General features: G+C 69.4%; 107 protein-coding genes and 1 tRNA gene (2 of these 108 running past the window's edge). 25 read left to right on the top strand and 83 right to left on the bottom strand.

Annotated features, from left to right (window positions below; all coding sequences use genetic code 11):
- Positions 1-1,236, top strand: the 3' portion of a protein-coding gene (locus PGB26_RS11105) for a M20/M25/M40 family metallo-hydrolase (RefSeq protein ID WP_271637665.1). It extends 60 nt beyond the left edge of the window; the window shows 1,236 of its 1,296 coding nt (coding positions 61-1,296); its start codon lies off the left edge, out of view; it ends in the stop codon at positions 1,234-1,236.
- Between the two features lie 48 nt (positions 1,237-1,284).
- Positions 1,285-2,115 carry an undecaprenyl-diphosphate phosphatase gene (locus tag PGB26_RS11100; protein ID WP_271637664.1) on the top strand — a complete coding sequence of 277 codons (831 nt, stop codon included), beginning with the start codon at positions 1,285-1,287 and terminating at the stop codon, positions 2,113-2,115.
- Between the two features lie 4 nt (positions 2,116-2,119).
- Here PGB26_RS11100 and PGB26_RS11095 read toward each other — a convergent pair whose 3' ends face one another.
- Positions 2,120-2,965: a PAC2 family protein gene (locus PGB26_RS11095; RefSeq protein ID WP_271637663.1), complete on the bottom strand. Its 846-nt coding sequence runs from the start codon at positions 2,963-2,965 to the stop codon at positions 2,120-2,122.
- Positions 2,966-3,052: 87 nt separating this feature from the next.
- On the opposite strand from PGB26_RS11095, the gene PGB26_RS11090 reads away from it, so the two are divergent.
- The 9 genes from PGB26_RS11090 to lnt all read left to right on the top strand — a co-directional run bounded on the left by PGB26_RS11090 (position 3,053) and on the right by lnt (position 12,738).
- Positions 3,053-3,730, top strand: a complete 678-nt coding sequence (locus tag PGB26_RS11090; RefSeq protein ID WP_271637662.1) for an HAD family hydrolase — start codon at positions 3,053-3,055, stop codon at positions 3,728-3,730.
- On the top strand, positions 3,727-4,737 hold the full coding sequence (locus tag PGB26_RS11085) for a tRNA (adenine-N1)-methyltransferase (protein ID WP_271637661.1): 1,011 nt from the start codon (positions 3,727-3,729) through the stop codon (positions 4,735-4,737). Before PGB26_RS11090 ends, PGB26_RS11085 begins: the two co-directional genes overlap by 4 nt.
- Before the next feature lie 10 nt (positions 4,738-4,747).
- Positions 4,748-5,659, top strand: coding sequence for a hypothetical protein (locus PGB26_RS11080; protein WP_271637660.1), 912 nt, complete (start codon positions 4,748-4,750; stop codon positions 5,657-5,659).
- A 53-nt stretch (positions 5,660-5,712) separates the two neighbouring features.
- Complete coding sequence (locus tag PGB26_RS11075) at positions 5,713-6,666, top strand: helix-turn-helix transcriptional regulator (protein WP_271639653.1); 954 nt, start codon at positions 5,713-5,715, stop codon at positions 6,664-6,666.
- Positions 6,663-7,658 (top strand): helix-turn-helix transcriptional regulator, encoded by a 996-nt coding sequence (locus PGB26_RS11070; protein ID WP_271637659.1) that lies wholly within the window; start codon positions 6,663-6,665, stop codon positions 7,656-7,658. Before PGB26_RS11075 ends, PGB26_RS11070 begins: the two co-directional genes overlap by 4 nt.
- A 26-nt stretch (positions 7,659-7,684) precedes the next feature.
- Positions 7,685-7,918 (top strand): Sec-independent protein translocase subunit TatA, encoded by a 234-nt coding sequence (tatA, locus tag PGB26_RS11065; protein WP_099195615.1) that lies wholly within the window; start codon positions 7,685-7,687, stop codon positions 7,916-7,918.
- Between the two features lie 62 nt (positions 7,919-7,980).
- The gene (tatC, locus tag PGB26_RS11060) at positions 7,981-8,742 is read left to right on the top strand and encodes a twin-arginine translocase subunit TatC (RefSeq protein WP_271639652.1); all 762 of its coding nucleotides are present in this window, start codon (positions 7,981-7,983) and stop codon (positions 8,740-8,742) included.
- Positions 8,739-11,210 (top strand): DEAD/DEAH box helicase, encoded by a 2,472-nt coding sequence (locus PGB26_RS11055; RefSeq protein ID WP_271637656.1) that lies wholly within the window; start codon positions 8,739-8,741, stop codon positions 11,208-11,210. Before tatC ends, PGB26_RS11055 begins: the two co-directional genes overlap by 4 nt.
- A 4-nt stretch (positions 11,211-11,214) precedes the next feature.
- Positions 11,215-12,738: an apolipoprotein N-acyltransferase gene (gene lnt / locus PGB26_RS11050; protein WP_271637655.1), complete on the top strand. Its 1,524-nt coding sequence runs from the start codon at positions 11,215-11,217 to the stop codon at positions 12,736-12,738.
- 1 nt (position 12,739) lies between these two features.
- Here the strand turns inward: lnt and PGB26_RS11045 are convergent, their stop codons facing one another.
- The 4 genes from PGB26_RS11045 to PGB26_RS11030 all read right to left on the bottom strand — a co-directional run bounded on the left by PGB26_RS11045 (position 12,740) and on the right by PGB26_RS11030 (position 15,416).
- A complete protein-coding gene (locus tag PGB26_RS11045) occupies positions 12,740-13,123 on the bottom strand; it encodes an RNA polymerase-binding protein RbpA (RefSeq protein ID WP_271637654.1) in 384 nt (127 codons plus the stop codon).
- A gap of 118 nt (positions 13,124-13,241) precedes the next feature.
- Positions 13,242-14,012, bottom strand: coding sequence for a glycerophosphodiester phosphodiesterase family protein (locus PGB26_RS11040; RefSeq protein ID WP_271637653.1), 771 nt, complete (start codon positions 14,010-14,012; stop codon positions 13,242-13,244).
- Complete coding sequence (locus PGB26_RS11035) at positions 14,009-14,935, bottom strand: SPFH domain-containing protein (protein ID WP_271639651.1); 927 nt, start codon at positions 14,933-14,935, stop codon at positions 14,009-14,011. The genes PGB26_RS11040 and PGB26_RS11035 overlap by 4 nt, the downstream gene beginning before the upstream one ends.
- A 7-nt stretch (positions 14,936-14,942) precedes the next feature.
- Positions 14,943-15,416: an NfeD family protein gene (locus tag PGB26_RS11030; protein ID WP_271637652.1), complete on the bottom strand. Its 474-nt coding sequence runs from the start codon at positions 15,414-15,416 to the stop codon at positions 14,943-14,945.
- 113 nt (positions 15,417-15,529) lie between these two features.
- Between PGB26_RS11030 and PGB26_RS11025 the strand changes: the two genes are divergently transcribed.
- Positions 15,530-16,294, top strand: a complete 765-nt coding sequence (locus PGB26_RS11025; RefSeq protein WP_271637651.1) for an SDR family oxidoreductase — start codon at positions 15,530-15,532, stop codon at positions 16,292-16,294.
- 57 nt (positions 16,295-16,351) lie between these two features.
- On the opposite strand, the gene PGB26_RS11020 is transcribed toward PGB26_RS11025, so the two are convergent.
- Entirely contained in the window at positions 16,352-16,936 is a 585-nt protein-coding gene (locus PGB26_RS11020; protein ID WP_271637650.1) for an HdeD family acid-resistance protein, read from the bottom strand.
- 252 nt (positions 16,937-17,188) lie between these two features.
- Here PGB26_RS11020 and PGB26_RS11015 point away from each other — a divergent pair, with 252 nt between their 5' ends.
- Positions 17,189-19,540 carry an excinuclease ABC subunit UvrA gene (locus tag PGB26_RS11015; RefSeq protein ID WP_271637649.1) on the top strand — a complete coding sequence of 784 codons (2,352 nt, stop codon included), beginning with the start codon at positions 17,189-17,191 and terminating at the stop codon, positions 19,538-19,540.
- Positions 19,537-20,331: a class I SAM-dependent methyltransferase gene (locus PGB26_RS11010; RefSeq protein WP_271637648.1), complete on the top strand. Its 795-nt coding sequence runs from the start codon at positions 19,537-19,539 to the stop codon at positions 20,329-20,331. The genes PGB26_RS11015 and PGB26_RS11010 overlap by 4 nt, the downstream gene beginning before the upstream one ends.
- Here PGB26_RS11010 and PGB26_RS11005 read toward each other — a convergent pair.
- From PGB26_RS11005 to PGB26_RS10985, 5 genes are all read right to left on the bottom strand, one after another.
- Positions 20,326-21,174 (bottom strand): class I SAM-dependent methyltransferase, encoded by an 849-nt coding sequence (locus PGB26_RS11005; protein WP_271637647.1) that lies wholly within the window; start codon positions 21,172-21,174, stop codon positions 20,326-20,328. The genes PGB26_RS11010 and PGB26_RS11005 overlap by 6 nt on opposite strands.
- Positions 21,175-21,722: 548 nt before the next feature.
- Entirely contained in the window at positions 21,723-23,303 is a 1,581-nt protein-coding gene (locus PGB26_RS11000; protein WP_271637646.1) for a bifunctional phosphatase PAP2/diacylglycerol kinase family protein, read from the bottom strand.
- Positions 23,304-23,381: 78 nt separating this feature from the next.
- Positions 23,382-23,591 carry a hypothetical protein gene (locus tag PGB26_RS10995; protein WP_271637645.1) on the bottom strand — a complete coding sequence of 70 codons (210 nt, stop codon included), beginning with the start codon at positions 23,589-23,591 and terminating at the stop codon, positions 23,382-23,384.
- Entirely contained in the window at positions 23,588-24,070 is a 483-nt protein-coding gene (locus PGB26_RS10990; RefSeq protein WP_271637644.1) for an NAD-dependent epimerase/dehydratase family protein, read from the bottom strand. Before PGB26_RS10990 ends, PGB26_RS10995 begins: the two co-directional genes overlap by 4 nt.
- A gap of 47 nt (positions 24,071-24,117) precedes the next feature.
- Complete coding sequence (locus tag PGB26_RS10985) at positions 24,118-25,662, bottom strand: serine/threonine-protein kinase (RefSeq protein WP_271637643.1); 1,545 nt, start codon at positions 25,660-25,662, stop codon at positions 24,118-24,120.
- A gap of 119 nt (positions 25,663-25,781) precedes the next feature.
- Between PGB26_RS10985 and PGB26_RS10980 the strand changes: the two genes are divergently transcribed.
- Entirely contained in the window at positions 25,782-27,110 is a 1,329-nt protein-coding gene (locus tag PGB26_RS10980) for an MFS transporter (RefSeq protein ID WP_271637642.1), read from the top strand.
- Between the two features lie 8 nt (positions 27,111-27,118).
- Here the strand turns inward: PGB26_RS10980 and PGB26_RS10975 are convergent, their stop codons facing one another.
- From PGB26_RS10975 to polA, 7 genes are read right to left on the bottom strand one after another with little or no spacing between them, the layout of a single operon-like run.
- Entirely contained in the window at positions 27,119-27,937 is an 819-nt protein-coding gene (locus PGB26_RS10975) for an arginase family protein (RefSeq protein ID WP_271637640.1), read from the bottom strand.
- A gap of 54 nt (positions 27,938-27,991) precedes the next feature.
- Positions 27,992-28,720 carry a formylglycine-generating enzyme family protein gene (locus PGB26_RS10970; RefSeq protein ID WP_333909442.1) on the bottom strand — a complete coding sequence of 243 codons (729 nt, stop codon included), beginning with the start codon at positions 28,718-28,720 and terminating at the stop codon, positions 27,992-27,994.
- A 17-nt stretch (positions 28,721-28,737) separates the two neighbouring features.
- Positions 28,738-29,382 (bottom strand): membrane protein YczE, encoded by a 645-nt coding sequence (gene yczE, locus PGB26_RS10965; protein ID WP_271637637.1) that lies wholly within the window; start codon positions 29,380-29,382, stop codon positions 28,738-28,740.
- Entirely contained in the window at positions 29,379-30,134 is a 756-nt protein-coding gene (locus PGB26_RS10960) for an SGNH/GDSL hydrolase family protein (RefSeq protein ID WP_271637635.1), read from the bottom strand. Before PGB26_RS10960 ends, yczE begins: the two co-directional genes overlap by 4 nt.
- Before the next feature lie 48 nt (positions 30,135-30,182).
- A complete protein-coding gene (locus tag PGB26_RS10955) occupies positions 30,183-31,556 on the bottom strand; it encodes an MFS transporter (protein ID WP_271637634.1) in 1,374 nt (457 codons plus the stop codon).
- Positions 31,557-31,588: 32 nt separating this feature from the next.
- Entirely contained in the window at positions 31,589-33,262 is a 1,674-nt protein-coding gene (locus tag PGB26_RS10950) for a DUF885 domain-containing protein (protein ID WP_271637633.1), read from the bottom strand.
- 38 nt (positions 33,263-33,300) lie between these two features.
- Positions 33,301-35,934 (bottom strand): DNA polymerase I, encoded by a 2,634-nt coding sequence (gene polA / locus PGB26_RS10945; RefSeq protein ID WP_271637632.1) that lies wholly within the window; start codon positions 35,932-35,934, stop codon positions 33,301-33,303.
- A 63-nt stretch (positions 35,935-35,997) separates the two neighbouring features.
- Here polA and PGB26_RS10940 point away from each other — a divergent pair, with 63 nt between their 5' ends.
- The gene (locus tag PGB26_RS10940) at positions 35,998-36,402 is read left to right on the top strand and encodes a hotdog fold thioesterase (protein WP_191713090.1); all 405 of its coding nucleotides are present in this window, start codon (positions 35,998-36,000) and stop codon (positions 36,400-36,402) included.
- A 76-nt stretch (positions 36,403-36,478) separates the two neighbouring features.
- On the opposite strand, the gene PGB26_RS10935 is transcribed toward PGB26_RS10940, so the two are convergent.
- Positions 36,479-37,096: an ANTAR domain-containing response regulator gene (locus PGB26_RS10935; RefSeq protein ID WP_071644465.1), complete on the bottom strand. Its 618-nt coding sequence runs from the start codon at positions 37,094-37,096 to the stop codon at positions 36,479-36,481.
- A 92-nt stretch (positions 37,097-37,188) separates the two neighbouring features.
- Here PGB26_RS10935 and PGB26_RS10930 point away from each other — a divergent pair.
- Positions 37,189-37,271, top strand: a tRNA-Leu gene (locus tag PGB26_RS10930).
- A 41-nt stretch (positions 37,272-37,312) separates the two neighbouring features.
- Here the strand turns inward: PGB26_RS10930 and PGB26_RS10925 are convergent.
- The 33 genes from PGB26_RS10925 to efp all read right to left on the bottom strand — a co-directional run bounded on the left by PGB26_RS10925 (position 37,313) and on the right by efp (position 75,769).
- The gene (locus PGB26_RS10925) at positions 37,313-37,978 is read right to left on the bottom strand and encodes an esterase/lipase family protein (RefSeq protein ID WP_271637630.1); all 666 of its coding nucleotides are present in this window, start codon (positions 37,976-37,978) and stop codon (positions 37,313-37,315) included.
- On the bottom strand, positions 37,975-38,766 hold the full coding sequence (locus tag PGB26_RS10920; RefSeq protein ID WP_271637629.1) for an alpha/beta fold hydrolase: 792 nt from the start codon (positions 38,764-38,766) through the stop codon (positions 37,975-37,977). Before PGB26_RS10920 ends, PGB26_RS10925 begins: the two co-directional genes overlap by 4 nt.
- Positions 38,767-38,848: 82 nt before the next feature.
- Positions 38,849-40,297 carry a pyruvate kinase gene (gene pyk, locus PGB26_RS10915; protein WP_271639650.1) on the bottom strand — a complete coding sequence of 483 codons (1,449 nt, stop codon included), beginning with the start codon at positions 40,295-40,297 and terminating at the stop codon, positions 38,849-38,851.
- Positions 40,298-40,353: 56 nt separating this feature from the next.
- A complete protein-coding gene (locus PGB26_RS10910) occupies positions 40,354-41,820 on the bottom strand; it encodes a glutamate synthase subunit beta (protein WP_271637628.1) in 1,467 nt (488 codons plus the stop codon).
- Positions 41,813-46,378, bottom strand: coding sequence for a glutamate synthase large subunit (gltB, locus tag PGB26_RS10905; RefSeq protein ID WP_442922981.1), 4,566 nt, complete (start codon positions 46,376-46,378; stop codon positions 41,813-41,815). Before gltB ends, PGB26_RS10910 begins: the two co-directional genes overlap by 8 nt.
- A gap of 128 nt (positions 46,379-46,506) precedes the next feature.
- Positions 46,507-47,478 (bottom strand): prolipoprotein diacylglyceryl transferase, encoded by a 972-nt coding sequence (gene lgt / locus PGB26_RS10900; protein WP_271637627.1) that lies wholly within the window; start codon positions 47,476-47,478, stop codon positions 46,507-46,509.
- A 10-nt stretch (positions 47,479-47,488) separates the two neighbouring features.
- Positions 47,489-48,280 (bottom strand): tryptophan synthase subunit alpha, encoded by a 792-nt coding sequence (gene trpA, locus PGB26_RS10895; protein WP_271637626.1) that lies wholly within the window; start codon positions 48,278-48,280, stop codon positions 47,489-47,491.
- A complete protein-coding gene (gene trpB, locus PGB26_RS10890; protein ID WP_271637625.1) occupies positions 48,277-49,503 on the bottom strand; it encodes a tryptophan synthase subunit beta in 1,227 nt (408 codons plus the stop codon). Before trpB ends, trpA begins: the two co-directional genes overlap by 4 nt.
- Positions 49,500-50,306, bottom strand: a complete 807-nt coding sequence (trpC, locus tag PGB26_RS10885; protein ID WP_271639648.1) for an indole-3-glycerol phosphate synthase TrpC — start codon at positions 50,304-50,306, stop codon at positions 49,500-49,502. The genes trpB and trpC overlap by 4 nt, the downstream gene beginning before the upstream one ends.
- Before the next feature lie 2 nt (positions 50,307-50,308).
- On the bottom strand, positions 50,309-50,539 hold the full coding sequence (locus PGB26_RS10880) for an HGxxPAAW family protein (protein ID WP_271637624.1): 231 nt from the start codon (positions 50,537-50,539) through the stop codon (positions 50,309-50,311).
- Between the two features lie 34 nt (positions 50,540-50,573).
- Positions 50,574-51,167, bottom strand: coding sequence for a Trp biosynthesis-associated membrane protein (locus PGB26_RS10875; RefSeq protein WP_271637623.1), 594 nt, complete (start codon positions 51,165-51,167; stop codon positions 50,574-50,576).
- A 1-nt stretch (position 51,168) separates the two neighbouring features.
- The gene (gene hisI, locus PGB26_RS10870; protein WP_271637621.1) at positions 51,169-51,510 is read right to left on the bottom strand and encodes a phosphoribosyl-AMP cyclohydrolase; all 342 of its coding nucleotides are present in this window, start codon (positions 51,508-51,510) and stop codon (positions 51,169-51,171) included.
- Positions 51,510-52,271 carry an imidazole glycerol phosphate synthase subunit HisF gene (gene hisF / locus PGB26_RS10865; protein ID WP_271637620.1) on the bottom strand — a complete coding sequence of 254 codons (762 nt, stop codon included), beginning with the start codon at positions 52,269-52,271 and terminating at the stop codon, positions 51,510-51,512. The genes hisI and hisF overlap by 1 nt, the downstream gene beginning before the upstream one ends.
- Positions 52,271-53,113 carry an ATP phosphoribosyltransferase gene (hisG, locus tag PGB26_RS10860; protein WP_271637619.1) on the bottom strand — a complete coding sequence of 281 codons (843 nt, stop codon included), beginning with the start codon at positions 53,111-53,113 and terminating at the stop codon, positions 52,271-52,273. Before hisG ends, hisF begins: the two co-directional genes overlap by 1 nt.
- 41 nt (positions 53,114-53,154) lie before the next feature.
- A complete protein-coding gene (locus tag PGB26_RS10855; protein WP_271637618.1) occupies positions 53,155-53,418 on the bottom strand; it encodes a phosphoribosyl-ATP diphosphatase in 264 nt (87 codons plus the stop codon).
- Positions 53,415-54,035 carry a ribulose-phosphate 3-epimerase gene (rpe, locus tag PGB26_RS10850; protein ID WP_271639647.1) on the bottom strand — a complete coding sequence of 207 codons (621 nt, stop codon included), beginning with the start codon at positions 54,033-54,035 and terminating at the stop codon, positions 53,415-53,417. Before rpe ends, PGB26_RS10855 begins: the two co-directional genes overlap by 4 nt.
- 56 nt (positions 54,036-54,091) lie before the next feature.
- Positions 54,092-55,489 carry an RsmB/NOP family class I SAM-dependent RNA methyltransferase gene (locus tag PGB26_RS10845; RefSeq protein WP_271637617.1) on the bottom strand — a complete coding sequence of 466 codons (1,398 nt, stop codon included), beginning with the start codon at positions 55,487-55,489 and terminating at the stop codon, positions 54,092-54,094.
- Positions 55,486-56,409 carry a methionyl-tRNA formyltransferase gene (fmt, locus tag PGB26_RS10840; protein ID WP_271637616.1) on the bottom strand — a complete coding sequence of 308 codons (924 nt, stop codon included), beginning with the start codon at positions 56,407-56,409 and terminating at the stop codon, positions 55,486-55,488. The genes PGB26_RS10845 and fmt overlap by 4 nt, the downstream gene beginning before the upstream one ends.
- A gap of 37 nt (positions 56,410-56,446) precedes the next feature.
- The gene (locus tag PGB26_RS10835; RefSeq protein WP_271637615.1) at positions 56,447-58,426 is read right to left on the bottom strand and encodes a primosomal protein N'; all 1,980 of its coding nucleotides are present in this window, start codon (positions 58,424-58,426) and stop codon (positions 56,447-56,449) included.
- Between the two features lie 7 nt (positions 58,427-58,433).
- Positions 58,434-59,630 carry a methionine adenosyltransferase gene (gene metK, locus PGB26_RS10830; RefSeq protein WP_271637614.1) on the bottom strand — a complete coding sequence of 399 codons (1,197 nt, stop codon included), beginning with the start codon at positions 59,628-59,630 and terminating at the stop codon, positions 58,434-58,436.
- A 111-nt stretch (positions 59,631-59,741) separates the two neighbouring features.
- Positions 59,742-59,996 (bottom strand): DNA-directed RNA polymerase subunit omega, encoded by a 255-nt coding sequence (gene rpoZ, locus PGB26_RS10825; protein WP_099195959.1) that lies wholly within the window; start codon positions 59,994-59,996, stop codon positions 59,742-59,744.
- Positions 59,997-60,075: 79 nt separating this feature from the next.
- Entirely contained in the window at positions 60,076-60,996 is a 921-nt protein-coding gene (gene gmk / locus PGB26_RS10820) for a guanylate kinase (RefSeq protein WP_271637612.1), read from the bottom strand.
- The gene (gene pyrF, locus PGB26_RS10815; protein WP_271637611.1) at positions 60,989-61,852 is read right to left on the bottom strand and encodes an orotidine-5'-phosphate decarboxylase; all 864 of its coding nucleotides are present in this window, start codon (positions 61,850-61,852) and stop codon (positions 60,989-60,991) included. Before pyrF ends, gmk begins: the two co-directional genes overlap by 8 nt.
- Positions 61,849-65,136, bottom strand: a complete 3,288-nt coding sequence (carB, locus tag PGB26_RS10810) for a carbamoyl-phosphate synthase large subunit (RefSeq protein WP_271637610.1) — start codon at positions 65,134-65,136, stop codon at positions 61,849-61,851. Before carB ends, pyrF begins: the two co-directional genes overlap by 4 nt.
- On the bottom strand, positions 65,136-66,320 hold the full coding sequence (gene carA / locus PGB26_RS10805) for a glutamine-hydrolyzing carbamoyl-phosphate synthase small subunit (RefSeq protein ID WP_271637609.1): 1,185 nt from the start codon (positions 66,318-66,320) through the stop codon (positions 65,136-65,138). The genes carB and carA overlap by 1 nt, the downstream gene beginning before the upstream one ends.
- On the bottom strand, positions 66,317-66,823 hold the full coding sequence (locus PGB26_RS10800; RefSeq protein WP_271637608.1) for a PH-like domain-containing protein: 507 nt from the start codon (positions 66,821-66,823) through the stop codon (positions 66,317-66,319). Before PGB26_RS10800 ends, carA begins: the two co-directional genes overlap by 4 nt.
- Positions 66,820-68,136: a dihydroorotase gene (locus tag PGB26_RS10795; RefSeq protein WP_442923020.1), complete on the bottom strand. Its 1,317-nt coding sequence runs from the start codon at positions 68,134-68,136 to the stop codon at positions 66,820-66,822. Before PGB26_RS10795 ends, PGB26_RS10800 begins: the two co-directional genes overlap by 4 nt.
- Before the next feature lie 19 nt (positions 68,137-68,155).
- Positions 68,156-69,115, bottom strand: coding sequence for an aspartate carbamoyltransferase catalytic subunit (locus PGB26_RS10790; RefSeq protein WP_271637606.1), 960 nt, complete (start codon positions 69,113-69,115; stop codon positions 68,156-68,158).
- Positions 69,112-69,642: a bifunctional pyr operon transcriptional regulator/uracil phosphoribosyltransferase PyrR gene (gene pyrR / locus PGB26_RS10785; protein ID WP_271637605.1), complete on the bottom strand. Its 531-nt coding sequence runs from the start codon at positions 69,640-69,642 to the stop codon at positions 69,112-69,114. Before pyrR ends, PGB26_RS10790 begins: the two co-directional genes overlap by 4 nt.
- Positions 69,643-69,737: 95 nt before the next feature.
- Entirely contained in the window at positions 69,738-71,330 is a 1,593-nt protein-coding gene (locus tag PGB26_RS10780; protein WP_271637604.1) for a Rieske 2Fe-2S domain-containing protein, read from the bottom strand.
- 97 nt (positions 71,331-71,427) lie between these two features.
- The gene (locus PGB26_RS10775; protein ID WP_271637603.1) at positions 71,428-74,742 is read right to left on the bottom strand and encodes a DEAD/DEAH box helicase; all 3,315 of its coding nucleotides are present in this window, start codon (positions 74,740-74,742) and stop codon (positions 71,428-71,430) included.
- 50 nt (positions 74,743-74,792) lie between these two features.
- On the bottom strand, positions 74,793-75,203 hold the full coding sequence (gene nusB, locus PGB26_RS10770) for a transcription antitermination factor NusB (protein WP_099195950.1): 411 nt from the start codon (positions 75,201-75,203) through the stop codon (positions 74,793-74,795).
- A gap of 2 nt (positions 75,204-75,205) precedes the next feature.
- Positions 75,206-75,769 (bottom strand): elongation factor P, encoded by a 564-nt coding sequence (gene efp / locus PGB26_RS10765; protein WP_071643676.1) that lies wholly within the window; start codon positions 75,767-75,769, stop codon positions 75,206-75,208.
- A gap of 245 nt (positions 75,770-76,014) precedes the next feature.
- On the opposite strand from efp, the gene PGB26_RS10760 reads away from it, so the two are divergent.
- The gene (locus PGB26_RS10760) at positions 76,015-76,827 is read left to right on the top strand and encodes an isocitrate lyase/PEP mutase family protein (protein WP_271637602.1); all 813 of its coding nucleotides are present in this window, start codon (positions 76,015-76,017) and stop codon (positions 76,825-76,827) included.
- Positions 76,828-76,898: 71 nt separating this feature from the next.
- Here the strand turns inward: PGB26_RS10760 and PGB26_RS10755 are convergent, their stop codons facing one another.
- From PGB26_RS10755 to PGB26_RS10700, 12 genes are all read right to left on the bottom strand, one after another.
- Positions 76,899-77,339, bottom strand: coding sequence for a type II 3-dehydroquinate dehydratase (locus tag PGB26_RS10755; RefSeq protein ID WP_271637601.1), 441 nt, complete (start codon positions 77,337-77,339; stop codon positions 76,899-76,901).
- The gene (aroB, locus tag PGB26_RS10750) at positions 77,336-78,415 is read right to left on the bottom strand and encodes a 3-dehydroquinate synthase (RefSeq protein WP_271637600.1); all 1,080 of its coding nucleotides are present in this window, start codon (positions 78,413-78,415) and stop codon (positions 77,336-77,338) included. Before aroB ends, PGB26_RS10755 begins: the two co-directional genes overlap by 4 nt.
- A complete protein-coding gene (locus tag PGB26_RS10745) occupies positions 78,412-78,933 on the bottom strand; it encodes a shikimate kinase (protein WP_271639646.1) in 522 nt (173 codons plus the stop codon). Before PGB26_RS10745 ends, aroB begins: the two co-directional genes overlap by 4 nt.
- Entirely contained in the window at positions 78,920-80,149 is a 1,230-nt protein-coding gene (gene aroC, locus PGB26_RS10740) for a chorismate synthase (protein WP_271637599.1), read from the bottom strand. The genes PGB26_RS10745 and aroC overlap by 14 nt, the downstream gene beginning before the upstream one ends.
- Positions 80,150-80,153: 4 nt before the next feature.
- Entirely contained in the window at positions 80,154-80,978 is an 825-nt protein-coding gene (locus tag PGB26_RS10735; RefSeq protein WP_271637598.1) for a shikimate dehydrogenase family protein, read from the bottom strand.
- Position 80,979: 1 nt separating this feature from the next.
- Complete coding sequence (mltG, locus tag PGB26_RS10730) at positions 80,980-82,410, bottom strand: endolytic transglycosylase MltG (RefSeq protein WP_271637597.1); 1,431 nt, start codon at positions 82,408-82,410, stop codon at positions 80,980-80,982.
- The gene (gene ruvX, locus PGB26_RS10725) at positions 82,403-82,885 is read right to left on the bottom strand and encodes a Holliday junction resolvase RuvX (protein ID WP_271637596.1); all 483 of its coding nucleotides are present in this window, start codon (positions 82,883-82,885) and stop codon (positions 82,403-82,405) included. Before ruvX ends, mltG begins: the two co-directional genes overlap by 8 nt.
- Positions 82,882-85,542 (bottom strand): alanine--tRNA ligase, encoded by a 2,661-nt coding sequence (alaS, locus tag PGB26_RS10720; protein ID WP_271637595.1) that lies wholly within the window; start codon positions 85,540-85,542, stop codon positions 82,882-82,884. Before alaS ends, ruvX begins: the two co-directional genes overlap by 4 nt.
- Positions 85,543-85,606: 64 nt before the next feature.
- Positions 85,607-85,795: a hypothetical protein gene (locus tag PGB26_RS10715; RefSeq protein WP_271637594.1), complete on the bottom strand. Its 189-nt coding sequence runs from the start codon at positions 85,793-85,795 to the stop codon at positions 85,607-85,609.
- A 62-nt stretch (positions 85,796-85,857) separates the two neighbouring features.
- Positions 85,858-86,487 (bottom strand): 30S ribosomal protein S4, encoded by a 630-nt coding sequence (gene rpsD, locus PGB26_RS10710; RefSeq protein WP_099196950.1) that lies wholly within the window; start codon positions 86,485-86,487, stop codon positions 85,858-85,860.
- 167 nt (positions 86,488-86,654) lie between these two features.
- A complete protein-coding gene (locus tag PGB26_RS10705; protein WP_271637593.1) occupies positions 86,655-87,233 on the bottom strand; it encodes a hypothetical protein in 579 nt (192 codons plus the stop codon).
- A gap of 283 nt (positions 87,234-87,516) precedes the next feature.
- Positions 87,517-88,842: a replication-associated recombination protein A gene (locus PGB26_RS10700; RefSeq protein WP_271637592.1), complete on the bottom strand. Its 1,326-nt coding sequence runs from the start codon at positions 88,840-88,842 to the stop codon at positions 87,517-87,519.
- A 168-nt stretch (positions 88,843-89,010) separates the two neighbouring features.
- On the opposite strand from PGB26_RS10700, the gene PGB26_RS10695 reads away from it, so the two are divergent.
- Positions 89,011-89,844 (top strand): formate/nitrite transporter family protein, encoded by an 834-nt coding sequence (locus PGB26_RS10695; RefSeq protein WP_099196114.1) that lies wholly within the window; start codon positions 89,011-89,013, stop codon positions 89,842-89,844.
- Positions 89,845-89,909: 65 nt separating this feature from the next.
- Here PGB26_RS10695 and PGB26_RS10690 read toward each other — a convergent pair whose 3' ends face one another.
- Genes PGB26_RS10690 through nirB form a run of 4 tightly spaced genes read right to left on the bottom strand, consistent with a single transcriptional unit; the run spans position 89,910 to position 94,739 of the window.
- Complete coding sequence (locus PGB26_RS10690; protein WP_271637591.1) at positions 89,910-91,037, bottom strand: uroporphyrinogen-III synthase; 1,128 nt, start codon at positions 91,035-91,037, stop codon at positions 89,910-89,912.
- Positions 91,034-91,804 (bottom strand): uroporphyrinogen-III C-methyltransferase, encoded by a 771-nt coding sequence (cobA, locus tag PGB26_RS10685; protein ID WP_071643689.1) that lies wholly within the window; start codon positions 91,802-91,804, stop codon positions 91,034-91,036. The genes PGB26_RS10690 and cobA overlap by 4 nt, the downstream gene beginning before the upstream one ends.
- A complete protein-coding gene (gene nirD, locus PGB26_RS10680; protein ID WP_071643690.1) occupies positions 91,801-92,163 on the bottom strand; it encodes a nitrite reductase small subunit NirD in 363 nt (120 codons plus the stop codon). The genes cobA and nirD overlap by 4 nt, the downstream gene beginning before the upstream one ends.
- Positions 92,160-94,739, bottom strand: coding sequence for a nitrite reductase large subunit NirB (nirB, locus tag PGB26_RS10675; RefSeq protein ID WP_271637590.1), 2,580 nt, complete (start codon positions 94,737-94,739; stop codon positions 92,160-92,162). The genes nirD and nirB overlap by 4 nt, the downstream gene beginning before the upstream one ends.
- 161 nt (positions 94,740-94,900) lie before the next feature.
- Here nirB and PGB26_RS10670 point away from each other — a divergent pair, with 161 nt between their 5' ends.
- The 3 genes from PGB26_RS10670 (at position 94,901) to PGB26_RS10660 (ending at position 97,265) form a co-directional block, all read left to right on the top strand.
- Complete coding sequence (locus PGB26_RS10670; RefSeq protein ID WP_271637589.1) at positions 94,901-95,209, top strand: hypothetical protein; 309 nt, start codon at positions 94,901-94,903, stop codon at positions 95,207-95,209.
- 58 nt (positions 95,210-95,267) lie between these two features.
- Positions 95,268-96,626, top strand: coding sequence for a DUF349 domain-containing protein (locus PGB26_RS10665; RefSeq protein ID WP_271637588.1), 1,359 nt, complete (start codon positions 95,268-95,270; stop codon positions 96,624-96,626).
- An 87-nt stretch (positions 96,627-96,713) separates the two neighbouring features.
- Positions 96,714-97,265: an SAM-dependent methyltransferase gene (locus tag PGB26_RS10660; RefSeq protein ID WP_271637587.1), complete on the top strand. Its 552-nt coding sequence runs from the start codon at positions 96,714-96,716 to the stop codon at positions 97,263-97,265.
- Here PGB26_RS10660 and PGB26_RS10655 read toward each other — a convergent pair.
- The 11 genes from PGB26_RS10655 to pdxS all read right to left on the bottom strand — a co-directional run bounded on the left by PGB26_RS10655 (position 97,252) and on the right by pdxS (position 108,524).
- Entirely contained in the window at positions 97,252-99,504 is a 2,253-nt protein-coding gene (locus PGB26_RS10655) for a RelA/SpoT family protein (RefSeq protein WP_271637586.1), read from the bottom strand. The two genes, PGB26_RS10660 and PGB26_RS10655, sit on opposite strands and share 14 nt — an antisense overlap.
- Positions 99,505-99,572: 68 nt before the next feature.
- A complete protein-coding gene (gene secF / locus PGB26_RS10650) occupies positions 99,573-100,562 on the bottom strand; it encodes a protein translocase subunit SecF (protein ID WP_271637585.1) in 990 nt (329 codons plus the stop codon).
- Entirely contained in the window at positions 100,562-102,298 is a 1,737-nt protein-coding gene (secD, locus tag PGB26_RS10645; RefSeq protein WP_271637584.1) for a protein translocase subunit SecD, read from the bottom strand. Before secD ends, secF begins: the two co-directional genes overlap by 1 nt.
- Positions 102,299-102,336: 38 nt before the next feature.
- Entirely contained in the window at positions 102,337-102,777 is a 441-nt protein-coding gene (locus tag PGB26_RS10640) for a preprotein translocase subunit YajC (RefSeq protein WP_271637583.1), read from the bottom strand.
- A gap of 65 nt (positions 102,778-102,842) precedes the next feature.
- Complete coding sequence (ruvB, locus tag PGB26_RS10635) at positions 102,843-103,874, bottom strand: Holliday junction branch migration DNA helicase RuvB (protein WP_271637582.1); 1,032 nt, start codon at positions 103,872-103,874, stop codon at positions 102,843-102,845.
- A complete protein-coding gene (gene ruvA, locus PGB26_RS10630; protein WP_271637581.1) occupies positions 103,867-104,475 on the bottom strand; it encodes a Holliday junction branch migration protein RuvA in 609 nt (202 codons plus the stop codon). The genes ruvB and ruvA overlap by 8 nt, the downstream gene beginning before the upstream one ends.
- A gap of 9 nt (positions 104,476-104,484) precedes the next feature.
- On the bottom strand, positions 104,485-105,099 hold the full coding sequence (gene ruvC, locus PGB26_RS10625) for a crossover junction endodeoxyribonuclease RuvC (RefSeq protein WP_271637580.1): 615 nt from the start codon (positions 105,097-105,099) through the stop codon (positions 104,485-104,487).
- An 84-nt stretch (positions 105,100-105,183) separates the two neighbouring features.
- Entirely contained in the window at positions 105,184-105,948 is a 765-nt protein-coding gene (locus PGB26_RS10620) for a YebC/PmpR family DNA-binding transcriptional regulator (RefSeq protein WP_271639645.1), read from the bottom strand.
- A 146-nt stretch (positions 105,949-106,094) separates the two neighbouring features.
- Positions 106,095-106,976 carry a DUF402 domain-containing protein gene (locus PGB26_RS10615; protein ID WP_271637579.1) on the bottom strand — a complete coding sequence of 294 codons (882 nt, stop codon included), beginning with the start codon at positions 106,974-106,976 and terminating at the stop codon, positions 106,095-106,097.
- A 55-nt stretch (positions 106,977-107,031) separates the two neighbouring features.
- Positions 107,032-107,619 carry a pyridoxal 5'-phosphate synthase glutaminase subunit PdxT gene (gene pdxT, locus PGB26_RS10610; protein ID WP_271639644.1) on the bottom strand — a complete coding sequence of 196 codons (588 nt, stop codon included), beginning with the start codon at positions 107,617-107,619 and terminating at the stop codon, positions 107,032-107,034.
- Positions 107,620-107,621: 2 nt separating this feature from the next.
- Positions 107,622-108,524 (bottom strand): pyridoxal 5'-phosphate synthase lyase subunit PdxS, encoded by a 903-nt coding sequence (gene pdxS / locus PGB26_RS10605; protein ID WP_271637578.1) that lies wholly within the window; start codon positions 108,522-108,524, stop codon positions 107,622-107,624.
- Between the two features lie 68 nt (positions 108,525-108,592).
- Between pdxS and PGB26_RS10600 the strand changes: the two genes are divergently transcribed.
- Together PGB26_RS10600 and pdxY are read left to right on the top strand one after the other, a co-directional pair.
- A complete protein-coding gene (locus PGB26_RS10600) occupies positions 108,593-109,903 on the top strand; it encodes an aminotransferase class I/II-fold pyridoxal phosphate-dependent enzyme (protein WP_271637577.1) in 1,311 nt (436 codons plus the stop codon).
- A gap of 4 nt (positions 109,904-109,907) precedes the next feature.
- Positions 109,908-110,759: a pyridoxal kinase PdxY gene (gene pdxY, locus PGB26_RS10595; protein ID WP_271637576.1), complete on the top strand. Its 852-nt coding sequence runs from the start codon at positions 109,908-109,910 to the stop codon at positions 110,757-110,759.
- 46 nt (positions 110,760-110,805) lie between these two features.
- Here the strand turns inward: pdxY and PGB26_RS10590 are convergent, their stop codons facing one another.
- The 3 genes from PGB26_RS10590 to PGB26_RS10580 form a co-directional block, all read right to left on the bottom strand.
- Entirely contained in the window at positions 110,806-111,339 is a 534-nt protein-coding gene (locus tag PGB26_RS10590; protein WP_271637575.1) for an HIT family protein, read from the bottom strand.
- A complete protein-coding gene (thrS, locus tag PGB26_RS10585; protein ID WP_271639643.1) occupies positions 111,336-113,273 on the bottom strand; it encodes a threonine--tRNA ligase in 1,938 nt (645 codons plus the stop codon). Before thrS ends, PGB26_RS10590 begins: the two co-directional genes overlap by 4 nt.
- Positions 113,274-113,628: 355 nt before the next feature.
- A complete protein-coding gene (locus tag PGB26_RS10580) occupies positions 113,629-113,796 on the bottom strand; it encodes a hypothetical protein (protein ID WP_177243763.1) in 168 nt (55 codons plus the stop codon).
- Positions 113,797-113,943: 147 nt separating this feature from the next.
- Between PGB26_RS10580 and PGB26_RS10575 the strand changes: the two genes are divergently transcribed.
- Positions 113,944-115,281, top strand: a complete 1,338-nt coding sequence (locus tag PGB26_RS10575) for a cryptochrome/photolyase family protein (protein ID WP_271637574.1) — start codon at positions 113,944-113,946, stop codon at positions 115,279-115,281.
- A 20-nt stretch (positions 115,282-115,301) separates the two neighbouring features.
- Here the strand turns inward: PGB26_RS10575 and PGB26_RS10570 are convergent, their stop codons facing one another.
- Positions 115,302-115,343, bottom strand: the final stretch of a protein-coding gene (locus PGB26_RS10570; protein WP_271637573.1) for a hypothetical protein. 237 nt of this gene lie beyond the right edge of the window; 42 of the gene's 279 nt are visible here — the last part of the coding sequence; its start codon lies beyond the right edge, outside the window — the gene reads right to left on this strand; it ends in the stop codon at positions 115,302-115,304.

Below are 115,343 nucleotides of genomic sequence, written 5' to 3'. Positions count from 1 at the left end.
ACGTCGAACTTCGGCGGCGGCAGGGCCAACGGCGAGCGCGAGGCGGCCGAGTACGTCGGCGCCTACCTGCAGGAGCTCGGCCTCGAGCCGGAGTACTACGAGCCCATCGAGCGACGCACGAACGTGATGGCGCGGGTGCCGGGGCGCGACCCCGAGCGCCCTGCCCTCGTCGTGCACGGGCATCTTGATGTCGTCCCGGCTGTCGCCGCCGACTGGAGCGTCGACCCGTTCGAGGGCGTTGTGCGCGACGGGATGCTGTGGGGGCGCGGCGCAGTCGACATGAAGAACATGAACGCGATGATCCTGACCGCCGTCGGCGACATGCTGCGCGCGGGGGAGCAGCCGGAGCGCGACCTCATCCTCACCTTCTTCGCCGACGAGGAGAACGGCGGCGTCGAGGGCTCGGCCCTGGTCGTCAAGGACCGACCGGACTGGTTCGCCGGTGCCACGGAGGCGATCAGCGAGGTGGGCGGCTACTCGATCACGGTCGACGACCGCCGCGTCTACCTGCTGCAGGTGGGCGAGAAGGCCATGCTCTGGCTGCGCCTCGTCGCCAAGGGCCGCGCCGGGCACGGCAGCCGCTACCACGACGACAACGCGGTGACGCGGCTCGCCGAGGCCGTGGCGGCGATCGGGCGCACCCGCTGGCCGATCCGGCTCACCCCGACGACCCGCGCGCTGCTCGACGGACTGAGCGACGTCACCGGCCGTTCCAGCGACGACCCGGATGCGCTGGCCGCAGCCGCCGGTCCCGCGGAGGCGTTCCTGCGCTCGACGTTCCGCACCACGACCAACCCGACGGCCCTGACGGCGGGATACAAGCACAACGTGATCCCCGAGACGGCCGAGGCGCTCATCGACGTCCGTGTCATCCCCGGCACCGAGGACGACGTGCTCGCTGAGCTGCAGCGGATCGCCGGCGACGACATCGAGATCCAGACGGTCGTGCGGGACATCGGAATGGAGACCGCGTTCGAGGGCGACCTGGTCGAGGCGATGGTAGCCGCGCTCGGGCGCCATGATCCCGGCGTGCCGGTGATCCCGTACCTTCTCGGTGCGGGAACCGACAACAAGGCGCTCGCGTCGCTGGGCATCACCGGGTACGGGTTCGCGCCGCTGCGGCTGCCCGCCGATCTGGACTTCACCGGGATGTTCCACGGAGTCGACGAGCGCGTGCCCGTAGAATCGCTTGTCTTCGGCCAGCGCGTGCTGGCCGATCTGCTGCGCAGCTGCTGATCAGCCTCGTTCGCGCCGACCTCACCACGCCCTGTCAGAAAGCGACGCATGAACCTGCTCGAAGCGCTCATCCTCGGCATCGTGCAGGGACTCACGGAGTTCCTGCCCATCTCCTCCAGCGCCCACCTGCGCATCGTCGGCACTTTCCTGCCGTCCGGCGAGGATCCGGGCGCCGCGTTCACCGCGATCACCCAGATCGGCACCGAGGCAGCGGTCGTCGTGTTCTTCTGGCGCGACATCGTACGCATCATCGCGCAGTGGTTCCGCTCACTCACCGGCAAGGCACCGCGCAACGATCCGGACGCGCGCATGGGCTGGCTGATCATCCTCGGCAGCATCCCGATCGTGGTGCTCGGGCTGCTGTTCCAGGACTCGATCGAGACGGTGTTCCGCTCGCTGTGGATCGTCGCGATCATGCTCATCGTCTTCGGCGTGCTGCTCGGCATCGCCGACCACGTGGGAGCGAAGCGACGTCGACTCGGTGAGCTCACCTACGGGCACGGCGCCGCGTTCGGATTCGCGCAGGCGCTCGCCCTCGTGCCCGGCGTCTCCCGGTCGGGCGGCACGATCACGATGGGTCTCTTCCTCGGCTACGAGCGTGCGGCGGCCGCCCGGTACGCGTTCCTGCTCGCGATCCCTGCGGTCTTCGGCAGCGGCTTCTACCAGCTGTTCAAGCACGGGGGAGACCCGAACCAGCACTTCGGGCTCGGTGAGACCTTCGCCGCCACCGGTATCGCGTTCGTCGTCGCGCTCGGGGTGATCGCGTTCTTCATGAACTGGATCTCGAAGCGCAGCTTCCTGCCCTTCGTGATCTACCGGGTGCTGCTCGGCGTCGTGATCATCGTGCTGCTCGCGACCGGCGTCGTTCCCGCCGTCTGATCGCTCAGCGCTTGTCGAAGCCGTCGCCGCGGCGGCGCAGATAGCGCTCGAACGCCTGCGCGATGGCATCCCCCGACGCATCAGGTGAATCCCAGGTGTCCCTGGTGCGCTCGAGCTGCCGGATGTACTCGGCCATGTCCTCGTCCTCGGCGGCCGCCGCGTCGATCGACGCCTCCCAGGCTGCCGCCTCGGTGCGCAGGTGCTCGCGGGCAGGGCCCACGCCGGTCAGCTCCTCGAGGCGGTCGAGCAGCGCCAGCGTCGCCTTGGGCGACGGGGAGGCTGTGGCGACGTAGTGGGGCACGCTGGCCCAGAGGCTGGCCGAGGGGATCTCGACCTGACTGAAGAACTGGTCGAACACGCTGAGGATGCCGACGGGGCCCTCGTAGCTGGATCTGTCGAGCCCGTGCACCTCACGCACGCGCTCATCCTGACTCGAGGCGAAGACCGAGATCGGCCGGGTGTGCGGAACGTCCGAGAGCATCGCCCCGATCGTGACCAGGCCGGTGATGTCGTCGCGGAGGGCGACATCCAGGAACTCGTTCACGAACGCCTGCCATGCGCGCGCCGGCTCCGAGCCGGTCAGCAGCCAGAGCTCGGGCCCGCTCTCTGCAGGGCGGGTGGGGCGCCACAGCGAGGCCTCCGGCCACTGCAGCTCGCGCCCTCCGTCGGCGTTCATCCGCGTCGAGGGGCGGGTGTACTGGTAGTCGAAGTACAGCTCGGGATCCACCGCGTGCACCTGCTCGTACTCGCCGGCGGCGCGAAGGGCGCCGATGGCACCGCTCGCCGCCTCGCCGGCGTCGTTCCAGCCGTCGAATGCGGCGACGATGATGCGAGAGCCGAGGACGTCCATCCCTCTCCTTCCTGGAGCCGAGTCGATCCCCTCCAGGCTAGACCTCACCGCCTGGCCGGGGGCGGCGACCCGGCTACCATGGGTGCAATGAGCAGAAAGCCCGCCGCCGTCCTGTGGGACATGGACGGAACCGTCGTCAACACCGAGCCCTACTGGATGTCCGTAGAGACGGAGCTGGTCGAGTCGTACGGCGGCACATGGACGCATGACGACGCGATGCAGCTGGTCGGCAACGGTCTGCTCGAGAGCGGACGGGTGCTGCAGCAGGCGGGCGTCGACCTCGAACCCGAGCAGATCGTCGAGCTGATGACCGATCGCGTCGCCGAGCGGCTGCGCACGCAGGGAGTGCCGTTCCGGCCCGGGGCGCGCGAGCTGCTCGCGGACCTCCGCGCCGAGGGCATCCCGACCGCTCTGGTGACCATGTCGCTGCGCCGTATGGCCCTCGACGTCGTCGACCAGATCGACTTCGCAGCCTTCGACCTCATCGTCGCAGGCGACGAGGTCGAGCGCCCCAAGCCATTCCCCGACCCGTACCTGGCCGCCGCGGCCCAGCTCGGCATCGACATCGCCGACGCCGTCGTGATCGAGGACTCGCCGACGGGTGTAGCCTCCGGCGCGGCATCCGGTGCAGTCACGCTCGGCGTGCCGCACATCGTGCCGCTCGACGGCTGCGGCGCCGACGAGCTGTGGCCCACCCTGGCAGGCCGCACGACCGCCGATCTCGCCGACCTGCACACCCGCTTCGCGAAGGAGGGCGCCCGATGAGCGCCGCACGTCCCAGCGGTCCCTTCCGGGAGGGTGACCGCGTCCAGCTCACCGGCCCGAAGGGTCGCATGCACACCATCACGCTGCGCGCCGACGGCGAGCTGCACACGCATCACGGCGTGCTGCGGCACGCGGATCTGATTGGCCAGCCGGACGGATCCGTGGCGACGAACAGCTCGGGCCACGACTACCTGGCGCTGCGTCCGCTGCTGCGCGACTTCGCGATGTCGATGCCGCGCGGTGCGGCCATCGTGTACCCGAAGGATGCCGCGCAGATCGTCATGCAGGCAGACGTCTTCCCCGGCGCCGTGGTCGTCGAGGCGGGTGTCGGCTCGGGCGCCCTGTCACTCGCGCTGCTTCGCGCGATCGGCTCCGACGGCACGCTCACCTCGTTCGAGCGCCGCGAGGACTTCGCCGAGGTGGCGAAGGCGAACGTCGAGACGTTCTTCGGCGAGACACCCCAGACGTGGGATGTCGTGGTCGGCGATCTGGCCGAGCAGCTGGGCGAGCGGCATCAGCCAGGCACTGTCGACCGAGTGGTGCTCGACATGCTCGCACCCTGGGAGTGCATCGACGTCGTCGCCGATGCACTCACCCCTGGCGGCGTGGTGATCTGCTACATCGCCACCGCTACGCAGCTGTCGCGGGTCGCGGAGTACATCCGAGGCACCGGTCTGTTCACCGACCCGGATGCATCCGAGACCATGGTGCGCGGCTGGCACGTCGAGGGGCTCGCCGTGCGCCCCGACCATCGCATGGTCGCTCACACCGGTTTCCTGCTCACCGCTCGTCGTCTCGCGCCGGGGGCCGTGGCTCCTGAGGTTCGTCGCCGCGCATCGAAGTCGAGCTACGGCGACGAGGACGTCGAGCTGTGGACACCTGGCGCGGTCGGCGACCGGCAGATCACCGACAAGAACCTGCGCAAGCGCGTGCGCGAGGCGCAGAAGGCCGCCGGCGGCGCGCGGGTCGCCGCGGCGTCGCGCGAGGGCGAGCAGGCATCCGAATAGACTGGGGTGCGTGCGTAAATCGACCGCTGCCCTCTCGGCCCTCGCCCTCTCCACCATCGTCCTGACCGGATGCTCGGCCGCGGCGCCGACATTCGAGGGAGCTGCGTGCGACCGGGACGGCTCGGCGGCGCTGGAGAGGTCGGTGACCGTGACCGGCGACTTCGGTGCGCCGCGGGTCGAGATCGAGCTGCCCGTGCACACCGGCGAGCCCGCGTACGCCGACATCATCACCGGCGACGGCAGGGCGATCACCGACAGCCGCCAGGAGGCGATCCTCGCCCGCGTGCTGGTGAACGGCACGACCGGTCAGACGCTCGACGCACAGCTGAAGCTGTGGAGCCCCGAATCCGCCGGCGCCGAGCTCGCGGGCGTCGACGAGGCGCTCAAGTGCGCGACGGAAGGCAGCCGCATCGTCGCATCGATCCCGGCATCGGACCTGCCCGAGGGGGCTGCGCAGCAGATCGGACTCGACACGACCGACAGCCTCGTCGCCGTCTACGACGTGCGCTACACCGCACTGGCCAAGGCGGACGGCTCCGATGTCTTCAACGACGCGCCCGGCCTTCCCTCTGTGGTGCGCGCGCCCGACGGGCGCCCCGGCGTGATCATCCCCGACACCGCGGCGCCGAAGAAGGCGATCACCGAGACGCTGCTGCGGGGCGAGCACGAGAAGGTCGGCGACGGCACCGCCCTGATCCGCTCGACCTCGGTCGGCTGGACGAGCCGCAGCGTCGGTCAGACCACCTGGGACGGTTCTGTGACCGGCACCGACGGGCTGCCTGCCGAGGTCGCCGAGGCGGTCTCGAAGGCGCGTGTCGGCTCGCAGCTGATGGTCATCGTGCCGACGCAGTCCGGCGACGACGCGACCGTGCACGTCGTGGACGTGCTGGGCGTGATCCCCGAGGAGCTGATGGCCCGGTGACGCCCGCCCGGATCCCCGCAGAGGAGCGCCTGACGAATCTCGTCGTGGCGCTCATGGCCACGGAGATCGGGCTCACCAAGCAGCAGATCATCGAGAACGTCTCCGGTTACCGGCAGCGCGTCGAGGCGGGGGCCAAGACCGATGCGCTGGAGAAGATGTTCGAGCGCGACAAGGACGAGCTGCGCTCGCTCGGTGTCCCGATCGAGACGATCGGCGACCCCGCCGACCCGCACGACCTGCGCGAGGCGCGCTACCGCATTCCGCAGGCCGAGTACGATCTGCCCGCAGACATCGAGTTCACTCCGGCGGAGCTCGCCGTGCTGCGGCTGGCGGGAAGTGTGTGGAGCACCGAGTCGGTGTCGATGGATGCCCGTTCCGGCGTGCGCAAGATCCGCGCGCTCGGAATAGACGGCGACGAGCCGATCATCGGCTTCGCACCGCGCATCGCCGCCCGTGATGCGGCTTTCCCCGCTCTGCAGGAGGGGATCGAACGCAATCGGGTCGTCGTCTTCGAGTACCTCAAGCCCGGCGAGAAGGCACCGACCCGACGACGGGTGCGCCCGCTGGCGCAGGTGGAGTACGAGGCGCGCTGGCACCTGTTCGGGATCGACGTCGACGCCGATGCGGAGCGCACGTTCCTGCTGAGCCGCATCGTCAGCGATGTGAAGGTGACGGGACAGACATTCGACGTCGCTCTGCGCGAGGGCGCGGCGGCTCGCGCGCTGGCCGGGCTCGAGGAGTTCGCGGCCGCGCAGAGCGCGCTGCTCGAGGTCACCCCCGGCACCGAGGCGGCGCTGCGGCTCGGCCGACGTGCCACGCCGCGGGCCCAGGGCATCGCTGTCGGGTACGTCGATCGGCATATCTTCGCCGACGAGCTGGCGTCGTACGGGCCTGAGGTGCGGGTGGTGGGTCCGGATGATCTGCGCGACGCGGTGATCCAGCGCCTTCAGGCCATCGCCGAGCAGCATGCGGCCGCCGATCACGGCGGCGATCGGGAGGACTCATGAGCACGTCGGGCGCCCCGCTTCTCGCCGCCGATCGCGTGCGGCTCTACCTCACGCTCGTGCCGTATCTGCTCGAGCGCGGGCAGGTCACACTCGACGAGGCCGCAGCCGACTTCGGCGTGACCCGTGAGGCCATGCGCGGCATGGTCGAGAAGCTGACGGTGATCGGTCTGCCAGGTGACTCCGGCTACTGGCAGCTGCCCCAGGAGATGTTCGACATCGACTGGGATCTGCTCGACGAGCACGACATCATCGAGATCACGAACGACGTCGCGCTGCGGCGGGTGCCGCGCCTGACCGCGCGAGAGGCGGCCGCGCTTCTCGCGGGTCTGCAGATGGTCGCCTCCGTGCCGGCTGTCGCGGACTCGGGCCTGGTGACCGGTCTCATGACCAAGCTGGCGCACGGATCGGCGGATGCCCCGCCCGACCTCGTCGTCGCTCCCGCAGCGGTCACCGAGGTGCAGCGCGTGGTGTCGCAGGCGCTGCACGACGGTGTCGCCGTGTCGTTCCGCTATCAGGCCCCAGACGCACAGCCCACCACGCGCACCGTCGATCCGGCTCAGATCCGCATCGACAACGGCCAGTGGTATCTGCAGGGCTGGTGCCATCTGCGCACGGCCATGCGCACGTTCCACCTCGACCGGGTCAGCGACGCCCGCCTCACCGACATCCCGATCACTCACGCCGATGCCGCGGTGCCGGCGGAGTTCGGCGCCGGAGACGGGCCGGAGGGCGAGGTGACCGTGCGGATCCCTGAGCGTCTCGTGCCGCTGATCGGCTCGTTCCCGCAGGAGGAGGTCGGACGCGGGGGCGGGCTCGTCACTCTCCGCATCCGCATGGCCGACCCGCGAGGCATCAAGCGCGTCGCCGCCCGCTTCGGCGGCGCGCTCGAAGTCATCGATCCGCCGCTCGCTCGCACCACCACGCACGACTGGGCGGCGGCGGGACTCGACCTCTACAAGACACCTGAGCGACCACCCGCCCGGGTAGACTGATCGAACCCACGATTTAGGAGTCCCACATGTTTGCTGGCCTCAACGGATGGCACCTGGTTATTCTCCTCGTCGTCATCCTTCTCCTCTTCGGCGCGGCGAAGCTGCCGGCGCTGGCCAAGAGCATGGGCCAGTCGGCCCGCGTCTTCAAGGGCGAGATGAAGGCCATGCGCGAGGAAGACGCCGCCGACACCACCAAGAAGAAGGATGCCGTGAGCGACGTCGACCCCGACGCGCCCGCTGGTCCTGATCGCACTGTCTGATCACCGTGGCTGCGGTAGACGCCCGCGCCGCGAAGGACAGCCAGCCACGCGGCGAACGGCGCATGTCGCTGGGGGCTCATCTTCTCGAGTTCCGCAAGCGCCTGATGCTCTCGGCCGCCGGCCTCCTGGTCGGCATGATCGTCGCGTTCCTGGTGACCGATCCGATCATCGCGTTCATCGTCGCACCGGTCAACGAGGTGGCGAAGACGCGCGACGGACTCGTCGGGCTCACGTTCTCTTCGGTGACCGAGCCCTTCGATCTGCGGATGCGCATGGCGTTCTCGATCGGCATCTTCCTTTCGGCGCCGATCTGGATGTGGCAGATCTGGGCTTTCATCATGCCAGGCCTGACCCGCAAGGAGATCAGGTACACCGTCGGGTTCATCGCGGCAGCGCTGCCGCTGTTCTTCGCGGGTTGCTACGTCGGCACGCTCATCGTGCCGCACATCATCGAGCTCATGGCGACGTTCACGCCGGATGGGGCGAACAACCTTTACGCGGCGAAGATGTACTACGACTTCGTCTTCAAGATGATGCTCGTCATCGGCGTCGCCTTCGTGCTCCCGGTCTTCCTCGTGGCCCTGAACTTCGCCGGCATCCTCTCAGGTGCGGCAATCCTCAAGGGCTGGCGGGTGGCCGTGCTCATCGCCACGACCTTCGCAGCCCTCGCGACTCCCGCCGCCGACGTCGTGAGCATGCTGCTCCTCGCGGGCATGCTCGTCGTGCTCTACTTCGCCGCGGCCGGTCTCACCGTCCTGCTGGACAAGCGCCGCCGCAAGCGGCGGATCGCCGAGGGCCTCGAACCGGATCTGCCCGCAGCATGAGTTCACCGGCCGAGCGCTACGCTGCCGCCCGTGCAGCGGCCGAGCACCCGCACACGCAGGCCTTCGCAGAGCGTCAGCGTTTCGCGCTCGACCCGTTCCAGATCGATGCCTGCTATGCGCTCGAGCGCGGTCGCAGCGTGCTGGTGGCCGCTCCCACGGGGGCGGGCAAGACGATCGTCGGCGAGTTCGCCATTCATCTCGCGATGCAGACGGCGGGCGACAAGGCCTTCTACACGACGCCGATGAAGGCGCTGTCGAATCAGAAGTTCCGCGAACTGGTCGACGTGTACGGAGCAGACCAGGTCGGGCTGCTGACCGGCGACACGAACATCAACGGCAACGCGCGCATCGTCGTGATGACCACCGAGGTGCTGCGCAACATGCTGTACGCCGACTCCGACGCGCTGCGCGGGCTGCGGTACGTCGTGATGGACGAGGTGCACTACCTCGCTGACCGGTTCCGCGGGCCGGTATGGGAAGAGGTCATCCTCCACCTGCCCGAGCATGTGCGGCTCGTCTCGCTGAGCGCGACCGTGTCGAACGCCGAGGAGTTCGGCGACTGGCTCGACACCGTCCGCGGCGACACCGACGTGATCGTGTCCGAGATCCGCCCGGTGCCCCTCGAACAGCACGTCCTCGTGCGCGACGACCTGCTGCCGCTCTTCGACGAGCGCGCAGGCATCGCGACCGCGCAGGTGAACCAGGAGCTGCTGCGCATCCGCTCGTTCACCGGGTCACGCCACGAGAGCAACCGTCGCGCGCAGGAGTATCGCAGCAGCAAGCACGCCGGCCGTGAGGCGCATCGTCCGCCGCGCGGCGGGAAGCGCCCCGTGCGCGCGTCGAACGTGCGTCGGATCGAGCGGATGGACCGCCCCGAGGTGGTGCGGCTGCTCGAGCGGGCCAACCTGCTGCCGGCGATCTTCTTCATCTTCAGCCGGGTCGGCTGCGATGCGGCCGTGCAGCAGGTGCGCCGCTCGGGCGTGCGTCTCACCACCCAGGAGGAGCGCACACTGATCCGCGAGATCGTCACCGACCGCACACGCGCCCTGCAGGACGAGGATCTCGACGTGCTGGGCTTCTGGCAGTGGCGCGACGACCTCGAGCGCGGTGTCGCGGCTCACCACGCGGGGATGCTGCCCGCGTTCAAGGAGGTCGTCGAAGAGCTCTTCCAGCGCAAGCTCGTCAAGGCGGTCTTCGCGACCGAGACGCTCGCCCTGGGCATCAACATGCCGGCGCGCACGGTGGTGCTCGAGAAGATGGAGAAGTTCAACGGCGAGGCCAGGGTCGCGATCACGTCGGGGGAGTACACGCAGCTCACGGGTCGTGCGGGGCGCCGCGGAATCGACATCGAGGGGCACGCGGTGGTGCAGTGGACGGAGGGCATGGATCCTCAGGCCGTCGCGGCCCTGGCATCCCGCCGCACCTATCCGCTCAACTCCAGTTTCCGGCCGACGTACAACATGGCGGTCAATCTCATCGACCGGTTCGGCAGGGCCAGAGCGCGCGAGATCCTCGAATCGTCGTTCGCGCAGTTCCAGGCCGACCGCTCGGTGGTGGGGCTCGCGCGCAAGGTCCGCGAGGCCGAGGACTCGCTCGCCGGCTATCGCGAGGCGATGACCTGCGAGCACGGCGACTTCCTCGAGTACGCCGCGCTGCGGCGCGAGCTCAGCGATCTCGAGAAGAAGGACAGACGGGATGCCGGCGGCCGAGCCGTGCGCGACAAGCGCCTGAAGAAGATCCAGGGGCTGCGCAACCGGATGCGGCGGCACGCCTGCCACAACTGTCCCGACCGCGAAGCGCACGCTCGGTGGGCCGAGCGGTACTTCTCGCTCAAGCGCGACACCGATCGCATCCGACGTCAGATCGAGACGCGCACCGGCACGGTCGCGCGCATCTTCGACCGGGTGATCGACGTGCTGCAGGTGGTCGGCTACCTCGACGGCGAGGGCGATCGCCTGTCGTTGACCGACGCCGGCCGCACCATGCGGCGCATCTACGGCGAGCGCGATCTGCTCGTCGCCGAGTCCCTGCGTCAAGGGCTGTGGCGCACGCTCGACGCGCCGTCGCTCGCGGCGATGGCCAGCTGCCTGGTCTACGAACCGCGTCGCGACGAGCAGAACATGGGGGAGCGGGGTCTGCCCCGCGGCGCGTTCCGCATCGCCTACGACGCCACGACGAGGCTGTGGGCGGAACTCGACGATCTCGAGCACGACTACTCGCTGCCGCGCACCGAGCCGCTGGCACCGGGCCTTGCCGCAGCCATGCACGCGTGGGCGCGCGGCGGCTCGCTCGATCGGGTGCTGATCGACGCCGACATGGCGGCCGGCGACTTCGTGCGCTGGGCCAAGCAGACGATCGATCTGCTCGATCAGCTCTCGATGGTCGCCGAGGACGACGAGCTGGCCCGTACCGCTCGCAGAGCACTCGACGGCGTGCGGCGCGGCATCGTCGTGTACACCGCGGTGTGACCGGATGAGCGATTCGCGCACGACGCCTTCGGCGCGCCCAGCGCTGCCGCTGTGGGCCGCCGTCGCGATGGCGGTGATAGCCGGTGTGCTCATGGCGCTCGCTTTTCCTGCCGCGGCGATCTGGCCGCTCGTGTTCGTCTCGCTCGCCGTGCTGCTGCCCGCCTTGCGTGGAAGACGGGTGGGCGGGGCTCTGCTGGTCGGCCTCGGCTACGGACTGGTGTTTTTCGCGCTGCAGGTCTCGTTCACGGCGCGCTACCTCGGTCCGGTGCCCTGGCTCGCTCTGACGGTCGTGGAGGGCGTGCTGACGGCTGTGGCGCTCGTGCCGATCAGTCTCGCCTATCGCTGGCTGCCCGCAGCCTGGCCCCGCAGTCGGGCTGTCGTGCTGCCCTTCGTCGTCGCAGGTCTCTGGACGACGCACGAGCTCTTCCTCGGCAACTGGCCCTACGGCGGGTTCCCCTGGGCGCGCCTCGGCATGACGCAGGCCCAAGGGCCGTTCGCGCCGGTCGCCTCCTGGCTGGGCGTGAGTGGCCTGACGTTCCTGATGGTCGCGTTCGTCGCGCTGCTGATCGAGCTGATCCGGATGCGGGGATGGCGACGTCCGACGCGCCTGATCGCCCCCGCTGTGACCCTGCTCGTGCTGCTGCTGACCCCGCTGTTCCCGACCGCTGCGTCCGGAGAGATGCGCATCGCCGCAGTGCAGGGCAACGGCACCACGGGGTACTTCGACGAACGCGAGCCTTACGGGGTGATCACCGCTCAGACGGACGCCACGAGGTCGATCGGCGACGCGGACGTCGATCTGCTCGTCTGGCCGGAAGGCGGCGTCGACTACGACCCGTTCCAGGACGAGACGACCGCGAGACGGCTTACCCGTCTGGTGAACGAGTTCGATGCGCCACTGCTGGCCAACACCGCCACCGAGCGCGGTGAGCGGATCTTCAACACGTCGTTCCTCTGGACGCAGGACGGGGATGCCACGCAGCTGCACGACAAGCGGCATCCGGTGCCCTTCGGCGAGTACGTCCCGGATCGCGATTTCTACTACGCGCTGGCCCCTGATCTCATCGGGCTGATCGGCCGCGAGTACACCCCCGGCAGCAATGCGCCGCTCATGCGCGTGGACGGAACGGGAGTCGGGCTCGCGATCTGCTTCGACGTCATCTACGACGAGGTCATCCGGGAGAGCGTGACGCAGGGCGCAGAGGTACTGGTCTTCCAGACCAACAACGCCGACTTCCGCGGCACGGACGAGAACCTGCAGCAGCTCGCGTTCGCCCGCATGCGGGCCATCGAGACCGGCCGCAGCGTGGTGAACGTTTCGACCGTGGGCACCAGCCAGATCATCCGGCCCGACGGATCGACCGTCTCGACCCTGGACGCCGATGAGGCCGGGGCGCTGCTCGAGGATGTCGAGCTGCGCTCCGGCCTCACGGCTGGGGTCGTGCTGGGGCCGTGGGTTCAGCTGGGGATGCTGATCTCGCCGGCCGTGCTGATCGTCGCCGGGCTGCTGGCCCGACGTCGACGCTGAATCAGGCGCCGATGCGGTGGCGGTTGGGGTCGTCTCCCGCGCCGCGGCGGGCACGGATGTAGGCGAGCCGCTCTGCGAGGAGCTCTTCGAGCTCATCGCGGGTGCGGCGCTCGAGCAGCATGTCCCAGTGGGTACGTGCCACCTTCTCGTCGTTCTCCTCGATCTTGACGGGCGCACCGTCGACCTGCAGCACCGCTTCGGCGCCGCAGTGTCGGCACTCCCAGGTCTGCGGTGCCTCAGCGTCGGCGGCGAACATCAGGGTGGTCTCCTGGCCGCACGTGTCGCACTTGTACGCGGTGGCGCGTCGCTCCATGAAGACGACGCCCTCCTCGCTCTGAAGGCTCTGGGCACCCAGCCGGATGCCGCGAAGGCTGCGATCTGCCATTGTGTGGTCCTCTCGTCGCTGTCAGGTATAACGCTCGCGCCTGTGCGGTTCATCCACAGCGGCGAGAACACGTGGGAACTCACAGCGGAATCCCAGGGCGTGCGCGGGCAGCGACCGATCAGCAGAGGGCGTCCACCGCGATGTCGGCGCGATCGGTCACGATCCCGTCGGCGCCGTCGGCGACCAGTCGCATCATGTCGTTCGGGTCGTTGATCGTCCAGACGTGCACCTCGACTCCGTTGCTGCGCGCGGCCCGCAGCAGAGAGGGAGTGAAGAGGCGGATGCCGCGATGAGCCTCCGGGATCTGCACGGCGTCGACGTCTCGGAGCGCCCGGGCGGGGGAGAGGCGGGCGGCCGAGAGTGCGCGCAGACGAGCGATCACCGAGCGGCCGCCCGACGTGGCGGGTCTGATCTCCGCCCCGGCGTCGACGGTCGCACGCAGCGCGGTGAGACGGCTGCGATCGGAGAAGCTGGTCACCAGCACGCGATCCGCGTGCGGCGCGAGCACGGCGCCGAGTGGCACGGATGCCTCAGCCGTCTTCACGTCGATGTTGAACCGGGAGTCGGGGAAGGCGTCGAGGGCGTCCGCCACCGTGAGCAGCCCGCCGTGCCCGGAGAACAGCCGCTCCAGCTCTCTCGTGCGCACCGAGCTCACGGCGCGGGGATCGCCCGCGATGCGCTGCAGCGTCTCGTCGTGGAACAGCACGACGTCACCGTCTGCCGTGACTCGGCAGTCGGTCTCGATGTACTCCGCACCGGCCGCGTGCGCTGCCGCGAAAGCCGCAGCCGTGTTCTCCCAGACTGTCGTCTGGTCGCCTTCGGAGACGACGAGCCCTCGATGGGCGAAGACCCGCGGGCGCCCGCTGCCGGAGAGGAACGGATGCGTCACGCGCTGCGTGGTGGTTCGCCGGTGCCGTCGCCGCGCGGGGTGAACGCCGATCCGATGCCCTTGAGGGCCTCGGTCAGCTCGCTCGGGATGATCCAGAGCTTGCTCGACTCGCTCTCGCTGATCTTCGGAAGCATCTGCAGGTACTGATAGGCGAGCAGCTTGTCGTCCGGCCGCCCCTGGTGGATCGCGCCGAACACGTTCTGGATCGCCTCGGCCTCACCCTGGGCGCGCAGCACGGCGGCCTGCTTGTCGCCCTCGGCCTTGAGGATCGCGGCCTGCCGCTGCCCCTCGGCCTCGAGGATCTGCGACTGCTTCGATCCCTCGGCGGTGAGGATCGCGGCACGCCGGTCGCGCTCCGCGCGCATCTGCTTCTCCATCGAGTCCTGGATCGAGACGGGCGGGTCGATCGCCTTCAGCTCGACGCGCGAGACGCGGATGCCCCACTTCCCGGTCGCCTCGTCGAGCACGACCCGCAGCTGGCCGTTGATCTCGTCGCGGCTGGTGAGCGCCTCCTCGAGGTTCAGACCGCCGACGACGTTTCGCAGAGTCGTCGTCGTGAGCTGCTCGACTGCGCCGAGGTAGTTCGCGATCTCGTAGGTCGCAGCGCGGGCATCGGTCACCTGGAAATAGACGACGGTGTCGATCGACACCACCAGGTTGTCTTCGGTGATGACCGGCTGCGGCGGGAACGAGACGACCTGCTCGCGCATGTCGATGAGCGGACGGAGCCGGTCGATGAACGGCACGAGGAGATTCAGTCCGGGCTGCAGGGTCTTGTGGTACCGGCCGAGGCGCTCGACCACGCCGGCTGTCGCCTGCGGGATGATCCGGATCGCGCGGGCGATCGTGACCAGCACGAAGATGATGACGGCGATGGCGAGGATCCACGCGATGGCGGTCGGAATGAACGAGACGTCGTTCATCATGCTCCTATTCGATGACGGGACGGACGATGGCGGTGGCGCCGCTGATGTCGACCACCGCGATGCGCGTGCCGGTGATGATGGGTGAGCCGTCGGCGCTGCGCGCGGTCCAGATGTCGCCGTTGCTGAGCTTGACCTGACCGGTGATCTGGGTGATGTCGAGCAGCGCGGTGCCGTACAGGCCCTTGAGTGCGTCGACATTCGACTTCGCCGGATCCTCGCCGCGCCGCAGGCGGTGCAGCAGGGGAGGGCGGAGGAAGAAGATGAACATCGCCGCCGCGACGGCGGCGACGATCAGCTGCGCCCACCACGGCAGGCCCAGGAGCCCGGCCACCAGACCGAGCAGACCGCCGAACGACAGCATGAGGAAGGTGAAGTCGAGGGTGAGCATCTCGATCACCAGGAACAGAGCGATGAGCACCAGCCAGGCGATCCACGCCCACTGCCCGATGTCGGCTAAGAATGTCGCCAGACCGTCCATGCGCCCTCCTGAGCGTCAACCTACCACGGGGCCAGGGCCCGGGCCCTGACGGGCCGCCGTTGTAGGGTGGGATGTCGCCATCCGGGCGATCGCGCGCATCCCGAGGAGCAGAGATGACCCAGGTCCTTCCCGCCGGATCCCTCGACGGCAAGGTGGCTCTCGTCACCGGATCGTCGCGAGGCATCGGCGCCGACACTGTCCGCTACTTCGCCGAAGCGGGCGCCGACGTCGTCATCAACTTCCGCAACAAGGCGCCCCGCGCCGAGAAGCTCGCGAACGAGCTGCGCGCCCTCGGCCGACGCGCTCTGGTCGTCGGCGCCGATCTCACCGATCCCGACTCGGTGTCGGCGATGTTCGATCGGGTGCGCGAGGAGTTCGGGCGCCTCGACGTTCTCGTGCTCAACGCGTCCGGCGGCATGGAGTCGGGCATGGCCGAGGACTACGCCCTGAAGCTCAACCGCGACGCGCAGGTGAACGTGCTGCAGACCGCTGAGCCGCTGCTGAGCGACGAGGCCAGGGTGGTCTTCGTCACCAGTCACCAGGCGCACTTCATCCGCACCACCCCGACCATGCCCGAGTACGAGCCGGTCGCCCGCTCGAAGCGGGCGGGCGAGGACGCCCTGCGCGAGCTCATCCCCGGACTCGCTGAGAAGGGGATCGGATTCACCGTCGTCTCGGGCGACATGATCGAGGGCACCATCACGGCCACTCTGCTCGAGCGCGCCAATCCGGGCGCGATCGCCGGCCGCCGCGAGTCGGCCGGCAAGCTCTACAACGTCTCGGAGTTCGCCGCTGAGGTGGCCAGGGCAGCTGTGGATCCGGTACCGGCCGACAACACCCGCCTGGTGGGCGACACGTCGGACTTCGTCGCCGAATGATCATGGCGTGAAGGAGGAGGTGACCCGCACGGTCGCCTCCTCCTTCACCGTTCGGCGTCAGATCGCGGGGTCGGCGATCGGCGCGGTGCCGACGTCTTTGAGTGCGAAGGCTCGAACCAGCTGCACGACGCCCAGCGCGACCAGCGAGATGCCGAGGATGATCCAGAGCACCGTCGCCGCATACAGCGGCGACAGCAGCACCACGATGCCTGCGACGATGCCGAGCAGCGCGTAGAGCAGCGTCCACACCTTCGACGCGTCGTGTCCCATCAGGCTCAGCGCGACGACGCCGTCGGCGATCCAGCTGACGCCGATGAAGATCGCCACGATGATCGCGAGCGTGACGGTCGCGGCACCGAGATTGGCGAACGCGATGACGCCCGTGGCGATGAAGAGAAGACCGAGCACGATGTGGCCCGCCCGCACCCACCCGCCGCCTCGGCCCGAGAAGACTCCCAGGCCGAGGTAGACGAGCCCGCTGACGATGAGGTAGCTGGCGAAGATCCCGGTGACGATCACCGCCGACTTGGCAGGCCAGATGAGAAGCACGATGCCGGCGATCAGCGTGATCGCGCCGGCGATGCCGAGGAAGATCCGCACGGAGCGCAGGAAGCCGGGCTCTGCGATGAATTGTCGGGCCATGATGATCCTTTCGTGAGCGGACGCTGTGCGGCACACGCTATCGGATGCCAGGATCAGGATGTGCGACCGGTTGATGAGGACTCCTATCGGCTCGGCGAGGTGATCAGACTGCGCCGGGTGGCGCTATCATCTGGATCCCCAGCATCCTGGTGCAGTCCGCGATCCTGCCGGTAACTTCGTCCGTATCAATCAGGCCATCGCCTGACGAGTGCGAAGCCCGGCATCCGATTCCACCAGACCGAAGGAAGCACCGTGCCACAGGATCACCCCGCCGACAGTCACGACGTCATCCGCGTCGAGGGTGCCCGCGAGAACAATCTGAAAGACGTCTCGGTCAGCGTGCCGAAGCGACGTCTGACCGTGTTCACCGGTGTCTCGGGCTCGGGCAAGAGCTCACTGGTGTTCGACACCATCGCTGCCGAATCGCGCCGCATGATCGACGAGACGTACAGCGCCTTCGTTCAGGGGTTCATGCCGTCGGTGCCGCGGCCCGACGTCGACGTGCTCGACGGCCTGACCACTGCGATCATCGTCGACCAGGAACGGCTCGGCGCGAATCCGCGCTCGACCGTGGGTACGGTGACGGATGCCAACGCGATGCTGCGGATCCTCTTCTCGAGGTTCGGTGACCCTTACATCGGCGGACCGACCGCCTTCTCGTTCAACATCCCGACGCAGAAGGCCAGCGGGGTGATGACCGGACCGAAGGGCGAGAAGAAGATCGTCAAGGATGCCGTCTACCTGGGCGGCATGTGCCCCCGCTGCGAGGGCAGGGGAGCGGTGTCGGACATCGACCTGGCGCAGGTGGTGGACGAGTCGAAGTCGCTCGACGACGGCGCGATCATGGTGCCCGGATATACGGCCGACGGGTGGATGGTGAAAGGCTTCTCGGAGTCGGGCTTCTATCCCGCCGACAAGCCGATCTCGTCGTTCACCGACAAGCAGAGGCAACTCTTCCTGTACGGCGAGGTCACCAAGGTCAAGATCTCGGGCATCAACATGACGTATGAGGGGCTGATCCCGAAGATCACGAAATCGATGCTCTCGAAGGACATCGACGCTCTGCAGCCGCACATCCGAGCGTTCGTCGAACGGGTCGCGACGTTCGCGACCTGTCCCGAGTGCGACGGCACCCGCCTCACCGAGGGCGCACGGTCATCGAGGATCGAGGGCGTCAGCATCGCCGATGCCTGCCGCATGCAGATCACGGATCTTGCGGCGTGGGTGCGCGGCCTGTCGCTGGATGGGGCGGGTCCTCTGCTGGATGCTCTGCGTGCGAACCTCGATGCGTTCGTCACCCTGGGGCTCGGCTACCTGAGCCTGGAACGACCCTCGGGAACTCTGAGCGGGGGAGAGGCGCAGCGCATCAAACTGCTGCGTCACCTCGGTTCTTCACTCACCGACGTCACCTACGTCTTCGACGAGCCGACCATCGGGCTGCATCCGCACGATATCGAGCGGATGAACACGCTGCTGCTGAGGCTGCGCGACAAGGGCAACACCGTGCTCGTCGTCGAGCACAAGCCCGAGACGATCGCGATCGCGGATCGCGTCATCGACCTGGGCCCAGGAGCGGGCAGCGCCGGGGGAGAGGTCTGCTTCGAGGGCACCGTCGCCGAGCTGACGCAGAGCGGCACGCTCACCGGGCGTCATCTGCACGATCGTGCGTCGCTGAAGGATGCCGTGCGAGAGCGCAGCGGCGTCATCGAGGTGCGCGGCGCGGACGCGAACAACCTCAAGGACGTCGACGTAGACGTGCCCACCGGGGTGCTCACGGTCGTCACGGGCGTTGCCGGCTCGGGGAAGAGCTCGCTCGTTCACGGATCGATAGCGGCGATGGACGGCGTGGTCGCGATCGATCAGACGGCGATCAAGGGCTCGCGCCGCAGCAACCCGGCCACCTACACGGGGATGCTGGAGCCGATCCGCAAGGCGTTCGCCAAGGCCAACGGCGTGAAGCCGGCGCTGTTCAGCGCGAACAGCGAGGGCGCCTGCCCGAGCTGCAAGGGATCGGGTGTGATCGTCACCGAGCTCGGATTCATGGACACGATCGAGACGCCGTGTGAGGACTGCGGGGGCAAGCGGTTCCAGCTGGGTGTGCTCGAGTACAAGCTGGGCGGACTCGACATCACCGAGGTCCTCGACCTTCCCGTCGCCGAGGCGCACACGTTCTTCTCGGCGCCGGAGACGAAGATCCCCGCCGTCGTCTCGGTGCTGAGCCGACTCGAGGACGTCGGGCTGGGATATCTGACCCTCGGACAGCCGCTCTCCACTCTGTCCGGCGGAGAGCGCCAGCGACTCAAGCTGGCGATTCAGATGGGGGAGAAGGCCGACGTGTACGTGCTCGACGAGCCGACCACCGGCCTGCACCTCGCAGACGTCGAGAACCTGCTGGGTCTGCTCGACCGACTGGTCGACGCGGGCAAGACCGTCATCGTCATCGAGCATCATCAGGCGGTGATGGCGCACGCCGACTGGATCATCGACATCGGACCGGGAGCCGGACACGACGGCGGACGTGTGGTCTTCGAGGGGACGCCGGGCGATCTCGTCGCCTCGCGATCGACGCTCACCGGCGAGCATCTGGCGGAGTACGTCGGATGACGGCGCAGGAATCCATCGACGCCCGCATCCTGAGCTACTACGGCGAGCTGTTCGATGAAGGGGCGCGCCTTACGACCAGGTCTGCACAGGGCCCTGTCGAGTTCGCGCGCACGCAGGAGATCATCCTCGAGAGCGTCTCCGCCGGGCGCGTGCTGGACATCGGCGGCGGCGCCGGTGTGCACGCGCGGGCATTGCAGTCCGCCGGCTTCGAGGTGGAGGTGATCGACCCCGTGCCGCGGCACGTCGATCAGGCTCGGGCCGCCGGCCTGAGCGCCCGGATCGGCGACGCCCGCGCTCTGCCGTTCCAGGATGCCGAGTTCGACGCGGCGCTCGTGCTCGGGCCCCTGTACCACCTCGCCGCTCGTGAAGACCGCCAGCTCGCGCTGCGCGAGGCGGCGCGCGTCGTGCGCCCCGATGGTCTGATCTTCGCGGCGGGGCTCTCGCGATTCATCGCATTCGGGAAGACGACTCTGGCCCGCGGCATCCCCGACCCATATCCCGATGAGTGGGTCGCGGTGGCAGCAAGGGGAGAGCCCACCGCCGGGATGCGGTTCCCCGCAGGTCACTTCCACACTGCCGAAGAGCTGGACGAGGAGGTGCGCTCAGCCGGACTGGAGGTCGAGGCGGTGCTAGGCGTGGAGGGTCCCGCCGGTTCGCTGCTGGAGTCGCTGGAGGGGGCAGGGGAGGAGCTCGTGCAGGCAGCGCTGACGGTGGCCCGCGCTGCGGCCTCTGTTCCCGGTGTGCGCGACATGAGCGCGCACCTCATCGCGGTCGCGCGCGTTCGGTCATGAGTCGCGCTGGGCGACGATCGTGTACGTGCACGGGATGAGATCGCGCTCGGACTCCGGCCAGGCGTATCCACCGGGGACCTCGACCATGCGGGGGCTGAACTGCCAGGGGAGCGTGCGGCCCTCATCGAAGTGCAGCAGCCGCATCCCGTTCGCCAGCAGCACGCCGATGATCTCCGAGAGCGGGTGCGGCCACTCGTATGTGCGCGAGTGCTCGACCGCGCCGTCTCCGACGTAGGTCGAGGCGTCGTCCCACAGTTGAGCGCGACCGTCGCCGAAGTACGGATACCGCGTGGTCAGATCGGGGGCTTCCTCGTCGAGGGCGTACAGAGCGGGATGCCCGTCTCGGATGTAGAAGATCCCGCCGGGTCGCAGCAGACCGTGGATCTGCTCAGCCCAGCGGTTCAGGTCTTCGAGCCAGGTGATCGTTCCGATGCTGGTGTAGACGACGTCGAACTCTCTGTCGACGGCGCGACGTGCATCCAGCACATCGGTCTCGACCCAGCGCGCCTGCACGCCCGCACGCGCAGCGAGGCCGGCGGCCACCCTCAGCGCCGGCCCGGAGAAGTCGACTCCGGTCACATTCGCACCGGCCCGCGCCAGCGATACGGTGTCCGTGCCGATGTGGCACTGCAGATGGCAGAGATCCAGACCTGCCAGACGCTGCTGAGGCAGGAAGCGCTCGAGCACCGGCAGGTCGTCGCAGACGACATCGCTCAGGTGGGACGGATCGTCGTATCTGTCGAGTCCGTACGCGGCTTCATGCAGCGGCACGCGGTCGTTCCAGTTGTCGTGATTGGCTCGCCGCGCGGATTCCCAATCGATGCTGACGTTGCTCCCGTTCACGCAGGCGAGCATATCCGAGACGGACACGGCACCACAGAGGTCGCCCGCTCACGACTCGCCTCAGCGCACGATGCAGCAATAACCGATAATGCACATTATGTCAGGTCCGACGATTCCGCACCTCTCTCGCGAGCGGTGAACCTATGACGTCACTCTCGCTGCAGAGCGCGCTCGACACTGAGCCTTGGAGTGCGCCATCGTCGCTCCGGACCCGCCGCTGGTAGGCGGTCAAAACCCGGTCGCTCACCACAATCCCGGCGATGCGGCCCTCGTCGGTGAGGACGCGTTGGATCTCGGCGAGGAACCGTCCGGATCCAGCCGCATCGCAATCGCCTGTGCGAGCACCTTCAGATCCTCAGCGATCGCCGGTGGCGTGGCATCCGAGACCCCGTCCGAAACACCCCTCCCCGTGTCCGCCAGAACTGCGTCGGCCTGCCATCGAACACGGCTGCGGTGGTTTCCATACCTCCATTGAACACCGGGCCACCGACATTGACCGGTCGAGTATCACCAGGTCAACGGCATTTTCCGAGATCACCGAACCTCTGCTATTCACTCTCGGTGGCAGGCGCCCCGTAGACGTCCAATCCACCGGGAACGATCCGCACCGTCGCCACCGTGCTGCCCTGCTCGAGCACGGAGACCTCCCCGTCGTGCGCAACGTTCACCGCCGCGCCCGTCGACGAGCGCGCCTCGATCCGCACCTGCTCGGCGGTGAACGCCTCTATCGTCGCGAGCGCGGCGCGCCCGGGCACCCGATCGAGAAGCCCTGATGCCCGCACGCCGAACGCCAGCGCGACGAGTCCGCGCAGCCGCGGCATCCGGCCCCGCGCGTGGAGCACCCGCACATCCAGAACGCCGTCGTCGAGGCGACGTCGCTGCAGCGGCACCATCGACGCCGATGAGTTCTGCCCTGCGGCGACCGCGACCGACCAGACGCGCGCCGCGCGCCCGTCGACGCGCACGTTCAGCGTGTGCGCCCGCGCCAGCACCCGCACCGCCGCGATCAGCGCGGCGACCGGTTTGCCCAGCGCCGACTCCATCTCTTCGCGTTGCGCGACGAAACCGGGATACACGCCGATCGAGGCCGCGTTCATCACGGTCACCGGCCGCCCGTCGTCGATCGTCAGCTCAGCGACGTCCACGCGCCGGCCCGCACCGTCGCGCACCGCCTGCACCGCATCGTCGATCGTCTCGGCGCCTGCCGTGCGCGCGAAGTGGTTGAACGTCCCACCCGGGAAGATCAGCAGCGGAAGGCGAGCCCCGCGTGCGGCGTCGGCGGCGGCGGCGACGGTGCCGTCCCCGCCCCAAACGCCGATGACGCGGGGCGCGTCGGCTCCGGACAGAGCATCGCTCACCAGTTCCGCGATGCGTTCGCCCTCCGCGAGAACGTGGATGCGGGCGTGCGGAAGCTCTCGCGAGATGAAGCCGCGGGGCTCCGGGCGCAGCGGGTCGATGCCCGAAGCGACGTTCACGAAGATCAGTGCGCCTTCGCCCTCCGGCAGCGCCGGGAGGGCGATCGCCGGACCGAGGTGCGCGGGCTCCATGCGTGCGGGCGCCGGCACCAGTGTCCGACCCAAGACTGCGACGGCGGCGCCCAGCGCTGCTCCCCCGATCACGTCCGAGAGCCAGTGCGCACCGGTGTGCAGACGCGAGTACGCCACCGCGGCGCCGAGCGGTGCCAGCACGGCGCCCGAGCGGCCGGACTCGAGGCCGACGCCGGTGACGAAGGCCGCCGCCGATGCCGAGTGACCCGAGGGGAACGAGCCGGACGTCGGCGTCCGCGTGAGGCGTCGCGGCACCGGGACGTCCTTGAGCAGCGGCCGGTCACCGCCGAAGATCTGCTTGCCGACGAGGTTCGCCAGCGCACTGCCGACGATCAGCGATGCGATCCCGCGCACCGCGCCGCGGCGCGGCTTGCCGCCGAGCAGGTAGAGCGCCGCGGCGATCTCGAACCACAGACGGCTGCGGTCCGCCCGGTGCGACAGCCGGGCCAGCCTGCGGTCGAGCTGAGGCAGATGACGATGGTGATTGACGGCATGTGATGCGCGCGCGTCTATGTGCCGCACCCAGCGCGGCAGGATGCGCACGCGCCGCAGGGCGATGATCGGATGAGAGAGCCCCGTCATGGTCTGAGAGTAGTCCCCGACAGCCCGGTGGCGAACAGCACCGTCGTGAACAGCACCGTCAAGTACAGCGCCTCGGGATCAGACCAGCGGCGCTCGGACCGGCAGCCGGTCATGTTCGATGAGCCAGCGCACCGACTCGAGGATCGCCGCTTCCGGTTCGCAGCGCGGGGCGTAGCCGAGACGCGCCCGCGCCTTGTCGATGCTGAACACCTGACTGCGCTCGAGATGACTGCGGCTGACGTCGGGGTGCTCGGCGGTCGTCTGCTCCCGGAAGCGAGTCCAGCTCACGCTGCGCATCGCCGAGACGCCGCCGAACCATCCCGAGGCGATGTCGATGTACCCCCCGCACGCTCAGTGCGGTCGGCGCGACGATGTTGAAGTCCTCCCCCCGCTGCCGCATCCCGGTTCTCGACCGCTCGCTCGAACGCCTGAGCGACATCGTCTGCGTGCACATGATGCAGCGTCTCGGTGCCGCTGCCGGGCACGTCGATCGTCCGACCCGATGACAGCGCCGTCCACAGTGTCTCGTCCAGATTGCCGACCGGCCCGATCGGCTGCCAGCCGGGACCCACGATATGACCGGGGTGCAGTGAGGTGGTGATCAGTCCCCCGTCTGCGGTCTCCCGCTTGAGCAGGTCGGCGATGCGCGCCTTCTGGATGCCGTACTGGTCGCGCGGCTGATCGGTGCACGCCGAATCCTCCGCGATCGGAAGCTTTCGGCTCGCGCCGGACGGGGAACGAGGAACGAGCCGATGTGGCCGCTGCATCCGATGACGAGGACTCTCATGGCGACGAACCTACGCGTTCCCGGTCATCACGCGGTAGGCGACGCCGACGGCTGCGGGGTCGACAGCGTCACGCCCTCCGTCGCCCCACCGGCTCCGCCCTCGGGTGTCGGCTCTGCCTCGTCCTCTTGATTCTCCTCCGCCTTCTCGGCTTCCTCCCGCGCCTTCTCGGCATCCTTGCGAGCCTTTTCGGCTGCCTTCTCGGCAGCTTTGCGCTGCTCTTCGGCTGCCTTCTCCGCGGCCTTGCGCTGCTCTTGAGCCGCCTTCTCGGCCTCCTTCGCCGCCTTCTCCTGCGCCTTGCGGTCCTGGTCCGAGCGCTGGTCGGTCTGCGGCTCGTCCGCCTCATCGTCGGGTGCGATGGCCGGCACGGCCGGCGTCGCGGGGGCGGAAGGGACGGTGTCAGCCGGGGTGGTCGCCACCGGCTCAGGGGCGGCGCTGCCGGTCATCCATACGCCGGCGAGAACGGATGCGGCGACCGCCGCAGCCGCCACCGCGCCGATCACACCGACACGCCGCCTGGGGCGGCTCGAGCCGCGTCCCGCCTGCCGGGGCGTCGGAGACGATGCGCCCGTCGCCCGCGCAGCGGACGTCTCGGCAGGAAGCAAGCGTGTCGGCGTCGTCATCGCGGCGGTCGCCGATTCCGCGTCCGGCGTCGAGGCCGCCGCGGGCGGCACGGCACCGGCGGCGAGAGCGGCGGCGGCCACAGCGGCGGGCACGGTGGGCCGCGGCGGCCGGCCCGCGGCGAGATCGGATGCCGCGGCGAAGACGTCCGAGGCGGTCGGACGATCGGCGGGGTCTGTCGACGTCATCGCCGTCAGCAGATCCGACCAGCCCGAGCCGAACTCCGTCGGCACCTCGGGTCTCGCCGTCAACCTCGCCATAGCGGCGCCGATGCCCTCGGGCTGAGGAAACGCGCGGGTGCCGGTGAGTGCCTCGAGCATCACCAGCCCGAGCGAGTAGATGTCAGCCGGCGGCGCGGGCATCGCGCCCTGAAGCTGCTCGGGTGCGATGTACGCGGCGGTCCCGATCACGATGCCGGGCGAGGTGAGCCGCGCGGCATCCACCAGAGCGGAGATGCCGAAGTCGGCGAGTTTCGCGCCCGACCGGCTGGCGGGAAACGGCGCCTGCGAGATGAGCACATTCGACGGTTTGATGTCGCGGTGCACGATGCCCGCGCTGTGCACGACGTGCAGCGCCTCCGCCAGGTCGGCCGTCAGCGCCGCGACTTCGGCGGGAGCGAGGGCACCCTGCCCGATCCGGTCGGCGAGGGTGGGTCCTTCGACGTACTCCATGACCAGGTACTCGGGGCGCCCCGGTTCGAGCTGGGCGTCGTAGAGTGTGACGAGACCCGGATGGTTGAGCGAGGCGAGCGCCGACATCTCACCCCTGGCCCGACCGGCCGACGCATCATCGCCCTCCAGCTCGGCGCGAAGCAGCTTGATCGCCACGATGCGTCCGAGAAGCGTGTCCTTCGCGCGGTACACCCGCGCCATCCCGCCCTGCCCGACGCATTCGAGGATCTCGTAGCGTGCGTCGATCAGCCCGCGGGTGGGCTGCGAATCGTCGTCGGTCATCGAGTCCTCCCGTCGCCTGTTCGGCCCAGCGACGAGACCACTCTAGGCCGACATGACGCGCAGCCCGATGGACTTGACAGCTGCGCCATCCCGGCGCTCACCAGGACTAGCCTTGACGAGTGAGCGCTACTCCCCTCCCCCGCACCTCTCCCGGATGGCGAGCCTGGGTGGTGTGGGGCGTGGCCGCCGCCGCCTACGTCCTCGCGATCACCAACCGCAGCTCGCTCAGCGCAGTGGGCGTGGATGCCGCCGAGCGCTTCCAGGCCGATGCGGCGACGCTCTCCCTGTTCGCGGTGGTGCAGCTCGCCGTGTACGGCGGACTGCAGATCCCCATCGGGGTGCTGCTCGACAGATACGGTTCGCGTCCGATCATGGTGATCGGCATGCTGCTCATGGCGCTGGGACAGTTCGTGATGGCGGTGTCGCCGAGCATCGGCATCGCCCTCGTCGCGCGCGTCCTGCTCGGCGCCGGGGACGCAGCGGTCTTCCCTGCCGTGCTGCGTCTGGTCGCGACCTGGTTCCCTGCTCAGCGCGGACCGGTGATGGGACAGCTGACGGGTCTCGTCGGCCAGACCGGTCAGCTCATCGCACTTACGCCTCTGGCCGTGCTGCTGCACTCCACGAACTGGACCATCACGTTCGGCAGCGTCGCGGGACTCGGCCTGCTCTTCGCCATCCTCGTCTGGATGCTGGTGCGCAATCATCCCCCCGAGCGCAGCGCCGACGTCACGGTCAACACCGAGACGGGCGTCGTGCAGGTGATCACCTCGGCGATCGACACCGGCGTCGGCATCCGCGCGGCGTGGGCGCATCCCGGCACCCGGCTGGCGTTCTGGTCTCACTTCACCACGCCGTTCGCCAGCACGGCGTTCCTGCTGCTGTGGGGCATGCCGTTCCTCACGGCAGGGCAGGGCCTCTCCCCCGCCGCCGCAGCCACCGTGCTGTCGGTCAACGTGCTTGTCAGCATGGCGCTGAGCCCTGTGCTGGGCACGCTGTCACGACGCATCCCCACCCGCCGGTCGCTCGCGCTCGTGCTGCCGAGCATCGCCATCCAGCTCGCCGCGTGGACCACGGTGATCCTCTGGCAGGGACCCGCGCCGATCTGGCTGCTCATCGTGCTGGTGGTGTGCCTGGCCGCGGGCGGACCGGCATCCATGATCGCGTTCGACCACGCCCGAACGCACAATCCGGCCCACCGTCTCAGCACCGCCACCGGCGTGACCAACTCCGGCGGATTCCTCGCCGCGCTCATCGCGATCTTCTTCATCGGGCTCACGCTCGACTTGCAGGGCGCCGGCACGCCCGACACCTACTCGCTCGATGCGTTCCGGCTGGCGTTCGCCACCCAGATCCCGCTCTGGCTGCTCGGCGCGTCCTTCATCATCCGGGAGCGCAAGAGCACCCGCATCCGGATGGGCCTCGACCCCGAGCGCAGACGTCGCCGCTGATCGCGGCGTCAGCGGCCGAGACGCAGTGCCTGGAAGGTCTGCAGGATCAGATCGACGCTGAGATGCGACGGGATGCCCTGGTCGCCCTCCTCGAACTCCGCCAGCTCCACGCCGAGCACTCGTGCGGGGTCGATCGCGGCGAAGATCGCGGCGACCTCATGCGGCAGCATGCCCGCGTCCACGCGGTACGCGGCGGGGATGTACCCGGGCTCCAGCACGTCCCAGTCGACGTGGATCCAGACATCCCGACCGGCGACGATCTCGCTGACGCGGTTCGGTGAGCTCTCCGCCGGCGTGAGCACCGTCACACCGTGCTGATCCAGCAGCAGCCGCTCCGCCGGGTCGATGTCGCGTCCGCCGACGATCACCACCTGCGCAGGGTTCAGTCCGGCCCCGTGCCCGCTGTCCCACAGTCCGCACGCGGCCGCCACCACCATCCCGCCGAGATAGCCCGACTCCGTGGTGTCGGGTGTGTTGAAGTCGCCGTGTGCGTCGATCCACAGCACGACGGCGTCGGGATGGTGCTCGGCGACGGTGGGCAGCGTGCCGATGCTCGCCCCGCAGGTGTTGGTCGCCAGCACTGGGGTCGCGTCGCGTGCGAACGCGTCGCGGACGGCGTCTCGAAGCGCGTGCAGTGTCGCAGTCGCCGCCGGCAGGCACTCCGACCAGTCGTCGTCCTTCGCCGCGGCGGGCGTGCCGACCACTCGCGCGTCGACGCCGAGCATCCGCGACAGCGCCCGCCCCGTCTTCAGCGCGCCGGGGAGGGCTCCGCCGGTGCGGTCGCCGACGCGTCCCTGCGAGATGATCAGCTCGATGGGCCTGGCCATGGTGCTCCTTCTGGTCGGTGGGAGTTGCGCGCGGCGAGGTTGGGGCAGCGCGGGTCAGCGGCGCGGGGTCCAGCCGAGCGGTCGCACTCCCCCGCGCCCGCCGCGCTCGACATCGCCGCGCGTTGACCAGCCCTGCGCCGCGTCCGGTCCGTCGAAGCCGCCGCGCGCGAGCCGCATGCCGACGTCGTCGTGATGCATGCGCGGAGCGCCTCCGCGGCGGACGGATGCCCGGACGCTCCACGTGTCATCGGCGAAGCCGCCGCCGCGGAACACGCGGTAGTCGTCGTAGCGCTCGGGGTCGAGGAAGTCCCAGCACCACTCCCAGACGTTGCCGAGGGTGTCGAAGAGGCCGTGCAGATTCGGCAGCTTCATGCCGACGTCCTGGGGCGCTCCGACACCGTCGAGTGACGTCCAGGCGATCTCGTCCAGCGGACCGTACTGCGGCCCGATCGATCCGGCGCGGCAGGCGTACTCCCACTCCGCCTCGGTGGGCAGGCGGTATCCGTCGCTGTCGACGTGCCAGGTGACGTCCTCGCCGTCGAAGGAGTAGGCCGGGTCGAGTCCCTCCCACTCCGACGCCGCATTGCAGAACCTGATCGCCCGGAACCAGCTGAGATCGCGTGCGGGGCGTCGCGGGTGCTGAGCGGCGATGCCCAGCACCTCGGCGAGCTGCCCCTCGGTGACGGCGAACACGCCGATCTCGAACGGCTCGAGCGCGACGGGCCGATACTCCTTGCGACGCGCGTCGTGCAGTGTCACGGCGCCGCCGGACAGCGCGCGCATCTCCCACAGGTCCACGTTCAGCCCTGCACAGACACGGTGCCGGTGCTTGGGGTCGTCCGCCTCTCGAGCGGAACCGCGAACACCCTCAGGAAGAACTGGCACAGCGGCCCGACGAGCACGGCGAAGAGCACGGTGCCGATGCCGACGATCCCGCCCAGCGCCCATCCGATGAGCACGACCGTCACCTCCAGGCATGTGCGCACCAGCCAGATGGGCCGTCCCAGGCGCATGTGCAGCCCGGTCATCAGCCCGTCCCGAGGACCGGGCCCGAAGTGCGCGCCGATGTACAGGCCCGTGGCGGCCGCCAGCACGATCAGGCCGATGGCGAAGAGCAGCACCTGCTGCCACAGCTGCTCGCCCATAGGGATGACCAGGAACCCGACGTCGGCGGAGGGACCGACGAGCAGAGCGTTCACGACCGTGCCGGCGCCCGGCCGCTGACGGATCGGGATCCACAGCAGCAGGACGATCCCGCTGACGATCGTCGTGACGACACCGAAGCTCAGGGGCACGTGCCGGGTGATGCCCTGGGTCAGCACGTCCCACGGTGCGGCGCCGAGCGCGCTGCGCACGAGGAAGGCGATGCCGATGCCGTACAGGAACACTCCGACGAGCAGCTGGATGATGCGTCGCGGGATCCGCCTGCCGCGGGCGGTGATCATCTCGGCACCATCTCGGCCCAGGCGGGGAACTTCGCGACTCGTCCATCGCCTGACGATGTGCGCGTCACTCGTCGCCTTACCCAGGGCCCGACGAACTGCCGGTAGTAGGCGAGACCGACCGGGCCTGCCGGATGGTCGGTGCTCAGCGCCCACCACTCCTCCGGGGGCTCCAGCCCGACCGCGTGGAGCACGCGGGCGGCGACCCGATGGTGCCCGTTGGCGTTCATGTGCAGACGATCCTGCGACCAGTATCGCGGTCGGGAGAGCTCGGCGTCGGGCCAGTTCAGCGCGCGGATCACGTCGGGGCGATCCTCGACGCGCCGCAGCACCGCGGCCGACAGCGCGTCGCCGCGACGCTGGAAGACCGGACCCATCGGCAGCTGCGCGCTCGGGTTCGCGCCGGAGAGCAGGATCAGGGTCACCCCCTCCTCGTCGCAGCGCCGCAGCACGCGCGAGAAGGCGTCGGCGATGTGCTCGATGTCGGCGTTCGGCCGGAGGATGTCGTTGCCCCCGCCGTTGAACGACAGATGCGTCGGCCGCAGCGCGAGCGCCGGCTCGAGCTGCTCCTCGACGATGGGCCAGATCAGACGACCGCGGATGGCGAGGTTGGCGTACTGGATCGGCTCGCCCAGGGCATCCGCCCATCCTTGCGCGGCAAGGTCGGCCCAGCCGCGCACGCCGCCGCCTGGCAGCTCGTCGCCCACACCCTCGGTGAAGGAGTCTCCGATCGCCACGAACCGCACAGCCGCCATTGTCTCAGCCTATTGCGGCGGCGGCCCGGACGAGGTCGGGTGACGCGATCAGCGCTCGTCGAGCGCCCGGCCACGCAGATCAGCGAGCCCCCAGGCCGCGATCGTCGCCACGACGAAGAAGCCGGCGAACACCGAGAAGGCCAGCCCGGCCCCGCCGGACGCGAGCAGCGCGGGAACGAGCAGCGGCGCGATGATCGACGCCAGACGACCCACCCCCGCCGCCCACCCCGAGCCGGTCGCGCGCAGCGATGTCGGATACAACTCGGGGGTGACGGCGTACAGCGCACCCCACGCGCCGAGATTGAAGAACGACAGAGCCATCCCCGAGGCGATGATGGCGCCGTCGGTGGCGGCGGTGCCGAACAGCACCGCAGAGACCGCGGAGCCTGCGAGGAACACCGACAGCGTCGCCCGGCGACCCCATCGCTCGATCAGCCACGCGGCCACGGCGTAGCCGGGCAGCTGGGCGAGAGTGATCAGGAGGGTGAATCCGAACGAGCGCACGAGGTCGTATCCTGCCTGCACCAGGATGCTGGGGATCCAGATGAACGCACCGTAGTACGCGAAGTTCACGCAGAACCAGACGAGCCAGATGCACAGGGTGCGCATGCGGAACTCGGTGGACCACAGCGCGCGCATGCGCTGCCCGGCGTTCACCGCGACGGTCGGCGCGGCGCCCGTCGCCGATGCCGGCTCGTCCGACACGGGCGACCCGGCTGTCGCGCGTCCGTCGGCGGCCGTCTCGAAGCTCGACACGATCCGCTCGGCCTCTGGCATCCGTCCCCGCGATGCCAGCCAGCGCGGCGATTCCGGCAGGCCCCAGCGCACTACGAGTGCGTACGCCGCGGGGATCGCGCCAAGCGCGAAGGCCCACCGCCAGCCCTCGTCTGATGCCGGGATCACGAAGTAGCCGATGAGGGCGGATGCCGTCCATCCGATCGCCCAGAACGCCTCGAGGATCACGATGAGGCGGCCGCGGATCGCCGCCGGGGCGAACTCGCTGACATAGGTGGATGCCACTGGCAGCTCGGCACCGAGGCCGAGCCCCACGAAGAAGCGCAGCACCAGCAGCATCGCGATGCCGCCGACCAGAGCGCTGGCCCCGGTGGCCAGACCGTAGATCAGTAGCGTGATCGCGAACACCTGCCGCCGACCCAGCCGATCCGCGAGCAGACCGCCGACGCTCGCGCCGATCGCCATGCCGATGAAGCCGATGGACGCGATCCACCCGGTCTGCCCGGGGGTCAGCTGCCACTGCTGTGCGAGCACCGCGATGATGAACGAGATGAGCCCCACATCCATCGCATCCAGCGCCCAGCCGAGCCCCGACCCGGTGAGCACGCGCAGATGCGGGCGGGCGAAGGGCAGCGCGTCGAGTCGGGACGCGATGGATGCACGGCTCGGAAGCTCGGTGTGCGGCATCCTCTCATCGTAGGGGCGCCGCACACCGGCACTCAGCCGATGACGGCGGTGCGGAGCGTGTCGAGACCGACGCCGCCGATGTCGAGTGCGCGCTTGTGGAAGTCCTTGAACGAGAACGCGTCGCCCTGCCTCTGCTGCGCCGCGTCGCGCACCTGCTCCCAGATGCGCTGCCCGACCTTGTACGACGGCGCCTGGCCCGGCCAGCCGAGATAGCGATTGACCTCGAACCGGCGGAACTCGTCGGGCATGTTCACGTTGCGCCGCATCTGCTCCAGCGCGTAGTCGTGATCCCAGACGCCGTCGCCCGACAGGCGCGGCTTGCCAAGGTGCACGCCGATGTCGAGCACCACGCGTAGCGCGCGCATCCGCTGCCCGTCCAGCATGCCCAGGCGATCAGCCGGGTCATCGAGGTAGCCGAGCTGCTCCATGAGCCGCTCGGCGTACAGCGCCCACCCCTCGGCATGGCCGGAGGTGCCGGCGAGAACCCGCCGCCAGGTGTTCAGCTCGGCGCGGTTGTACGTCGCCTGCGCGATCTGCAGGTGATGGCCGGGGACGCCCTCGTGGTAGACCGTGGTCAGCTCGCGCCAGGTGTCGAACTCGGTGACGCCCTCCGGCACCGACCACCACATGCGGCCCGGTCGCGAGAAGTCGTCGGTGGGGCCGGTGTAGTAGATGCCGCCCTCCTGGGTGGGTGCGATCATGCACTCGAGCTCGCGGATCTGCTCGGGGATGTCGAAATGGCTGGCACCGAGGTCGGCGATCGCCCGGTCGCTGGTCTCCTGCATCCACTTCTGCAGCGCGTCGGTGCCGTGCAGCTTGCGGCTGGGATCGGCCTCGAGGTGCGCGACGGCCTCTTCGACGCTCGCGCCGGGAAGGATCTCGTCCGCGATCGCCTCCTGCTCGGCGATCATCCGCCGCAGCTCTTCGCGGCCCCACTCGTAGGTCTCGTCGAGGTCGATGCTCGCGCCGAGGAACCGACGCGAGTTGAGGGCGTAGAGGTCGCGGCCGACGGCGTCCTGCTCGCCGGCGACCGGTGCCAACTCGCTGATCAGGAAGCGGCGGAGGTCATCGTAGGCGACCCGCGCGGCGCCGGCGTGATCGGCGATGTCGCGGGCGAGGGACGCCGGCAGCTGGCCGTCACGGGGCCCCGCTGTCGCGGCGAACGATGCGAAGAAACCCTGATCGTCGCTGTATCGGGCGATCTGCGTGGCGACTTCGGTGACCTGACGACGAGCGGGCACGACACCATGCCGGATGCCCTCGCGCAGCGTCTCGACGTAGCCCTTCAGAGCATTCGGGACAGCGGCGAGCCGCTGGCAGACGATGCTCCAGTCGTCGACGGTGTCGGTCGGCATGAGGTCGAACGCCTGCCGGAAGTCCTGCGGTGCCGAGGCGATGACGTTCAGGTCACGCAGGTGCCACTGCGCGTCGTGCAGCTCGAGCTGCAGGCGCAGCTCTGCTGACAGGTCGGTCTTGGTGACCTCGTCGATGCTGTCGACGGGCGTCGAGGCATCGAGCGCGGCGAGGGTCTCACGTGCCGCGGCGACAGCGCGCTCATGCCCTTCCGGGCTCACATCATCGAGGCGGGCGCCTGCCTCGTTGCGTCCGATGTAGGTGGCGAGGATGGGCGAGAGGTCGACCAGGGTGTCGACCCACTTCTCGGCGATCCGATCGATGGCAGAGGGGGTGCGAGGCTCTGAACTCATGGTCTCGAGCCTAGCCTCGCACCCCGCCGCGCAGCGGATCAGTGCGCGGCTTCGTTCCAATCGCGGCCGCGGCCGACCTGCACGTCCAGCGGCACGGTCAGCTCGGCGGCACCGGCCATGCGCTCGCGAACGATGCCCTCGACCTCGTCCCACTCCCCCGCGGCGACCTCGACGACGAGTTCGTCGTGGATCTGCAGCAGGGCGCGGGAGGCGAGCCCGCGATCACGCAGATCGTCGTGGATGCGGTTCAGTGCGATCTTCATGATGTCTGCGGCGCTGCCCTGGATGGGCGCGTTCAGCGCGGCGCGCTCAGCGTTCTCGCGCAGCACCCGGTTGGGGCTTGTCAGGTCGGGGAACGGCCGGCGACGGCCGAAGATGGTCTCGGTGTAGCCGTCTTCCTTCGCCTGCATCACGGAGGCGCGCAGGTAGTCGCGCACGGCGCCGAAGCGGGCGAAGTACTCGAGCATGAGCTGCTTGGCCTCGGACTGCTCGATGCGAAGCTGCTTCGACAGGCCGAACGCACTGAGGCCGTAGACGAGACCGTACGACATGGCCTTGACCTTGGTGCGCATGGCCGAAGTGACCTCTTCGGGCTGGACTCCGAACACCCGGGCGCCCACGAACCGGTGCAGATCCTCGCCCGAGTTGAATGCCTCGATCAGCCCGGGATCGCCCGACAGATGCGCCATGATGCGCATCTCGATCTGCGAGTAGTCGGCGGTCAGCAGGGTCTCGTAACCCTCACCGACCTGGAAGGCGCTGCGGATGCGGCGGGACTCCTCGGTGCGCACCGGGATGTTCTGCAGGTTCGGGTCGGTGCTCGAAAGTCGCCCGGTCTGGCTTCCGGTCTGCACATAGGTGGTGTGAATGCGGTGATCGTCCCGGATCGCCGTGTCGAGGGTCTCGATGATCTGGCGCAGCTTGGTCGCCTCGCGGTGCTGCAGCAGCAGGGCGAGGAACGGGTGCGGGTTCGTCTCCTGCAGATCCGCGAGCACCGCGGCATCAGTCGAGTACCCCGTCTTGGTCTTGCGGGTCTTGGGCAGCTGCAGGTCTTCGAACAGGACCTCCTGCAGCTGCTTCGGCGAGCCGAGGTTGAACTCCCTCCCGACGAGTGCGAACGCCTCGGCGGCGAGCACGTCGGTGCGGGCGAGCAGCTCGCCCGAGAAGGTGGAGAGCACGTCGTGCGAGACGGATACCCCAGCCGATTCCATGTCGGCCAGGGCGATCACGGCGGGCAGCTCGATCTCGGTGAGCACCCCGGCGACCGGCGCGGGCATCGCCTCGCGGATGGCAACCGCGGTGCGCAGGGTGAACCACGCCTCCTGCGATGGGGTGGCGCCGTCGGTCTCGGGCACCAGCTGGGTGGGATCCGCCTCGGGCAGCTTCTCGTCGAGGTAGCGGCCGACGAGATGCGCGAGCGTCTTGTCGGGGAAGCTCGGGCGCATGAGCCAGCCCGCGAGCAGGGTGTCGTGGACGAGTCCGCCGAGCCGGATGCCGTCGCGCAGCAGCGCCTTGACCTGCGGCTTGGCGTCGTTGAGCACCTTCGGTGCGTCGGACTCCAGCCAAGCCGTGAGTGCCTGGGCGCTTTCGGGGCTCCAGCCGCACTCGCGCAGCTCGGTCTCGGTGGCCACGCCGACGCGGGTGATCGCGCCGCCGCCCAGGGTGAGCAGCATCCCCACCTCGCCCTGCTGCTCATCAAGCCACGCGGCGATTTCGGCGGCGGATGACTCCGTGGGCGCCGGCACCTCGACGGCGGGTTCGTCGTGAACCGGCTCGTCGGGCGCGCCGGCGGCCTCGAAGACCCGAGGCAGGAGCGTGCGGAACTCGAGGCGGGCGAAGATGTCGCGCACGGCCTGGGCATCGATCGGCTTGACGGCGAGCTCGGTCGGCGTCACGGGCAGCTCGACGTCGTCGAGCAGTCGGTTGAGCCTGCGGTTGCGGCGCACGTCCTCGATGTGCTCGCGCAGGTTGCCCCCGACGACGCCCTTGATCTCCCCGGCGCGGTCGAGCAGCTCGTCGAGGCTGCCGAACTGGGTCAGCCACTTCACGGCGGTCTTCTCGCCCACCTTCGGCACGCCGGGCAGGTTGTCGCTGGTCTCGCCGACCAGCGCGGCGATGTCGGGATACTGCTCAGGTCGCACGCCGTAGCGCTCGTGCACGGTGGTGGGGTCGTAGCGCTTGAGCTGCGAGACGCCCTGCACCGACGGATACAGCAGTGTGACGTCGTCGTTGACGAGCTGGATGGTGTCGCGATCGCCCGATACCACCAGCACGTCGTACCCCTGCTCCGAGCCCTGCTTGGCGAGAGTGGCGAGGATGTCGTCGGCCTCGATCCCCTCCTGCGTCAGCACCGGGATCGACATCGCGGCCAGGCAGTCCTGCAGCAGCGGGATCTGGCCTTTGAACTCCCCCGGCGTCTCGGAGCGGGTCGCCTTGTACTCGGGGTACTCCTCGGTACGGAACGAGTGGCGTGACGTGTCGAAGGCGATCGCCATATGGGTCGGCTTCTCGGCCTTGATGAGATTCACAAGCATCGACAGGAAGCCGTAGATGGCGTTCGTGTGCTGGTTGTCCTTCGTGGTGAAGTTCTCGACCGGAAGGGCGAAGAAGGCCCGGTACGCGAGTGAATGGCCGTCGACGACCATGAGGGTAGGCTTTGCGGAGTCCGTCACCCTGCAAGCCTAACGAGGGCGACGGACACGCGCTGAGGAGGAGCATTGACCGAGCAGACCGAGATGACCGGCCTCGAGTGGGCCACGCACCGCGGCATGGGCGCGCTGGCCGAGAAGATGGGCATCGAGTTCACCGAGTTCACCGTCGAGCGCGCCGTCGCGACGATGCCGGTCGAAGGCAACACCCAGCCCGTCGGCCTGCTGCACGGCGGCGCCTACGTCGTCCTGGGCGAGTCTCTCGGATCGATGGCGGCGAACCTGCACGCCGGCCCCGGCCGCCTGGCCGTCGGAATCGACATCAACGCGACCCACACGCGCTCGGCGACCTCCGGATTCGTCACGGGCGTATGCACCCCGGTGCACCTGGGGCGCACCATGACCGTGCATGAGATCGCCGTGTCCGATGAGCAGGGTCGGCGCTGCTCCACCATCCGCATCACGAACCTGATCAAGACCGTCGACGCCTGACGGAGAACGCGAAACGGCCCCCGACGTGACGTCGGGGGCCGTTTCGCTGCCCGAGCCGATGCGGCTCGGACCGAAGTCATTTCTTGGGCGCGAGCTGCTCGATGATCGCCTTCGCGACATCCTGCATGGTGAGACGGCGATCCATCGACGCCTTCTGGATCCAGCGGAACGCCTCGGGCTCGGACAGGCCCATCTTCTCGTTGAGCAGGCCCTTGGCGCGGTCGACGAGCTTGCGGGTCTCGAAGCGCTCGACCATGTCGGCGACCTCGGCCTCGAGCGTGATGATCTGCTCGTGACGGGCCAGTGCGATCTCGATCGCGGGCAGCAGATCGTTCGGGGTGAAGGGCTTGACGACGTAGGCGAGGGCTCCCGCCTCGCTCGCGCGCTCGACGAGCTCCTTCTGGCTGAACGCCGTGAGTAGCACGACGGGGGCGATATTCGCCTTGTGCAGCTTCTCGGCGGCGCTGATGCCGTCGAGCTGGGGCATCTTCACGTCCATGACGACGAGATCGGGTCGCAGCTCGGTGGCCAGCTGCACGGCGGTCTCCCCGTCGCCGGCTTCCCCGACGACGTCGAATCCGTTGTCGCGCAGGATCTCGACGATGTCGAGGCGGATCAGCGACTCATCCTCAGCGACGACGACGCGACGCGGGGCGGATGCCGTGGGCTGCTCGGGCTGCTCTTGCTCAGTCACCCGTCCATCCTAGTCGAACTGCGACCGGGCGGCGGATGCGCGCGCGCGGCACGGTGCACCGGCTGCGCTACAGTCGTATGCGCAGTGTGCCGGCCGGCGTGGCGGAATGGCAGACGCGGAGCACTCAAAATGCTCTGTCCGAGAGGGCGTGTGGGTTCGAGTCCCACCGCCGGCACATGCGCAGGAGGGCCGTCCCGGAGGGGCGGCCCTCCTGCATCACGCGGCCAGCGCCGCGAGTTCGGCCATCACGCGGGGGTGCGCGAGCACGCGGAAGTGCCCTCCCGTGTCGAGCGGCACGTTCTTCGCGCCGGGGAGTTCACTGCCTTCCGGGATGTGCGGGTCGAACCGGGCGTAGACCGACACGATCCGCGCATCCGCTTCATGCTGGGCGGAGAGTGCGGCGATCGACGGATGCCGCGGCGAGAGAGCGCGCAGGCTGCGGGTGAGCATCAGGCGGGCGTATCGCGACCCGCCGAACGGGGTCGCGACGGCGAGCATCCCGCGCACCCGCGAGCCCTGGGGGCCGAGCATCACGAGCTTGCCGGCCAGGCCGCCCTTGCTGTGCGCCAGCAGCACGACGTCATGCAGGTCGCGTGCGGCGAGATACGCCCCGACTCGGTCGGCCATGTCGGCTATGGGGCTGAGGTTGCGCTCGAGCGGCTCGACCACGTGCACGGGATGCCCGTCGCGGTGCGCCCGCTCGATCAGAGGGCGCAGGAACCGCCAGCTCTCGTAGATGCCCGGCAGCACGACGATCGGCACGCCGGCGCCGCTGGTGTACGCCTCCGGCCGGTTGCGACCGCCGAAGGCTCGCACCTGCCAGACGGCAGCGTAGGCGTAATCCTGCGCCCACCAGAGCGCCCTGCGCAGCAGATCGCTCACCCTTCACCCTCCCGCGTTCGAATCGCCAGGTCCGTAGCGCAGAAGTGCCGGACGGCGGACGCGACAGCGCCGGGAGCCGTGTGCTGGGCGTTGTGCGCTCGCCCGGGGATCTCGACCAGCGCTGCGCGCTGCGCTGCGGCCGTCAGGTGCCGGGACCAGCTGAGTGATGCGATGGGGTCTCGCGAGCCGCGCACGACCAGCACGGGCGCCTCCACCCCGACGATCCGGTCCTCGATCCGGTACCCCAGCATGTGCCGCAGCTGCGCGAGATACCAGAGCGGGCCGCACCGCAGGTAGTCGGCGAACACGAGTGCGTTCGCCCCCGGCGTCTCCCGCACCGTGTCCAGCGCGAGCCGCCCCGCCTGCTGCAGCACGGTGCGCCGACGCTCATCGGCGACCGGGCCGATCAGCACGACCGCCTGCGCGAGTTCGGGCCGACGCGCCGCGAGCTCCACCACCCATTGGGTGCCCATCGACTGTCCGACGAGCACGACCGGCCCGGTCGCGGCGGTTCCGGCGCCGATGCGGTCGAGCAGAGCGGCGAGGCCATCCGCCATCTCTTCGATGTCGACGTCGCGCCCGGGCTTCGGCAGCCCTCCGAATCCGGGCAGATCGACCGATATCACGCTCCCGCTCGCGGTCAGCGAGCGGTGCAGCCGCGCGAGGTAGCGATGCGACATCCCGATGCCGTGCACGAGCACGAAGACCGGGCCGGAGGACGACGGCGATGCGAGCGTGCGGAAGTAGAGCCGTCCGATGCGGTGCGTCTGCTGCGTCTCCGGACTCATCCCAGCACCGTATCGCGTCCCATGCGCAAGAGCGCCGAGGGGCGGACCCTCGCGGGCCCGCCCCTCGGCGCTCGGATGCTTCTCAGACTCCGGTCTTGTAGACGGGAGCGGCTCCGCCGACGGCATCCCCGACCTTGTGGACGCGGATGTCGTTGGTCGAGCCGATGATCCCGGGAGGGGATCCGGAGATGACGACGATCACATCGCCCTCCTGGGCCAGACCGCTGCCCAGAAGGTACTCGTCAGCCTGCCGGTACATCGAGTCGGTGTGCTGCACCATCTCGACGAGGGTCGATCGGATTCCCCAGGTCATGGCCATGCGACGACGGATGCCGGGCTCTGGGGTGAACGCGATCATCGGGATGCGCGCGCGCAGACGCGACAGGCGGCGAGCGGAGTCACCCGACTGCGTGAAGACGCAGAGATACTTCGCTCCGACGAACTCCGCCACCTCGAGCGCCGCCAGAGTGATCGCGCCACCCTGCGTGCGCGGCTTCGTGTTCAGCGGCGAGATGCGCTCGAGGCCGTGCTCCTCGGTCGACTCGATGATCCGCGCCATGGTTTCGACCACGACGATCGGGTAGTCGCCGACGCTCGTCTCGCCCGAGAGCATGACCGCATCCGCACCGTCGAGAACGGCGTTGGCGACGTCGGAGGTCTCGGCGCGCGTCGGCACGGGGCTCGAGATCATCGACTCGAGCATCTGCGTCGCCACGATGACCGGCTTCGCGTTGCGGCGGGCGAGCTCGACGGCGCGCTTCTGCACGATCGGGACGGCCTCGAGAGGCAGCTCGACACCCAGGTCTCCGCGGGCCACCATGATGCCGTCGAACGCGTCGACGATCTCCTCGAGGGCGTCGACGGCCTGCGGCTTCTCGATCTTGGCGATGACCGGGATGCGCACACCCTCCTCCGCCATGATCTCGTGAACGCGCTCGACGTCCGTGGCGTTGCGCACGAACGACAGGGCGATGACGTCGGCGCCGATGCGCAGACCCCACCGCAGATCGTCCTCGTCCTTCTCGCTGAGCGCAGGCACGTTGACGGCGACACCGGGCAGGTTGATGCCCTTGTTGTTCGACACGGCGCCAGCCACGATGACCTTGGTCGTGACGACAGTGCCGTCGGTCTCGACGACCTCGACACGCACCTTGCCATCGTCGATGAGAAGGAAGTCGCCGGGCTTGACGTCCTGCGGCAGACCCTTGAACGTCGTGCCGCAGATCTCGCGGTTGCCGATGATGTCCTCGGTGGTGATCTTGAAGATGTCACCGACCTCGAGCTCGTACGGACCGTCCTCGAAGCGGCCCAGTCGGATCTTCGGCCCCTGCAGATCGACCAGGATGGCGACCGCGCGCCCCGAGTCCTCGGCCGCCCGGCGCACGTTCGAGTAGTTGGCCTCGTGCACCGAGTAGTCCCCGTGACTGAGGTTCAGGCGGGCGACGTCCACACCGGCGTCGATAAGGGCACGGACCTTCTCATAGGTCGAGGTTGCAGGGCCGAGTGTGGCGACGATCTTCGCGCGTCTCAACATCATCTCCAGGGTAAGAGGACAGAAATCAACATGGCGACGTTGCCGCGCTCAGCCTACGCGGGCTGAACGCTCAACGCGACATCTGTGACCGCGACCGGGGCGGGCAGCACCGTGGCGCCCATCAGGTGTCTGTCGATCGCCGCGGCCGCCGAGCGGCCTTCGGCGATCGCCCACACGATGAGGGACTGCCCGCGTCCGGCGTCTCCGGCCACGAACACGCCGGGCACGGCGGTGGCGTACTCGCCGTCGCGTTGCAGGCTGCCGCGGTCGGTCACCACGGGCACGGTGTCTCCGCCGTACGACGCCGTCTCGGGGCCGGTGAACCCCATGGCGATGAGCACGAGCTCGGCCGGGATCTCCCGCTCGGTGCCGCTGCGCGGCACGCGACGGCCGTCCACGTACTCGGTCTCCGCGACGCGCACGGCACGCACACGTCCCTCCGAGTCGCCCAGGAACTCCACGGTGGAGGCCAGGTACGTGCGCTCACCGCCCTCCTCGTGCGCGGACTGCACCTCGAACAGCGTGGGCATGGTCGGCCAGGGCTGGTCTTCGGATCGCACCGTTGCGGGCTGCTTTCCGATCGCGAGGTTGGTCACGCTGCGCGCGCCGTGACGGTGCGCTGTGCCGATGCAGTCCGCGCCGGTGTCGCCGCCGCCGATGACGACGACGTGCTTGCCCGCGGCGGTGATCTGACCGGCGACCTCGTCGCCTGCGCCGACGCGGTTCGCCGGCACGAGGTAGTCCATCGCGAAATGCACGCCGTCGAGGTCTCTTCCGGGGATCGGCAGGTCGCGAGGCACCGTGGCCCCCGTGGCGATCAGCACGGCGTCATAGCGGCCGCGGAGCTCGTCCCATGACAGATCACGGCCGATCTCCACGCCGGCGCGGAAGCGCGTGCCCTCCTCCTCCATCTGCCGTAGGCGCGCGTCGAGGTGCCGCTTCTCCATCTTGAAGTCGGGGATGCCGTAGCGCAGCAGCCCGCCGATGCGGTCGTCGCGCTCGAACACGACGACGGTGTGGCCCGCGCGGGTCAGCTGCTGAGCCGCGGCGAGTCCGGCGGGGCCCGATCCGACGACGGCGACCGTGCGGCCGGTGAGCCGCTGCGGCGGCTGCGGCTCGACCCATCCGTTCTCGAACGCCTGGTCGATGATCGACACCTCGATCTGCTTGATCGTGACCGCCGGCTGGTTGATGCCGAGCACGCACGCGCTCTCGCACGGCGCGGGGCACAGCCGCCCGGTGAACTCCGGGAAGTTGTTCGTCGCATGCAGCCGCTCGATCGCCGCGCGGTCGGCGCCGCGCCAGGTGAGGTCGTTCCATTCCGGGATGAGGTTGCCCAACGGGCATCCGGAATGGCAGAACGGCACACCGCAGTCCATGCAGCGGCCCGCCTGACGCTTCAGCACGGCGCGATCGCCGGGTTCGTAGACCTCTTTCCAGTCCATGATCCGCACCGGCACCGGCCGGCGGGCCGGCAGCTCTCGCTCGGTCGTCTTCAGAAAGCCCTTGGGGTCAGCCACCGGTCACCTCCAGGATCCGGTCCCAGACGACGTCGCCGTCGGGGTCGATCCCCGCGGCCACCGCCTCCTGGCGCATGGTGCGCACCGCTGCGTAGTCGCGCGGCAGCACCTTCGTGAATTCGTTGATGACGCTCTCGAAGTCGTCCAGGAGAGCGGATGCCAGCGGTGACGCCGTCCGCTCGACGTGCTCGACGAGCAGCTCGCGCAGCACCTCGGCGTCGTCGCGCTCGAGCGCGGTGAGAAGCAGCTCGCCGCTCTGCAGCGCCTGGCTGTTCACGCTCGTCGCGCTCAGGCCCCGCACGTACGCGACGCCGCCCGACATCCCCGCACCGAGGTTGCGGCCGGTGTCACCGAGGATGACCGCCACGCCGCCCGTCATGTACTCGAGAGCGTGGTCTCCGACGCCCTCGACGACAGCGGTCGCGCCGGAGTTGCGCACGAGGAAGCGCTCCCCCACGACCCCTGAGATGTACATGCTTCCGCTCGTCGCGCCGTAGCCGATCACGTTCCCGGCGATGACGTTGCGGTGCGGTTCGAACCGCGCATCCCGAGCCGGGCGGATGGTGATGTCTCCGCCCGAGAGGCCCTTGCCCACGTAGTCGTTCGCGTCGCCCTCGAGGCGCAGCACGATCCCCGGTGGCAGGAAGGCCCCGAGCGACTGACCGGCCGTGCCGTGCAGGGTGATGTCGATCGTCTCGCGCGGAAGGCCGGCCGCACCGTGGCGCGCGGTGACGTGGTGTCCGAGCATCGTGCCGACGGCGCGCTCGGTGTTGCGGATGGGCAGCTCGATGACGACCGGCAGCGCGCTGTCGAGCGCCTCCGTCGCATGAGCGAGCAGGGCCGCGTCGAAGTGCTTCTCGAGCTCGTGATCCTGCGCCCTCGCGCTTCTCCTCGGCTCGCCGGCGGGGAATGCCGGCCCTTCGAGGATCGGCGTGAGATCGAGGCCGTCCGTCTTCCAGTGCCTCACGGCCGGGTCGGTGCGCAGCAGGTCGTGCCGGCCGATGATCTCGTCGATCGAGCGGAACCCGAGTGCGGCGAGCAGCTCGCGCACCTCCTCGGCGATGAACTCCATGAAGTTCACCACGAACTCCGGCTTGCCGGTGAAACGCTGTCGCAGCAGCGGGTTCTGGGTCGCCACGCCGACCGGGCACGTGTCGAGATGGCACACCCGCATCAGGATGCAGCCGCTGACGACCAGCGGCGCCGTGGCGAAGCCGAACTCCTCGGCGCCCAGCAGCGCGCCGATGATCACATCGCGCCCGGTCTTCAGCTGGCCGTCGACCTGCACCACCACGCGATCGCGCATGCCGTTGAGCATGAGCGTCTGCTGCACCTCCGCCAGACCCAGCTCCCACGGCGTGCCCGCGTGCTTGAGCGAGTTCAGCGGGCTCGCGCCCGTGCCGCCGTCATGACCCGAGACGAGCACGACGTCGCTGAGCGCTTTGGCCACGCCGGCGGCGACCGCACCGATGCCGGACTGGCTGACCAGCTTGGTGTGGATGCGGGCCTTCGGGTTGGCGCGCTTGAGGTCGAAGATCAGCTGCTTGAGGTCTTCGATCGAGTAGATGTCGTGGTGCGGCGGCGGGGAGATGAGCCCCACCCCCGGGGTCGCGTGCCGCGTGCGCGCCACCCACGGGTACACCTTCTGCGGCGGCAGCTGCCCGCCCTCGCCGGGCTTGGCGCCCTGCGCGAGCTTGATCTGCAGGTCGTCGGCCTCGGTCAGGTACTGGCTCGTCACGCCGAACCGGCCGGAGGCGACCTGCTTGATCGCACTGCGGCGCTCGGGATCGATGAGGCGCTCCGAGTCTTCGCCGCCCTCTCCGGTGTTCGACTTCGCACCCAGGCGGTTCATCGCGATCGCGAGGGTCTCGTGAGCCTCCTGCGAGATCGAGCCGTAGCTCATCGCGCCGGTCGAGAACCTCTTGACGATCGCGCTGACCGGCTCGACCTCGTCGAGGGGAATCGGCGGGCGCTCGCCGGTGCGCAGCTCGAACAGGCCGCGCAGCGTCTTCAGCTCGCGAGCCTGGTCGTCGACCAGCCGGGTGTACTCCCGGAAGATGTCGTAGCGGCGGGTGCGGGTGGCATGCTGAAGCCGGAACACCGTCTCGGGGTTGAACAGGTGAGGTGACCCGTCGCGGCGCCACTGGTATTCGCCGCCGGTCCACAGGCGCTCGTGCGCACGGGGCGCCGCGTCCTGCGGATAGGCGTGGTCGTGACGCTTCTGGTTCTCGGCGTAGACGTCGTCGATTCCGATGCCGCCCAGCTTCGTCTCCGTGCCCGTGAAGTACCGGTCGACGAACTCCTGGCTCAAGCCGATGGCCTCGAACACCTGCGCACCGGCATAGGAGGACACCGTCGAGATGCCCATCTTCGACATGATCTTCAGCACGCCCTTGCCGAGCGCGTGGATCAGGTTGTGCACCGCCTCGTCTGGGGCGATGCCGGTGATGAAGCCGGTGCGCACAAGATGCTCCACCGTCTCCATCGCCAGGTACGGGTTGACCGCGGCTGCGCCGTACCCGATCAGCGTGGCGACGTGGTGCACCTCGCGCACATCCCCCGCCTCGACGATCAGGCCCACCCGCATGCGCGTCTCCTTGCGGATCAGGTGATGGTGCACGGCCGAGAGCATCAGCAGCGACGGGATCGGCACGCGGTCCTTGTCGGAGTCGCGGTCGGAGAGGATGAGGAACTCCGCGCCGCGCTCGATCGCGGCATCGGCTTCCGCGCACATCTCGGCGAGCCGCTCGGGCAGGGACTGGGGCCCGGCGTCGAAGTGGTACAGCCCGCTGAGGGTGGCGCTCGTGCGGCCGGGCAGCGCACGACCAGCGTGCTTGATCTTCGCGAGCTCGTCGTTGTCGATGACCGGGAAGTCCAGGCTCACCGTCCTGGCGTGCTCCGGCCCCCACTCCAGCAGGTTGAGCTGCGGGCCGAGGCCGAGCCGCAGACTCGTGACGACCTCTTCGCGGATCGCGTCGAGCGGCGGGTTGGTGACCTGGGCGAACTGCTGCACGAAGTAGTCGAACAGCAGCCGCGGTCGCTCGCTGAGCACCGCGATCGGCGTGTCGCTGCCCATCGCGCCGAGAGGCTCGGCGCCGGTCTGCCCCATCGGGGTGAGCAGCACCCTCACCTCCTCCTCGGTGTAGCCGAAGGTGCGCTGACGGCGGGTGATGGAGGCCGCAGGATGCACGATGTGCTCGCGCTCGGGCAGATCCGCCAGACGCACGGCGCCGGCATCCAGCCATTCCCGCCAGGGATGCAGGGTGGCGAGGTCCTTCTTGATCTCGGCGTCTTCGATGATCCGGCGCTGCGCGGTGTCGACGAGGAAGAGGTGACCGGGGCGCAGTCGGCCGCGCCGTCTGATCCGTTCGGGCTCGAACTCGAGCACGCCGGTCTCGCTGCCGATGACGACAAGGCCATCGACCGTCTCGGTCCATCGGCCGGGGCGCAGACCGTTGCGATCGAGCGTCGCCCCGACCTGAGTGCCGTCGGTGAAGATGAGCGCCGCGGGGCCGTCCCACGGCTCCATCTGGATGTCGTGGAACTCGTAGAACGCGCGCAGGTCGGGGTCGATGTCGGCCTGCTTCTCCCAGGCCTCCGGAACCATCATCATGATCGCGTGCGGCAGGCTGCGGCCGGTCAGGGTGAGCAGCTCGAGAACCTCGTCGAAGGATGCCGAATCGCTGGCGCTGTCGCTGCAGATCGGCAGCAGCGGTCGGATGTCTCCGAGCAGGTCGGAGCGCAGCTGGGACTGGCGGGCGCGCATCCAGTTGCGGTTGCCGCCGACGGTGTTGATCTCACCGTTGTGCGCCAGCATCCGCAGCGGCTGCGCGAGCGGCCAGGACGGGAACGTGTTGGTCGAGTAGCGCGAGTGCACCACGGCCAGCTCGGAGGCGAATCGCTCGTCCTGCAGGTCGGGATAGAAGGGCTCGAGCTGGAGCGTGGTGAGCATGCCCTTGTAGCCGAGCGTGCGGCACGACAGCGAGACGAAGTAGGCGCCCAGCTCGTGCTCGGCGCGCTTGCGCAACCGGTATGCGAACCGGTCGAGGGTCAGCTGCGAACCGGCGCTCGTGCCGGGGATGCTGACGAACAGCTGCTCGAAGGCCGGACGGGCCTCGTCGGCCAGCGAGCCGAGGTTCTCGTTCGCGGTGGGGACGACCCGCCACCCGAGCACCTCGAGGCCCTCGGCGGCGGCGATGCGCTCGATGCCGGCCTTCTGCTCGCGGCGGGCGCTCGACTCCCGTGGGAGGAACGCGAGTCCCGCGGCGTACTCGCCTGCGGGGGGAAGGTCGAAGGAGACGACCTGGCGGAGGAACGCGTCCGGCATCTGGGTGAGGATGCCGGCGCCATCGCCGGTGCCGGCATCGGAGCCGATTGCACCGCGGTGTTCCAGGTTGCGCAGCGCTTCAAGCGCCAGCGCGATGATGTCATGGCCGGGTTCCCCGCGGAGCGTCGCGACCATGGCCAGGCCGCAGGCATCCTTCTCGTGGGCGGGGTTGTACAGGCCCTGCTTCGGGGGGTAGGCGCCGGAGGCGCCGTAGGGAGGCTGGAAGTACACCAGTCACCGTCCTCAGATTTCGGTGAACCCGGGGACATCATCGGCCCGTGCGTTCAGTGCGATCTCTCGCGCGGAAGGAGGGCCCGGGCGGACCCTCGTGACGGGAGCGGTGCTTGTGGCGGTGGCTCCTAATTTGCTTCGACCGTGACGGGAGGCTCGCTCACGTCGACGAAGTCGGAGGAATTGTCCTGTGATTCTACATCGGCGATCTCCGGCTCTCGACCGCGCACGTAGGGCGACGGCTCGACACCGGGGTGACGACGGGTCTGCACGATGAAGATGACGATGCCGACGATGACGCCGATGATCGCGGCCCATACGTTGCTGCGCAGTCCGAAGAGGACCTCGCTCGGGTCGATCCGGATGGACTCCCAGACGATGCGGCCCGCGCTGTACCAGATGAGGTACAGGGCGAAGAGCTTGCCCCACTGCAGGCGGAAACGGTGTCCCGCCCACAGCAGCACGAGCACGCCGAGGCCGTTCCAGACGACCTCGTAGAGGAAGGTGGGGTGGAACAGCGTGCCCTCGGCGAGTCCCGGAGGGAAGGACGGGTTGGTGGACTCGATCTCGAGGCCCCAGGGCACGTCGGTCGGCAGGCCGAAGAGCTCGTGGTTGAACCAGTTTCCGAATCGGCCCATCGCCTGCGCGAGCAGGATGCCGGGTGCGAGGGCATCGGCGAAGGTCCAGAACCGGATGCCCGTCCACTTGCAGCCGAGCCACGCGCCGACCGCACCGCCGAGCAGGGCGCCGAAGATGGCGATGCCACCCTCCCAGATCGCCCACACCGAGCCGTACTCGAACGGGTTCCACGTGTTCCTGCCCGGCCCGAAGTAGAAGTTCGGGTGGGTGAGGACGTGGAAGATCCGGGCGCCGATGATGCCGAGCGGCACGGCGATGATCGCGATGTCGATCACGACCCACTTCTCCGCGCCGCGCCTGGAGAGCCGGTGGTTCGTCAGCAGCACCGCGGCGATGATGCCGGCGATGATGCACAGCGCGTAGTAGTGGATCGTCAGCGGGCCGATCTGGAAGCTGCTCTCCGGCGGGCTCGGGATGCTCGCAGGCACGACGGAAAGGCTGCTGAAGGGCGCGAAGGGCATGAGAGAGATCCTAGTATCGCGTCGTCGGCGTACCGCCGGCGAGGGTTCTGGTGGTTTCGGCGAGAGCATCGATCCCGCCGTCGCGGAGCGCCTTGACGAGCGCGGTGCCGACGATTGCGCCGTCGGCGTACTCGACCACGCCCGCGACCTGCTCGGCGTTCGAGATGCCGATGCCGACGCAGGCGTGCACCTCGCCGCGCGAGCGCATCCGCTCGACGAGCGTGCGGGCGGCCAGGTCGAGCGCAGCGCGCTCGCCCGTGATCCCCATGGTCGACACCGTGTAGACGAAGCCCGTCGATGACGAGATGACCAGATCGAGTCGCTCGTCGCTCGACGTGGGCGCGGCGAGGAAGATCCGGTCGAGGCCCGTGCGCCTGCTGGCTTCGATCCACTCCCCCGCCGACTCCGGCGTGATATCGGGAGTGATGAGTCCTGCCCCGCCGGCGGCGAGCAGGTCGTCGGCATAGCGGTCGACGCCGTACTGCATCACCGGGTTCCAGTACGTCATGACGACGACGGGCACGTCGGTCTCGTCGGTGATCGCCTTGACGGCGGTGAACAGATCGCGCATCCGGAAGCCGTTCGCGAGCGCGTGCTGCGTCGCCTCCTGGATGACCGCGCCGTCCATCACCGGGTCGGAGTAGGGCGGGCCCAGCTCGATGATGTCGACGCCGTTGCGGGCGATCGTCAGCGCGGCCTGGATGCTCGTATCGAGATCGGGGAAGCCCACGGGCAGGTAGCCGATGAACGCGCCCCGTCCCGCCTCGTGCGCTCTGCGGATGGCATCCTCGACGCGGCTCACTCCGCGCTCCCCTCAGCGTCGCCGGCTGCCCCGTCGTACAGCTCGAAGTACCGGGCGGCGGTGTCCATGTCCTTGTCGCCGCGGCCCGAGAGGCAGATCGCGATGAGGCCCTCGGGGCCGAGCTCGCGGCCGATGCGCAGCGCGCCGGCCAGGGCGTGTGCCGACTCGATCGCGGGGATGATCCCCTCCGTCCTGCTGAGCAGCCGGAGAGCCTGCATGGCCTCGTCGTCGGTGGCGGGGATGTATTCGGCTCGGCCGATCGCGCTGAGCCAGGAGTGCTCCGGTCCGACCCCGGGGTAGTCGAGACCGGCGGAGATGGAGTGCGACTCGACGGTCTGCCCGTCCTCGTCCTGGAGGACGTACGTCTTCGCCCCGTGCAGCACACCCGGTCGGCCGCGCCCGATCGACGCCGCGTGCCGCGGCGTGTCGACGCCGTCACCGGCCGCCTCGACGCCATACAGCTTCACATTCTGGTCATCGAGGAACGCGTCGAACATGCCGATGGCGTTCGATCCGCCGCCGACGCAGGCGACGACGGCATCCGGCAGCCGGCCGGCCTCTGCGAGCAGCTGCTCGCGGGCCTCCTCGCCGATGATCTTCTGGAAGTCGCGCACCATCGCGGGGAACGGATGCGGGCCGGCCGCCGTTCCGAAGATGTAATTTGTGGTCTCGACGCTGGCGACCCAGTCACGGTACGCGTCGTTGATGGCGTCTTTCAGCGTGCGGGATCCTGTGGTCACCGCGACCACCTCGGCGCCGAGCAGGCGCATGCGGGCGACGTTGAGCGCCTGGCGCTCGGTGTCGACCTCGCCCATGTAGATCGTGCAGTCCAGGCCGAACAGGGCAGCCGCCGTCGCCGTCGCCACGCCGTGCTGGCCGGCCCCGGTCTCGGCGATCACGCGGGTCTTGCCGAGGCGCTTGGTGAGCAGCGCCTGGCCGAGCACGTTGTTGATCTTGTGCGAGCCGGTGTGATTGAGGTCCTCCCGCTTGAGGAACACGCGCGCTCCGCCCGCGTGCTCGGCGAAGCGCGGCACCTCGGTGATCGGCGAGGGACGCCCGGCGTAGGAGTGCAGGAGCGTCGCCAGCTCGGAGCGGAACGCGGGGTCGGCGATCGCGTCCTCGTAGGCGGCGGCGAGCTCGTCGATGGCGGCGACGAGCGACTCGGGCATGTACCTGCCGCCGAAGTCGCCGAAGAACGGACCGTGCTGCGCGCGCAGGCTCATGAGCGCCTCTCGATGTCTCGGATCGGGCGGTCGCCGGCCGCCAGGAAAGTGCTCAGCGTGGCCACCGGATCGCCGGTGACGAGCGCTTCGCCGATGAGGACGACATCCGCACCGGCGTCCCGGTACCGCGCGACGTCGTCTGGCTGCAGCACGGCCGACTCCGCGATGCGGATCGATGAGTCGGGGATGCGGTCGGAGAGCCGCGCGAACAGGTCGCGGTCGAGCTCGAGGGTGTGCAGGTTGCGCGCGTTCACGCCGATCAGGTCGGCGCCGAGGTCGATCGCGACCTCGAGCTCCTCGGCGGAGTGCGTCTCGACCAGCGGGGTCATCCCGAGCTCGATGATGAGTCCGTGCAGCTCGGTGAGCACGGTGCGAGACAGACCGGCGACGATGAGCAGCACGAGGTCTGCTCCGGCGGCGCGCGCTTCGAGCACCTGGTACGGGGTGGCGACGAAGTCCTTGCGCAGAACCGGCACCGAGACGCGGTCGGTGACCGCCTCGAGGTCGACGAGGCTGCCGCCGAAGCGGCGTTCTTCGGTCAGCACGCTGATCGCCGAGGCGCCGCCCTGCTCGTACAGCGAGGCCTGCAGCGCGGGATCGGGGATCTCGGCGAGGGCACCGCGGGACGGGCTGGCACGCTTGACCTCGGCGATGATCTTCACACGGTCGGCAGGGGCGAGTGCTGCGAGCACATCACGAGCTGCGGGTCGAGCCGCGGCGTCGCGCTCGACGACGGCGAGCGGACGCGAGATCGCGCGCCGCTCGGCATCCTCCACGGCGCCGGCCGTAAGGTCGGCGAGCACCATCAGTGCGCCTTCGGCGCGTACTTCGGGCCCTTCACACCCCAGCCGGCCTTCGCCATCACCCAGCCGACGATCGCGCCGATCACGATGACCGCGGCGCAGACCCAGACCGCGATGGGCTGGTTCAGGCAGAAGAAGACCGTACCGGCGGTGAAGCCGACGAGCATGATCACGACGGCGGTCCAGGCAGCAGGCGAGTGTCCGTGGCCGGGATCGGCGATCGGGTTGGTCATGTTCTCCTCCGGGTGGTTAGGCGATGCTGACAGTCTACCGGGCCGAGTCCGTCGGATCGGTGCCGTGCGACAGCTCGTCCCAGGAATCGACGGCGTCGAGCGGCCCCGAGCTGCGCTGCGCGCTCCCGGTCGTGGATCGGTAGCGCCGGCCGCCAGCCGGCCAGCGGCGTGCGGTGACGAGCACGAACAGGGACGCCAGCCCGAGCACCACCCAGCACAGCAGAGCGATCACCGGCCACGGCGTCGCGGTGACGGCGGCCACGACCTCACGCACAGATTCCTCGCCGCCCAGGCCGGTGACCTCGGTGATCGCCGGGGCCACGGCGGCGATCGGCGCCGACCCGATCAGGGGCGCGGTGCCGAGGATCAGGGTGAAGGCCGCACCCGCGCCGAGCACGGCGAGAATGTGGCGAAGCACGGGACCGGCGATCGACAGCGCGGCTCCCAGGGCGAGCACCGCCAGCGACAGCGGCGCGAGCAGCGGGTAGAGCACGGCCCCGGTGACGGTGAGGGTCTCCCCCGCATCGGCGCGCTGCACCGTCGCCCACACCTGGGTCGAGGAGATGATCCCGATCCCCCCGGCGAGCAGGAATGCCAGGACACCGAGCATGCGGGCGCGGCGCAGCACGTCAGGACACTCCGCTCGAAGACAGTTCGCGCCCGTCGAAGCAGGTTCGCGTTCCGGTGTGGCAGGCGGGTCCCTGCTGGTCGACCTGCAGCAGGATCGTGTCGGCATCGCAGTCGACGGCGACGCTGATCACCCGCTGCGTGTTGCCCGAGGTGTCGCCCTTGCGCCAGTACTCCCGGCGCGATCGCGACCAGTACACGGCGCGACCGCCGGTCAGGGTGCGGTGCAGCGCCTCGGCATCCATCCACGCCAGCATGAGCACCTCGCGCGTGTCGTGCTGCTGCACGATCACAGGAGCGAGGCCGGCGTCGTTCCAGGCGATCTGCGCGACGTCGTCGCTCATCAGCGCACCACCACCCCTTCGGCCCGCAGGGCCTCCTTGACCTCGCCGATCGTGAGCTGCCCGCTGTGGAACACGCTGGCCGCGAGCACGGCATCCGCCCCCGCCTCGATGGCCGGTGCGAAATCGCCGACGTCGCCGGCGCCTCCAGAGGCGATGACCGGCACGGCCGACGCCTCGCGCATCACGCGCATCAGCTCGAGGTCGAAGCCGTCTTTCGTGCCGTCGGCGTCGATCGAGTTGACCAGCAGCTCTCCGGCGCCGCGCTCGATGGCCTCGCGCGCCCAGTCGAGCGCGTCGAGGGTCGTCTCGGTGCGCCCGCCGTGGGTCGTGACGGCGAAACCCGAGGGCGTCGTCGTCGCGCGCTTGACGTCGAGCGAGAGAACGAGCACCTGGGCGCCGAACCGATCGGCGATCTCGCCGATGAGCGCGGGCCGGGCGATGGCGGCGGAATTGACTCCCACCTTGTCTGCGCCGACCGATAGCAGACGGGCCACGTCGTCGACGCTGCGCACGCCGCCACCCACGGTGAGCGGCACGAACACGTTCTCGGCGGTGCGCTGCACGACGTCGTAGGTTGTCGCCCTCGCATCCACCGTGGCGGTCACGTCGAGGAACGTGATCTCATCCGCGCCCTGGGCCGCATAGTGCGAGGCGAGCTCGACGGGGTCTCCCATGTCGCGCAGATTCTGGAAGTTGACGCCCTTCACCACGCGTCCGGCGGCGACATCCAGACATGGGATCACCCGCGCGGCGAGGGTCATCAGAGCCTCGCCGCGTCGATCGCGGTGACGAGGATCGCCCGGGCGCCCAGCGCGTACAGGTCGTCCATCACCTGGTTCACGCCCTTGCGCGGAACCATGACTCGCACGGCGACCCACTCGGGGTCGCGCAGCGGCGAGATGGTCGGCGACTCCCGACCTCCGGCGATCTCGACGGCCTGGTCGACGAGGTGAGCGGGGAGGTCGTAGTCGAGCAGCACGTACTGCCGCGCGACCATGACGCCGCGCAGGCGACGCAGCAGCCGGTCGGTGCCGGGCACGTCACCCGGCCGGCTGATCAGCACCGCCTCGGACTGGATGATGACGGGGCCGAAGATCTCCAGACCCGCCTGACGCAGCGTCGTGCCCGTCTCGACCACATCGGCGATCACATCGGCGACGCCGAGACGCACGGCCGATTCGACCGCGCCGTCCAGTGGGACGAGCCGAGCGGTCACGCCGTTCTCGCGGAGGAAGTCGTCGACCAGGCCAGGGTAGGCGGAGGCCACGCGCACGCCGTCGAGGTCGTCGATCGACGAGTAGCGCCCGGGGGGCGCCGCGAATCGGAACGTCGACCGGGCGAAGCCCAGCTGCTCGATCTCGCGCGCGTCGTCCTGACGCACGTCGCGCAGCAGGTCGCGTCCGGTGATGCCGACGTCGAGGGCTCCGGATGCCACATAGGTGGCGATGTCACGGGGACGCAGGTAGAAGAACTCCACGTCGCTGTCGGCATCTATGACGTGCAGGGTCTTGGGGTCGCGGCGACCGGTGTATCCGGCCTCCGCGAGCATCTCGGCGGCTGTCTCGGAGAGCGAGCCCTTGTTCGGAACGGCGATGCGCAGCATGGATGTCTTTCGTCTGATGTGAACGGTGGTCTGAGCCTCGCTCACAGATGTCGGTAGACGTCCTCCAGCGTCAGCCCCTTCGCGAGCATCATCACCTGCAGGTGGTACAGCAGCTGGGAGATCTCCTCGGCGGCCTCATCGTCCGACTGGTACTCGGCGGCCATCCACACCTCGGCCGCCTCCTCGACGATCTTCTTGCCGATCGCATGCACTCCGCGATCCAGCTGTGCGACGGTGCCCGATCCCTCGGGGCGCTCCTGCGCGGTGGCGCTGAGCTCGGCGAACAGTTCGTCGAAAGTCTTCACGATTCCAGGCTAGCCGCTCGCGCGCGCTCACGAAGACCGATGACCGCCGCCTCGATGTCGGCTGCGCCGTACACCGCCGAGCCTGCGACGAACGTGTCGGCGCCCGCCGCGGCGGCCTGCGCGATCGTGTCGGACGAGATCCCGCCGTCGACCTGCAGCCAGACATCCGATCCGCGCCTGCGCGCCTCGTCGTGCAGCGCCCGCAGCTTCGGCATGGTCTCCGGCATGAAACCCTGGCCTCCGAAGCCGGGCTCGACGGTCATCACCAGGATCTGGTCGAACTCGTCGATGATGTCGTAGAGCGCTTCCCCCGCTGTGCCGGGCTTGATCGCGACGCCGGCGCGTGCCCCCATCCCGCGTAGGCGCCTGGCGAGCGCGACGGGGTCGGCGGCGGCCTCGAGATGGAAGGTGACGCTGGCCGCGCCGAGCTCGGCGTAGGCCGGTGCCCACCGATCGGGGTCGGTGATCATCAGGTGCACGTCGAGCGGGATCGGGCTGGTCGCCTGGATCCGCTCGACCATCTGCGGGCCGAAGGTGAGGTTCGGCACGAAGTGGTTGTCCATCACGTCGACGTGGGCGAAGTCGGCCGATGCGATGCGGCCGAGCTCGGCCTGCATGTTCGCGAAATCGGCGGCGAGGATGCTCGGGTTGATGCGCGGTGCGGTGGGGAGGGTCACGATGCGGTCCTTTCCTGGTCGGTGCGCTGCAGCAGTGCGAGGAACATGGCGTCGGTGCCGTGACGGTGCGGCCACAGCTGCACGCTGCCGCTGCCTGGCCCCTCAGCCGTGCGCGGCGCGAGGTCGATGGGCGATCGCGACACGCCCGTCATGACCGCTCGGGCGTCGAGCTCGACGATGTCGTCCCGGCGTCGCAGGATCTCGGTGACGACCCCCGTCGTCTCGGCCAGATGAGGCGAGCAGGTGGCGTAGCCGACGATGCCCCCTGGCACCAGCGCGTCGATCGCGGCGTCGAGCAGCTGCGTCTGCAGCTCCACGAGCTCGGCGACGTCCTCCGGTGACTTGCGCCACCGCGCCTCCGGGCGCCGGCGCAGCGCGCCGAGACCGGTGCAGGGCGCGTCGACGAGGATGCGATCGAAGAAGGCCGGATGCTGCGCCGCCAGCACGCGTCCGTCCTCCTCGTGCACGGGCACTTCGACCGGCAGCGGGCGCACGGCATGGCGCACGAGCCCGGCTCTCGCGGGGATGACCTCGTTCGCTTCGAGGTCCGCGCCGGCTTCGCGCGCGAGTGCGGCGAGCATCGCGGTCTTCCCCCCGGGCCCTGCGCACAGGTCCAGCCACCGCTCCCCCGCCCGCACCGGGGCTGCGGCGGCCAGCGCGAGCGCGACGAGCTGAGAGCCCTCGTCCTGCACGCGGATGGTGCCGTTCGCGTCGGCGATGACCCGGCGCGGGTCTCCGCCGGGCGATCCGAACGCGGTGGGCGCGTACGGGCGCCGCGGGGATCCGGGCTCGGCGAGCCCGGGAAGCGCAGCCAGCGTGACCTCGGGCGCGTCGTTGTCGGATGCCAGCAGGGCGTCGAGCTCGTCTCCTCGTCCCTCCGCGGCGAGGGCGCGTCGGAGCGCGCGGATCACCCAGACGGGATGGGCGGTCCGCAGCGCGAGACGCTCGTCGTCCGAACGGGCACCCGCTTCGATTCGCTGCTGCCAGGCGTCGGCGTCGTCGCGGCCGATCCGGCGCAGCACCGCGTTGGCGAATCCGGACGCGCCGCGTCCCGCCTCGGCGGCGACCAGCGAGACCGATTCGTTCACCGCCGCGTGCGCAGCGACGCGGGTGGAGAGCAGCTGGTGGGCGCCGAGGCGCAGGGCGTCCAGCACCACCGGATCGATCTGCTCCACGGGCCGGCCGGCCGCCTCGGCGATGATCGCGTCGTACGTGCCACGGCGGCGCAGGGTGCCGTAGGCGAGCTCGGTGGCGAGTCCCGCGTCCTGCGGGTTCAGGTTCGCGTCGCCGATCAGCTTCGGCAGCAGCAGGTTGGCATACGCGTCGTCGTCCGAGACGGCACGCAGCACGTCGTAGGCGACCCAGCGGGCGGCCTGTACCTTGGGGGCGCTCACGATCCGGCCCTCGCCGAGCCGCCGTCACGCAGGCCCCGCCACCAGTCGGCGGCGTCCATCGGCCCCTTGCCCGCCGGCTGCATACGGGTGACCGCGAGGGGCGTCGTGCCGGTGCCGATGAGCACGGCCGCCTTGGCGCCGTGCATCGTGCCGGGATCGAGCCGCGGGGAGTCGGCGGGGGCGGGCGCGGCGTGCAGGATCTTCAGCCGGGCGCCGCCGACGGTCGTGTGCGCGCCCGGCTCGGGGGTGACTCCGCGGTAGCGGGCGTACACCTGCTCGAAGGGCGCGCTCCAGTCGATCGCGCCGTCGTCGAGCGTGAGCTTCGGGGCGAGGGTCGGATCGCCTTCCTGCGGCCGAGCCAGGGCGGTGCCGTCGGCGATGTCGGCGACGACGTCGAGGGTGAGCGAGGCGCCGTCCTTCGCGAGCACCTCGAGAGCGACGTCCGCCGTGGCATCGTCCGGCACGGCGACCGGGCGCATCGCGAAGACGTCACCCGCGTCGAGTGCCGCCACGAGCTGGAACACGGCGACTCCCAGCTCGGCGTCGCCCGCGATCAGGGCACGCTGCACGGGCGCGGCGCCGCGCCAGCGCGGCAGCAACGAGAAGTGCAGATTGATCCAGCCCTTCTCCGGGGTCGACAGCAGCGGCTCGCGCACGATCCCGCCGTAGGCGACGATCACGCCCAGCGCGGCGCCGAGGGTCCGCACCTGCTCCGACACGCCGTCGTCGAGACGCGCCGCCTTGATGACGGGCAGACCCAGCTGCTCGGCCGCCGCGGCGACGGGTGATGCGGTCAGCACGCGCTTGCGCCCGAGCGGCGCGTCGGGGCGAGTGATCACCGCCGCGATCTCGTGCTCTGCTGCCAGGGCGCGCAGGGTGGGGACGGCGACGGCGGGGGTGCCTGCGAAGACGAGGCGCATGGAAGGTTCTCCGGTCGGTCGAGCGGTGTTCGGGTGATCAGATGTCGGGTTCGAGGATATCGAGGTGCACCGAGAAGGGGATCCGCTGCCGTCCCCGGCCGCGGCGGCTCTGTGCCGCATCGGCGACCACGCTGGCGCGCAGCGTGTCGGCCACGTCCTGGCCTGCGGCGTACGGGAAGCGCACGAGAGCGCGCACGCGGCCGTCGTCGTCGAGCGGGACGGGCCCCAGCACGGCATCCGTCGGGATGCCGATGCCCGACAGTGCGTCGAGCGCCGCACGCACCGAGGCCGGCAGCCCCTCGAGCTGGGCGAATCGTGCCGTGGGAGGCATGTGCAGCGGCATCCGCGCCTCGAGCTCGGAGCGCGCATACGCCGCAGCCGACCAGGTCGCCAGCGCCCGGGCCACGGGGCCGTCCACACCCACGAGATGAACGGGCGCCGCGGGGGCCGCGAGAGCGGCGGCGTTCGACCACCAGCGCAGGCACGACTCGCCGATCCGCAGCTCAGGCGCCTGCAGCATGCGCGCGCCGTCGAGCAGGATGACCGCCCGGTAGCCGCCGTCGGCGATCGGCTCGGCGCCGCGCGTCGCGACGACGAGCGCGGGGCGATCGTCGACGTGCTGCACGGGGTGCGCGCCGTCCGAGACGATCACCCGCACCCCGGGGAATGCGCGGCCGAGTTCGTCTGCGGTGCGTTCGGTGCCGGATGACGCCAGCCGCACCTGATCCGAGGAGCATTCCGTGCATCGCCACGAGTGCGCCGAGCGGCCGCACCACCCGCAGACCGGCACCGCGCCGCGTCGACGAGCGCCGAGGGGGCCGCCGCACTGCCGGCACCGCGCCGGATGCCGGCATGAGGCGCAGACGAGCGTCGGGGCGAAGCCGGGGCGAGCGACCTGCACGAGCACCGGCCCCTCTGCCGCTGCGGCGCGCGCGGTGGCGAAGGCGCTCGAGGGCACCCGCTGGCCGATCGACCGCTCGAGTTCCTGCGGCGTGCTCAGTCGCACATTCGGGATGATGCGCCGCGCGGCGGTGACGTCTCGCAGCCACGCGTGCTGCACGAGACGCTCGACGTCGGTCGAGCGGGTGTGCGCGACCAGAAGCAGCGCGCTGCCCTCCTGCTCCTGGCGGATCAGTGCCGCGTCCCTGGCATGCACGTAAGGTGCGAGCGGCTCGGCGAGCAGCGGGTCGGAGTCGTCCCAGATGGCGACGAGCGCCGCCCGAGCCGGCGAGTAGATCGCGGAGCGGTTGCCGACGACGACGCACGGCTCGTCATCCAGGGTCCGCAGGAACGCGCGGTACCGATCGGGGTTCGCCTGCCTGGCGTCGTGGCGAGCGATCGCGTCCGCCGGCACGAGACGCTCCAGCGCGGTGAGCAGCAGCTCCTGGTCGCGGTAATCGGGGACGACGAGGATGCTCGAGCGGCCCTCCGCCAGCTGCGAGGCGGCGGCGGCGGCCAGCAGGGTCGCCCATCCCGGCTCGGACCCGCTCTGCACGGGGATCGCCTCGACCGCAGCGCGGCCCGATTCGGCGATCACTGCGGCCAGACCGTCGTACCGCGCGACGACCTCTTGCGCGCGGCTCACGGCATCCGGATCCACCTCGACCTTCTCATCGGGCGGCGTCCATGCCTTCTCGACTCGCACCTGCCGCTTCGGGATGGCCAGCCGCAGAACGTCGGAGGCCGATCCTGCGGCGCGATCCGCGGCGCGCCGAGCGAGGCGGTACAGCCGCTCGGGCATCACGATCGTGGGCGACACGACGCTCTCGACCTCGGAGAGCGTGCGAGTGGCGTCCGGCTCGACGTCGATCTCGACGATGTAGCCGTCGACGACGCGACCGGCGGTGCGCAGCGGCGCCTTGATGCGCACCCCCGGCTGCACGTCGCCGAGCTCGTCGGGCAGCGCGTAGTCGAACAGCCTGTCCAGCTGCGGCAGCGGCGAGTCGATCAGCACGCGCGCGATGCGGCGCCCCTCCCCCGGGCCGGATGCCGCCCGCTCGGGTCGAGGGTCGGACACGGCGGCCTCAGAGGCCGGCTGCGCGACGCAGGTCGTCGGCGCGGTCGGTGCGCTCCCAGGTGAAGTCGGGCAGCTCACGGCCGAAGTGGCCGTAGGCGGCGGTCTGCGCGTAGATCGGGCGGAGCAGGTCGAGCTCTTCGATGATCGCCTGAGGGCGCAGATCGAACACCTGCGAGATGGCGTCGGTGATCGTCTCTTCAGACACCCGACCCGTGCCGAAGGTCTCGACGTAGAGCCCCACCGGGCGAGCGACGCCGATGGCATAGGCGACCTGCACCTCGGCACGGTCGGCGAGGCCGGCGGCGACCACGTTCTTCGCGACCCACCGCATCGCGTAGGCGCCCGAGCGGTCGACCTTCGAGGGGTCCTTGCCGCTGAACGCGCCGCCGCCGTGACGTGCGGCTCCGCCGTAGGTGTCGATGATGATCTTGCGGCCGGTGAGACCGGCGTCGCCCTTCGGCCCGCCCGTGACGAAGGGGCCTGCCGGGTTGATGTAGTACTTCAGGTCGTCGGCGAGATCGAGACCGGTCTGCTCGAGCACCGGGTCGATCACGACGTCGCGCACGAGCTGCTTCAGCTCGTCCTGCGAGATGTCCGGCTGGTGCTGAGTCGACAGCACCACGGCGTCGACCGTCTTCGGCGTGAAGCCGTCGTAGCCGAGCGTCACCTGCGTCTTGCCGTCGGGGCGCAGGAAGGCCAGCTCGCCGGAGCGGCGCACCTCCGTGAGCCGCTCGGCGATGCGGTGCGCCGTCCACGCGGCCATCGGCATCAGCTGAGGCGTCTCATTGGTGGCGAAGCCGAACATGATGCCCTGATCGCCCGCGCCGAGCAGGTCGCGAGGGTCGGTCGATCCTCCGTCGCGCTGCTCCTGCGCCTGATCCACGCCGTTGGCGATGTCGGTGGACTGCTCGCCGACCGAGATGCTGACCCCGCACGACGAGCCGTCGAAGCCGGTGTCGCTCGAGGTGTAGCCGATGCCGTTCACGACGTCGCGCACGATGGTCGGGATGTCGACGTAGCCCTCGGTGCGGATCTCACCGGCGACGTGCACCAGACCGGTCGTGACGAGCGTCTCGACGGCCACGCGCGAGTCCCGATCGACCGTGAGAAGCCCGTCGAGGATGCTGTCGGAGATCTGGTCGCAGATCTTGTCGGGGTGTCCTTCGGTGACGGACTCGGACGTGAACAGGCGCAGCGCGCTCATCGGGGCTCCAAAGCGGGGTCGTGGGGCGGAGCCGGTGACGGCTCGACGCCAGTGTGCATGAAGCCGCCGACATCCTCGCGAGGACGTCGGCGGCTCACAGTGCGAAGGCGATCACTCAGCGTGACGGATGCGCAGCTTGTCCTCGTTGATCTCGTGCAGGGCGATCGTGAGGGGCTTGTCCTCGACCGAGGAGTCGACGAGCGGACCGACGTTGTCGAAGAGGTTCCCCTCGTGCAGGTCGGAGTAGTAGTCGTTGATCTGCCGTGCGCGCTTCGACGCGTAGATCACGAGCTCGTACTTCGACTCGACGCGCTCGAGAAGGTTGTCGATGGGCGGGTCGATGATGCCGTTGTTGTGTCCGGCCATGGTGGACCTCCTGGTCAGGCGACGGTGGCGTCGGGGTGACGAGCTGTCGCGAAATCGATGCGGCGCGCGGTCCGAGGGCTCAGGGAGCCGGGCGACGCGCAGAGTCTGTGGACAATTCTACGACCTCTTCGGCCGCGGTGGCGACGTCGGCGTTCACGACGAGGTAATCGAACTCGTTCTGCGCGGCCAGCTCCACCCGCGCAGTGCGCAGTCGGCGGGCGCGCTCCTCGGCGTCCTCGGTGCCGCGGCCGACGAGACGCTGGACGAGTTCGTCCCAGCTGGGCGGCAGCAGGAAGACGAGGGATGCCGACGGCTCGGCGGCCCGCACCTGCCTGGCTCCCTGCAGATCGATCTCGAGCAGCACTGTCCTGCCTTCGGCCAGTGCGGTGTCCACCGGACCGCGCGGTGTGCCGTAGCGGTGCTTGTTGTGCACTACGGCGTATTCGAGAAGCTGCCGGTCGGCGATGAGGCGATCGAACTCGGTGTCGTCGACGAAGTAGTAGTGCACTCCGTCGACCTCGCCGGGGCGGGGGGCGCGCGTCGTCGCCGACACCGAGAGGTGGATCTCGGGATGGGTCTCCCGGATGCGGGCAGCGACCGTGCCCTTGCCCACGGCCGTGGGGCCGGCGAGCACGAGCAGCCGGCTGCGGGCCGGGCGCGGGCGGTGCGGGGGGAAGCGCTCGTCGAGCCACTCCCGCAGTGCGGTGCGCTGGCGCACGCCGAGTCCGCCGAGTCGCTTCACCGGAGCGATGTGCAGATCCTCGAGGACACGGTCGCGCTTGCCGGCGCCGATGGCGGGCAGAGCCATCAGGAAGTCGGTGACACGCATCGTGGCGGCGTCGGAATCGGCATCCTCCGTCGCCTGGCGCAGCACGGCCTGGGGTGCGACGACCCGCGTGCTCAGGTCGCGCTTGAGCGCGGCGCGCGCTCGACGTCGCTCGAGCGCCCGGCGGGAGGCGGCGACGCGGTCGACGTCGGGGACGGCGGGTCGTTCAGCCACGGAGTACCTCCTGGTATCGCGCGTTGCGGGCGCTGATCGCCTCGGCCATGCCGCCAGGACCCGCGGCGAGGATGCTGCGGCTCTCGCTGGCGAGCACGTTCGACGCGACCGCCCCGAACCGGACGGTGAGGTCGGCCGCAGTGGCGCCCTGTGCTCCGAAGCCCGGCGCGAGCACGGGCGTGCCGGTCAGGATCTCGTCGTCGATGCCGACCACGGCGCGATCGACCGTGGCGCCGATCACGACGCCGATCGGTCCGAGCGCGCCATCGAAGGCCGGCGAGCTGTTGACCCAGGTGACATCCCGGACGACTCGGGCCGCGACCGTCTGCTCCTCGCCGCCTGCCACGTCGACCGTGTGCGCGGTCTGCAGCGCGGCGGCCTCGGGGTTGCTCGTTGCAGCGAGCACGAACACGCCCTTGCCTGCACGCACCGCTCCGGTGAGGGTGTCGCGCAGCGACTCCGGCCCGAGGTACGGGCTGATCGTCACCGCATCCGCTTCGAGGGGCGATCCGGCCTCGAGCCACGCCGCGGCGTAACCGGCCATGGTCGACCCGATGTCGCCGCGCTTGGCGTCGGCGAGCACGATCAGCCCGGCATCCCGCGCGGCGGCCATGACGTCCTCCAGTGCGGCGAAGCCCTTCGAGCCGAAGCGCTCGAAGAACGCGACCTGCGGCTTCACGACCGCCGCTCGGCCGGCCGCGGCCTCGACCACGGCCAGACCGAACGAGCGCAGGCCCTCGGCGTCCTGCGCCAGACCCCACTGGTCGAGCAGGGCCGCGTGCGGGTCGATGCCGACGCACAGCGGACCGAGACGGTCGATCGCCGTGCGCAGACGCGCTCCGAACGGCTGGGTCATCGAGCGGCCTCACGGTCGGAGGCGTATTCCTGAAGGCTGCGCACGTGGAAGCCGGACTGGGTGGCGTCCATGCCGGTCACGGCGGCGCCGAGCACGGCCATGGTGGTGAACAGCGCCTTGTCGGCGGCGACCGCCGCGGCACGGATCTCGTACCCGTCGGCGCGGGCCGCGCCGCCGGACGGGGTGTTCACGACGATGTCGATCTCCCCGTCGTTGATCAGGTCGACGATGTTCCGCTCGCCGTTCTCCTGCGTCTCGCTGTACTTCGCCACGACCTGCGCGTCGATGCCGTTCCGGCTGAGGATCTCGGCCGTGCCCTCCGTCGCGACGAGGGTGAAGCCGAGCTGCTGCAGGCGGTGGGCCGGCAGGATGACCTCGCGCTTGTCGGCGTCCGCGACCGAGATGAACACGGTGCCCGCCGTCGGCATCCCGCCGTACGCGGCGGACTGGCTCTTCGCGAACGCGGTCGGGAAGTCGCGGTCGATGCCCATGACCTCGCCGGTCGAGCGCATCTCGGGCCCGAGCACCGAGTCGACGACCTTGCCGTCGTGGGTGCGGAAGCGCTTGAACGGCAGCACCGCCTCCTTCACGGCGACCGGAGCGCCCAGCGGCACGCGGGATCCGTCCTGCGCGGGCAGCATGCCCTCGTCGATCAGCTCGGCGATCGTCGCACCCGCCATGAGGCGGCTCGCGGCCTTCGCCATCGGGATGCCCAGCGCCTTCGACACGAACGGGACGGTGCGGCTCGCGCGGGGGTTCGCCTCGATCACGTAGAGCACACCGGCGCTGATCGCGAACTGCACGTTCAGCAGACCCCGGACGCCCACGCCCTCCGCGATGGCGAGCGTCGCCGTGCGCACGCGGTCGATGTCGGTGCGGCCGAGCGAGACGGGCGGCAGCGTGCAGCTCGAGTCGCCGGAGTGGATGCCGGCCTCTTCGAGGTGCTCCATGACCCCGCCGATGTACAGATCGGTGCCGTCGTACAGGGCGTCGACGTCGAGCTCGATCGCATCGTCGAGGAAGCGGTCCACGAGCAGGGGCTTGCCCTCCTCGATGACCACCTCGCCCGCGGTGCGCACGAAGTAGTCGCGCAGCGACGGGGTGTCGTAGACGATCTCCATGCCGCGGCCGCCGAGCACGAAGCTCGGCCGCACGAGCACGGGGTATCCGATGTCCTCGGCGATGCGCACCGCGCCGTCGACGTCGATCGCCGTGCCGTTTCGCGGGGCGACCAGACCGGCGTCGTCGAGCAGGCGCGCGAACAGCTCGCGCTCCTCGGCCAGGTCGATCGCTGCGGGGCTGGTGCCGAGCACCGTGTAGCCCGCCGCCTCGATGCCCTTCGCCAGACCCAGCGGCGTCTGTCCGCCGAGCTGGCAGACGACGCCGAGGATGGTGCCGCTGCGGGCCTCGGCATCGAGCACCTCGAGGACGTCCTCGAGGGTCAGCGGCTCGAAGTACAGCCGGTCGGAGGTGTCGTAGTCGGTCGACACGGTCTCGGGGTTGCAGTTGACCATGACGGTCTCGTACCCGGCATCCGAGAGCGCGAACGACGCGTGCACGCACGAGTAGTCGAACTCGACGCCCTGGCCGATGCGGTTGGGGCCCGAGCCGATGATGACGATCTTGGTGCGCTCGCTCGGCGCGACCTCGGTCTCGAAGTCGTAGCTCGAGTAGTGGTACGGCGTCAGGGCCGGGAACTCCCCCGCGCAGGTGTCGACGGTCTTGAACACCGGACGCACGTCGAGGCCGTGACGGATCGAGCGCACCTCGGCTTCGTCGAGGCCGCGCAGCTGCGCGATCTGCGCGTCGCTGAAGCCGTGCTCCTTGGCGAGACGCAGGGTGGCGCGATCGAGCTCGTCGGCGCTGGCGACGCTGTCTGCGACCTCGTTGATCAGCACGATCTGGTCGAGGAACCACGGGTCCATCGCCGTCGCATCGAAGGCCTGCTCGATGGTCGCGCCCTTGCGCAGCGCCTGCTGCAGCACGACGATGCGGCCGTCGGTCGGGGTCTTCGCGATCTCGAGCAGCTCCTCGACCGAACGGCTCTCGTCACCCCAGTGGAAGCTGGAGCCGCGCTTCTCGAGGGAGCGCAGCGCCTTCTGCAGCGCGGTCGTGTAGTTGCGCCCGATGGCCATCGCCTCGCCCACCGACTTCATGGTGGTGGTGAGGGTGGCGTCGGCCGCCGGGAACTTCTCGAACGCGAAGCGGGGCACCTTGACCACGACGTAGTCGAGGGTCGGCTCGAAGCTCGCCGGGGTGACGCCGGTGATGTCGTTCGGGATCTCGTCGAGGCGGTAGCCGAGGGCGAGCTTGGCGGCGAGCTTCGCGATCGGGAATCCGGTCGCCTTGGAGGCGAGGGCAGACGAGCGCGAGACACGCGGGTTCATCTCGATGACGATGATGCGCCCGTTGGTCGGGTCGACGGCGAACTGGATGTTGCAGCCGCCCGTGTCGACGCCGACCGAGCGGATGATGTCGATCGAGATGTCGCGCATCTTCTGATATTCGCGGTCGGTGAGCGTGAGCGCCGGCGCGACGGTGATCGAGTCGCCGGTGTGCACGCCGACGGGGTCGACGTTCTCGATCGAGCAGACGACGACCGTGTTGTCGGCGGTGTCGCGCATGAGCTCGAGCTCGTACTCCTTCCACCCGAGGATCGACTCCTCGAGCAGCACCTCGTTGGTCGGCGAGTCGTGCAGGCCGGCGCCGCCGATGCGGCGGAGGTCGGTCTCGTCGTAGGCGAAGCCCGAGCCCAGGCCGCCCATCGTGAACGAGGGCCGCACGACGAGCGGGTAGCCGAGCTCTGCTGCGCCGGCGATGAGCTCGTCCATGGTGTGGCAGATGACCGACTTCGCGACGTCGGCGCCCGCCTCGATCACGAGCTCTTTGAACACCTGGCGGTCCTCGCCGCGACGGATCGCGTCGACCTTGGCCCCGATGAGCTCGACGCCGTACTTGTCGAGGATGCCGCGCTCGTGCAGCGCCATGGCGGCGTTCAGCGCGGTCTGACCGCCGAGGGTCGGCAGGATGGCATCCGGCTTCTCCTTGGCGATGATGGTCTCGATGACCTCGGGCGTGATCGGCTCGATGTAGGTCGCATCGGCGAAGTCGGGATCGGTCATGATCGTCGCCGGGTTGGAGTTGACCAGGATGACGCGCACGCCCTCCTCGCGCAGCACCCGGCAGGCCTGGGTTCCCGAGTAGTCGAACTCGCAGGCCTGACCGATGACGATCGGGCCGGAGCCGATGACCAGGACGGAGTTGATGTCTTCGCGCTTCGGCATCAGTTGGCGCCCTTCTTGCTGGCGAGGACGAGCTCGCGGAATCGGGTGAAGAGATAGTGGGCGTCGTGCGGCCCCGCCGCCGCCTCGGGGTGGTACTGCACGGAGAAGGCCGGGATGTCGAGGGCGCGGAGGCCCTCGACGACCTGGTCGTTCAGGCCGACGTGGCTCACCTCGACCTTCCCGTAGCCGTGCGGGCTGTCGAATGCGCCCTGGAGCGGGGCCTCCACGGCGAAGCCGTGGTTGTGGGCCGTGATCTCGACCCGGCCGGTGGCCTTGTCGATGACGGGCTGGTTGATGCCGCGATGGCCGAAGGTGAGCTTGTAGGTGTCGAGCCCGAGCGCGCGTCCGAACAGCTGGTTGCCGAAGCAGATGCCGAAGTACGGGATGCGCGCGTCGAGCACCTGGCGCAGCACGGCCACCTGCTCGTCGGATGCCGAGGGATCGCCGGGGCCGTTCGAGTAGAACACCGCGTCGGGAGATGTCGCGGCGATGTCGTCGAAGCCGGCCGACTGCGGCAGCACGTGCACGTCGAAGCCGAGCGCTGCGAGGTTGTCGACGGTGGACTGCTTGATGCCCAGGTCGATCACGGCGACGTTCCCGATGCGCTCGGTGGTCGCGGCGACGACGAGGGGCTCGGTGACCGACACCGTCGCCGACAGGTTCTGACCCGCCATCTCGGGAGCGGCGGTCACCTGACGCAGCTGCTCGTCGGCGTCCAGCCCGGCGGCGTCGCCCGAGAAGATTCCGCCGCGCATCGACCCCGTGTCGCGGATGCGACGGGTGAGGGCGCGCGTGTCGATGCCGCTGATCCCCACGATCCCCTCGCGCACGAGCGCGTCGTCGAGCGACTCCTCGGAGCGCCAGTTCGACACCCGGCGGGCGGGGTCTCGCACGATGTATCCCGCGACCCAGATGCGCGAGGACTCCTGATCCTCGCGGTTCATGCCGGTGTTGCCGATGTGCGGCGCGGTCTGCAGCACGATCTGACCGGCGTACGAGGGATCGGTCAGCGTCTCCTGGTAGCCGGACATGCCGGTGGCGAAGACGACCTCGCCGAGCGTGGTGCCTCGCGCGCCGTATGCGCGGCCTTCGAAGCGGGTGCCGTCCTCGAGAACGAGCACAGCGGCGTTCTGGGCCCTTGAGCCCGTCGAAGGGCCGTGGGCGGTCTGGTCGGGGGATGTCACGAGTTCTCTCCGTTCTCCGCACCGGCGCAGAGGCGCTCGAGCTGCGGCACGATCTCTGAGGGCCCGCCTGAGGTGGGCCGGATGAAGGAATCGACGTGGACGTCGTCGGCCACCCGCCACACGAGGCGGATGAGACCGTCGCGCTCCACGACGCGGTCGATGGCGACGGTGGCGCGGTCTGCCGCGACCAGTCGCGCGGACGGCAGGAACACCGTCGGTGCGCCGTCGAGGCTCAGCGCGACACCTCGGTCGGTGAGCACGAGCTCTCCCCGAGCGCGGTAGGTCAGCGGACTGACCGCGAGCCGCTCGAGCGGCTGGTCGTGCGCGGTCGTCGCGACATAGAGCACCTCGTACCGGGCGGTCACGTCGGCGTGCTCGGGCACGCCGAGCGGAGCGGTCAGGCCGGCGTCGCGGCGCAGGCGCCTGCGCCAGGCGATGAACATCGAGAGCAGGATCAGCGCGGCGACGAGGGCGATGATCAGCCCCGCGAGCTCGCGAGTCACTTCGGCTCGCTCCGCTCGCTCAGCACATCGCGCGCGTCGAGATCCGCGACGAGGGCTCCGCCGTCGACGGTCACGACGCCGCCGTGGATGGTCCAGCGCACGCGGCCGGGCAGCTCGCGTCCCAGGTACGGGGAGTTGTGGCTGCGTCCGTGCAGGTCGGCCTCGGTGAACACCCCGGGCACGCTCGGGTCGTACAGCGTGACGTGCGCGGGCCGCCCGACTTCGAGGGCGCCGAAGCCGTCGAGGCGCCCGATGCGGGCGGGAGCGGCGCTCATCACGCGAGCGACGTCCGCCCAGTCGAGCTGGCCGGTCTCGACCATCGCCTGATGCACGACGCGCAGCGCGCTCTCGAGCCCGACCATGCCGTTCGCGGCGGCCTGCCATTCGCACGCCTTGTTCTCCGCCGGGTGCGGGGCGTGGTCGGTCGCGACGATGTCGATCGTGCCGTCGGCGAGGCCTTCGCGCACGGCCATCACGTCCTCGGCGGTGCGCAGGGGCGGGTTCACCTTGTAGCGGGCGTCGTAGTCGCGCACGAGGTCGTCGGTCAGCAGCAGGTGGTGGGGAGTGACCTCGGCCGTCACGCGGATGCCGCGCTTCTTCGCCCACCGGATGATGTCGACGGAGCCGGCGGTCGAGAGGTGGCACACGTGCAGACGCGAGCCGACGTGCTCGGCGAGGAGCACATCGCGGGCGATGATCGACTCCTCGGCGACGGCGGGCCAGCCCGCGAGGCCCAGCTCGGCCGACACGACGCCCTCGTTCATCTGCGCGCCCTCGGTCAGACGCGGGTCCTGCGCGTGCTGCGCGATGACGCCGTCGAACGACTTCACGTACTCCAGCGCGCGCCGCATGATCAGCGGATCCCACACGCAGAAGCCGTCATCGCTGAAGACGCGCACGCGGGCGCGGGATCCCGCCATGGCGCCCAGTTCGGCGAGACGCTCACCCTTCTGTCCGACGGTCACGGCGCCGATCGGCTGCACCGTCGCGTAGCCAGCGGCCTCGCCGAGGGCGAGCTCCTGCTCGACGACACCCGCGGTGTCTGCGACGGGCTGGGTGTTCGGCATCGCGAAGACCGCCGTGAACCCGCCGGCCGCCGCTGCCTGCGTGCCGGTCAGCACGGTCTCGGAGGCTTCGAACCCTGGTTCACGCAGGTGCGTGTGCAGGTCGACGAGGCCGGGCAGCGCGACCAGGCCCGCGGCGTCGATGACGCGCGCGCCCGCTCGGGTGAGCCCCGAGCCGATCTCGGCGATGGCACCGTTCTCGATCACGATGTCTGCGCTGTCGCGCCCGAGCAGCCGGACGCCTTCGATGACGAGGGTCTCGCTCACTTCACTTCCCCTCTTCGTCGTTGCGCTCGCCTGCCAGCAGCAGATAGAGCACGGCCATGCGCACGGAGACTCCGTTCGTGACCTGCTCCAGCACGGTGGAGCGGGGCGAATCCGCGGCTTCGGATGAGATCTCCAGCCCGCGGTTCATGGGCCCCGGGTGCATCACAATGCTATCGTCCGGCAGGCTCGCCGCGCGCACGGCGTCGAGCCCCCATAGCCGGGAATACTCCCGCTCAGTGGGGAAATACGCGGCGTGCATCCGCTCCGCCTGGATGCGCAGCATCATGACGGCGTCCGGCCCCTCGGCCAGTGCGGCGTCGAGGTCGTAGATCACTCGCACGGGCCACTGCGACACGTTCTGCGGTACGAGCGTCGGCGGGGTGACCAGTGTGACGTCGGCGCCGAGCAGCGACAGCAGCCACACGTTGGAGCGAGCCACCCGGGAGTGCAGCACGTCGCCGACGATGACGACGCGCAGGCCAGACAGGTCGCGGCCACGGCTCTCGCTGCCGTGGCGGCGCTTGCGGATCGTGAATGCGTCGAGCAGAGCCTGGGTCGGGTGCTCGTGCGTGCCGTCGCCCGCATTGACCACGCCGGCGGAGATCCAGCCGCTCGTCGCCAGCGTGCGGGGTGCTCCGGACGCCGAGTGGCGCACGACCACGGCATCCGCCCCCATCGCCTGCAGGGTCTGGGCGGTGTCCTTCAGGCTCTCGCCCTTCGACACGCTGGAGCCCTTCGCCGCGAAGTTGATCACGTCGGCGGAGAGTCGCTTCGCCGCCGCTTCGAATGAGATGCGGGTGCGGGTGGAGTCCTCGAAGAAGAGGTTGACGACGGTCTTGCCGAGGAGCGTGGGAAGCTTCTTGACCTCGCGCGACTGCGTGTCGGCCATGTCCTCGGCGACGTCGAGGATGCGCAGGGCCTGCTCGCGATCGAGGGTGCGGATGTCGAGCAGGTGCCTCATGATTCGATCGTCACCTCATCGGCTCCGTCGAGCTCGCGAAGGCGCAGATTCACTCGTTCCGCGCGGGAGGACGGGATGTTCTTGCCGACGAAGTCGGGACGGATGGGCAGCTCGCGGTGGCCGCGATCCACCAGGATCGCCAGACGCACTGCAGCGGGGCGACCGATCGACTGGAGGGCATCCAGCGCTGCGCGGATGCTGCGCCCCGAGAACAGCACGTCGTCGACGAGCACGACGGTCCTGCCGTCGATGCCGCCGGCGGGGATCTCGGTGCGCTTGGGCGCACGGGTCGGGTGCTTCGACAGGTCGTCGCGGAACAGGGTGATGTCGAGCGAGCCCACCGCGATGTCGGTGCCGGCGATGCCGGAGATGATCGTGCCGAGCCGTTCGGCGAGCGTCACTCCCCTGGTCGGGATGCCGAGGAGCACGAGCCCGTCGGCGCCTCGGTTCGACTCGAGGATCTCGTGGGCGATGCGCGTCAGAGCGCGCGCGATATCGGCTTCATGCAGCACTGTGCGTGCAGACAACGGCCACTTCCCTTCTCCGCCTCACAGGACGGTGTTAAAGGTTCGGTGATGCCTCCAGTCTATGACAGACCGGTGGGACGCGATGACGTGTGACGTCAGCCCCGTGCGGCGGCGGGCTCGCGCTCCTCTTCGGAACGTGAGCCGGTCTTGATGACCCGCGACGCGCGGATCGGGTGCCCGGTCGTCGTCAGGCACTTGCCCGTCTCGAGGTCCCACTTCCAGTCGTGCATCGAGCAGGTCAGGACGCCGTTCTCGATCTTGCCCGTACGGGTCAGGTCGGCGCGCAGGTGCGGGCAGCGGCGCTGCACGACCCAGTCGTCGATCTCGGCGTCCTCGGTCTGATCGGTCTGCTCCTGGTACCAGTTCTCGACGTACTCGATGCGATCGACCGAGAGGCACTTCAGGAACGTGGTGAGGAACTCGTTGAACTTGCCGCTGCGGCCGACCGAGAACTGCATCGACAGGAAGATGGAGTTCGACCAGTCGATCTCGTGGTCGCGGATGTTCGTCGAGACGAGATCGGCGGGGATCGTGTACCAGTAGATGCACTCCTCCCCCGCGTACTCGCGCACCTTCGCCTTGGGGAAGTCGACGACCATGTCCAGCTCGCCGATGCGGAAGCGCACGTTGCCGCCCACGCCGAGGCGGATGGTGCGCGACTTCTTCAGCAGCGGCTCCCACCACTCCTTGATCGCCGCGAGCATCTCCGCCGGGGGGATGACCTCCGCGCGGGTGGCCTCCTCATCGATGATCTCCTGCTGGCGCGATGCGCGCTGCTCTTCGAGGTAGTCCCACTTCTCGTCGAAGATGTGGGTGATCTCGTCGTCGGAGTACAGGCTCTGCGACACGGTCATGTCGCCGTGGTTCATCTCGACCACCGTGCCGGGGATGAAGAGGTGGCCGTCGTACTTCGGGGCCAGCTCCTTCATGTGCGCGAGGAACTCCTTCTGATCCGTGAAGATCGAGTCGTCGTCCTGACCCTTCCCGTTGAACCGGAACAGCTCGTCGCGCAGGAACATCGGGGGCCCGGCCATCGGGAACACGTGCGGTGCGTCGACCTTCTCGATGTAGTACATCGCCCGCTTGTTCTGCGCCTCGCGCTTGAGCGCGGCGAACTTCTGCTTGGCGTCCTGCGGCAGATCGTAGACCATCGGCCACCAGATCGCGCCGGACACCTGGGTGAAGTACGCCTCGGGCTTGCCGAACGACAGCAGCGCTTCCAGATCCAGCGGATGCGAGTCGTTCTGGTTGAGGATGGATGCCGTGCCGTCATCGACGCTCAGCGAGGAGTCGCCGATCGGGCCGTCACTCGGCGCGCGCAGCGGCGTGATCATGATCTTCAGGTCGCCGCGCTCGATCACCTGGCCTGCCGGTGCGTAGGTGATGTTGTCGTACCCGAGCCTGCGGATGTCGACCTCGAGGTCGTCGGTGACGTACTCGGGCAGCAGCACCTCGATGTCCTTCGAGATGTACTTCTCGAGCAGGTTCGGGTCGAAGTGGTCGCGGTGACGGTGCGAGATGTAGAGGAAGTCCGCCTCGCGTCCCAGTCGCTCCCAGTCCAGGCCGCGGTTGTCGGGGAACGGGAACCAGGAGCCGTAGAACGATGGACCGAGCACGGGGTCGCAGATGATGTTTCCGCCGACCGTCTCGATGAACATCCCGGCGTGGCCGAGTCCCGTGATCCGCATGTCTCTCCTCAGGGTTGGACGACGTCGATTCTACCGAGCGCTCGCTGAGCGGGCCCGGTGACCGGCCGTGGTTATCCGGATGACTGTGACGCGGCGTTCACGCCTCCAGCAGCCCGCGGATGTCGTCGGCGGTGAGCGCCTGCGAGAACAGCGCCTCGTCGTCCATGACCGCGGTGAACAGTCGTGCCTTGCGCTGCTGCAGTGCCAGGACCTTCTCCTCGATCGTTCCCGCGGCGATCAGGCGGTACACGATCACCGGCTGCGTCTGTCCGATCCGGTGCGTCCGGTCTATCGCCTGCGCCTCGGCCGCGGGGTTCCACCACGGGTCGAGCAGCAGCACGTAGTCCGCCTCGGTGAGGGTGAGCCCGAACCCGCCGGCTTTCAGGCTGATCAGGAACACCGGGGCGTCACCGGAGCGGAACTTCGCGATGACGTCGTCGCGTCGTCGAGTGGACCCGTCGAGGTATTCGTAGACGATACCCGCGGACTGCAGCCGCTCGGCCGCCAGCTCGAGGTATGAGGTGAATTGGCTGAAGACGAGGGCGCGGTGCCCCCCGGCCCGCAGCTCCTGCACGTGCTCGAGCAGGACGTCCAGCTTCGCCGACGACGCATCCTCGGCATCCGTGTCGATCAGCCGTGGCGACAGCGCGAGCATCCGCAGCATCGTGAGAGAGCGGAACACGATGAATCTGTTGCGATCGAGATCGGCCAGCAGGCCGAGAACCTTCTGCCGCTCCCTCTGCAGGACGGTGTCGTAGAGGGCCCGGTGCGCAGGGCTCAGATCGACGAACAGCTCCTGCACCTGCTTCTCGGGCAGATCGCCCGCGACCAGCTCTTTGGTGCGTCGCAGCATGAGAGGTCGGATGCGGTGGCGCAGCCGCTCGAGTCGCCGCTGCCGGTACGGGGCGCCCTCCTCGTTCTCGGGCACCTTGCCCCGCTCGATCGGCTGCACGTACTCGTCGCGGAATCGCCGCTTCGACGGGAACAGTCCCGGTGCGGTCAGCGCGAACAGCGCCCACAGGTCGGTCAGGCTGTTCTCGAGCGGCGTGCCGGTGACGGCGATCGTGACGACCGATCGCAGCTGCGCGATCGCCTGGTGCACCTTCGTGGCGGGGTTCTTCGCGAACTGCGCCTCGTCGATGATCACGCCCGCCCAGTCGATGCCCTGATACTCCTCGGCGTCGAGCCGAAGCAGCGTGTACGAGGTGACGACGATGTCGGCGCCGGCGGCCATCGCGCCGATCTCGTCGGCCCGCCGCGATCCGGTGCCTTCGACGACGCTCACCCGCAGGTCGGGCGTGAACCGGCTCGCCTCGCTGCGCCAGGTGCCGAGCACCGAGGTCGGCGCGATGACGAGAAAGGGGCGCTTCTCGCCCGCCTCGACGGCGTGCGCGATGAGCGACAGCAGCTGGAGGGTCTTCCCGAGACCCATGTCGTCGGCGAGGATGCCTCCGAGCCGGTGCTGCCAGAGGAACGCCAGCCAGTCGAGTCCCTGCTGCTGATACGGACGCAGGTGAGCGCGAAGCCCGCCGGGCGGCGGGGTGTGCGGCACCCGATCGATGCCACGCAGGCCCTCGGCCACAGCTCGCCAGCCGACCGCCTGCTCGGATTCGTCGGCGAGATCCTCGAAATCCTCCCAGAGCGCGGTCTGATAGCGGCTGATCCGCGGGCCGGTCTCCCATTCGGTGAGCGCGCCGGCCTCGTCGATGAGCTCGCGCAGCTGCTGGAGTGCGGGATGCGCGAGCGAGAAGTACGTGCCGTCGACGAGCATGAGTTTCGTGCGCCGCATGCTCAGCGCGGTGAACAGCGGCGTGAACGGAATCGAGTGTCCATCGATCTTCACCAGCACGCCGAGGTCGAACCAGTCGGCGTCGGTCGACTCGACCGTCGACACCGAGATCTCGGGCGTGCCGGTCAGTTCTCGGTATCGGGTTCGGCGCCCGGTGACCACGACCTTGACGTCGGACGTCTCGAGAGCCGGCAGCACGTGCGCCGCCCACTCCGCGGCAGCGAGCTGTTCGAGTTCAGCGCGATGACGGAACGCATCGCGAGCGGCACCTGCCCAGATCGCCTCGATGTCGCGGGAGCGCCGCTGCTCGGCATCCGGATCGCGGAAAGGCTCCGAGCCGTCGGTGAATGCGACGGAGCCCTGACCCGCGTACTCCCACTCGAAGCGGTATGCGATGCGGTGGCCCGAGCGGAAGGTCACGCGCAGCACCGGCTCGGGAACGGCGAGGGAGGGCAGGGCGAGGCCCTCAGACGCCGTGACGACGGTCTGCCTGGCGAGAGCGGGATAGGCCTCGGCGAGGAACCGTTCCCGGTCGTGCGCCGGCACATCGATCGGAGCAGGAGCGTTGATGGCGTTCAGAACCGCCGGCGCGAGCCCGATGGGCGCGATGGTCACCTCGAGACCCGAACCCTCGAGTTCCCACCGGTACAGGCCGATGCGGCCGATCGGGCGCAGGTGCGCCGTCGGCGCCGCCTGCCCGTCGAGCACCGCGTCGACGCCGACGGCCAATCCCCCGCCATCGACGGGATCGATGCGCAGACCGACCGCCGCGCCTTCGGCGAAGCGGACGGCGGTGTGCTTCTGCGTCGGGATGATCGGGATGCCGAGGCCCGCCAGAGCGTCGACGTGCTGCCAGAGCAGCGGCGTCTCGACCCTGTCGAGGGCGATCCAGTCACCCGCTGTGCCGGAGAGCAGCGAGTCGCGCGCGATGTTGAGGAAGTCGGTGAACCAGCGCGCCTGGTCGGCATCGAAGCGCGCCGACGAGCGCCGCACGGAGTCCCACGAGGCATCGCCGTGGATCCACCGGCCCGTCGACGCGCTGCGCATGAGCGGGCGGACGCAGAGCAGGATCTCACCGTGATCGCCCGCGAGATCTCGGGGTGTCGCCGTCTGCAGGGCGGCCGGTCCCCACCGGTCGAACGAGTGGCGGGGCCGCGTGCGCAGCTCGATTCCCAGCGCGAGGGGAAGCGCGGTCGGCGCGGGTGCAGCGCCCAGCAGCGCACGCCATGCGGGCGGCGGCGCCGGCCTCGCGAAGGCACCGAACTGCTCCCACGGCTCTCGGGGAGGCGCCGGCGCGGGCATCGTCATCGCTTGTGACGGCGGCTCTGCGCGGAACCTCTCATCCGAGACGGCGCCGATGACGACGGCTGCGATCGCGTGCTTGCAGGCAGATGCGACCGGGCACGTGCAGCTGGTCGACATGATCCGCTGCCCGTCGAATCGCACCCGGCAGCGATAGGGCGCGGCTTCGCTTCCGAGCACCTCAGCAGTGAGCGTCTGCGCTGCGGTATCCCACCGCGCATCGACGACGCGACCGCGGCGGGCGTAGTCGAGCCCGCGCTCGTAGCCGCCGTCTCCCGCCAGATCGCGCAGCGCCGCTGCGGAGGGACGGGGAGACCTCATGACAGCATCCTCCCCGTCACCACCGACACTCGGTCAGCGCCGCCTGCGATTCAGATGGAACGTGCGATGCGCGCGAGCACGCCGTGCACGAAGGCGCCGGAGTCCTCGGTCGACAGCTCCTTGGCCAGCTCCACTGCCTCGTCGATCGCGACGGCCGTGGGCACCTCGTCGTTGTAGACGATCTCCCAGGTGCCGATGCGCAGCAGGGCGCGGTCGACGGCGGGCATCCGGTCGAGCTTCCAGTCGTTGCTGTGCGTGGTGATGTGCTCGTCGATCTCATCGCGGTTGTCGATGATGCCGTCGACGATGTCACGGGCGTACAGCCACGACGCCTCACGTGCGGGCTCGCTGGCCGCGCGCTTGGCGGCTGCGGCGAGCACGACCGAGAGCTCCTCGCCGCGCACGTCAGCTGAGAAGAGGATGTCGAGGGCGCGCTTGCGCGCCTTGGTGCGGGCGCTCAAGGTCAGTCGTTGACGCGACCGAGGTAGTCACCCGTGCGGGTGTCGACCTTGACCTTGGTGCCGGTCTCGAGGAAGAGCGGGACCTGGATCTCGTAGCCGGTCTCGAGGGTGGCGGGCTTGGTGCCGGCCGACGAGCGGTCGCCCTGCAGGCCCGGCTCGGTGTAGGTGACCTCGAGCACGACCGACGCGGGGAGCTCGATGTACAGCGGGTTGCCGTTGTTCAGGGCGATCTGCACCTGCTGGTTCTCGAGCATGTAGTTCTTGGCATCGCCGACGGTGGCCGCGGGGACGTTGATCTGGTCGTAGTCCTCCTGGTCCATGAAGACGAAGCTGTCGCCGTCGGTGTACAGGTAGGTGAAGTCGCGACGGTCGACGTTCTCGATCTCGATCTTGGTGCCGGCGTTGTAGGTCTTGTCGACCGACTTGCCCGTGACGACGTTCTTCAGCTTGGTGCGGACGAATGCGCCGCCCTTGCCGGGCTTGACGTGCTGGAACTCCACGACGCTCCAGAGCTGTCCGTCGATCTTGATGACGACGCCGTTCTTGATGTCTGCGGTGGATGCCATGGTGATGCGGGTCCGTTCATTCAGAAGCTTCGAGGGCCGGGCGCGGTTGCGCGCAAGAAGGTGGCCGAAAACCGATTCTATCGGATGCCTCGGATCGGGCGATCAGATCCGCGGCGCACTTCACGTCTCCGCCTCTCGCGACCGGACCACTCCCCCACGGACCTCCGGTCGAATCGGCTGCGGCACCGCACTGCGTCGTCCGAAACCCGCCAGCATTCGGCATCCGGCCGCGATGGACTGAGCAGATGGACAACAGACACAGACATGCCCAGGCGATCACCTTCCGTGCTCTGCACTTCAACCCAGGACAGCCACTTCTCCTCGCCAACGCGTGGGACGCTGCCAGCGCGCGGCTCATCGAGAGTGCCGGCGCTCCGGCGATCGCGACGACCAGTGCGGGGGTGGCATGGTCACTGGGCTGCGCAGACGGTAACGTCCTCGCTCGCGAGGAAGCGATCGCCGCGGCGGCTCGTATCGTGGCCGCCGTCACGGTGCCGGTCACCGTCGACGTCGAGGCCGGATACGCGGACAGCGCAGCCGGCGTCGAGCGTACGGTGGCGGATGTCGTGGAGAGCGGTGCGGTCGGCATCAACATCGAGGATGGACTCCTGCACCCCGGCGACATGGCCGACCGGATCAGCGCCGCCCGGCGCGCCGCCGCCCGCTCGGGTGTGCCGCTGTTCATCAACGCCCGCACCGACGTGTTTCTCGGGGGCGTCGCCGCTCCCGCGGAGCGCTTGGCAGAGACGCTGCGGCGCGCGCGCCGCTATCTCGACGCCGGAGCGGACGGCGTGTTCGTTCCGGGCGTGGTCGATGTCGACACGATCAGGGTGCTCGTGCAGGAGGTCGACGGCCCCGTCAACGTCATGGTGGGACCGGGCGCGCCCACCGCCGCAGCCCTGTCTCGGCTCGGCGTCGCCCGCGTGAGCGCCGGATCCGGCGTGGCCCAGGCGTCTTACGCCGTCGCGCATCGGGCCGCCGCTGAACTGCTGACCACGGGCACGCACGCTTCTCTGGCTCCCGCCGTGGACTACGCCGCGATGAACTCGCTGTTCTAGCCAGTCCCGAGGTGCGTCGGCTCGGTGTCCGAGCTGAGCACGCGAGCCCGTCCCTTCTGGGCCGGCTGAGGTCAGAGCAGGGCGGCCAGCTCGCGCACGGCCCGCGCGTAGCCGTCGACGCCCTCGCCGACGACGCGCACGGCGGCCACGTCGTGAAGGTAGGAGAAGTGCCGGAACTTCTCCCGGGCGTACACGTCCGAGATATGCACCTCGGCGAAGGGCAGGGCGACGCCGGTCAGTGCGTCGCGCAGCGACACCGACGTGTGCGTGAGCCCGCCCGGGTTGATGATGATGGCCGCGCAGTCCTCCCGGGCCGCGTGGATCGCATCGATCAGCACACCCTCGTGATTGCTCTGCAGCGCCCGCAGCTCGTACCCGGCTTCCGCTGCCGCCGCGGCGGTCAGCTGCTCGACATCCGCCAGCGTGGCGCTGCCGTACACGTCGGGCTCGCGAGTGCCGAGCAGATTGAGGTTCGGACCGTTCAGCAGCATCAGCCGGCGGGCATCGGTCATCCCGCCACCTCCTGGTAGGCGGCGAACATGAGCGACTCGTCCGGCGCCTGCACGACGGTGGGCTTGGCGATGTCGTCGAGCAGGATGAACCGCAGCATCCCGCCGCGCGCCTTCTTGTCGCGCTGCATCGTGGCCAGCAGCTGCTGCCAGGCTCCCCCGCGGTATGTCGTCGGCAGCCCGAGCGACTCGAGCACTGAACGGTGCCGATCGGCGCCGGCGTCCGAGAGCCTGCCGGCCAGACGTGACAGCTCGGCGGCGTACATCATGCCGATCGAGATCGCCGCTCCGTGCCGCCACTGGTAGCGCTCGGCGTGCTCGATCGCGTGCCCCAGGGTGTGCCCGTAGTTGAGGATCTCCCGCAGGCCCGCCTCGCGGAAGTCATCCGAGACGACCTTCGCCTTCATGTCGATGGCGAGCTCGACCGTGCGACGGAACTCGTCGGTGGTCGGGTCGACCGCCCGCTCGGGCGAGGCCTCGATGATGTCGAGGATCTCGGGCGCCCAGATGAATCCCGCCTTCACGACCTCCGCGTACCCCGCCGTCGCCTCGTTGGCGCTCAGGGTCTGCAGCTCGTCCAGATCGCCGACGACCGCGCGCGGCGCCCAGAACGCGCCCACCATGTTCTTGCCCTCGGCGGTGTTCACCCCGGTCTTGCCGCCGACGGCGGCGTCGACGAGACCGAGCACGGTCGTCGGCACCTGGACGACCTGCACGCCGCGCAGCCACGTGGCGGCGACGAAGCCGGCGACATCCGTCACCGAACCTCCGCCGTAGCCGATCACGGCGTCGGTGCGGGTGAAGTCGGCCTGGCCCATCACCTGCCAGCAGAACGCTGCGACTTCGATGCGCTTGCCGGCCTCGGCATCCGGGATCTCGGCGAGCAGCACCTCGAGACCGCCGTCCGACATGAGCCGCTCCCGCAGCTCGGCCGCCCGCTTGCCGAGGGTGGGCGGATGCACGACGAGCACCTTGCGCACGGCGGGATCGAGAGCCGCGTGCACACCGTCGAGGATGCCGCGCCCGACGGTGATGTCGTACGGCGTGCTTCCCGAGACGCTGATCGTGGTCGTGGTCATGGCTGCTTCCTCCTCCAGGCGGCGATCTCCTCCGCCAGTGCCCGCATGGGTCTGCGTGATGTGTCGACGGTGAGGTCGGCGACCTCCTCGTACCAGCTTCTCCGCTGATCGAAGATGGTGCGCCACCTCTCCACGGGGTTTTCCTCGCCTGCCAGCAGCGGGCGGCTGCTTCCGGTGATGCGTCGTTCGACGGCCTCCGCGGTGACGGTGAGGAAGACGACGGGATGCCGGTGCAGCAGGGCTCGGGTGTCGGCATCCGTCACCGCTCCCCCGCCCAGCGAGACCACGCCGCCCTCGGCGACGGCTGTCGCGACGGCTCCTCTCTCGAGCTCGCGGAAGCGCGGCTCGCCGTGCGCGGCGAAGATCTCGGGGATCGGCCCGTGCGCGGCCGCGATGCGCTTGTCGGTGTCGATGAACGGCACGTCGAGCAGACGCGCGACCTTGCGGCCGACACTCGTCTTGCCCGCAGCCATCGGGCCGACCAGCACGAGGGTCAGCGGATGATCAGACGAGCTCATCATGGGCGAGCAGCGCCGCCTCGGATGCGGGTGCCGTGCGAAGAGACTCGGGGATCGCTGCGAGGTAGGACTCGAGGTTGCGTCGGGTCTCGCCGATGCTGTCGCCGCCGAACTTCTCGAGCAGCGAGTTCGCGAGCTCGATGGCGACCATCGCCTCGGCGACCACCCCTGCTGCGGGCACGGCGCAGACGTCGGAGCGCTGGTGATGCGCGGTCGCAGTCTCGCCGGATGCGACGTCCACGGTGCGCAGCGCACGCGGCACCGTGGCGATCGGCTTCATCCCGGCACGGATGCGCAGCACGGTGCCGGTGCTCATTCCGCCCTCGATGCCGCCGGCGCGGTCGGATGCCCGGGTGATGCCGTCAGCTGCGGCGAACAGCTCGTCGTGGGCAGCCGAACCGCGACGGCGCGTCGTCTCGAACCCGTCGCCGACCTCGACGCCCTTGATCGCCTGGATGCTCATCAGCGCCTGCGCGAGCCGGCCGTCGAGCCGTCGATCCCAGTGCACGTGCGAGCCGATCCCCGGCGGAAGACCGTAGGCGAGCACCTCGACGATGCCGCCGAGTGTGTCGCCGTCCTTGCGAGCCGAGTCGACCTCCTCGACCATCCGGGCCGACGTCTCGGCGTCGAAGCAGCGCAGCGGATCGGCGTCGAGCGCGGTCACGTCGTCCGGAGTCGGCAGCGCGGCATCGGCGGGCGCCTGCACCGGGCCGATCGAGAGCGTGTGGCTGACCAGGCGGATGCCGAGTTCGGAGAGGAAGGAGCGCGCGACCGCGCCGAGGGCGACTCGGGCGGCGGTCTCCCGCGCGCTCGCCCGCTCGAGGATCGGCCGTGCCTCGTCGAAGTCGTACTTCTGCATGCCGACGAGGTCGGCGTGACCGGGACGCGGGCGGGTGAGCGCCGCTCCCCGTCCGCGGGACTTCTCGGTCAGCTCGGTGGGTGCGGGATTCATCACCTCGGTCCACTTCGGCCACTCGGTGTTGCCGATGCGCAGCGCGATCGGGCTGCCGAGGGTGAGCCCGTGGCGGACGCCGCTGGAGATGGTGAGCTCGTCCTGCTCGAACTTCATGCGCGATCCGCGGCCGTAGCCGAGCTTGCGACGCTGGAGGTCGGCCTGGATCGCCTCGGCCGTGACCGTCACACCGGAGGGCAGGCCCTCGACGATGGCGATGAGTTCGGGGCCGTGCGATTCGCCGGCAGTGAGCACGCGGAGCATTGCTCTAGTCTCCCACGACGGCCGACCGCATGATGCCGACTGTGACGGCCTCATCGGGCAGCTGCCGCTGCGGATCTCCGTCGCGGAAGATGCGGATCTGGCGGACGGCCTGGAACAGCAGCATCTCGAAGCCGGAGATCACGTTGGGCGACGGCCAGAGGGCTGCGAGAGCCGACGGCCACGGCGCATAGGCGGCTTCGAAGAGGGTGCCGCCGACGGCCGCGAGCGGCATCGCGATGTCGGCGTCGAGCACCGTACCGCTCGGCAGCGTCGCGACCGTCGCATCGACGTCGGATGCGGGAGCTGCGAAGTCGACGGTGTTCAGCTGCACCCCGAGGGCCTCGGCGGTCGGGCGCAGCCGGTCGACCGCCTCAGGGCGCCGCGCGCGGAACTCGACCTCGGTCGCACCGAGGTCGCTCAGCGCGACCAGCGCGGATGCGGCGGTCGCCCCCGCACCGAGGACGCGCGCGCGACGAACACCGATGACACCGGCGTGGGCGAAGGCGTCGACGATGCCGCCCACGTCGGTGTTGAAGCCGCGCGCCGTCTCGCCGAGAAGCAGCGTGTTCACCGCCCCCGTGAGCGCCGCATGCCGGTCGAGCTCGTCGGCCGCATCGTGCGCGACCTCCTTCAGCGGCATGGTCAGCGACAGCCCCCGCCACGAGTCGTCGAGCGACGACAGAGCGGGAAGGAAACCCGTCCTGTCGACCTGCCGCCGCTCGTATGTCCACTCGAGGCCGAGATGGCGGTAGGCGGCGGTGTGCAGCTGCGGCGAACGGCTGTGCTCGATGGGATCGCCCCAGACGGCGAGGCGACTGCGCCCGGACATGTCAGCAGCCCGTGTAGTCGGGGTTCGCCGAGCACCATGCGCGCATCTTCTTGATGCCCTGCTGGTGCTCCTCGTACGTCTCGGAGAACTGGGTCTCACCGGTGGACATGTCGATCGTGACGAAGTACAGCCACGGGCCGTCTGCGGGGTGCATGGCCGCATCGATGGCGGCGTCGCCCGGGTTCGCGATCGGCGTCGCCGGCAGCCCGGTGATCACATACGTGTTCCACGGGTTGTCATCGTGCTGCGCGGCCTCGGAGGTGCTCGCCTTGCCGGCGTGCAGTTCTCCGTAGCCGTACTGCGCGGTCGAGTCCATCTGCAGCATCATGCCGTCGGCGACGCGGTTCGCGATGACTCGCGACACCTTGGCGAAATCGGCGGTGCGCGCCTCGCGTTCGATGATCGAAGCGATCGTGAGCACGCGCTGCGCGTCTTCGGCAGCGACGCCGGCCTTCGCCAGCGACTCTCTGGTGCGGTCGACCATCGCGGCGATCGCGTCCTGCGCGGTGGCGCCGGGATCGAACGTGTAGATGGCGGGGAACAGCCATCCTTCGAGGTTCTGTGCCGCGACGCCGTAGACGGACGGATCCTGAACGGCGGCCTGCAGCTCCTCGAGAGGTATCCCCACGCCTTCGGCGATTCGAGGCAGCGACGATACGACGGTGCTGCCCTCGGTGATGCGCACGGTGTTGGCCATGCGGTTCTCGGGGTTGCTGAGCGCCTTCAGCGCCGCCGCAGCCGTCATCTTCTGCTGCAGCTTGTACACGCCGGGATAGAAGGTGACATCGGGATCGTTCTCGATCAGGTAGTCGTAGAACACCCGGTCGGTCTTGGTGACCTTCGCCTGGAACAGCGCCGTCGACACGGGCGACCCGGTGTCACCCTTCTTGATGGTCACGAACGCCTCGCCCGTGGCGATGCCCGATTCGTAGTCCTTCGGCTCGCCCCAGCCCATGATGTCGTCGATCTGGGTCTGATACGTGTTGTAGACCCAGACCCCCGCACCCGCGATGACGCCGCCGATCACCAGCAGCACGATCAGAGCGATCAGGCAGCCCCGACCCCGACGCCGGCGGGGCCCGTGCGTTGCCGCCTCGGGGGCGAACAGCGCGTCGAGCGACTGCTGCTCCGGCTCTTCCGGTCCGCTCGCGGTACCGGTCCGTGGCTCTGCGGCAGCGCGCTCGGCCTGCGCCTGCGGCCCGGCCACGTGGTCGCCGGACATCGGCTGATCCGACATCTGCTGATCCGAAGGGCGCTGCTCCGACGGGCGTTGCTCCGAGGCTCCGCGGGCGGCGGCTTCGCGCAGTGCCCGGCGTGAGCCGGGTGCTGGCTCGTCACGCACCTCTCGTTCGGGCGACGGCGTCGACGCGGTGGGCACGTTGTCGAAGAAGTCGCCGAGTGAGTCGGATCTGCGATCGTTCGGGTCAGACATCGCGCGGGGGCTCCTGGGCAGAGGGGATCAACGCACCGGCGGGCTTTCCAGTGCTCTTCTCGGTGTCCACGGCATGCTGCAACAGCACCACTGCGGCTACTTGATCGACAATGCTACGAGACTTCTTCTGCGTTCGCCCCGACGCGCGCAGTGCGGTGTGCGCGCTGACGGTGCTGAGTCGCTCGTCGACCATCCGGATGTCGAGGCCGGAGCGGCGCTGCAGCTCTTCGGCGAAGTCGCGTGCGTCTGCGGTCGACAGCGTCTCCTCGCCGCGCATGTTCACGGGCAGACCCACCACGACCTCCAACGGCTCCCACTCGGCGATGAGCTCGAGGATGCGATCGATCGACGTCTCCGACCGCGGCACCGTCTCCACCGGCACGGCCAGCATGCCGTCGGGATCGCAGCGCGCCACGCCGATGCGCGCCTTGCCCACATCGATGCCGATGCGGGTTCCGCGGCGGAAGCCGCTCACGCTCCTCCGAGCTCCGAGACGATCGCCGAGAGCGCGGCGTCCAGAGCCGAGGCATCCGTCCCCCCGCCCTGAGCGACGTCGTCTTTCCCACCCCCGCCGCCGCCGAGCATGCCGGCGGCGATGCGCACGAGTGCACCGGCCTTGGCGCCCGCTGCGCGGGCGGCATCGTTCGTCGCAACCACGACGATCGGGCGACCGCCGACGATGCCTCCGAACGCCACGACGGCAGCGTCGGAGCCGAGACGCTCGCGAACGCTCAGAGCGAGCGTGCGGATGTCGTCGGCAGAGCCCACCTCGCCGAGCGACGCGGATGCCACGCGGTAGCCGCCGACCTGCACGGCTGCCTCGACGAGAGCCGGGACGCGCCCTTCGCGCTCCTTCGCCTCGAACTGCGCGATGCGCTTCTCGGCTGCCTTCAGATTCGCCTGCAGCTCCTCGATGCGAGCGCCGAGCTGATCGCGCGGTGCCTTCAGCGCCGAGGTCAGCTGCGATACGACCGTGCGCTCGGCGGCCAGCTCGCGGAAGGCGTCCTGCCCGACGAGAGCCTCGATGCGTCGGTTGGACGCACCCACGGACGACTCGCCGACCAGGCTCACCAGGCCGATCTCCGAGCTCGTGGTCACGTGCGTGCCTGCGCACAGCTCACGCGACCAGGGACCGCCGATGTCGACCATCCGGACCACGTCGCCGTACTTCTCGCCGAACAGCGCCATCGCGCCGGCCTCTTTGGCCTCATCGAGCGAGACGATGCGGGTGGTGACCTCGAGGGCGTCGTTCACCGCGCGGTTGGTGATCTCCTCGATCTCGGAGCGGGTCTCGAGCGACAGCGGCTGCGACCATGAGAAGTCGAAGCGCATGTAGCCCGCACGGTTGAGCGAGCCGGCCTGGGTCGCGGTCTTGCCGAGCGTGTCGCGCAGAGCTGCGTGCACGAGGTGCGTGGCCGAGTGGGCCTGCCGAGCCGCACGCCGGTTGGCGGCGTCGACCACCGTGGTCGCGCGATCGTCGACCGAGATCGTGCCGGTCGCCACATGCACGGTGTGGCTGATGAGACCAGGAACCGGACGCTGCACGTCGAGCACGTCGAGCTCGAACCCGGCGCCCACGATCGTGCCCTTGTCGGCGACCTGTCCGCCCGACTCGGCGTACAGCGTCGTCTCGGCGAGGATGACCTCGGCGATCTGGCCCTCGGTGGCGCTCTGTGCGGGTGCGCCGTCGACGATCAGTCCGAGCACACGGGATTCGGTCTGCAGGTCGGTGTAGCCGGCGAAGCCCGTCTCGCCCAGCGCACGGAACTGCCGGTACACCGAGACGTCGGCGAGCTGACGCTTGCGGTTGCGCGCGTCGGCCTTGGCGCGGTCGCGCTGCTCCTTCATGAGCGCGTCGAACGCGGGGCGATCCACGTCGAGCCCTGCCTCCTCGGCGACCTCGAGGGTGAGGTCGATCGGGAAGCCGTACGTGTCATGCAGCAGGAAGGCCTCGGAGCCGCTGAGCGTGGCCCCGCCCTTCTTCTTCGTGTCGTCCAAGGCGAGATCGAGGATCGTCGAGCCCTGGGCGAGAGTGCGACGGAAGGTCTCCTCTTCGGCGAACGCGGCCGACGAGAGCGTCGACCACTCCGTCTCGAGCACGGGGTAGGCCGACTTCATGGCATCCCTCGAGGCCGCGAAGAGCTCGGGGAACGACGGTGCGTCCACGCCCAGCAGGCGCATCGATCGCACCGTGCGACGCATCAGGCGGCGCAGGATGTACCCGCGACCCTCGTTGGATGGGCGCACGCCGTCGGAGAGCAGCATGAGCGACGAGCGCACGTGGTCGGCGATCACGCGGAACCGCACATCGTCTTCGTGGACGGCGCCGTACTTCCTGCCGGAGAGCTCGACGGCGCGATCGAGAACCGGTCGCACCTGATCGGTCTCGTACATGTTCTCGACGCCCTGCTTCAGGAAGGCGACGCGCTCGAGACCCATGCCCGTGTCGATGTTCTTCATCGGCAGCTCGCCGACGATGTCGAACTCGGTCTTGCTGCGGACGTTCTCGACGAACTCCTGCATGAACACGAGATTCCAGATCTCGAGGAACCGCGAATCATCTACGGCTGGTCCGCCGTCCTTGCCGTAGGCGGGCCCGCGGTCGAAGAAGATCTCCGAGTCGGGGCCGCCGGGGCCGGGCTGACCCGTGTTCCAGTAGTTGTCTGCGCGGCCAAGCCGCTGGATGCGCTCGGGCTTCAAGCCGATGATGTCGCGCCAGATGGATTCGGCCTCGTCGTCGGTCTCGTAGACGGTGACCCACAGGTCCTTCTCGTCGAACCCGAGCCCGCCGTCGGCCTCGGAGGAGGTGAGCAGCTCCCAGGCGTAGCGGATCGCGCCTTCCTTGAAGTAGTCCCCGAACGACCAGTTGCCGAGCATCTGGAAGAACGTGCCGTGGCGCGCGGTGCGCCCGACCTCTTCGATGTCGTTGGTGCGGATGCACTTCTGCACGTCGGCGATACGCGGATGCGGAGCGGGGACGACACCCGTGAGGTAAGGGATCATCGGCACCATGCCCGCGACGGTGAAGAGCAGCGACGGGTCGTCGCTGACCAGGGATGCCGAGGGGACGATGAGGTGGTCGTTCTTCTCGAAGTAGTCGAGGTAACGCTGCGCGATCTCCGCAGTTTTCATAGAGCTCGTGGCATTCCTTGCGTGGAAGCGCCGCGTCGGTGCGCGCGGCGGGTGGGAATCGGGTTCAGTCGTCTGCGGGGTCGGACAGGCGGGCTTCCTGCTGCCGATACGCGTCGCCGATGACGGCAGTGACCTGCGACAGACGGGCGTCGAGGTCGGCGAAGATCTCCTGTCCGCGTGGGTCCTTGTTCATGAAGTGAGCGGCGACGAAACCGCCGATCACGCCGAGCAGGAACCAGGACAGTCTCTTCATCGCTCCATCCTACGACGAGAGGCGCCGGGGAATCCCCGACGCCTCTCGTGCGGATGCTGATATCAGCGGGCTGCGTAGTACTCGACGACGAGCTGCACTTCACAGGTCACGGGGACCTCGGCGCGCTTCGGACGACGGACCAGGCGTGCCTGCAGCTTGTCGAGCTCGACCTCGAGGTAGCCCGGCACCGGGGGGAGCACCTCGGCGTGACCGCCGGCTGCTGCGACCTGGAACGGCTCGAGAGCCTCGGACTTGGCCTTGACGTGGATGAGCTGACCCGGCTTCACGCGGAACGACGGGCGGTCGACGAGCTGACCGTCGACGAGGATGTGACGGTGCACGACCAGCTGGCGAGCCTGCGCGGTGGTGCGGGCGAAGCCGGCACGCAGCACGAGGGCGTCGAGACGCATCTCGAGCAGCTCGACCAGGTTCTCACCGGTCAGGCCGTCCTTGCGGCGAGCCTCGTTGAACGCGATGCGCAGCTGCTTCTCGCGGATGCCGTACTGCTCGCGCAGACGCTGCTTCTCACGCAGGCGGACGGCGTAGTCGCTGTCGGCCTTGCGCTTGGTACGGCCGTGCTCGCCGGGAGCGTAGGGACGCTTCTCGAGGTAGCGGGCGGCCTTCGGGGTGAGCGGGATTCCCAGCGCACGGCTGAGACGGACCTTGCGGCGGTCCTGGGACTTCGTGACCACGAAGTGTTCCTTCCGTGACGTGGACGCGTCTTTCGCGCCTCACGGGCGTATCGCCTCGCTTCCTCCTTCTCGTCGCGCACGCCGGGGCGCGTCGGGAAGTGATGCAGGAGCGGAGGGATGCCCGAAAACTCTGTTTCGAGCCGGTCAATGCTAACAGATAGCCGGTCTCACTCGCTGGATGCCGGACGCAGAGACGAGGTCACGACGACGACGCCGGTGCCGTACTCCGCATCCACGTCATGTCGCAGAGTGCCGTCATCGTGGATCACCTCGACGTTCACGCGCCCGACCATGCCGTCTGCAGTGATCGAGAGGATTCCCTGCGGCGTCTCGGCCACGATGTCGTCGGCGATCTCCTGCAGCTCGGACTGCGTGCGCGTGGCCCCGCTGACGCACAGCATCCCGCCCCAGATCCGGCGCAGCTCGATCGTCCCGGCCTCGAGATCGCCGACGACGCGGACGTTGATTATGGTCAGCTCGGGTGACGAGGCGCTCTCGGCGAGCTGCTGCTCGGGTGTCGCACCGGCGCCCGCGGTGGGGACCCGCGAACGATCGTCGGCGACCGTCCGATCGTCCCGCCACGGCTCGATGGTCTCCGGGGTGAAGGTGAGCGCCTCGGAGTCGAACGTGCCGGTCAGCGCGAACTCGCCCCAGCGCACGCCGCCCGACTCGGCGTACGCTCCGCTCCACTCCGCCCAGTCCCAGCCGACCAGCGCCGGTCCGCCGCACTGCGGCGGATACGACATCGCGGCGGGCCGATGCACATCTGCCCGCCGCCGTCGCCCGACTCGATCACCGTGGCCGCGTGCGGGGTCGTCAGCAGCGGGCGCGCGGGATCGCCACCGTTCTCCGGCGGTGTTCCGCCCGGTGCGGCCGCCGATGCGCAGCCCGCCAGAATCGCGGTGCCGATCACCAGCACCAGGGCGAACAGCGCACCGGCGCGTGTGCGCAGACCGTGGATCATGACCGTCCTCCTCGACGCGGCGCTCGGCGCCCCATGAAGAAGATGTCCGCTGATACCTGATCGTCTCAGCGATCGCCGAGGATCTTCCGGATGCGCTCGAGGCGAGGCGCGATGTCGCGCTCGGCACCGAGGTTCTTCGGTTCGTAGTAGCGCCGCCCTACGAGCTCGTCGGGCAGGTACTGCTGAGGCAGGATGCCCGCGTCGCTGTCGTGCGGATAGCGGTAGCCCTTGCCGTGCCCGAGGCGCTTCGCTCCGGCGTAATGGGCATCGCGGAGGTGGATCGGCACACGGCCGAATCCGCCGGCCCGCACGTCCGCGATCGCCTGATTGATCGCCGCGTACGCGGCGTTCGACTTGGCGGTCGTCGCCAGGTAGATCGTCGCCTCGGCGAGCGGGATGCGCCCCTCTGGCATCCCGATGAAGGCGACCGCATCGGCGGCGGCCGTCGCGATCGTCAGCGCCTGCGGGTCGGCGAGACCGACGTCCTCCGCAGCGGAGATCACGAGTCGACGGGCTATGAACCGCGGGTCCTCCCCCGCCTCGATCATCCGTGCCAGATAGTGCACCGCCGCATCGGCATCCGACCCGCGGATCGACTTGATGAAGGCGCTGATCACGTCGTAGTGCTCGTCGCCCTGTCTGTCGTAGCGCAGCAGCGCCCGATCGACGGCCTGGGCGACGTCCTCATCCGTGACGACTTCCTCACCCTCCTCGTGCTTCGAGAGCGCGACGGCCGCGGCCGCCTCGAGTCCGGTGAGAGCACGGCGCCCATCCCCCGACGCGAGACGGATCAGGGCCGCCCGCGCATCATCGGACACGCTCACCGCGCCGGCCAGCCCGCGCGCGTCTTCCACGGCACGGTCGAGCAGCACGCCGATGTCGTCGTCGGTGAGGGGCTTCAGTGTCAGAAGCAGCGAACGCGAGAGCAGCGGCGAGATCACCGAGAACGACGGATTCTCGGTGGTCGCCGCGATGAGGATGACCCAGCCGTTCTCGACGCCGGGCAGCAGGGCATCCTGCTGGGCCTTCGTGAACCGGTGGATCTCATCCAGGAACAGGATCGTGGTCTGGCCGTAGAGGTCGCGCTGCGTGATCGCCTCCTGCATGACCTCCCGTACGTCCTTGACCCCGGCGGTGATCGCCGACAGCTCGACGAACCGGCGCCCCGAGGAACGGGCGATGGCCTGAGCGAGCGTGGTCTTGCCTGTGCCGGGCGGACCCCAGAGGATGATCGACACCGCGCCGGGCGCCTTGGCATCCGGATCGGCGAGGGCGACGATCGGCGACCCCGCGCGCAGCAGATGCTGCTGCCCGGCCACCTCGTCGAGCGAGACCGGCCGCATGCGCACGGCGAGCGGTGTCTGTCCCGAGAGCAGGGGCGCGGAGGTCATCCTCCCAGGCTAGTCGGGGCGAGCGACACCCGTCTTGCTCACAGCGCCGCGCGGGCGAGGTGAGAACTTGGTTCCATAGGCGTAACCACACACACGAACCTCGGAAACATCGCTGGACCACGCTGTCCTCGAGAGAGCCCGACCGGGCTCCTTTCCTAGGAGGTACTCGTGTCTTACGTCAAGCCCGCCCAACTCGTCGGCCACATGCTCGACGCCGGCGCCGCCAAGATGCAGATGTCCGCACGCGACACTCTGATCCGGGCCTTCATGGGCGCAGCCCTGCTCACCATCGGCGCGGCCTTCGCCGTGACGATCGCCACGCAGACCGGCCAGCCGCTGCTGGGCGCCGTGCTCTTCCCCGTCGGCTTCGTCATCCTCTACCTGTTCGGCTACGACCTGCTCACCGGCGTGTTCACCCTCGGTCCTCTCGCCGTCCTCGCACGGCGCCCCGGTGCCACGGTTCCTGCCATGCTCCGCAATTGGGGCCTGGTGTTCCTGGGCAACCTCTGCGGCGCGATCCTCGTCGCCGTGCTCATGGCCGCGGTCTTCACCTACGGCTTCTCAGCCGAGCCGAACGAGGTCGGCCGCGCGCTGGGCGAGATCGGCCACAGTCGCACCGTCGGATACGCCGATCACGGCCTCGCCGGCATGCTGACGCTGTTCATCCGCGGAATGCTGTGCAACTGGCTCGTGTCGACCGGCGTCGTGCTGGCGATGGCGTCGAACACCGTCGGGGGCAAGGTGATCGCCATGTGGCTGCCCATCATGCTGTTCTTCTACATGGGCTTCGAGCACTCGATCGTGAACATGTTCCTGTTCCCTTCCGGCCTGCTCATGGGCGGGGAGTTCACGCTGTGGGACTACCTGATCTGGAACGAGATCCCCACGGTCGTCGGCAACCTCGTGGGCGGACTGCTCTTCGTCGGACTCCCCCTCTATCTGACGCACGGCGGCAGCTCTGTCCGGCAGCCCGCGGAGGAGTCTCGTTCCGTCATGGTGTGAGCGCAGGTGCATTCACGGACGGGCCGACGGAGAGGCACGCGAGGTGCCTCTCCGTCGGCGCGTGTTCAGAGCCGCTCGTCGAGCGCCAGCCGGTACCCGCGTTTGACCACGGTCGTCACGGCGCGCCTGTCGCCGAGCGCCTCGCGCAGACGCGCGACCGCCATCTCGACGGCGTGCGGACTCTGGCCTCCCCGCGGCAGCACTCGCCCCAGCTCCTCCCGCGAGAGAACGCTCCCTCGGGCATCGAACAGTGCGCCGAGCACACCCGCAGATGCCGGGGACAGTGGCACGAAGCGATCACCGATCAGCGCACCACCGCTGCGCACCTCGAGCGCGCCCGCCGCTGTGGTGGCGAAGGGCGCCCCGGCCGCGAAATGCTCCACGACGCACCGCACGAGCGAACCCAGACGTCCGCGCGCGGCGACCGCCGTCCGCAGGCCGGCATCCCGGAGCGGCGCCGCGGTGATCGGACCGACGGCGGCCAGCAGCAGCCGCTGGGATTCCGCGCGCCGGCGGATCGCGGCGAGCGACCCGGCGATCTCGGCGATGCGCAGCCATTCCGCAGCGCCCGGCGCCGACGTGAACAGCAGCGCGTCCACGGCTCCGGAGGCGGCCTGCTCAGCCGAGCGGCGCACGAGGCCCGCATCCGGCGGCGGGCCCCACCTGTACACGATGAGGGGCACGACGGTCGCGCCGTGTGCGGTGAGCAGCTCGTCCAGTCCGTCGGAGCCCGCGCCGTGATGCTGCACGGCGATCCGCTCACCCTCCACGCCGCGGGCGATGAGATGCTCCGCCACCTCGGCGGACGTCTCCGTGCTCGCCACCCAGTCGGCGAAGAACCCCGCCTGCTGAATGGCTCCGTGCGCCTTCGGTCCGCGGGCGATGAATCTCGCCTGCGACAGCGCGTGGGTCAGCTGCGGGTGCAGGTCGCGCTCGTGGACGGCATCCATCCAGCCGCGGAGCCCGACCCCGGTGGTGACCACGACGGTGTCGGGCGGCTGGGCGACGAGCTCGCGCGAGCGTTCGAGGAGCAGCTCGTCATCGGCGGCGGGCAGGATGCTGAGAGCGGGCGCACGCTGCACCGTCGCGCCGCGACGTTCGAGCGCGACGGCGAGATCGCCGGCGCGACGATCGGCGACGACGACGATCGCGCATCCCGCCAGAGCGGAATCCGGCAGTCGGCCAGGCGTCACGCGGACACTGCTCCCACGGGTACCGGAGATGGCCGGACCGGTGCGAGCAGCCCGGCTCGCGCGACGTCGCCGATCACGATGACCGCGGGATTGCGCAGCCCCATCGTCCTGGCATCCGCTGCCGCACTGCCGAGGGTGGTGCGGATCGAGCGCTGCTGCCGCGTGTGGCCGTTCTCGATGAACGCCATCGGCGTGCCGGGTGCGATGCCGTGTCGCAGTGCCGTGTCGACGAGACGGGGAAGCGCGGTCACTCCCATCAGGATGACGGTCGTAACCTGGGGATCCGCGATGGCCGTGAGCGTGGTCGCGTCGATGCCCCGATGCCCGGTGGTGACGTGGAACGCGGCGGCCGTGCCGCGATGCGTGAGGGGAATGCCGAGCGCCTGCGGAACGGCGATCGCGCTGCTCGGCGCCGGGGTCACGTCGACCGGCACACCCGCCACGAGACACGCCTGCATCTCCTCCGCTCCCCTGCCGAAGACGAAGGGATCGCCTCCCTTCAGACGCACCACCCGGCGGCCGGCCGCCGCGTGCATCACGAGAAGCCTGTTGATCTCCTCCTGAGGAACCGGGTGATGACCGGGCTGCTTGCCCACGTCGATCACCAGCACGCGAGGGTCGAGTCCCTGCACGATCTCGGCTGCCGGGCCGAGCCGGTCGAACACGATCACGTCGGCTTCGGCGATGAGACGCGCCGCGCGCACCGTCATCAGATCGGCCGGACCGGGGCCGCCGCCGACGAGGTCCACTCTGCCGAGCATCGTCATCGCAGCTCCCCGAGGTGGATGAGCACGTCGCCGTCGTGCATGACCACGGGCCATACCCGCAGCGTCGCGGGCGGCCGTCCCTGGGTGGCGACGCACAGACCGGTGCGCAGGTCGAACACCTGCTTGTGCATCGGCGAAGCGACGGTGGGGGCGCCGTCGCGGGTGCCCACTATGCCGCGAGACATCACCTGCGCCCCGCTGTACGGGTCGAGGTTCGCGACCGCGTGCACCGTGCCGTCGGCGAGCAGGAAGAGCGCGATCTGCGTCTTGCCGAAGAGGGCGGCGCGCCCTCTCTCGACCTCGAGATCGGTCAGCGCGCATGCGCGGACGAGCGTGTCGAGACTGTGGGCGATGGTCATCTGCGCACCTCCAGGGTGGTTCCGGCGATCAGGATGCCGCCCGCCGTGCGCTCCGCCTCGGTGGCGGGGCGCACCTGCCCGCGCACAGGGACGTAGGCGAGCGAGGGGTCGGGGGTGTCGGCGGCGTTGACGAAGGAACTGAAGCGTCGCAGCTTCTCGGGGTCGCGCAGGGTGGCGGCCCACTCGTCCTCATAGCGATCCACGTGACGCGCCATCGCCGCGTCCAGGTCGGTACAGATGCCGAGCGCGTCGTCGAAGACGACGCTGCGGAGCCCGTCGAGACCGTCTTCGAGGTCTTCGCACCACGCTGCGGTGCGCTGCAGCCGGTCGGCCGTGCGGATGTAGTACATGAAGAACCGGTCGATGGCCTGGATGAGCCCGTCGTCGTCGAGGCCGGACGCGAACAGCTGCGCGTGGCGAGGGGAGAAGCCGCCGTTCCCGCCGACGTACATGTTCCAGCCCTGCTCGGTGGCGATCACGCCGACATCCTTGCTGCGGGCCTCCGCGCATTCTCGCGCGCATCCCGAGACGCCCAGCTTCAGCTTGTGCGGTGCGCGGAGCCCCCGATAGCGCAGCTCGAGACGCACGGCCATGCCGACCGAGTCGAGCACTCCGTAACGGCACCAGGTCGACCCGACACAGGACTTGACGGTGCGCAGCGCCTTGCCGTAGGCCTGACCGGATTCGAATCCGGCGTCGACGAGCCGCCCCCAGATCTCGGGAAGCTGCTCCAGGCGTGCGCCGAACATGTCGATGCGCTGGCCACCCGTGATCTTCGTGTACAGCCCGTACTCGTCGGCGATCCGGCCGATCGCGATGAGGCCGGCAGGGGTGACCTCGCCGCCCGGCATCCTGGGCACGACCGAGTACGTGCCGTCCTTCTGCATGTTCGCCATGACGTGGTCGTTCGTGTCCTGCAGGGTCGCGTTCTCACCCTCGAGCACGTGATCGCCGACGAGCACCGCCAGGATCCCCGCGAGTGCGGGCTTGCAGATGTCGCACCCGCGGCCGTGTCCGAAGCGCGCAATGACGGTGCTGAACGTCGTCAGCCCGGAGACGCGGACCGCGTCGAACAGCTGCCGTCGCGACATGTCGAAGTGCTCGCACAGCGCGGTCGATGCGGCGCGGCCGGTCTTGGCCAGCTCGGCTCCGACGATCTTCGAGACCATGAAGACACACGAACCGCACGTCGCACCTGCACGAGTGCAGGCCTTCACCGCCGCAGCGTCGGCGCAGCCCTCCTCGTGGACCGCGGTGCGGATGCGCCCTGCCGTGACGTCGGCGCACGAGCACACGACTGCGGCGTCGGGCAGTTCGCGCGTCGGCGTCCCGGCTTGCTCCTCCGGCATCAGATACGCGGCGGGGTCGCCACCCAGCGCGGCTCCGACGAGCGGGCGAAGTTCGCCGTAGGCGCTGGCATCGCCCACGAGGATGCCACCGAGCAGCGTCTGCGCATCATCCGAGAGCACGAGCTTCTTGTACACCCCGGCGACCGGATCGGCGTAGACCACGTCCAGAGCGTTCGGCGTGGTCGCCATCGCGTCACCGAAGCTGGCGACGTCGACCCCGGAGAGCTTGAGCTTCGTCGCGTCGTCGTATCCGGGGAAGGCCGCGGGCCGGCCGAGCAGGCCGCTCGCGGCGACCTCGGCCATCGCGTAACCAGGGGCGACGAGCCCGACGCAGCGCCCGTCGAAGCTCGCGACCTCCCCGATGGCGAGGATGCGCGGGTCGGAGGTGCGGCACGCGTCGTCGATCAGCACGCCGCCGTTCGCGTGGACCGCGATTCCCGCGGCACGTGCGAGCTCGTCACGGGGCCGCACGCCGACGGTGAAGACGACGACATCGGCGGGAAGATGTCCGCCTTGCTCGAAGTCGACCCGGCGCACCCAGCCGGAATCGTCCGATGCGATCCTCGTTGTGCGGCTGCGCGTGCGCACCTCGACGCCGCGAGCCTCGATCAGGCGCTGCAGCATGCGACCGCCCGCGTCGTCGAGCTGAGCGGACATCAGGCGGTCGGCGGACTGGATGACCGTGCACTCCACGCCCATGCCCTGCAGGGCGCCGGCGGCCTCGAGGCCGAGCAGGCCGCCACCGACCACTGCGCCTCGGAGCGGACGCCCGAGCACCGCGAACCGCTCCTGCACGTGCGTGCGCAGGGCCGTGACGTCGTCCAGTGTGCGGTACACGAAGCAGCCGGGCAGATCGTTGCCCTCTACGGGAACACGTGGTGCCGACGAGCCGGTGGCGAGCACGAGCGATTCGTACGAGTGCACGGCACCGGACACGGTGCTCACCGTTCGCGACTCACGGTCGATCCGCACCGCGGGGTCGTCGCCGAGGTAGGTGACCCGCTCATCGGCGAGGACCGCGCTGTCGAGCGCGAGGTCCTCCGCAGTCGCCCCGGAGAAGAACGACGTCAGACCCACCCGGTCGTACGGCGGATGCCCTTCTTCGCCGATGACGGTCACCGATCGCCCCGCGTCGGCGCCGCTGAGCAGACTGTCCACGAAGCGATGTGCCACCATCCCGGCGCCGATCACGAGCACCTCTGAGGCTGTGGTGTTCTGAATTGCCATCCGGCCCCCCTTCCGTCAGACCCGAAGCTACGCAACGTGTGTTTCGCGAACCCGCGGCCCTGCGTTACGCGCAGCGAACAATTCGCTCACAAACGCATAACGAAGCATGTGAGACGGCGACGGTAGGCTCGCAGGCACGACCCCGATCAGGAGGACAGCCGATGCCAGCCCGTGGTTCTCGTGACGCCCGGCTCAGAACCGAGGCGGAGCGCGCCAGACTCCACGCCGCCCGAGCGGCGTGGCACAGCAGAACGATCCGTCGGCGGCGCAGAGACACCGTCGTCGCGACCGTGGCCGGCTCGCTGATCGTCGTCGGCGCCATCGCCAGCCAGGTCGTGCACGCGCAGGTGACCGCACCCGAGCCGACCCCGGCCCCGACCTCCACCACGGCGCCGGTCGAGACCCCGTCGCCCGCCCCCTCCACGAGCCCACCGCTCAGCCCGACCCCGACGCAGTCTCCGGGTGAGTGAACTAGGCTGAGCAACGTCCTTTCCCCCTCCCGCGGAGCGACCGCGCAAGGAGAACATCGTGTCTGACAACGACGCCCCCACGCCCACCCCTCCTGTTCCCGGCCCGCCCGTTCCGGCGCCGCCGCGCAAGCCGATGCCCGCCGCGGCACCGGCTGCAGCAGCCGCCCCCGCCGTCGCGCCGGTCGCCTCCGACGCCGCCGAATGGGGTCGCGTCACCGAGGACGGCACGGTCGAGGTGCGCGAAGGAGACGCCTGGCGTCCTGTCGGTCAGTACCCGGACGGCACCGCTGAGGAGGCCCTGGCTTACTACGCCCGCAAGTACGACGATCTCGCCGTCAAGCTCGGCACGCTCGAGACCCGCGCGCAGAGCGGCGGCGCATCGGCATCCGACCTGACCAAGCAGGCCACGCACCTCAAGGGCGAGGCCACCGACGCCGCCGCCGTGGGCGATCTGGTGTCGCTCCGCGAGCGCATCGAGACGCTGCTCGCCTCGCTCGCCGATGCGGCGGCACGCGAGGCCGCGGCCGCCAAGGAGGCACTGGACGCCGCCATCGCCGAGCGCACCGCGATCGTCGAGAAGGCCGAGGCGGTCGCCGGTCGCGACCTGTCGAAGGTGCAGTGGAAGCAGGTCACCGCGGAGATGACCGAGCTCTTCGACGCCTGGCAGGCGCACCAGCAGAATGCGCCCCGCCTGCCGAAGGGTGTCGCGCAGCAGCTCTGGAAGCGCTTCCGCGACGCGCGCACGACGGTCGACAAGGCGCGCCGCGCGTTCTTCTCCGAGCTCGACGACGCGCACCGCACCGCTCGTGACGCCAAGACCCGTCTCGTCGAGCGGGCCGAGGCGCTCGCCCCGCGTGGCGTCGACGGCATCCCCGCGTACCGCGACCTCCTCGACGCCTGGAAGGCATCGGGGCGGGCGGGCCGCAAGGCCGATGACGCACTGTGGGCGCGGTTCAAGGCGGCAGGTGACGCACTGTACTCGGCACGCGCCGAGCAGGCCGCCGCCGAGGAGGCCGACTCCGCACCGAAGATCGAGGCCCGCGAGGCGCTGCTCGAAGAGGCGAAGGCCGTCGCCGACGAGCCGAACCTCAAGCGCGCTCGTGCCCTGCTCACGCGCATCCAGCGGCAGTGGGACGAGGTCGGTCGCATCTTCCCGCGCGAGAAGGAGCGGGCGCTCGATGACCGCATGCGGTCGATCGAGCAGGCGCTCAAGTCGCGTGAGGACGTCGACTGGAAGAAGAACAACCCCGAGACGAAGGCCCGCGCGAACGACATGAGCTCGCAGCTGCTCGAGGCCATCGAGAAGCTCGAGGCGGAGCTCGCAGCCGCGGAGGAGTCCGGCGACAAGCGGGCCGTCAAGGAGGCCACCGAGGCGCTCGCCGCGCGTCGCTCCTGGCTGAGCGCCCTGGGCGGCTGAACCGCGCAGCCGACCCGGCGTCGGCCGTTATCCACAGTATGAGCCGCGGCGCCCCTCTGACGGGCGCCGCGGCTCATACTGTTCAGCGTGCATCGCGCTTTGTTCTACCGTCCGGGTGATCGGCTGACCCTGCCTGAGCTGAGCGCCGCACGACTCGATGGCGATGTCGTCGAGGTCGGCGAGGGGTACATGCCTGCGGACACGATCGAGGGGGCCGGCGCGCGGGCACTGAGTCTGTCGCCCCTCGTCCCCACGGGAACCGCGGTGAGCGGAGCGAGCGCGGCCTGGGTGCACGGAGCCGGCGACGCTCCCCCGCGCGTGCATCACCTGTCGCGGATCAGTGCCAGCCGTCAGCGCGTGAGTCCGTCGACACGCGTGGTGCACCACGAGAGACGTCTGGCCGCCGATGAGGTGGAGGTGGTCGGGGGCGTCTGGGTGCAGACGCCGGAGGCGGCCGCGGTGGCGCTGCTGTTCAGCTCGGCGCGCTCGCCGGAGGACGAGTGCTGGCTGCATGCGCTGGTCCGCCTGCGCCCCGGCCTGGCCGACGCGGTTCGTGAACGCGTGCTGCCGCTGGGCAGGCGTCCCGGCGCCGCCCACGCCAGACGGATGCTCGAGAGCTGGCGAGTCAGGATGTCGTGACGCGGTACACGTCGTAGACCGCGTCGATGCGTCGCACCGCGTTGAGCACGCGGTCCAGGTGCACCGAGTCGCCCATCTCGAAGACGAATCTGCTGAGCGCGAGACGCTCGTCTGTGGTCGAGACGGTCGCCGAGAGGATGTTCACGTGGTGCTCGCTGAGCACGCGCGTCACGTCCGAGAGCAGTCCCGAGCGGTCGAGCGCCTCGACCTGGATCTGCACGCGGAACACGCTCTTGGTCGTCGGCGCCCATTCGACGTCGATGAAGCGCTCGGGGTCCGATCCGAGGGCCTTGACGTTGACGCAGTCCTGCCGGTGCACCGAGACGCCGCTGCCGCGGGTGACGAACCCGACGATGGGATCGCCCGGAACCGGCGTGCAGCAGCGTGCCAGCTTGACGAGGATGTCCGACGCGCCGCGCACCAGCACGCCGGAGTCGCTCGTGCGCGGCTCGCGCGCTGCGGCGCGACCGGGCAGCTCGATGGCGCCCGTGCTGGTGTCCTCATCGGCTGCGACGAGAGCGGTGACCTTCTCGAGCACCGACTGCGTGGAGACATGCCCTTCGCCTACCGCGGCGTACAGGCCGGAGACGTCCTCGTAGCGCAGCTGCCGGGCGACCTCGGCGAACGACTCCTGGTTCATGAGCCGCTGCAGGGGCAGGTTCTGCTTGCGCATCGCCCTGGCGATCGACTCCTTGCCCTGCTCGATCGCCTCTTCGCGGCGCTCCTTCGTGAACCATCCCCGGATCTTGTTGCGCGCGCGAGTGCTCTTGACGAAGCTCAGCCAGTCCTGGCTCGGGCCGGCATCGGGGTTCTTCGAGGTGAAGACCTCGACGACGTCGCCGCTCTTCAGCTCGGTCTCCAGCGGCACGAGCCGTCCGTTGACCTTGGCGCCCATCGTGCGGTGCCCGATCTCGGTGTGCACCGCGTAGGCGAAGTCGACGGTCGTCGCCCCGGTGGGCAGCCCGATGACGCGCCCCTTCGGGGTGAAGACGTAGACCTCCTTCGCGCCGATCTCGAAGCGCAGCGAGTCGAGGAATTCGCTGGGGTCGGCCGTCTCGGCCTGCCAGTCGGAGATGTGCGCGAGCCAGGCCATGTCGGCGTCGGCGGCGCGGGCATCCACCTTGCCGCCGTTCATCCGCTCCTTGTACATCCAGTGCGCCGCGACGCCGAACTCGGCCTGCTGGTGCATCTCGTGCGTGCGGATCTGGATCTCCACCGTGCGGCCGGACGGGCCGATGACGGTCGTGTGCAGCGACTGGTACAGGTTGAACTTCGGTGTCGCGATGTAGTCCTTGAACCGGCCGGGCAGCGGTGTCCACCTTGCGTGGATCGCTCCGAGCACCGCGTAGCAGTCGCGCACCGAGCTCACCAGCACGCGGATGCCGATCAGGTCGTAGATGTCGTCGAACTCGCGGCCCCGCACGACCATCTTCTGGTACACCGAGTACAGCTGCTTGGGGCGGCCGACCACCTTGCCGCGGATGCGCAGTTCGCGAAGGTCCTCGTTGATCGACTCGACGACGCTCTGCAGGTACTTCTCGCGCTGCGGGGTGCGCTGCGCGATGAGGCTGTTGATCTCGGCGTAGATCTTCGGGTGCAGCACCGCGAACGAGAGATCCTCGAGTTCGGACTTGATGGTCTGGATGCCGAGCCGGTGCGCGAGCGGCGCGTAGATCTCGAGCGTCTCCTTGGCCTTGCGCGCCGACTTCTCGGGAGGCACGAAGCCCCAGGTGCGCGCGTTGTGCAGCCGGTCGGCGAGCTTGATCAGCAGCACACGGATGTCTTTCGACATCGCCACGATCATCTTGCGGACGGTCTCGGCCTGCGCGCTCTCGCCGTACTTGACCTTGTCGAGCTTGGTGACGCCGTCGACCAGCATGGCGACCTCGTCGCCGAACTCTGCCGTCAGCTCGGTGAGCGCATAGCCGGTGTCCTCGACCGTGTCGTGCAGCAGGGCCGCGGCGATGGCGCGCGGACCGAGGCCGAGCTCGGCCAGGATCTGCGCCACGGCGAGCGGATGCGTGATGTACGGCTCGCCGCTCTGGCGGAACTGGCCCTCGTGCTTCTCCTTGGCGACCCGGTAGGCACGCTCGATGACGGGCAGGTCGCCGCGCGGATGGTTCGCGCGGACGGTGCGGATGAGGTTGTCGAGGTCGTTGACCCTGGGGGCTCGCGAGAAGATGCGCGGCACCAGCCGGCGCAGGCTCGACACCTGCGTAGTCGCCTGAGGATCCGCCATCTTCTGCTCCCGTTCCCGATCAGATCATCCTACGCGCGGCCGGGGTCCTCCCCGACCGCGCGGCGGGATCACACCGTGGCGACGGCGCGCTCGCGCGCCTCGTGCACCTTGGCATCGTGCGTGATGATCTCGGGCTCCTTCTCGCGGAACAGCGAGTAGAGGGGCGCAGCGACGAAGAGCGTCGAGTAGGTGGCCACGATGATGCCGACGAAGATCGACAGCGAGATGTCGGTGAGGGTCTCGGCGCCGAACCACAGCGAGCCGATGAACAGGATCGCACCGACCGGCAGAGCGGCGACGACCGAGGTGTTGATCGAGCGGATCAGCGTCTGGTTCACCGCCAGGTTCACGGACTCCCCGAACGTGCGCGTCGTCTGGTTGACGTCTTCCGTCGTGTTCTCGCGGATCTTGTCGAACACGACCGTGGTGTCGTACAGCGAGTACGCGAGGATCGTGAGGAAGCCGATCACCGCCGCAGGCGAGATCTCGAACCCGGCGAGGGCGTACACGCCCACGGTGATGAGCAGCACGTCGAGCAGACCGATGATGGCGGCCGCCGACATCTTCCAGGTGCGGAAGTAGATCGCGAGGATGAGGAAGGTCAGGGCGAGGAAGATCGCAAGGCCCCACAGCGACTGACGGGTGACGTTCTCGCCCCAGGCCGGTCCGATGAACGAGTCGGTGATCTCGTCGGCCTGCACGTCGTACGCATCAGCGAGCGCCGCCTTGACCTCCTGAGTCTCGTTCGGCGTCATCTGGTCGGTCTGCACGCGCACGTCGCGGTTGTTGACCGTGACGACCTTGGCGGCCGCGTTCGGGACGACCGAGCGCACGGCATCGGTAGCAAGCGCCTGATCGGTCGACGCAGGCGCCGACACGACGAACTGCGATCCGCCGGTGAACTCGATCGAGAACTGCACGGGGCGCACGAGCGGCACGAGGGCCGAGCCGACGACCAGCAGGATCGCGATGACGAACCACAGGCGCCGCTTCCCGACGAACGGGAACGAGGTCTTGCCCGAGTACAGGTTGTTGCCGAACTCATTCATGGAGAACATCAGGCGTCGGAGTCCTTTCCGGCATCCTTGGATCCCGCGAGAGCCTCAGCGCGCTTGCGCTCGGCGATGGTCTGCCGTCTCTCGGCCTCGCCGCGTGCGCCCTTGTTGCGTGCGGCGCGCCCCGACGAGCCGGTGCGCACGTCACGGAACTGCGCGCGACCGCGGTAGACCGCGCCGAGGGCGTCCGGGTCGAGACCCGACAGCTTGTGCCCGCCGCCGAAGAAGCGGGTCCGCGCGAGCAGCTGCATGACCGGGTGGGTGAAGATCACGAAGATGAACACGTCGATGAGCGTCGTGAGCCCCAGGGTGAACGCGAAGCCCTTCACCGTCGCGTCGGCCAGCACGTACAGCACGACGGCGGCGAGGACGTTGATGGACTTCGAGATGTAGATCGTGCGCTTCGCTCGTCCCCAGCCGTCTTCGACGGCGGCGACGATCGACTTTCCGTCTCGCAGCTCGTCGCGGATGCGCTCGAAGTACACGATGAACGAGTCCGCAGTGAATCCGATCGACACGATCAGACCCGCGACTCCCGCGAGCGAGAGCCGGAAGCCCATCCGCCAGGCGAGGATGGCGATGACGATGTAGGTCAGAACGCCCATCACGCCGATGGATGCCATGATCACCCAGCCGAGAGCGCGATAGGTGATCAGCGAGTAGAGCGCCACGAGCCCAAGGCCGATGAGGCCGGTGATCAGGCCGATCTCGAGCTGCTGCGAACCGAGGGTGGCCGAGATGGTGTCGGAGCTCTCGACGGTGAAGCTCAGCGGCAGCGCTCCGTAGCGCAGCTGGTCGGCGAGGGCCTTCGCGCTCTCCTGCGTGAAGTTGCCGGAGATGCTCGGCTTGCCGTTGAGGATGACCGCCTGCATGGTGGGCGCGGAGAGCACCTTGCCGTCGAGCACGAACGCGAACTTGTCGCGCGGCGACTGCTGCGCGAGACGGTTGGCGTTCAGTCGCTGGCTGACCTTGCCGAAGATCTCGGTGCCCTTGGCATCGAAGACCAGGTTGACCGTCCAGCGACCGCTCTGCTGCTCGCGGCCGGCGGAGGCGTCGTCGATGACCGTGCCGTCGAGCTCGACGGGTCCGAGAAGGTACTTGGCGCTGCCGTTCTCCTCGCAGGCGATCAGCGGCTCGTCCTCGGGGGCGTTGGAGGCGACTTCGGCAGAGCAGTCGTATGCCCGCAGCTCAGCCATTCGCCGGTCGGTCGCCCAGTTCGGGTCGGAAGCATCGGTCGGCTCCGCGGTAGGAGTCGCGTTCACCGAGTCGTCCGGCGTCGGGTAGGGCGTCTCCTGCCCGTCCTCGCCGACGAACGACGTCGCGGGGTCGGTGGCGAGGATCACCGGACGCAGCTCGAGCTTCGCGCTGGCCTGGATCCGATCGCGCGTCGCCTGGTCGGCGGCGCCGGGGATCTGGACGACGATGTTGCGGCCGCCCTCGGTCGTGATGTCCGCCTCGGCCACGCCGGACGCGTCGACGCGCTGGCGGATGATCGCAGCGGCCTGGTTGAGCTGGTCCTCGGTGGGGGCGGCACCATCGGGCGACTCGGCGCCGAGGATGATCTGCGTGCCACCCTGCAGGTCGAGTGCGAGCTCAGGAGCCCAGGAGCTCGCCGGCTCACCGGCATCCGTCTTGAAGACGTACACGCCGAGCGCGTTGATGCCGAACAGCACCGCCGTGACGATGAGCAGGCCGAGGAGGACCCGCCACGCGTGGCGAGTCGGGGATGATGATGCCACTGAGTTCCGCTTTCGAGTGAGGTGCCGGAGCCTGAGCGTCAGTTCTCGTCGTTGCGCTCGAGGCGCGCCTTGGTCTCTTCCGGGGTCTCGACCTTGATCGACTCGATGTCGTCGGTGCGCTCCCGGGCGGGCGCCGCGTCGACGTCCGTCGCGGGCGCGTCGACGATGACGTCGCTGTCCGGAGCATCGACGACCACGTCGCCCTCGGGCGTCTCCTCGACGAGGCGGAGGATGGCCTGGCTGTGCACCTCGATGACCACGCCGGGCGCGATCTCGATCTGAGCCGGCTTGTCGAGGTCGACCGGGTCGTACGAGACGACGGTGCCGTACAGGCCGCCCTGCAGCAGCACCTTGACGCCGGGAACCGTCTTGGTGGCCTTCTCCTCCTGCTGCTCCTTCATCTGCTTCTGGCGCTTGCGGGTGTTCACGAACATGAACACGAGCATCACGCCGAGAAGACCGAAGAGGATGATTTCCATGGGGATGGGCCTTTCGAAGAGCGCACGCCGATGAGCGCACAAGGGGTTCAGGGAAGCTTCAGCGATTATAGGTCATCGAACAATGCCACGCCGTCGGGGTGGCTGATGCCGAGATGCCGGTACGCCTCCGGCATCGCGATGCGTCCGCGCGGTGTGCGACCGAGGAATCCGATGCGCACCAGGTATGGCTCGACGACGCTCTCGACGGTCTCCGCCTCCTCGCCGACCGCGACGGCGAGAGTGCTCAGGCCCACCGGTCCGCCGCGGAAACGGCGCACCAGCGCGTCGAGCACGGCGCGGTCGAGCCGGTCGAGGCCGATGGCATCGACGTCGTACAGGTCGAGGGCCGCCCGCACGTCGGAGATGGATGCCGCGGAACCGCCGCCGTGCACCAGCGCGTAGTCGCGCACGCGACGCAGCAGCCGGTTCGCGATGCGGGGCGTTCCGCGGGATCGTCGCGCGATCTCGCTGAGCGAGTCGTCGGGCAGCCCCACCCCGAGCACACTAGCCGAACGAGCGATCACGCGCTCCAGATCGTCGTCGTCGTAGAACTCCAGATGCCCGGTGAAGCCGAAGCGGTCGCGCAGCGGATTGGGCAGCAGACCAGAGCGGGTCGTGGCCCCGACGAGGGTGAAGGGGGCGAGTTCGAGAGGGATGCTGGTGGCGCCGGCGCCCTTGCCGACCATGATGTCGATGCGGAAATCCTCCATCGCCAGGTACAGCATCTCCTCCGCGGAGCGCGCCATGCGGTGGATCTCGTCGATGAACAGCACCTCGCCCGGCGTGAGACTCGACAGCAGGGCTGCGAGGTCGCCGGCGTGCTGGATCGCCGGCCCGCTCGACAGGCGCAGCGGGCGGCCGCTCTCGTGGGCCACGATCATCGCGAGGGTTGTCTTGCCGAGCCCCGGTGGGCCCGCGAGCAGGATGTGGTCGGCCGGGCGCTCCTGGATCCGCGCGGCTTCGAGCAGCAGCTGCAGCTGACCGCGCACCTTCGGCTGCCCGACGAACTCGTCGAGGCTGCTCGGACGCAGCGCGCCCTCGATCGCGAGCTCCGTGTCGTCGAGCGCCTCGCCGGCATCGCGCGCGTCGTCAGCCACGCTTGGCCCCAGGGCCCATGGCGGCGAGCGTGCGACGCAGCAGCGCCGGAACCGACTCGCGCTCCGCGTCGGTGGCATCCTCCGCCGACAGTGCGGCGGCTTCGGCGGCGACCTTCTCCGACCAGCCCAGTCCGACCAGTGCCGCGGCGACCTGCTCGACGGTGGCGGTCGCGGGTGCGCTGGCGGGGGCCGATGCCACGCGCGGCTGGACCTTGCCGGCCAGCTGCACGACGATGAGCTTCGCGGTCTTGGGCCCGATGCCCGAGACCCGCCGGAACGGGGCGTCGTCTTCAGCAGTCACGGCCTCGGCGATCTGGTCGACGGTGAGGTGGGACAGCACGCCCAGCGCAGACTTCGGCCCGACGCCGGTGACGCTGAGCAGCTGACCGAAGATCTCGAGCTCGTCGCGGTCGCTGAAGCCGAAGAGGGTCAGTGCGTCTTCGCGCACGATCAGGCTGGTGTGCAGCTGAAGCTGATCCCCGATCACCGCGGTGTGCGCCACGTCCGCAGGCACGAATACCGAGAAACCGACTCCGCCCGTCTCGATGACGACATGGGTCGATTCGGCATGCAGCACGGTGCCGCGCAGAGACGAGATCATGCGGTCAGCCTATCGAGCAGGTCGTACATCCGTTCGACCGACACGGGTACGCGGCGGCATCGAGCGTCCGCGGGTGCCGCGCTCGGCGTCGGCCCACGCCTGCTGCGCGGGAGTGAGCCCTGCGCCGGCAGCCGCCACCGCGGCGCCCCCGCGCCATGCATGACACAGGGCGATGGCGAGGGCGTCAGCGGCATCGGCCGGCTGCGGCGGGGCATCCAGCCGCAGGATGCGGGCGATCATCGACTGCACCTGGCGCTTGTCGGCCGAGCCGTAGCCGGTGACCGCGGCCTTCACCTCGCTGGGGGTGTGAGTCGCGGCGGGCAGACCCGCCTCCGCGGCGATGAGCAGGGCGACGCCGGATGCCTGGGCCGTGGCCATCACCGTCTGGACGTTGTGCTGGGCGAAGACCCGCTCGACGGCTACCGCTGCGGGCCGGTGCTCGTCGATGACAGCGCGGATGCCTGCGGCCACGGCGGCCAGCCGCGTCGACAGATCGGCGTCGACGGGAGTGCGCACCACCCCGACGTGCACGAGCGACGCGCGGCGCGATCGGTCTACGTCGACGATCCCGATGCCGCACCTGGTCAGGCCGGGATCGATGCCGAGGACGCGCAGAGAGCTCACTCCCCCAGGCTAGGAGCACGCGGAAGGCCCCGAGCGCAGGCGCGCCCGGGGCCCTCCGCCTGGGTCCCTGACCCTGCCGACGGATTACTCCTCGTCGTCGTTCTCGAGCTCCGCCTGCACCTCGGGGGTCAGGTCGAAGTTCGCGAACACGTTCTGCACGTCATCGCTGTCTTCGAGCGCGTCGATGAGGCGGAACACCTTGCGCGCCGTGTCTGCATCGATCTCGACCTTGAGGTTGGGAACGAACTCGACGTCAGCGGAGTCGTAGTCGATGCCCGCATCCTGCAGACCGGTGCGCACCGCCACCAGGTCGGTCGCCTCGGCGATCACCTGGAAGCCATCGGCGTGCGGCTCGACCTCCTCAGCACCCGCCTCGAGCGCCGCCATCATGACGTCGTCCTCGGTGGTGCCCTCTCCGCCTACCACGATGACGCCCTTGCGGGTGAAGTTGTAGGCGACCGATCCGGGATCGGCGAGCGTTCCTCCGTTGCGCGTGAGAGCCGTGCGCACCTCGGCGGCAGCACGGTTCTTGTTGTCGGTCAGACACTCGATCATCAGGGCGACGCCGTTGGGTCCGTAGCCCTCGTACATGATCGAGGTGTACTCGACAGCCTCACCGCCGATGCCGGCGCCGCGCTTGACCGCGCGGTCGATGTTGTCTTTCGGGACCGACATCTTCTTCGCCTTGAGCACGGCGTCGAAGAGCGTCGGGTTGCCCGCCTGGTCGGCTCCGCCGAGCTTCGCGGCGACCTCGATGTTCTTGATGAGCTTCGCCCACGACTTGGCGCGACGGGCGTCGATGACGGCCTTCTTGTGCTTGGTCGTGGCCCACTTGGAATGCCCGGACATATGTCTCCGCTCGTCGTCTGCGCCCGGAGTCGCCTCCAGGGCGTCGTCCATTCTATCGAACCCTTGCCCTCCGGTCCGCGTGCACCGCGGCCGCCTGATGCGCTCCCACGATGCGGCCGCACGGTTCGCGGCACCTGCCGGGTGAGTCAGACCGCGAGGCTCGTGTCGCCCGACCGACGCCGGTGCGCCGCGATGATGCCGGATTCGGGCAGGGCGACCGGCTCATCCATCGCCTGATCCGCCGTCCATCCCGTCCAGTCCTCGCCGAGCGGCCACGATCCTTCCGCTTCCAGCAGCTCCTCCGCAGCCAGATCGGCGATCCGGCGCACCGCATCGGCCTGTGCTGAGGTGAACCTCCCCTGCGCGACGTTCGCGGCGAGTTCGTCGGCATCCTTCAGCCAGACGTCCTCGGCTCCCGGATGCTCGGCATCCACCCAGAGGTCGAGCACGAGGTCGCGCGTGAACACCTGCGCAACATCGCCCCCGAGCCGTCGGTGCGGCAGCTCGAGGTTGATGTAGGTGCCGGCGGGCGCCCCATCGGGGGTGCGGAAGAACCACACCGACCACGGCCGTCCGGTCGGGGCTGCGCGCAGCAGCCCGGGTCCCGTCCACGCCGACTCCCGGATCCGCCACGGCGAGCGGAACCGCTCCTCGAGCGGCACGTCTCTCACGTGCTCCCCCGCGACGGGCACCGGATCGAGGCGCGCCGATCCGGTCGGGATCCACGTGACCAGACCACGCGGATCGTCCCGCACGACACGGGCCGCCTCGATGGTGCGACCGTATCTCCACAGAATGATCTGGCCGGGTGTGAAGCGCGGGGCGGTCTTGCCGGCGGACGGCACAGCAGACAGCAGAGCGTCATCCGCGTGCGCTCCGTCGTGCAGCGGATGCTCGAGAAGCCCGATCGCGTCGTCGAGGGAGCACGCTCGATCGGCGAGCATCGTCCAGGCGAGCCCCCTGCGGCCGACGAGTTCGACCGTGCCGCCGCTCGCGCTGACGCTGGTGCTTCCGAGCGGCAGTCTCATCCCGTCACGCTATCAAGGCGTCGTCCGGTGGCCTGGCCACGCGGGCCGTCGCGTGTCAGGCCCGCGCCGCGACGCGGTTCAGGAAGCGCTCGTGAAATCGCGTCTCGCCCGAGATCTCGGGGTGGAAGCTGATTCCGAGCAGGTTCCCCTGCTCGACGGCGACGACGGTGCCGTCGTCGAGTGACGCCAGCACGGTGGCATCCGGTTCCACCGTCTCGACGACCGGCCCGCGGATGAACGCCGCGTGCACCGGCTCGACCCCCAGCGCCGGCACTCGGACCGGTCCCTCGAACGAGTCGACCTGCCGCCCGAAGGCGTTGCGCCGCACCGTCACATCGAGGCCGCCGAAGGTCTGCTGTCCGTCGATCGCATCGACCAGTCGATCAGCCAGCAGGATCAGTCCCGCGCAGGTGCCGAACACCGGCATGCCCTCGCGGATCGCCGTACGGATCGGGTCGGCGAGGCCGAACATGCGGGCGAGCTTGTCGATGACGCTGGACTCGCCGCCGGGGATCACGAGGCCGTCGACGGAGGCGAACTCCGCGGGTCGGCGCACCCGCACCACGTCCGCGCCGAGGCGCTCGAGCACGGCGGCGTGCTCGCGCACGTCGCCCTGCAGTGCGAGCACCCCGACGCGAGGCATCGTCACCAGCCGCGCTCGGCGAGGCGGTGCGGCGCCGGAAGGTCGGAGACGTTGATGCCGACCATGGCCTCGCCGAGTCCGCGCGATGCCTCGGCGATCACCTTCGGGTCATCGTAGAACGCGGTGGCCTTCACGATCGCCTTCGCGCGGGCGACGGGGTCACCCGACTTGAAGATGCCCGATCCGACGAACACGCCGTCGGCGCCCAGCTGCATCATCATGGCGGCGTCCGCCGGAGTGGCGACGCCGCCCGCGACGAAGAGCACGACCGGCAGCTGACCGGTCTCGGCGATCTCAGCGACCAGCTCGTAGGGCGCCTGCAGCTCCTTCGCGGCGACGTACAGCTCGTCCTTCGACAGCGCGCCCAGCGCGGCGATCTCACCGCGGATCTTGCGGATGTGCTTCATCGCCTCGGAGACGTCGCCGGTGCCAGCCTCCCCCTTCGAGCGGATCATCGCCGCCCCCTCGGTGATCCGGCGCAGCGCTTCGCCGAGGTGAGTGGCACCGCAGACGAACGGCACGGCGAACGGCCACTTGTCGATGTGGTTCACGTAGTCGGCGGGAGAGAGCACCTCGGACTCGTCGATGTAGTCGACGCCGAGCTCCTGCAGCACCTGCGCCTCGACGAAGTGGCCGATGCGCGCCTTCGCCATGACGGGGATCGAGACGGCGTCGATGATGCTGTCGATCATGTCGGGATCGCTCATCCGCGACACGCCGCCCTGCGCCCGGATGTCGGCGGGCACCCGCTCGAGCGCCATGACTGCGACGGCCCCGGCGTCTTCGGCGATCTTCGCCTGCTCGGCGGTGACGACGTCCATGATGACCCCGCCCTTCAGCATCTCGGCGAGACCGCGCTTGACGCGCTGCGATCCGGTGGTGGGGGTCTGATCGGTGGCTGCCATGATCACTCCTTGTTGTGACAATCCGCACTTTGGCCTATGCCAAACGATAGCACCATAGAATCGGGACGATGGACGCGATGATCACCGGCACCTCGGCGGCCGAGATAGCCGACAGCGTTCGCGCTCTGCGCGAGCGCGGCACGCTCCGGGCGGGCGATCCCCTGCCGCCGGTGCGCGAACTGGCGACGACCCTGGGGGTGAACCGCAACACCGCCGTGTCCGCCTACCGCCAGCTCGCGCAGGCCGGACTCGTCGTCTCGCGCGGTCGCGCGGGCACCGTGATCGCCGGCGGTGCGCCCGTCGCTCAGGAGGGCGTGGCCGACACGGTGCTGCGCGACGTGGCATCCGGAAACCCCGATCCCGCGCTCATCCCGGATCCCACCCCCGCGCTGGGACGCATCGTCGGCCGCCCCGTGCTGTACGGCGAGCCCGTGATCGACGCCGGTCTCGAGCAGTGGACGCGGGAGTGGATGCTGGCCGACCTGCCCCGCGACGACCTGCATGTCGTCGTCACCAGCGGCGCCGTCGATGCTGTCGAACGGCTGCTCGCCCAGGCGCTCACGCGCGATGACGCTGTGGCGCTGGAGGACCCGTGCTTCCTCTCCAGCATCCACACGGTGCGTCTCGGCGGCTATCGCGCCGTGCCGGTCGCCGTCGACGATCAGGGCATGACGGTCGACGGACTGCGGGCTGCTCTCGACGCCGGCGTGCGCGCCGTGATCAGCACGCCCCGCGCGCAGAATCCGACCGGGGTAAGCCTCTCCCCCGAACGCGCTGCGGCCCTGCGCGAGCTGCTCGCCGATCATCCCTACGTGCTGATCATCGAAGACGACCACTTCTCGCTGCTCTCACCGCACCCGTACGCCTCGCTGATCTCGACGACGCATCGCCGGTACGCGCTCATCCGCTCGGTGTCGAAGTTCCTCGGGCCGGATATGTGCCTGGCTCTCGCCGGCACGGATCCCACCACCGCCGAGCGACTCGCGATGCGTCTCAGCCCCGGCACGACCTGGGTGAGTCACCTTCTCCAGCGGCTCGCGCACGCCCAGCTCACCGACGACGGCGTCCGAGCGCAGATCGCCGGCGCCGCCGAGCACTACGCCGACCGCAACGCCTCCTTCGCCGCGGCGCTCGAGGCGCGCGGCATCCCGACTGTGTCGACCGACGGGCTCAGCCTGTGGGTGCAGCTCGAGACGACAGCGCGCGCGGCCGCCGAGAGCCTGATGCGCCGCGGCTGGCTCGCCCGCCCCGGCGACGAGTTCCTGCTCGACGAGACGGCCGGTCCGTCGCGGCACCTGCGCCTCACCGTGCACGATCTGTCGGATGCCGAGGCCGCCCGCCTCGTCGACGATCTCACCGCGGCGGCAGTGAGAGGATGACAGGATGAAGATCCTCTCGATCCAGTCGGCCGTCGCGCACGGCCACGTCGGAAACTCCGCCGCCGTCTTCCCGCTGCAGCGACTCGGCGTCGACGTGCTGCCGGTGTACACGGTGAACTTCTCGAACCACACCGGCTACGGCGCGTGGCGCGGACCGATGATCGATCCGTCCGACGTGCGCGAGGTCGTCACCGGCATCGAGGAGCGCGGCGTATTCGGTCAGATCGACGCGGTGCTCAGCGGCTATCAGGGCGGCGAGGGCATCGCCGACGTCATCATCGACGCCGTCGCCAGGGTGAAGGCAGCCAATCCGGATGCCGTGTACGCATGCGACCCCGTGATGGGAAACGCGAAGTCGGGATGCTTCGTCGCGCCGGCGATCCCCGTGCTGCTGCGTGACAGGGTCGTGCCGGTCGCCGACATCATCACGCCGAACCAGTTCGAGCTGGGCTTCCTCACCGGCACCGAGCCGTCGGACCTCGAGTCCACGCTCGCGTCGGTCGACGCCGCGATGGCGATGGGGCCGTCGACCGTGCTCGTGACCTCCGTCGAGCGGCCCGACCGGGAGCAGGGCACGATCGAGATGCTCGTCGCCGACGCCACCGGGGCGTGGCTGGTCGCCACCCCGCATCTGCCGATGAAGGCCAACGGCTCCGGCGATGTGACCGCGGCGCTGTTCACCGCGCATTACACGTCTACCGGCGACGCGAAGCTCGCTCTGGAGCGCACGGTGTCGAGCGTGTTCGACCTGCTGCAGAACACCCTCGAATCGGGAGACCGGGAGCTGCGTCTCGTCGAGTCGCAGGAGGCCTACGCCAACCCGCGCATGCAGTTCACCGCACGCCAGGTGCGCTGACGCTCGGCAGGCTCAACGCCTGAGCGGGCTCAGCGCCTCGGCGGGCTCAGTGCGGCCAGGCGTTCGCGACGGCCTCGCGGATCTCGTCGAGCAGCTGCGGCAGCGCTTTCGTCTTCGCGATGATCGGGAAGAAGTTGGCGTCGGTCGCCCACCGAGGCACGATGTGCTGGTGCAGGTGGGCGGCGACGCCCGCCCCGGCGACCTCCCCCTGGTTCATGCCCAGATTGAACCCGTCGCAGCGCGAGACCTCGCGCAGCACCCGCATGCCCGTCTGCGTGAGCGCACCGATCTCGGCGACCTCTTCGGCGGTGGCCTGGTCGTAGGTGCCGATGTGACGGTACGGGCAGACGAGCAGGTGACCCGAGTTGTACGGGAACAGGTTCAGCACGACGAACGCGGTCTCGCCGCGAGCGACGATCAGCCGCTCCTCGTCCGGATGCTTCGGCGCCTCACAGAACGGGCACTCGTCGCGCAGCGGCTGGGGCCCCGCCTGGATGTAGGCCATCCGGTGCGGAGTCCACAGCCGCTGGAACTCATCGGGCACCCCGATCAGCCGGCTGCCGTCTTCGGGATCGGTCACACCAGATCCTCAGAGGTCATCACGCGCGCGTGGCCGGCGATCGCAGAGCGGATGCGCGACACGGCATCCGCGATCGGCACGCCGTTCTCCTGCGTTCCGTCGCGGAAGCGGAACGAGACCGTGCCTGCGGCGCGGTCCTGCTCACCCGCGATGAGGATCACGGGCACCTTCGCCGTGGTGTGGTTGCGGATCTTCTTCTGCATGCGGTCGTCGGAGTGGTCGACGTCGGCGCGCACGCCGGCATCGCGAAGCTGACCGATCACGCCGTCCAGGTACTCGGCGTACTGGTCGGCGACGGGCACGCCCATCACCTGCACAGGAGCCAGCCACAGCGGGAAGTCTCCGGCGTAGTGCTCGAGCAGGATGGCGAAGAACCGCTCGACGGAGCCGAGCAGTGCGCGGTGGATCATCACCGGCCGGTGCTTCTGCCCATCGGGACCGGTGTACTCGAGCTCGAACCGCTCGGGCTGATTGAAGTCGAGCTGGATGGTCGACATCTGCCAGGTGCGCCCGATCGCATCGCGCGCCTGCACCGAGATCTTCGGGCCGTAGAACGCCGCTCCCCCGGGGTCGGCGACGAGCTCGAGGCCCGACTCGAGGGCGACCTCGCGTAGGGTGTCGATCGCGGTCGTCCACTGCTCGGGCTCACCGAGGAACTTGTCGTTGCCCTCTTCGTTCGTCGACAGCTCGAGGTAGAAGTCGTTCAGACCGTAGTCACGCAGCAGGGTGAGCACGAGGTTCAGATTGGTCGCGAGCTCGTCGCGCACCTGGTCCTGCGTGACGTAGATGTGCGCATCGTCCTGCGTGAGCCCTCGCACGCGGGTGAGGCCCGAGAGCGTGCCGCTCTTCTCGTAGCGGTACACGGTGCCGAACTCCGCCATGCGCAGCGGGAGCTCGCGATAGCTGCGCCCGCGCGAACGGAAGATCAGGTTGTGGAACGGGCAGTTCATCGGCTTCAGGTAGTAGTCCTGGCCCTGCCGGGTGATGTTCCCCTCTTCGTCGCGCGCCTCGTCCAGATGCATCGGGGGGAACATGCCGTCGGCGTAGGTCTGCAGGTGACCGGAGGTCATGAACAGATCCTTTTTGGTGATGTGCGGACTGTTCACCACCTCGTAGCCGTTGCGCAGCAGGTGTCGACGCAGGTTCTCCTCGATCTCGTAGCGGATGATGCCGCCCTTGGGGTGGAACACCGCGAGCCCCGAGCCGATCTCATCGGGGAATGAGAACAGGTCCATCTCGACACCGAGCTTGCGGTGATCGCGGCGCTCGGCCTCGGCCAGACGCTCCTGATACGCGCGCAGCTCGTCCTTCGACGGCCAGGCCGTGCCGTAGATGCGTTGCAGCTGCGGGTTCTTCTCACTGCCGCGCCAGTACGCGGCGGCGACGCGAGTGAGGTCCCAGCCGTTGCCGACCATGCGCGTGCTGGGCACGTGCGGACCGCGGCAGAGATCCTTCCAGGCGACCTCGCCGTCTCTGGTGACGTTGTCGTAGATCGTCAGCTCGCCTGCGCCGATCTCGGCCGATGCCCCCTCGGCCGCGTCAGCGCCCGAACCGGGGCCACCGGCGAGGTCGATGAGCTCGAGCTTGAACGGCTCATCGGCCATCTCGGCCCGGGCCTCGTCCTCGGTGACGACGCGGCGGGTGAAGCGCTGCCCTTCGCGGATGATGCGCTGCATCTCCTTCGAGATGGCCTTGAGGTCCTCCGGGGTGAAGGGCTCGTCGACGCCGAAGTCGTAGTAGAAGCCGTCGGTGATGGGCGGGCCGATCCCGAGGTTCGACTGCGGGCGGATGCGCTGCACAGCCTGGGCCAGGACGTGCGCGGTGGAGTGGCGCAGAATGGCGAGCCCGTCAGGGCTGTCGACGGTGACCGGCTCGACGACGTCGTCGTCTGCGACGGTGATGGCGAGATCCTTCAGCTCGCCGTTCACGCGCATGGCGATGACGGCACGATCGGTGAAGAGGGCGAAGCCGTCGCGCTGGTCGGCACGGGGCTGGGCGATGTCTGACACGGGTTTCTCCAGATAGACGATGGAAGTGGACGACTCAGCTGCAGGCGCGAACGCGCCCTGCCCGCTCAGGCGTCCGTAGTTCGCGCGACGACACCGGTGACAGAGGTCACGAGAGCGGTCGACGCGGATTCCATGTGCTGAAGTCTACGCCGCCGGCTCCCGGCGGCCCGCATCCGGGGGCGTGCAGACACAGGAAAGCCCCGGTGCGAGAGCGCCCGCTCTGCGCACCGGGGCCGGGCGTCGATCGTTTACCCGTTGACGATCGACGCGGGGTCGGAGGTCACACGCTCGTGTTACGACCCGAGACCGCCCTGATGAGCCACGCGATGACCGCGAGCGCAAGAAGGACCAGTCCGACCCACAGCAGGAAGTTCAGGGACTGCACGAGCCCACCCGTGATCGCCAGGATGATCGCGATCACCGCGATGATGATGAGAAGAGGATTCATGACCGCTCCTTTCCGTTCTGGAGCTCACTCGAGCTCCGATACGACGACAGTACGGCGATGGCTCGCCGCGGTCGTAGGGGGTTGACTCCCCGACTCGAACCGTGCGACGCGTGCCGTCGGCGTGCCGACGTCTGAGAAGCTGTGCGCATGAGCTCCCCCTCGATCGTGTGGTTCCGCGACGACCTCCGCCTCGCCGACAATCCCGCACTGCGGGCGGCGATCGACCGCGGTGAGCCGATCATCGCCGTGTACGTCCTCGACGAGGAGTCGCCCGGGCTCCGGATGCTCGGTGGCGCCGCGCGCTGGTGGCTGCACCACTCTCTCGCGTCGCTGCGCGAGCGGATCGAGGAGCGCGGGGGTTCGCTCGTGCTGCGCCGTGGCGCCGCTGCGCGCGTCATCGCCGAGCTGGTGACGCAGACGGGCGCCCGTGCGGTGTTCTGGAACCGCCGGTACGGCGGTCCGCAGCGGGAGATCGACACGCAGATCAAGACGGATCTCCGCGACGACGGGGTCGAGGTGCGCTCGTTCGCCGCATCCCTCCTCTTCGAACCGTGGACGGTGCGCACCGGGAGCGGCACGCACTTCTCCGTGTTCACCCCGTTCTGGCGCGCCTGCCTCGCCCTCCCCGCGCCGCGCGCTCCCCTACCGGAGCCGCACGAGCTCGAAGGGCCGTCGCGCGCGCCGGCATCCGATGATCTCGACGACTGGTCGCTGCTGCCCACCGCACCGGACTGGGCCGGCGGTCTGCGGGAGATGTGGGAGCCGGGCGAGCCGGCAGCGCGCGCACGACTGCGCGAGTTCCTCCGCGACGACCTGGCGCAGTACGACACCGCCCGCGACGAGCCGGCGGCCGGGGTCACGTCGCTGCTGTCGCCCCGGCTGCGGTGGGGCGAGCTGAGCCCGTTCACCGTCTGGCACGCGGCGACCGCACACGAGGGCTCAGGACGATTCCTCTCCGAGATCGGCTGGCGGGAGTTCGCGTGGCACACGCTCTTCCACTTCCCGCAGCTCGCCACCCGCAACATCCGCGCCGAGTTCGACGCTTTCCCCTGGCCCCGACTCAAGCCGACCCGTCTGGCCGCGTGGCAGCGCGGCGAGACGGGCATCCCTCTGGTGGATGCCGGGATGCGCGAGCTCTGGCACACCGGCTTCATGCACAACCGGATCCGGATGGTGACGGCGTCGTTCCTGATCAAGAACCTGCTCGTCGACTGGCGACGCGGGGAGGAGTGGTTCTGGGACACCCTGGTCGACGCCGACGACGCCTCCAACCCGTTCAACTGGCAGTGGGTCGCCGGTTCCGGCGCCGATGCCGCACCGTACTTCCGCGTGTTCAACCCCGAGCTGCAGGCGAAGAAGTTCGACCGCGACGGCCTGTACGTCAGCCAGTGGGCTCGGGATGCCCCGGCGGAGCCCATCGTCGATCTCGGCGAGACGCGCAAGGCCGCACTCGACGCGTACGAGCAGATGCGCCGGTCGCGCTGACCCGCGCGCTGTCGAGGACGCTAGAGCAGATCGGCCGGCAGATCATCGAACCCGCCGGCCTG

It is taken from the genome of Microbacterium sp. nov. GSS16 (genome assembly GCF_028198145.1).
Taxonomy (GTDB): Bacteria; Actinomycetota; Actinomycetes; order Actinomycetales; family Microbacteriaceae; genus Microbacterium.
Note: the sequence above shows the minus strand (reverse complement) of the source record. Positions and strands in the feature narration are given on the sequence as shown.

Bases quoted from the DNA above. Each gene is read 5' to 3' on its own strand.
- PGB26_RS11010 (WP_271637648.1), top strand. From the start codon at position 19,537: ATGACGGCGCAGGAATCCATCGACGCCCGCATCCTGAGCTACTACGGC.
- PGB26_RS10790 (WP_271637606.1), bottom strand. From the start codon at position 69,115: ATGAGGCACCTGCTCGACATCCGCACCCTCGATCGCGAGCAGGCCCTG.
- secF (WP_271637585.1), bottom strand. From the start codon at position 100,562: ATGTTCTCCATGAATGAGTTCGGCAACAACCTGTACTCGGGCAAGACC.
- pdxY (WP_271637576.1), top strand. From the start codon at position 109,908: ATGAAGATCCTCTCGATCCAGTCGGCCGTCGCGCACGGCCACGTCGGA.
- thrS (WP_271639643.1), bottom strand. From the start codon at position 113,273: ATGCGCGTGAACGGCGAGCTGAAGGATCTCGCCATCACCGTCGCAGAC.
- PGB26_RS10735 (WP_271637598.1), bottom strand. From the start codon at position 80,978: ATGTCCGGGCGCAGTCGCCTCGCCGTCTGGGGCGATCCCATCGAGCAC.
- pdxS (WP_271637578.1), bottom strand. From the start codon at position 108,524: ATGGCAGCCACCGATCAGACCCCCACCACCGGATCGCAGCGCGTCAAG.
- PGB26_RS11020 (WP_271637650.1), bottom strand. From the start codon at position 16,936: ATGGCCCGACAATTCATCGCAGAGCCCGGCTTCCTGCGCTCCGTGCGG.
- alaS (WP_271637595.1), bottom strand. From the start codon at position 85,542: ATGAAAACTGCGGAGATCGCGCAGCGTTACCTCGACTACTTCGAGAAG.
- PGB26_RS10615 (WP_271637579.1), bottom strand. From the start codon at position 106,976: ATGAGACTGCCGCTCGGAAGCACCAGCGTCAGCGCGAGCGGCGGCACG.
- rpe (WP_271639647.1), bottom strand. From the start codon at position 54,035: ATGCAGGCCGAGCTCGGCCGCATCGCATCGGCCGACTTCGCCCACGTC.
- PGB26_RS10950 (WP_271637633.1), bottom strand. From the start codon at position 33,262: ATGAGTTCAGAGCCTCGCACCCCCTCTGCCATCGATCGGATCGCCGAG.
- yczE (WP_271637637.1), bottom strand. From the start codon at position 29,382: ATGATCACCGCCCGCGGCAGGCGGATCCCGCGACGCATCATCCAGCTG.
- PGB26_RS10655 (WP_271637586.1), bottom strand. From the start codon at position 99,504: ATGGCGGATCCTCAGGCGACTACGCAGGTGTCGAGCCTGCGCCGGCTG.
- nirD (WP_071643690.1), bottom strand. From the start codon at position 92,163: ATGACCATCGCCCACAGTCTCGACACGCTCGTCCGCGCATGCGCGCTG.
- lnt (WP_271637655.1), top strand. From the start codon at position 11,215: ATGAGCGATTCGCGCACGACGCCTTCGGCGCGCCCAGCGCTGCCGCTG.
- PGB26_RS11055 (WP_271637656.1), top strand. From the start codon at position 8,739: ATGAGTTCACCGGCCGAGCGCTACGCTGCCGCCCGTGCAGCGGCCGAG.
- PGB26_RS10920 (WP_271637629.1), bottom strand. From the start codon at position 38,766: ATGAGTCCGGAGACGCAGCAGACGCACCGCATCGGACGGCTCTACTTC.
- PGB26_RS11085 (WP_271637661.1), top strand. From the start codon at position 3,727: ATGAGCGCCGCACGTCCCAGCGGTCCCTTCCGGGAGGGTGACCGCGTC.
- rpoZ (WP_099195959.1), bottom strand. From the start codon at position 59,996: ATGGCCGGACACAACAACGGCATCATCGACCCGCCCATCGACAACCTT.
- PGB26_RS10640 (WP_271637583.1), bottom strand. From the start codon at position 102,777: ATGGAAATCATCCTCTTCGGTCTTCTCGGCGTGATGCTCGTGTTCATG.
- PGB26_RS10775 (WP_271637603.1), bottom strand. From the start codon at position 74,742: ATGAGGTCTCCCCGTCCCTCCGCAGCGGCGCTGCGCGATCTGGCGGGA.
- mltG (WP_271637597.1), bottom strand. From the start codon at position 82,410: ATGTCTGACCCGAACGATCGCAGATCCGACTCACTCGGCGACTTCTTC.
- PGB26_RS10670 (WP_271637589.1), top strand. From the start codon at position 94,901: ATGCCAGCCCGTGGTTCTCGTGACGCCCGGCTCAGAACCGAGGCGGAG.
- PGB26_RS10755 (WP_271637601.1), bottom strand. From the start codon at position 77,339: ATGACCGATGCCCGCCGGCTGATGCTGCTGAACGGTCCGAACCTCAAT.
- PGB26_RS11095 (WP_271637663.1), bottom strand. From the start codon at position 2,965: ATGGACGTCCTCGGCTCTCGCATCATCGTCGCCGCATTCGACGGCTGG.
- PGB26_RS10715 (WP_271637594.1), bottom strand. From the start codon at position 85,795: ATGAAGAGACTGTCCTGGTTCCTGCTCGGCGTGATCGGCGGTTTCGTC.
- PGB26_RS10940 (WP_191713090.1), top strand. From the start codon at position 35,998: ATGACCGGCCTCGAGTGGGCCACGCACCGCGGCATGGGCGCGCTGGCC.
- hisI (WP_271637621.1), bottom strand. From the start codon at position 51,510: ATGAGCGACGACGTCGCGCAGATCGCCTGGAACGACGCCGGCCTCGCT.
- hisF (WP_271637620.1), bottom strand. From the start codon at position 52,271: ATGACCCTCGCCGCGCGGGTGATCCCATGTCTGGATGTCGCCGCCGGA.
- PGB26_RS10960 (WP_271637635.1), bottom strand. From the start codon at position 30,134: ATGGCGGCTGTGCGGTTCGTGGCGATCGGAGACTCCTTCACCGAGGGT.
- PGB26_RS10880 (WP_271637624.1), bottom strand. From the start codon at position 50,539: ATGACCAACCCGATCGCCGATCCCGGCCACGGACACTCGCCTGCTGCC.
- PGB26_RS10705 (WP_271637593.1), bottom strand. From the start codon at position 87,233: ATGTCGTATCCGCCGCAGTGCGGCGGACCGGCGCTGGTCGGCTGGGAC.
- PGB26_RS10990 (WP_271637644.1), bottom strand. From the start codon at position 24,070: ATGCAGCGGCCACATCGGCTCGTTCCTCGTTCCCCGTCCGGCGCGAGC.
- PGB26_RS11070 (WP_271637659.1), top strand. From the start codon at position 6,663: ATGAGCACGTCGGGCGCCCCGCTTCTCGCCGCCGATCGCGTGCGGCTC.
- trpB (WP_271637625.1), bottom strand. From the start codon at position 49,503: ATGAGCCTGCGCGCGCAGCACGGTCCGTTCTTCGGCGACTTCGGCGGC.
- PGB26_RS10620 (WP_271639645.1), bottom strand. From the start codon at position 105,948: ATGTCCGGGCATTCCAAGTGGGCCACGACCAAGCACAAGAAGGCCGTC.
- PGB26_RS10975 (WP_271637640.1), bottom strand. From the start codon at position 27,937: ATGGCCAGGCCCATCGAGCTGATCATCTCGCAGGGACGCGTCGGCGAC.
- PGB26_RS10575 (WP_271637574.1), top strand. From the start codon at position 113,944: ATGAGCTCCCCCTCGATCGTGTGGTTCCGCGACGACCTCCGCCTCGCC.
- PGB26_RS11075 (WP_271639653.1), top strand. From the start codon at position 5,713: ATGGCCACGGAGATCGGGCTCACCAAGCAGCAGATCATCGAGAACGTC.
- PGB26_RS10760 (WP_271637602.1), top strand. From the start codon at position 76,015: ATGGACAACAGACACAGACATGCCCAGGCGATCACCTTCCGTGCTCTG.
- PGB26_RS11000 (WP_271637646.1), bottom strand. From the start codon at position 23,303: ATGACGGGGCTCTCTCATCCGATCATCGCCCTGCGGCGCGTGCGCATC.
- PGB26_RS11035 (WP_271639651.1), bottom strand. From the start codon at position 14,935: ATGAACGACGTCTCGTTCATTCCGACCGCCATCGCGTGGATCCTCGCC.
- ruvA (WP_271637581.1), bottom strand. From the start codon at position 104,475: ATGATCTCGTCTCTGCGCGGCACCGTGCTGCATGCCGAATCGACCCAT.
- PGB26_RS10970 (WP_333909442.1), bottom strand. From the start codon at position 28,720: ATGCGCGCGCTGTCCGGCGGCGCCGTGACACTGCACGACGCGCGTCGC.
- PGB26_RS10955 (WP_271637634.1), bottom strand. From the start codon at position 31,556: ATGCCGCACACCGAGCTTCCGAGCCGTGCATCCATCGCGTCCCGACTC.
- efp (WP_071643676.1), bottom strand. From the start codon at position 75,769: ATGGCATCCACCGCAGACATCAAGAACGGCGTCGTCATCAAGATCGAC.
- PGB26_RS11090 (WP_271637662.1), top strand. From the start codon at position 3,053: ATGAGCAGAAAGCCCGCCGCCGTCCTGTGGGACATGGACGGAACCGTC.
- lgt (WP_271637627.1), bottom strand. From the start codon at position 47,478: ATGCCCTTCGCGCCCTTCAGCAGCCTTTCCGTCGTGCCTGCGAGCATC.
- metK (WP_271637614.1), bottom strand. From the start codon at position 59,630: ATGAGCGCGCTGCGCCTGTTCACGTCCGAGTCCGTCACCGAAGGACAC.
- PGB26_RS11045 (WP_271637654.1), bottom strand. From the start codon at position 13,123: ATGGCAGATCGCAGCCTTCGCGGCATCCGGCTGGGTGCCCAGAGCCTT.
- PGB26_RS10700 (WP_271637592.1), bottom strand. From the start codon at position 88,842: ATGACCTCCGCGCCCCTGCTCTCGGGACAGACACCGCTCGCCGTGCGC.
- carB (WP_271637610.1), bottom strand. From the start codon at position 65,136: ATGCCGAAGCGCGAAGACATCAACTCCGTCCTGGTCATCGGCTCCGGC.
- cobA (WP_071643689.1), bottom strand. From the start codon at position 91,804: ATGACGATGCTCGGCAGAGTGGACCTCGTCGGCGGCGGCCCCGGTCCG.
- PGB26_RS10745 (WP_271639646.1), bottom strand. From the start codon at position 78,933: ATGAGCTCGTCTGATCATCCGCTGACCCTCGTGCTGGTCGGCCCGATG.
- aroC (WP_271637599.1), bottom strand. From the start codon at position 80,149: ATGCTCCGCGTGCTCACTGCCGGCGAATCGCACGGCCCCGAACTCATC.
- PGB26_RS10780 (WP_271637604.1), bottom strand. From the start codon at position 71,330: ATGCGGATCACGGGACTCGGCCACGCCGGGATGTTCATCGAGACGGTC.
- PGB26_RS10600 (WP_271637577.1), top strand. From the start codon at position 108,593: ATGGACGCGATGATCACCGGCACCTCGGCGGCCGAGATAGCCGACAGC.
- tatC (WP_271639652.1), top strand. From the start codon at position 7,981: ATGTCGCTGGGGGCTCATCTTCTCGAGTTCCGCAAGCGCCTGATGCTC.
- PGB26_RS11100 (WP_271637664.1), top strand. From the start codon at position 1,285: ATGAACCTGCTCGAAGCGCTCATCCTCGGCATCGTGCAGGGACTCACG.
- aroB (WP_271637600.1), bottom strand. From the start codon at position 78,415: ATGACCACGACCACGATCAGCGTCTCGGGAAGCACGCCGTACGACATC.
- PGB26_RS11030 (WP_271637652.1), bottom strand. From the start codon at position 15,416: ATGGACGGTCTGGCGACATTCTTAGCCGACATCGGGCAGTGGGCGTGG.
- PGB26_RS10985 (WP_271637643.1), bottom strand. From the start codon at position 25,662: ATGACCGACGACGATTCGCAGCCCACCCGCGGGCTGATCGACGCACGC.
- PGB26_RS11025 (WP_271637651.1), top strand. From the start codon at position 15,530: ATGACCCAGGTCCTTCCCGCCGGATCCCTCGACGGCAAGGTGGCTCTC.
- tatA (WP_099195615.1), top strand. From the start codon at position 7,685: ATGTTTGCTGGCCTCAACGGATGGCACCTGGTTATTCTCCTCGTCGTC.
- pdxT (WP_271639644.1), bottom strand. From the start codon at position 107,619: ATGCCTCGCGTCGGGGTGCTCGCACTGCAGGGCGACGTGCGCGAGCAC.
- fmt (WP_271637616.1), bottom strand. From the start codon at position 56,409: ATGCGCCTCGTCTTCGCAGGCACCCCCGCCGTCGCCGTCCCCACCCTG.
- PGB26_RS10580 (WP_177243763.1), bottom strand. From the start codon at position 113,796: ATGAATCCTCTTCTCATCATCATCGCGGTGATCGCGATCATCCTGGCG.
- hisG (WP_271637619.1), bottom strand. From the start codon at position 53,113: ATGCTGCGCATCGCCGTTCCGAACAAGGGCTCGCTCTCCGAGACAGCC.
- nirB (WP_271637590.1), bottom strand. From the start codon at position 94,739: ATGGCAATTCAGAACACCACAGCCTCAGAGGTGCTCGTGATCGGCGCC.
- pyrF (WP_271637611.1), bottom strand. From the start codon at position 61,852: ATGACCCAGCCGTTCGGAGCGCGTCTGCGCACGGCGATCGACCGTCTC.